This window comes from Streptomyces sp. NPDC018263, from assembly GCF_055562575.1.
In genome coordinates this window covers 109,490-217,944 of the sequence record NZ_JBVHFA010000005.1, presented here as the reverse complement: position 1 = coordinate 217,944, position 108,455 = coordinate 109,490, and the positions used below count along the sequence as shown (strand labels likewise).

Here is a 108,455-nt window from a genome sequence, read left to right as displayed (position 1 = left end):
ATACCCAGCATGATCCGGGACCAGGGCAGTACGTCCTCGGCGCCGTCCCGTGCCCGTGTGTACAGCCCCTCCGGGCGGAATTCCACCCACGCGGCCTGTGCGATGTCCCCCAACACCCAACGGTGGTCGATCAGTTGCAGCGGGCCCAGTCCGGTACGCGTCTCATCCATGCCCCTCAGGAGATCACGCGGGCCGGGGTTTCCCCTAGGGCTGCGATCAGGGCTTCGATCAGGGCTTCAGCCCCCTCCGCCCCTCCCCCGACGCGAACCCCAGCCAGGTGTGCCGGTTGCCCGCCCAGCACCAGCCGACCTTGGGGGCCTCGCGCCGCTCCCGCCCGTCCCGTCCGGTGCCGTTGCTGATCCACAGTGCCGGGGTGCGGGCGTCCAGCGTGCCCTTGGGCTTGCGCAGCCGGGAGCCGATGGTCATGAAGCAGTGATTGCGCTCCAGTACGTCCGGCTGCTGGAGCACCCAGTGGATGCCCTCGGTCAGCAGCAGCGGCGTACGGGAGGCCGCGGTGAGCGCCAAAAGCGCCTCGTCCGGGCTCCAGTTGGCCATGTCGTCACCCCGGTCGACCCCGCCGACCAGGTACAGCGGGGTGTCCGGCAGGTCGATGGTGTCGAGCGGCGCGAAGAGGTCGACGTCGCTCATGTCGGTGACGACGAACCCCGGCTTGCCCTGGCGCCGGAGCAACGGCGCGAGCGCGGAGGCCGGGGCGAGGTCGGGACGGACGGCGAGGAGGCCGTCGCCGTCCCCCTTCGCGGCCGCCCGGACCTCGGCGGCCGACAGTCCCGCGATCTCGTGCACCCCCAACTCGATCAGCCGCTCGGCCTGCGTACTCAGAGGGGTGGAGGTCTGCGTGGTCTCGGACACGATGCTCCCAACGACAGCGGTTCGTACGGGCGCAGACCCAACGAACCGGCTCCCTGGAACATTCCCGGCACGCCCGTCCTGATCCCCTGCCGGCGTCCCCGGCCCGCTCACCCGATCCCCGTCGCGCATCGGCCGGCCCGCCGGGACGCGCCCGACAGGCCCGCGCGCTCGCCGCCGGACATCCCCCGGCCCGCCCGGCGCACTCCCGCCCGAGCCGCCGCCGGGCACCCCCGCCTACTCCCCGTCGAGCATCCCCCGCCACACCCCGACGGCGTCGGCGCACACCGGCCCGGTCCACCCCTGCGGCCGGGCCGCGCCCCCGATGTGGAAGGCGTCGATGCCGGCGGACCGCAGCTCCGGCACGTGTTCCAGCCGGAGGCCGCCGCCGACCATGATGCGCGGCTCGTACCCCGGCGTGCCGGTGTGCGCGGCCTCGGCCGTCAGGGTGTCCAGGCCCTCGTCCACGCCCGTCGCCGCGCCCGCCGTGAGGAAGGTGTCCAGGCCGGGCAGCCCGGACAGCCGCTTGCGCAGGGTGTCGCGGTCGGCCGCGCTGTCGATGGCCCGGTGGAAGGTCCACGGGCAGCCGTCGAGCGCGCCGACGACCCGCTCGACCGCCGTGAGGTCCACGTCGCCGTCCGGGTCGAGGAAGCCGAGGACGAACTGGTCGGCGCCCGCCGCGCGCAGCTCGGCGGCCGTGCCGGTGAGCCGGCCGAGGTCGCCCGCCGCGAACCCGTCCGACAGCCGCAGCATCACGCGCAGGTCGATCGTGACGGCGGCGCGGATCGCGGCCACCACGGCGGGGTCGGGGCTGAGCCCGTCCGCCGCCATGTCGGTGACCAGTTCCAGCCGGTCCGCGCCTCCCGCCTGGGCGGCGACCGCGTCCTCGACCCCGAGGGCGATCACCTCCAGGACCGCACGCTTGCTCATGGCACCCCAATTCCGACGGCGGCTACAGGTCTAGTCCAATTCCAGGGTACGCTCCGCCCCCGATCACCGGAACAATGGGCACATGGCCGACGCAAGAACCGCAGCAGACCTCGGGCTCCGCTTCGCCCGCGCCCTCGAAGCCGCCCGCGCGCCGGGCGAGGGCCCGGACCCGGCGCCGTACGCCGCGAACCTGATCGCCCGCTGGGAGGAGCCGCAGCGGCGCTATCACACGCTGGCCCACCTCACCGCGGTCCTCGACCGGGTCGACACGCTGGCGGAGTACGCCGAGGACCCCGACCTCGTGCGGCTGGCGGCCTGGTTCCACGACGCGGTGTACCTGCCCGACCGGTCGGAGAACGAGGAGCGCTCGGCGCGGCTGGCCGAGCGGGCACTGACCGAGGCCGGGGTACCGGCGGCGAAGGTCGCGGAGGTGGCCCGGCTGGTCCGGCTCACCGTCGGCCACGACCCGGCGGACGACGACCGCGACGGGCAGGTGCTGTGCGACGCCGACCTGGCGATCCTGGCCTCGGCGCCGTCCGCGTACGCCGCCTACACGGCCGAGATCCGCGACGAGTACCACTTCGTGCCCAACGACGCCTTCCACGAGGGGCGGTCGGCGGTACTGCGTCAACTCCTCGGCCTGCCAAGGCTGTTCCACACCCCTTACGGGTCCGAGCACTGGGAGGCGACGGCCCGCTGGAACCTCGCGGGAGAGCTGGAAATGCTGTCGCCCTGAGTCAGGGCTCACCCCTAGGGTTCTGTCCATGCGAGCGATGAGCGGGGACCAGGTGACCGAGGCCGTGCGCGGCTCCGTGACGACGCTGCGCGCGGCGGTGGACCGCGACTGGAGCGCGGTCCGCGCCGGCGGCGTGGACTGGGACTGCCACGTCACCGCCCTGCACGTCGCCGAGTGTCTCCTCGCCTACGCAGGCAACCTGGCCGGACACTCGCGGGACGCGTACGTGCCCTTCGAGATGCGCCTGGAGGACGGCACCGGCAACGACGGCCTGCTGCACGTCCTGGAGACCACCGGCGCGCTGCTCGCCGCCGCCGTGAACACCGCCGCGCCCGGTGACCGCGCCTTCCACCCGTACCCCTTCCGCAGCGCCGACCGCGAGGGGTTCGCGGCGATGGGCGTGGCCGAAGTACTGCTGCACACCTACGACATGGCGCAGGGCCTCGGGCTGGAGTACGCGCCCGCCGAGAGCCTCGCCGAAGGTGTGCTGACCTCGATCTTCCCGCACGTCCAGCCGGGCCCGGAAGCGTGGCCGACCCTGCTGTGGGCGACCGGCCGGGGCGAGCTGGCGGGGCGCCCGGCGGTGGAGAACTGGCGCTGGCACAACAACCTCGTCATCCCCGCCGAACGCCTCACCCTCACCGGCCTGCGCCCGGCCGCCGCCCGCGACCTCCGTCTGGGCGGCGACGGCGGCTTCACCTGGCTCGGCGGCACCCCCGACGAGGGCACCCGCGAGGCGGCCGGCTTCCTGGTCAAGGCATACGAAGCGGGCGTCCACCGCCCCGAGTTCGGCGTCTTCACCCTCGTCCGCGCGGAGGACGGCCTGGCCGTCGGCGGCATCGGCTTCCACGGCGCCCCCGACCCCGAGGGCCGCGTGGAGATCGGCTACGACCTCATCCCCGAGGCCCGCGGCCAGGGCTACGCGACGGAGGCGCTCCGCGCCCTGACGGAATGGGCCGTCGCCCGCGACGACGTCCACCAGATCGTGGCCACCGTCCACCCCGAAAACCCCGCCTCCGAACGCGTCCTCGCCCGCGCTGGCTTCCACCGAGCGAACACCGAACAGGAGGAAGCGGCCCGCACGCAACACGGCACGGAAACCGGCCTACGGCTGTTCGTGTTCCAAGGCTGACCGCCCCAATTCCGCTGACGATCCTGGACCCGGTACGGCAACCCGTCCGAGCAGCGGGCGCATCGGGCGGCGGGCCTAGGTCCTTTTGCGGCGGCGCAAGCCCGCCGCGTGGAGCAGGCGGACCACTTCGCGGCTGCGTACCTCCACCGCGCCCGCGGCGACCGCGTCGGCGTAGCGGTGGGAGGGGATGTCGTAGTGGTCGCGTTCGAAGGCGCGTGGGGGGACGCCCATACCTGCCGCGAAGACGTGCAGTTCGTCGTACGAGACGTCGCTGACCAGGTGGGACCACATGCGGCCGTGGCCGGGCCAGGTGGGTGGGTCGATGTAGACGGTCACGCGCGGCCCGTCACTTGGGGGTGTTCCCGTCCAGCGCCTTGGCGAGGGAGCCGACGGGGGCGACGTCCACGCCGGACTCGTGGCAGACCCAGTGCGGGTCGGGGCCCAGCTCGGGCTCCACGTCCAGCGCGTGCGGGTCGCCCGTGGCGCACACCGGGCACAGCGGCCAGCGGCCCTTCCGCTCCAGCAGCGCGTCCTGCACGTCCTGCGCGACCAGACCGGAGACGAAGGCCGCGCCCTCGGGCCACTGCTCCACCCACCAGCGGCGCTGCGCGAGCGACTCCTCCACCAGCGAGACCACGTCCGCTGCGGCCACATCACCGGCCATGAGATCGGCGAGCACCCGCGCACGGGCCGCGTGCAACGCCTGTTCGAGCGAGCTGACGGGATCTGTGGCGTCGTCCATGCCCCCATTGTGCGCACTCTTGCCCCGCCTGCCGAACCGGAAATATCTTTCAGGGGTGACCCAGGACGTGAAGGAAACTTTCGGAAGCCCCGGCGGCTCCCTCGCCGCCAAGGTGCGCACCCTCACGCCGTCCATGACACGGTCCATGCAGCGCGTGGCCGAGGCGGTCGCGGGCGACCCCGCCGGCTGCGCCGCCCTCACGGTCACCGGCCTCGCGGAGCTGACCGGCACCAGCGAGGCCACGGTCGTCCGCACCGCCCGCATCCTCGGTTACCCCGGCTACCGCGACCTGCGGCTCGCCCTCGCCGGCCTCGCCGCCCGCCAGGAGTCCGGCAGCGCGCCCGCGATCACCACCGACATCGCGGTGGACGACCCGCTGACCGACGTGGTCGCCAAGCTGGCCTACGAGGAGCAGCAGACCCTCGCCGACACCGCCGCCGGACTGGACACCGCCCAGCTCGGCGCGGCCGTCACCGCGCTGGCCGGCGCCTCCCGTACGGACGTGTACGGGATAGGGGCGTCCGGGCTCGTCGCGCAGGACCTCACCCAGAAGCTGCTGCGCATCGGGCTGGTCGCGCACGCGCCGGGCGACCCGCACCTCGCGGTGACCAACGCGGTGCAGCTCCGAGTGGGCGACGTGGCGATCGCCATCACCCACTCGGGCTCGACCGGCGACGTCATAGAACCGCTGCGCACCGCCTTCGAGCGCGGCGCCACCACCATCGCCATCACCGGCCGCCCCGACTCCCCCGTCACCCAGTACGCCGACCACGTACTGACCACCGCCACCTCCCGCGAGAGCGAGCTGCGGCCCGCCGCGATGTCCTCCCGTACGGGTCAACTCCTCGTTGTGGACTGCTTGTTCGTGGGCGTGGCGCAGCGGACGTACGAGAGCGCGGCCCCCGCCCTGGCCGCGTCCTACGAGGCCCTGGCCCACCGGCACCGGAGCGCGACGCGCTAGCTCCCCTCTCATTCGGAACCCCACCGGAAAGAGCCGCACCAGATGACCGACTCCCTTCGCCTCCAGAGCGAGCTGGCCACCCTGACCACCGAGGCGTTCCGGCCGGAACTGGCCGGGATCGACCAACTGCCCACGCTGGACATCGCCCGGCTGATGAACGGCGAGGACACCGGCGTCCCCGCGGCCGTCGCCGCCCGGCTCCCCGAGATCGCCGCCGCCGTGGACGCCGTCGCCGACCGCATGGAGCGCGGCGGCCGTCTCGTCTACGCCGGTGCCGGTACGGCCGGACGGCTCGGCGTGCTGGACGCCTCCGAGTGCCCGCCCACCTTCAACACCGCCCCCGGCCAGGTCGTCGGCCTGATCGCGGGCGGTCCGGGCGCGCTGGTGACCTCCGTCGAGGGCGCGGAGGACTCCCCCGACCTGGCCCGCGCCGACCTGGACGGGCTGAAGCTGACCCCCAACGACTCGGTGGTCGGCGTCTCCGCGTCCGGCCGTACGCCGTACGCGGTCGGCGCGGTCGAACACGCCCGCGCGGCCGGCGCCCTGACGGTGGGCCTGTCCTGCAACGCGAACAGCGCCCTCGCGGCCGCCGCCGAGCACGGCATCGAGGTGGTCGTCGGCCCCGAACTCCTCACCGGCTCCACCCGTCTGAAGGCGGGCACGGCCCAGAAGCTCGTCCTCAACATGCTGTCGACGATCACGATGATCCGCCTCGGCAAGACCTACGGAAACCTGATGGTCGACGTCCGCGCCTCCAACGCCAAGCTCCGGGCGCGCTCACGGCGGATCGTGGCCCAGGCGACGGGCGCGCCGGACGCGGAGATCGAGAGCGCCCTGACGGAGGCGGACGGCGAGGTGAAGACCGCGATCCTCATCATCCTGGCGGGGGTGGACGGGGCTACGGCGACGCGGCTGCTGGAGGAGTCCGACGGGAGACTGCGGGCGGCCCTGGGGAAGGCGGGGGCGTAGGCGTACCGCCTTCCGGAGGAGTTCCGCGCGCCGCACCGGCGGGCGTGGCGCAGGCTCGGAGCGTGCGCAACGACACCGCCACCGCCTCAGCCGTGCTCGCCCTGACGGGCGGCGCCGCCAACGTCCGTCACGTCACCCACTGCCTCACCCGGCTGCGTCTCACCGTGGCCGACCCGGCCGCCGTGGACGAGGGGGCGCTGCGCGCGCTGCCAGGGGTGCTCGGGGTGATCGGGGCGGGGACGCCGTCGCTCCAGGTGGTGCTGGGGCCGGGGGTGGTGGACGCGGTCACGGCGGAGGTGGAGCGGCAGCTCGCGGGGGAGGCGCGCGCCGGGGGCGGACGGGCGGGAGCGGACGCCGAGGAAACGGGCGAGAGATCCGACCCCACCCCGCGAAAAGGCCCCCTCGCCGCCGCCCTCCGCCGCATCGCCGACGTCTTCGTCCCCCTCATCCCCGCCCTCATCGGCTGCGGCATCCTCGCCGGGATCAACGGCCTGCTGACGAACGCGGGTTGGCTCCCCGGCCTCACCCCCGCCCTCGCCGCCATCGCCTCCGGCTTCATGGCGCTGATCGCGGTGTTCGTCGGTTACCAGACCGCGAAGGAGTTCGGCGGCACCCCGATCCTGGGCGGAGCCGTGGCCGCGGTGATCGTCTATCCGGGCGTGGCGAAGGTGACCGCGTTCGGCGTGCACCTCTCCCCCGGCCAGGGCGGAGTCCTCGGCGCACTCGCCGCCGCCCTGCTGGCGACCCGGATCGAGAAGTGGTGCCGGGGACGCGTGCCCGGCGCGCTGGACGTCCTGCTCACCCCCACCGTCACCGTCCTGGTCGCGGGCCTCGCCACCCTGTACGGCCTGATGTACGCGGCCGGCGCCGTGGCCACCGCGATCGGCACCGGCGCGAACTGGCTGCTCACCACCACGGGCCCCTTCGCGGGCCTGCTCCTCGGCGGGCTGTTCCTCCCCCTGGTGATGCTCGGCCTGCACCAGGCCCTGATCCCCATCCACACCACCCTGATCGAGCAGCAGGGCTACACGGTCCTGCTCCCCCTGCTGGCCATGGCGGGCGCGGGCCAGGTCGGCGGCGCGCTCGCGGTGTACGTACGCCTGCGCCACGACACCGCCCTGCGCACCACGATCCGCTCCGCGCTCCCCGCGGGCCTGCTGGGTGTGGGCGAACCCCTGATCTACGGCGTCTCACTCCCCCTGGGCCGCCCGTTCATCACCGCCTGCGTGGGCGGGGCTGCGGGCGGCGGCTTCGTCGGCTTCTTCGCCATGCTCGGCGAGAAGGTCGGCGCCACCGCCATCGGCCCCTCCGGCTGGGCCCTCTTCCCCCTCCTCACCGGCAACCAGGGCCCGGCCCCCGCGATCGCCATCTACGCGGGCGGCCTTCTGACGGCCTACGCGGTCGGCTTCGCCGCAACCCTCACCTTCGGCTTCCGCCGGGGTACGACGAGCGGCACGACACCGCCGGTCACGGACCGGACACCGGCCGGCTCGACGTGACGCGCGCTGTATCTGAGAACCCACACAGTGAGCTTCACCCTCAGCCTTCCCAGCGGGTACGACACCGCCGTCCGCCGATGGAACACCCGCCGGCCCCGCGTGACGCCCGCCCCTCCCCGTCGTTGCCCCTGGCATGAAGAAGCTCCTGTTCGCCGCCCTCGCCGTCGCCGCGTCCTCCGCCGCGCTGGCCGCTCCCGCCCACGCCGCCTCCCACGACGACCGTTGGACGGCCGAGGACACCGCCGCCTGTGCGGCGGACCTCACCGTGACCCCGGTGGTGAAGGCGGTCTCCCCGCTCCCCCTGGCCGAGCGGGCCCCCGCGTGCGGCAAGGGAAGCCTGCTGCACCAGGGTTAGGCGTACTGGGCGAGCTGGATCAGATTGCCGCAGGTGTCGTCCAGGACGGCGATGGTGACCGGCCCCGCCGCCACCGGCTCCTGGGTGAAGCGCACCCCGAGCCCGCGCAGCCGTTCGTACTCGGCGCGTACGTCGTCCACGGCGAAGGAGGTGGCGGGGATGCCGTCGCCGTGGAGGGCGGTGGTGTACGGCTTGGCGGCGGGGTGGGCGTCCGGCTCCAGCAGCAGCTCGGTGCCGTCGGGCTGCTCGGGCGAGACCACGGTCAGCCACCGGTGCTCCCCGAGCGGCACGTCGGCCTTCTTCACGAACCCCAGCACCTCGGTGTAGAAGCGCAGCGCCTTCTCCTGGTCGTCGACGAAGACGCTGGCCAGGTTGATCCTCACGGGGTGCCCTCCAGAAGGGGTCGGGGAAACGTACTCCCGCCCGATCCTCGCGCATCCGGCGACCAGCCGCGCGGGTGAGAAGCTGGAGGCATGAATCACGCCCAGCTCACCGCGCTAGGCCGCGCCCTCCGGCTCGTCGGGGAGCACGGTGAGGCGCTGTCCGCCGACACCCCGGACTCCCGGCTGCACGAGGTCAAGGCCGATCTGCGCCGCGCGCTGGACCTGCTGGACGAGAGTGTCTCGGCCGGCGCCCCCACCACCCGCTGCGCGGAGCACCCACAGGGCCCGGTGGACAAGAGCGCCCAGGACCTGTGCCTGCTGTGCGAGACCCGCAGAAGGGCCGCCCGCCGGGCGGAGTACGGCGGGCAGGGGCGCGGCCCGGAGGCACCCGCGACCGCGCCGTCCCGGTACGGCGTCCGCGCCGACCGCCCCCAGCCCCAGCAGCGCTGGCTCCCCGAGGCGTGGAACGGCCGCGAGTGGCAGCTCTGCGGCACCCCGCGAAGGGACCGCCGCGAGGCGGAGGCGTACCTCGCCGCCGCCCGCCGGGGTTCGCGCCCGGCGATGGCCTACCGTCTGGTCCACGAGTTCACCGACTACGAGGTGCTCCGCGTCTGGGGCACCCCCACCCAGGTGGACATCGAACCGATGGGCAATCTGTAGCCGGAGGCAGCAGCATGGACCAGCAGCTCAGCATGGTGACTCTGGGCGTGGAGGACCTGGCGACGAGCCGCCGTTTCTACAGCGAGGGCCTCGGCTGGACCCCGCTGCTCGACCTGGACGAGGTGGTCTTCTACCAGGTCGGCAAGGGCGTGGCGCTGGCCCTGTTCCCGCTGGCCGACCTGGCCGCCGACACCGGCGCCCCGGCCACCCCCGGCACCCCCTTCACCCTGGCCCGCAACCTCGGCTCCCCCGCCGAGGTCGACGCGGCCGTGGCCCGCGCCCGCGAGGCCGGGGCGAACGTCCTCAAGGAACCCCAGCGGGCGGCCTTCGGCGGCTATCACGCCTACTTCACCGACCCGGACGGCCACCGCTGGGAGATCTGCCACAACCCCGGCTGGTCGGTGGCCGAGGACGGCACGGTACGGCTGGCGGCGGTGGACCCGGAAAACTGAGGAGCGCGGGCAACACAAAGGCGCCGGGCGGGAGTTCACCCACCCGGCGCCTCGCAGACAGAGCCTTGCGGACAGAGCCTCAGCTAAGAGAGCCCAGCGCGGCCGCGTCGTACGGCTTCAGCTCGTCGAACCGGCCGGACAGCACCTTCGCGGCCCACTCCGGGTCCTGGAGCAGCGCGCGGCCGATGGCGACCATGTCGTACTCCTCGCGCTCGAAGCCGTCGAGGAGGTCGTCGATGCCCTTGACCGGGGAGCCCTCGCCCTGGAACGCGCCCACGAAGTCGCCGTCGAGGCCGACCGAGCCGACGGTGATGACCGGCTTGCCGGTGATCTTCTTGGTCCAGCCGGCCAGGTTGAGGTCGGAGCCCTCGAACTCGGGGAGCCAGTAGCGGCGGGTGGAGGCGTGGAAGACGTCGGCACCGGCGGCGGAGATCGGGGCGAGGATCGCCTCCAGCTCCTCCGGGGTCTCGGCGAGCCGCGCGGTGTAGTCCTGCTGCTTCCACTGGGAGTAGCGGAAGATGATCGGGAACTCGGCGGACACGCGCTCGCGCACGGCCGCGACGACCTCCGCGGCGAACTGCGCGCGGGCGACCGGGTCGCCGCCGTAGCCGTCGGTACGGCGGTTGGTGCCCTCCCACAGGAACTGGTCCAGCAGGTAGCCGTGGGCGCCGTGGATCTCGACCCCGTCGAAGCCGATGCGCTCGGCGTCGGCGGCGGCCTGCGCGAAGGCGCCGATCACGTCGTCGATGTCGGACTGCGTCATCGCCTGGCCCTTGGCCTCGGCACCGGCCTTGTGCACACCGGACGGGCCCATGGCGGGGGCGTCCGCGAACGGCGGCTCGCCCTGGCGGCGGACCATGCCGATGTGCCAGAGCTGCGGGACGATCGTGCCGCCCGCCGCGTGCACCTCACGCGCGACCTTCTCCCAGCCCGCGAGCTGCTCCTCACCGTGGAAGCGCGGCACGCTGTCGCTCTGACCGGCCGAGTCGTGCCCGACGTACGTACCCTCGGTGACGATCAGGCCGACGCCGTTGGCGGCCCGGCGGGAGTAGTACGACACCACGTCCTCGCCGGGGATGCCGCCCGGGGAGAACATCCGGGTCATCGGCGCCATCGCGATCCGGTTGGGCACGGTGAGGCCGTTGAGCTGGATCGGGCGGGACAGGAGCTGGGCCGCGCGGCTGGCGGCGGACGTCGTGACGGTCACGTGAGGGGCTCCTCGTGTGGACGGGGTGTCGTATATACCGGTTGGTATGTGAGCACGCAATGGTGCACCTAGTGAAACAACTGGTCCACCCGCCTCCGCATTCCGCTCCGCCGGACCGGGCGAGTGTGACCCCGGCCACGCTGGCCGCTCCCGGCCCAGCTCGCCCCGCCGCCGGGCGCCCCGGTTCAGCCGGCCCCCGGCACGCGCTGCTGTTCTGCCGGCCGATGTGAGGGCACACCCAACTACCCCCCCTCGAAGTAGCGTTGCCCTTCACGCGCCTTACGACGGAGGGTTTCCCACGTGACCACCTCGTTCATCCGCCCCCGACCGCCTTACTACGCGGTGATCATCACCACCCGGCCCGCCGAGGACCTGGAAGGCTACGCGGCGATGAGTGCGCGCATGGCCGAACTCGGTGAGGCGCAGCCGGGCTATCTGGGGCGCGAGTCGCTGACGGGCGAGGACGGCCGGGATCTCGTCGTCATCTACTACGCGGACGAGGCGTCGATAGCGGCGTGGAAGGCCCATCCCGAGCATCTCCAGGCCCAGCGGCTCGGACGTGACCGCTGGTACTCCTCGTACAGCGTGGAGGTCGCACGGGTGGAGCGCGCCTACGCCTTCGCCCGCGACTGACGCCCGAGAACGCCCGAGGGCCGCACCCCCGCCGGAAACCGGAGGGAAGTGCCGCCCAAGGAAAGGACAGTTGATCCGAGACGACGGATCAGAAGTCCATGTCACCGCCCGGCATGCCGCCCGGAGCGGCCGCGGCGGCCTTCTCCGGCTTGTCGGCGATGACGGCCTCGGTGGTGAGGAACAGCGCGGCGATGGAGGCGGCGTTCTGCAGGGCGGAACGCGTGACCTTCGCCGGGTCGATGATGCCCTCGGCGATCATGTCGACGTACTCGCCGGTCGCGGCGTTGAGGCCGTTGCCGACGGGCAGGTTGCGGACCTTCTCCACGACGACGCCGCCCTCGAGACCACCGTTGACGGCGATCTGCTTCAGCGGGGCCTCCAGCGCGAGCTTGACCGCGTTGGCGCCGGTCGCCTCGTCGCCCGACAGCTCCAGCTTGTCGAAGACCTGGCCGGCCTGCAGCAGGGCCACGCCACCACCGGCGACGATGCCCTCCTCGACGGCCGCCTTGGCGTTGCGCACGGCGTCCTCGATGCGGTGCTTGCGCTCCTTGAGCTCGACCTCGGTCGCGGCACCGGCCTTGATGACCGCCACGCCGCCCGCGAGCTTCGCCAGGCGCTCCTGGAGCTTCTCGCGGTCGTAGTCCGAGTCGGAGTTCTCGATCTCGGCGCGGATCTGGTTCACGCGGCCCTGCACCTGCTCCGAGGAGCCGGCGCCGTCCACGATCGTGGTCTCGTCCTTGGTGACGACGACCTTGCGGGCGCGGCCCAGCAGGTCCAGGGAGGCGTTCTCCAGCTTGAGACCGACCTCCTCGGAGATGACCTCGCCCCCGGTGAGGATGGCGATGTCGCCGAGCATGGCCTTGCGGCGGTCGCCGAAGCCCGGAGCCTTGACGGCGACGGACTTGAAGGTGCCGCGGATCTTGTTGACCACCAGGGTGGAGAGGGCCTCGCCCTCGACGTCCTCGGCGATGATCAGCAGCGGCTTGCCCGACTGCATGACCTTCTCCAGCAGCGGGAGCAGGTCCTTGACCGAGGAGATCTTGGAGTTGGCGATGAGGATGTACGGGTCCTCGAGCACCGCCTCCATGCGCTCCATGTCGGTCGCGAAGTAGGCGGAGATGTAGCCCTTGTCGAAGCGCATGCCCTCGGTGAGCTCAAGCTCCAGACCGAAGGTGTTGCTCTCCTCGACGGTGATGACGCCTTCCTTGCCGACCTTGTCCATCGCCTCGGCGATGAGCTCGCCGATCTGGGTGTCGGCGGCGGAGATGGAGGCGGTGGAGGCGATCTGCTCCTTGGTCTCCACGTCCTTGGCCTGCTCCAGCAGGGCGGTGGAGACGGCCTCGACGGCCTTCTCGATGCCGCGCTTGAGCGCCATCGGGTTGGCGCCGGCGGCCACGTTGCGCAGGCCCTCCTTGACCAGCGCCTGGGCCAGCACGGTCGCGGTGGTCGTACCGTCGCCGGCGACGTCGTCCGTCTTCTTGGCGACTTCCTTGACCAGCTCGGCGCCGATCTTCTCGTACGGGTCCTCGAGCTCGATCTCCTTGGCGATGGAGACACCATCGTTGGTGATCGTGGGGGCGCCCCACTTCTTCTCGAGGACGACGTTGCGGCCCTTGGGGCCGAGCGTCACCTTGACGGCGTCCGCGAGCTGGTTCATGCCGCGCTCGAGGCCGCGCCGCGCCTCCTCGTCGAACGCGATGATCTTGGCCATGTGAAGTGGTCCCTCCAGGACTGGGGGTGATTCCTTCGGACCGCGCCCGCGCCCGCGACGGACGGCTCGCCGGCCTCGTGGTTCCTTGCCCCACCCGGCCTGCGGGCCTCACCGACCCGGTCCTTCGTTGTCACTCTCACCTTCAGAGTGCTAACGCAATGATTAGCACTCACCCAGGGCGAGTGCAAGCGCCTTCGGGGGATCAGGACGGGACCTAACAGAACGAAGGACCCGCACCCTGTACGGGTACGGGCCCTGCGCTCAACCGGAGACGTTCAGGCGGTGACGCGAACCATGTCGGCCTGCGGGCCCTTCTGACCCTGCGAGATCTCGAACTCGACCCGCTGACCCTCTTCCAGGCTGCGGTAGCCGTCCATCTGAATCGCGCTGTAGTGGACGAAGACGTCCGCACCACCGTCGACCGCGATGAAGCCGTACCCCTTCTCCGCGTTGAACCACTTGACGGTGCCCTGAGCCATGGCTAACTCCCCTATTACTGGCCCTTGCGCAGATCCACACCTCGTGAACCTGGGTCAGACCTCGCCCCCCAATCGGTCGGGGGCGTGCGCCGGAACGCGTCGACCGCGGCTGAATGTATCTGTCCAACTGCCGTCTGCAACAGGTCAATCGGACGAGAATTCTGGACGGACACAGTCCGGAATCTGCCGCAACTTCGGCTGAATTCAGGGCAAGTCGGGCCCCACAAAAGCAACAAATGCCGCACATTACCCGCGCATTTTGGCTGCTTCTTGTCGGGTCAGCGGCATGAATCAAGGACGCCCGGCCCGCCGGAGCGGGAGCGCGTTCCCCAACTGTACCGCGCTCAATCACACAGAATGGCCCCCTCCGTTTCTCTTGCGGAGGGGGCCATTACCGGAGGTAAATTTCAGCCGCCGGCGACCGCCGGAATGATGGAGACACCCGCGCCGTCGGGCGTGGCGGTCTGAAGTCCGCCCTCGAAACGCACGTCGTCGTCATTGACGTAGACATTCACGAAGCGGCGCAGCTTGCCCTGGTCGTCCAGGACGCGGGCGGCGATGCCCTGGTGGTTCTTCTCCAGGTCCTCGATGACCTCCGCGAGCGTGCCGCCCTCGGCGGCGACCTCGGCCTGCCCGCCGGTGTAGGTGCGCAGGATGGTCGGGATGCGAACGGTCACGCTCATGCGAGGCCAGCCTCTCGGAAGGAGTCCAGGTTCGGGCGGATGGTCGCGGTCAGACCGGTGCCGGCGACCGCGTCCAGGGTCTTGAGGCCGTCGCCGGTGTTGAGGACGACGGTGGTGAGCGAGGGGTCCAGCGCGCCGGACTCGATCAGCTTGGCGGTGACACCGACCGTCACCCCGCCCGCCGTCTCGGCGAAGATGCCCTCAGTGCGGGCCAGCAGCTTGATGGCGTCCACGATCTGGGGGTCCGTCACGTCCTCCACCGCGCCACCGGTGCGGCGCGCGATGTCGAGCACGTACGGCCCGTCGGCCGGATTGCCGATGGCGAGGGACTTGGCGATGGTGTCCGGCTTCTGCGGCCGCACCACGTCGTGGCCCGCCTTGTACGCGGCCGACACCGGCGAGCAGCCCTCCGCCTGGGCGCCGAAGATCCGGTACGGCCTGTCCTCGACCAGGCCGAGCGCGATCAGCTCCTTCAGCCCCTTGTCGATCTTGGTGAGCTGGGAGCCGGAGGCGATCGGCACCACGAGCTGGTCGGGCAGCTTCCAGCCGAGCTGCTCGCAGATCTCGTACGCCAGCGTCTTGGAGCCCTCGGCGTAGTACGGCCTGAGGTTGACGTTGACGAAGCCCCAGCCCTCGCCGGCCGGGTCGCCGATCAGCTCGGAGCAGAAGCGGTTCACGTCGTCGTAGTTGCCCTCGATGCCGACCAGCTCACCGCCGTAGACGGCGGCCATGACGACCTTGCCCTGCTCCAGATCGTGCGGGATGAACACGCAGGAGCGCAGGCCCGCGCGGGCGGCGGCGGCGCCGACCGCGCCGGCCAGGTTGCCGGTGGAGGAGCAGGAGAGGGTGGTGAAGCCGAAGGCGCGGGCCGCCTCCAGCGCCTGGGCGACGACGCGGTCCTTGAAGGAGTGCGTCGGGTTGCCGGAGTCGTCCTTGACGAACAGCCCGCCGGTGACGCCGAGTTCACGCGCCAGGCGATCGGCCTTGACCAGCGGGGTCCAGCCGGGGTTCAGGTTCGGCTTGTCCGCCACGTCGGCGGGGACGGGCAGCAGCGGGGCGTAGCGCCAGATGTTCGCGGGGCCGGACTCGATGCGCGCCCGGAGCTTCTCGGTGTCGTACGCGGAGAAGTCGTAGGCGATCTCCAGCGGCCCGAAGCACTCCTCGCAGGCGAAGACGGGACCGAGCGGGACGCGGTGTCCGCACTCCCGACAGCTCAGGGCGGCGGCGGGTCCGAGATCGACGGTGGGGGTGGCGACAGTCTGCACAGCCATGGAGGCGAGGCCCTTTCTCCTCATCTTCCTCACGACGCATCTCGCCGTGAGACGGATTTGGCACCTTCCCTAGCCGGGAGCCTCGCGCGTGCGGCGGTGTGTCGCGCACGGGAGACCGGCTGGAGGGTTGCCGGGGCTTCATCGGGCCGTTTCCCTCTGCCCCTCTGGATGAGCGGTATTCGGTTGTGAACGCCGTCCGACCTCGACATGCGATGGTCATCGGCGTTGTTCAAGACTGTAACCGAAGGCCAGGAGAGTTGAAGGTGTCGTCCGAACCGCGAGATGGATCAGGCAGTGAGGAGCCGAAGACCATGCTGGAGGAAACCGAACGCTGGCTGGCCACCCGCTCCTGGTCCGTGGCCGACCGCCCGCTGCACCGCGTGCTGGCCGCCAAGCAGCGGTCCGGTCAGCGCCTCTCCGTGGTGCTGCCCGCGCTGAACGAGGAGGCGACGGTCGGTGACATCGTCTCCGTGATCCGCCACGACCTGGTCTTCCAGGCTCCGCTGGTGGACGAGATAGTCGTGGTGGACTCCGGGTCCACCGACCGCACCGCCGAGGTGGCCGCCGCAGCGGGGGCGCGAGTGGTGCACCGGGACGAGATCCTGCCCCGGCTGCCCGCCGTGCCCGGCAAGGGCGAGGTGCTGTGGCGCTCCCTGCTGGTGACCAGCGGTGACGTCATCGCCTTCGTCGACGCCGACCTGCGCGAGTTCTCCTCCGACTTCGTCCTCGGCATCGTCGGCCCGCTGCTCACCGATCCGGGGATCGACCTGGTCAAGGCGATGTACGACCGTCCGCTGGGCGGCGCCGCCGGGCAGGGCGGCCGGGTGACCGAGCTGATGGCCCGCCCGCTGCTGAACCTGCACTGGCCGCAGCTCGCCGGGTTCGTGCAGCCGCTGGGCGGGGAGTACGCGGCCCGCCGCTCGCTGCTGGAGCGGCTGCCGTTCCCCGTGGGGTACGGGGTCGAGCTGGGCATGCTGGTGGACTCGCTGCATCTGGTCGGGCTGGACGCGCTGGCCCAGGTGGACGTCGGCGTGCGCAAGCACCGGCACCAGGACGGGCAGGCGCTCGGCCGGATGGCCGCCGCGATCTACCGCACCGCGCAGCTCCGGCTGGCGCGCGGGCACCTGGTGCGGCCCGCGCTGACCCAGTTCGAGCGGGGGGTGGGCGGGTTCGAGCCGCGTACGTACTCGGTGGACACCGAGGAGCGGCCGCCGATGGCGGAGATCGCGGAGTACGCGGAGCGGAAGGTGGCGTGAGCCCGGCCGTATACGGTCCGGCTCGCCGGTCGCGCGTACGTTTGAGCATTTGTGGGCCGGGCTAGGTTGAGGCCATGGCTACGCAGGGTGCTGAGGTGCTGGTCGCGTCCAATCGCGGCCCGGTTTCGTACACGGTGGGTCCCGACGGGTCCTTGAGTTCCCGCCGGGGTGGCGGCGGTCTCGTCTCGGGGCTGTCGGCGATCGGTCCGGACACGGACGCGGTGTGGGTGTGCGCCGCGCTCGGGGACGGTGACCGGGAGGCGGTGCGGCGCGCGGACGGCGGGCTGCTGCCCGCCGAGGACACCGGCGGGCAGCGGGTGCGGATGCTGGACATCGATGCCGAGGTCTACGCCGACGCGTACAACGGGATCGCCAACTCGGCGCTGTGGTTCGTGCACCACATGATGTACCAGACGCCGCTGGAGCCGGTGTTCGACGCGGAGTTCCGCCGGCAGTGGGACGCGTACCGCGCCTACAACCAGGCGTTCGCCCAGGCGCTGGCCGAGGAGGCGGCACCGGGAGCGGCCGTGCTGATCCAGGACTACCACCTGGCGCTGGCCCCCCGGATGCTGCGCAAGCTCCGGCCCGACCTGCGCATCGGGCACTTCTCGCACACGCCCTGGGCGCCGCCGGACTACTTCCGCCTGCTCCCGGACGACATCGCGGCCGAGCTGCTCACCGGCATCCTGGGCGCGGACCGGGCGGCCTTCCTGACCCGGCGCTGGGCGGACGCGTTCACCGACTGCTGCCACGCGGTGCTGGGTCCGGGCATTCCGTCGGGTACGGAGATCGGGGTGCACGGCCTCGGCGCGGACGCGGAGTTCCTGCGGGAGCGGGCGCACCGGGCCGACGTGGACGAGCGGATGGCGGTGCTGCGGGAGCAGATCGGCGAGGGGCGCCGGTCGATCGTCCGGGTGGACCGCACCGAGCTGTCCAAGAACATCGTGCGCGGCCTGCTGGCGTACCGCCGTCTCCTGGAGGACCACCCCGAGTGGCGCGAGCGCGTGGTCCACGTCGCCTTCGCCTACCCCTCCCGCCAGGACCTCGCCCTGTACCGCTCCTACATGGACGAGGTACGCCGGGTGGCGGAGGAGATCAACTCCGAGTACGGCACGCCCGATTGGACGCCGGTCCTCCTCCACCTCGACGACGACTTCGCCCGCTCCCTGGCCGCGTACCGCCTTGCCGACGTGGCCCTGGTCAACCCCATCCGCGACGGCATGAACCTGGTCGCCAAGGAGGTCCCGGTCGTCTCCGACGAGGGCGTGGCCCTGGTGCTGTCCCGCGAGGCGGGCGCCTACGAGGAACTCTCCGAGCACGCGATCACCGTCAACCCGTACGACATCGTCGGCACGGCGGAAGCCCTCCACGAGGCCCTGACCCTCCCGGACCCGGCCCGCGCGGAACGCTCCAAGCACCTGGCCGCAGCGGCCACGGCCCTGCCCCCCACCAAGTGGTTCCTGGACCAGTTGAACGCGCTGCGGGGCTGAACGCCGTAGCACCGAGCGCACTTGTGTGGCCTCGTCCCTGACAAGGATGAGGCCACAGGCGTCAGTCGGCGTGGGTCGCCAGGGTGTTCAGCAGAGCCACCACACCCTCGGGGCCGTCCACCACCAGGTCCGCCCGTTCCGCCAGTTCGGTGACCTCACTGCTGCCGCTGCACACCAGCAGGGACGGGACGCCCTCGGAGCGGAGCTTCTCCAGGGCCGCGAAGGCGGGGAGGTCGCCGAGGTCGTCGCCGGCGTAGAGGACGGATTCGGCGCCGGTGGCGCGGAGGTGGTCGAGGAGGGCTACGCCCTTGTCCATGCCGGGCGGGCGGAGTTCGAGGACGAGGCGGCCCGGTTCGACGATGAGGCCGTGGCGGGTGGCGAGGTCGGTGAGGGGGGCGCGGAGGGTCTCGAAGGCGGCCTCGGGGTCCTCGGCGCGGCGGGTGTGGACGGCGACCGCGCGGCCCTTCTCCTCGATCCAGGTGCCGGGCCAGGCACCGGCCCGGTCCAGGACGCCGGGGAGTTCCGCGCGGACCGCGGCGATGCCGGGGTGCGGGGGAGGCGCGGTGACGGTGCCGGTCGCGGCGTCCCAGCGCTCGGCGCCGTAGTGGCCGAGGACGACCAGGTGCTCCAGGCCGGGGACCCCGGCGAAGCCGCCGTTGCGGACCGCGACCCCGGCCGGGCGGCCGGTGACGACGGCGACGGAGGCCACCTTCGGCGCGAGAGCCGCCAGCGCCGGCACCGCGCCGGGGTGGGCGCGGGCCTGGTCGGGGTCGGCGACGATGGGGGCCAGCGTGCCGTCGAAGTCGAGGCCGATCACGGCGGTGCGCGGCCGCTGGAGCAGCGCCCGCAGACCGTCGCGGCCCGCCTGGGTCTCCGGGACCGGCAGCGCGTTGTCCTCGGCGGTGTTGTCAGGGATGCCCATAGGGCGACACTATCCGCGCGGGCCCCGGCTCACGCCTCCGAAGAAGCCTCTACCGTTCCGACCTTCTCGCCTCACGCACCCGCCGCAGCCGGTTGACCGTCACCGGGTCGTGCCGTAGGGCACGCTCGTCGTCCAGCAGCGCGTTGAGGAGCTGGTAGTAGCGCACCGGCGCGAGCCCGAGCTGCTCGCGGATGGCGCGCTCCTTCGCGCCGGGGCCGGGAAAGCCCCGGCCCTCCAGCGCGAGGATCGCCTTCTCACGGCTGCCGAGTTCCATACCGGCAACCGTAACCCCCGTCCCTGACAGCGGGGTCAGCCCTGGGACTGCGCCGTGCTGTCGGCGGCCGTGGCGGCGGCCTGGAGCCGGGTGAGGACACCCGCGGGGCTGCCGTCGGGCGAGACCGCCTGCCCGATGTCCTGCTTCACGGCCGCGCTGACCGCCGCCCAGGAGGTCTTGTTCACCGGGTACTGCTCGGCGGTCGGCATCTGCTCCAGGAAGGCGTGCAGCGGCACGTCGCTCTTCGCGTCCGACTGGCTCATCGCCTCGGAGGCGGAGGTGGTCACGGGCAGCAGACCGTACTTGCGGGAGAAGTCGAGGACGTTCTTCTGGTCGTACACGAAGTCCAGGAAGCTGCCGATCTGGCGGGCGTGGCCGTTCTGCCTGAAGGCCAGCATCCAGTCGGTGACGCCCATCGCGGCCCGCGCACGGCCGGTGCGGCCCGGCATCGGGACCATGCCGAACTTCACGCCCTTCGCCTCGGCCTGCCGGATCAGCGTGGGGTGCCCGTTGAGCATGCCGACCTGCCCGTCGGCGAACGCGGCGAACGCGGCGGCCCGGTTGAGCCGGCCGGGGGCGATGGGCCCGGTGAGCCCCTTGCCCACCAGGTCGTCCTTGAGCCAGGTGAACGTCTCGCCGTTCAGCGCGGAGTCGATCGTGTACGTGCCGATGTCGTCGGTGTAGCCGCTGCCGCCGCTGAGCAGCCACTGCATGGTCTCGGCCTGCGCCTCCTCCGGGCCGAGCGGCAGCGCGAAGGGGTACTTCACCCCCTTGGCCTTGAGCGCCTCGGCGTCGGCGGCCAGCTCGTCCCAGGTGGTGGGCGGGGTGATGCCGGCCTGCCGGAAGAGCGTCTTGTTGTAGAAGAGCACGCGCGTGGAGGCCGCGAACGGCATCGCGTACGGCGTGTGGTTCCAGTCCCCCGCCTCGGCGAGCTGCGGCACGAAGTCCGCCTGGGTGCCGATGGAGAGGGTGTCGGACATCGGGTACAGCTTCCCGGCGGCCGCGTAGTCGGCGTACGCGCCGATCTGGGCCATGTCGGGGGCGTTCCCGGAGTCGACCATCTCCTTGACCCTGGCGTCGACGTCGTTCCAGGAGTAGACGCTGACCTGGACCTTCACATCGGGGTGCTTCGCCTCGTAGGCGTCGGCCAGCGCGGCCCAGTACTTCTTGGAGCTGTTGGCCGGGGAGTCGCCGTAGTCGGCGGCGACCAGCTTGATGGTCGTGTCCGAGGAGCCCGTGCTCCCACAGCCGCCGAGCATCGCCGTCATGCCCACTACGGACACCACCGCGATCGTTCCTGCCGTACGCCGACGCACCCTCAAAGCCCCTATCCCCTTGGTCAGACCATTCGATTTCGAACGCATAAGGTCTACACCACGTAAGTGGACTAGACCTCTCGCGGGTCGGCGGGTCACACTGGGCCGGTGAGACATGTCATCGCCCTGGACGTGGGCGGTACCTCGATGAAGGCCGCGCTCGTCGGCGAGGACGGCGCGGTGCTGCACCGCGCCCGCCGCGCGACGGGCCGCGAGGGCGGTCCCGAGGCGGTCGTCGAGAACCTCCTCTCCTTCGCCGCCGACCTGCGGGCGCACGGCGCCGAGCACCTCGGCTCCCCCGCGCTCGCGGCCGGCGTCGCCGTCCCCGGCACCGTCGACGAGACGCACGGCACCGCCCTGTACTCGGCCAACCTCGGCTGGCGCGACGTACCGCTGCGCGCGCTGCTCACCGAGCGGCTCGGCATGCCCGTCGCGCTCGGCCACGACGTGCGCACCGGCGGCCTCGCGGAGGGCCGCGCCGGGGCGGGCCGGGGCGCCGGCCGCTTCCTGTTCGTCGCGCTGGGCACCGGCATCGCCGGAGCGATCGGCCTGGCCGGCGGGGTCGAGGCGGGCGCCAACGGCTTCGCCGGGGAGATCGGCCACATCGTCGTACGCCCCGGCGGTGAGCCCTGCCCGTGCGGCCAGACCGGCTGCCTGGAGCGGTACGCCTCCGCGGCCGCCGTCGGCACCGCCTGGGCGGCGGCCAGCGGCCGGGCGGACGCGGACGCCGCCGACTGCGCGCGGGCCGTCGCCGCGGGGGACCCGGACGCGGGCCGCGTCTGGACCGGGGCGGTCGACGCGCTCGCGGACGGCCTCGTCACCGCGCTCACCCTGCTCGACCCCGGCACACTGATCGTCGGCGGTGGGCTCGCGGAGGCCGGTGACGTGCTGTTCCGGCCGCTCGGCGCGGCCATCGAACGCCGGCTCACCTTCCAGAGCGCGCCCGTCCTCGTCCCGGCCGCGCTCGGCGACGGCGCCGGCTGCCTGGGCGCGGCGCTGCTCGCCCAGGACCTGCTCCAGCCCATCCCCCAGACCACGGAGGTACGCACCTGATGGCCGACAACAGCGCACGCCCGCTGGTGCTCACCGGCGGCACCGTGGTGCTGCCCACCGGCGAGGTGCCCGGCGGGCAGGTCGCCGTCGACGGCCGCCGGATCGCGGAGCGCGCGCCCGAGGGCGCCGACGTGCTCGACGTGACCGGCCACTGGGTGGTCCCCGGCTTCGTGGACCTGCACAACCACGGCGGCGGCGGAGCGGCCTTCTCCGGCAGCGCCGAGGACGCGCTCACCGCCGTCCGCACCCACCGCGCGCACGGCACCACCACGCTGGTCGCCTCCACCGTCACCGACGACCTGGACGTACTGGCCCGCCAGGCCGGAATGCTGGCCGAGCTGGCCGAGCAGGGCGACGTCGCGGGCGTGCACTTCGAGGGCCCGTTCATCTCCCCGTGCCGCAAGGGCGCGCACTCCGAGGCGCTGCTGCGCGACCCGGACCCGGCCGAGGTCCACAAGCTGGTCGACGCCGCGCGCGGCCACGCCCGGATGGTCACCCTCGCCACCGAGCTGCCGGGCGGCCTGGACTCCGTACGCCTCCTCGCCGAGCAGGGCGTGATCGCGGCCGTCGGGCACACCGACGCGAGCTACGAGCAGACGGTCGCCGCCATCGACGCGGGCGCCACCGTCGCCACCCACCTCTTCAACGCGATGCCCCCGATCGGCCACCGCGACCCCGGCCCGATCACCGCGCTGCTGGAGGACGGCCGGGTCACCGTGGAGCTGATCAACGACGGCACCCATCTGCACCCGGCCGCACTGCAGTTGGCCTTCCACCACGCGGGCGCCGACCGGGTCGCCTTCATCACCGACGCGATGGACGCGGCCGGTTCCGGGGACGGCCGCTATCTGCTCGGCCCGCTGGAGGTCGAGGTGCGGGGCGGCGTGGCCCGGCTGGTGGAGGGCGGCTCCATCGCGGGCTCCACGCTGACCCTGGACCGCGCCTTCCAGCGGGCGGTCACCGTGGACCGGCTCCCGGTCGCGGACGTGGTCAGGGCGCTGTCGGCCAACCCGGCCCGGCTGCTCGGCATGGCGGACCGGGTCGGCTCGCTGGAGCCCGGCAGGGACGCCGACCTCGTGCTGCTGGACGGCGACTTCGCGCTCAAGGGCGTCATGCGCCGGGGTGAATGGGTGGTCGCGCCCCAACTGCCCTGATCCGTACCCGGCTTCACCAGACGGCGTCCGTCCCCCAACTGGGCCGGACGCCGTCTCTTTGGCATGATCGGGGCCCCGGAAACCGAGGCGTACGGACCATCGAGAGAGGTAGGACCGGGTGATCCTGACGGTCACGCTGAACACCGCTCTCGACATCACGTACCGCGTGACGTCGCTGCGGCCGCACACCGAGCACCGGGTGTCGGAGGTCGTGGAGCGGCCCGGCGGCAAGGGCGTCAACGTGGCCCGCGTACTCGCCGCGCTCGGGTACGGGGTGACGGTCACCGGGTTCGCGGGCGGGCCGACCGGCCAGGTGCTGCGCGAGCGGCTCGCGGCCGCGCCGGGGATCACCGACGCGCTGGTGCCGGTCGCCGGGGCGACCCGCCGCACGGTCGCCGTGGTGGACCAACGCACCGGCGACACGACCCAGTTGAACGAGCCCGGCCCGCACATCGGCCCCGCCGAGTGGGCCGCCTTCCTGCGCGCCTACGACTCGCTCCTCGGCGGCGCCCGGGCAGTCGCCCTCTGCGGCAGCCTGCCGCCGGGCGTGCCGGTGGGCGCGTACGCGGGGCTGATACGGGTGGCCCGGTCGGCCGGGGTGCCGGTGCTGCTGGACACCGGCGGGGAGCCGCTGCGGCGCGGGATCGCCGCGCGGCCCGACATCGTCAAGCCCAACGCGTCCGAGCTGGCCGAACTCACCGGCTCCCACGATCCGGCCCGCGCCACCCGCGACGCCCGGCGCCGGGGCGCCCAGGCCGTGGTCGCCTCCCTCGGCCCGGACGGCCTGCTGGCCGCGACCCCCGAGGGCCACTGGCGTGCCGCCCCGCCCGCCCGGCTGCGCGGCAATCCGACCGGCGCGGGAGACGCGGCGGTCGCGGGCCTGCTGTCGGGGCTGGTCGACGGCCTCCCCTGGCCCGCCCGCCTGACCCGCGCCACCGCCCTCTCGGCGGCGGCCGTACTGGCGCCCACGGCCGGGGAGTTCGACCCGGCGGACTATGAACGGCTGCTGGAGCGGGCCACGGTGACCGACGAGGAGTCGGCCGCCTAGGAGCCCTTGCCGGCTACCGCCAGCCCTTCTCCAGCCAGAACTGGTCCAGGTTGACGTCGCACTGGTTGCCGCTGCCGCAGGAGATGCTGATCGTGTTCGAGCCCTTCTGGAGCTGAAGGTTCGCCCACGTGTGGGTCCAGCCGCGCTCCCAGTCGCCCGCGGGGGCCTGGGCGAAGTTGGACATGTTCAGCGGCCGGCTCTGCGAGGTGCCGTTGATCGTCAGCGTGGTGTTGGCGTCCTTGCCCGGCACGCCGTAGTTGACGTTCAGCGTGTACTTGCCGGGCTTGGGCACGTCCACCGTCCAGGTCACCGACGCGCCGACCTGGTTCAGGCCGCCCACGTAGGAGCCGCCCGCGGACTTCGCGCCCTTGATGTCGGAGGCCGGGGCGGCGCCGCCCGCGAGCTGGACCGCGTCGTCGACCGCGTCGGCCTTCGGCAGCTCGCCGGCCTCGCCGGTGCTGGTCGCCTTCGGACTCGGCGTGGCCTCCTGCGACTGGGTCGGGGAGGCGTCCGCCTGGTCGCCGCCCTTGTCGTCGTCGGAGTTGCCGTTGAGCATCGCGATGCCGATGCCGATCACGACCGCCGCGACCACCGCGATGGCGCCGATCAGCAGGCCCTTGGTGTTCGGCCCGCGCCGCCCGCCGCCACCGCCGCCGTGCGACGCCTGCCGGGAGGCGGGAGCACCGCCGGGCAGCGTCTCCGGTGCCTGGTAGTGAGCGGTCGTCTGCCCGTAGCCGGCCTGCTGCGGCGGGGCGGTCTGCTGCGGCTGGCCGTACTGGCGCTCACCGACCGCGCGCACCCGGTTGACCGCGTTGGGATAGCCGTAACCACCGGACGGCGGCTGAGCCCCCCGGGCCTGGCCGTCGGCGTACAGGTAGCCGAACGGGTCGTCTTCCTCGGGCTTGCTCGCGCCGTTGTCGCCGGGCGTCATCCCTGGGTACTCCTCAACAAGTGCGGGCGGGCGGGGTACGGGGTTGGAATGGCGAGCCTACCCTCCCGCACACCCCGCCTCGCTCGGACGGGGGACCCCCGAACGGACGCCCGAACCGCACATCCCCGCACTGTCAGCGCACTGACCTGGGTTTCACCCGGCACGCCGATGCTGTTTGGGACGAGATCGTTTCTCAACGTACATCCGCTCGTCCGCGGACTTCAGCACTTCGTCGGCCGTCATCCCGCAGTGTGCCCAGCCGATGCCGAAGCTGGCACCCACCCGCACGGCCCGGCCCTCGGCCCGGATCGGCTGGATGATCTCGTTGCGCAGCCGCACCGCGAGGTCGGCGGCGTCGGCCTGGCCGAGGCCGTCGGCGAGGATCACGAACTCGTCGCCGCCGAGCCGGGCCACCGTGTCGCCGTCGCGCAGGCCCGCGCTGAGCCGGCGGGCGACCTCGATGAGGACCGCGTCGCCCGCGTTGTGCCCGAAGCGGTCGTTGATCGACTTGAAGCCGTCGAGGTCGCAGAAGAGGACCGCGAGCCCCTTGGTGCCGTCGTCCGCGCCCTGCTCGGGCGCGACGGTGTGCACATGGTGGTCGAAGGCGTCGTACGCCTCGGCGCCCGGCGCGAAGTCGAAGCCGTGGGCCCCGCCGGAGCCGGCCGGGTGGCCGTAGGCGGCGTCCAGGGAGTCCAGGGCGTCGAGGTGGGCCGGGCGGCGGCACAGCCGGGCGGCGAGCCGGGAGCGCAGCTCGGCGGAGTTCGGCAGCCCGGTCAGGGAGTCGTGGGAGGCGCGGTGGGCGAGCTGGAGCTCGCGGCGCTTGCGCTCCTCTATGTCCTCGACGTGGGTGAGCAGGAAGCGCGGGCCGTCGGCCGCGTCGGCGACCACGGAGTTGCGCAGCGACACCCAGACGTAGCTGCCGTCGCGCCGGGCGAGCCGCAGCTCGGCCCGGCCGCCCTCGGCGGAGGTGCGCAGCAGGGTGCCGATGTCCTCGGGATGGACGAGGTCGGAGAAGGAGTAGCGGCGCATCGCGGAGGCGGGCCGGCCCAGCAGGCGGCACAGGGCGTCGTTGGTGCGCAGGATGCGGCCGTGCTGGTCGCCGCCCATCTCGGCGATGGCCATGCCGGAGGGGGCGTACTCGAACGCCTGGCGGAAGGATTCCTCACTGGCGCGCAGGGCCTGCTGGTCGCGTTCCAGGCGGACCAGGGCGCGCTGCATGTTGGCGCGCAGGTGGGCGTTGCTGATGGCGATGGCGGCCTGGAAGGCGTACATCTGCAGGGCCTCGCGGCCCCAGGCGCCGGGGCGGCGGCCGGTGAGGGGGCGGTCGACGGATATGACGCCGAGCAGTCCGCCGCGCGCGCCGCCCTGGGCGCCGGGGGCGTACATCGGGGCGAAGAGCCGGTCGCCGGGGTGCCACTCCTCGGGGAAGCTGGGGGCGGGGCCGTCGGTGTACCACTGGGGGACGTCGTCGTCGTCCAGCACCCAGCCCTCGGTGTGGGGTATGAACACCAGGTCGCCCCAGAGTTCGCCCATGCCCAGCCGGCGGTCCCAGGACTCGCGGGAGCCGGTGCGGCCGGTGATGAGGGCCTCGGCGGCGGAGTTGCCGGAGACAGCGGCGACGACCAGGTCGCCGTCGGGGCGTACGAGGTTCACGCAGGCCATCTCGTAGCCGAGGGCGTTGACCGCGCCGTCCGCGACGATCTGGAGGGTGTCGGCCTGGCTGCGCGCGGTGTTCATCTCGGCCATGACCTGGTGAAGCTGACGCAGTGACGTCAGAGGGACGTACGGCTCCTGATCGGTCTCCATGCTCGCCCTCCCCCTGCTGTCCACAGGCTTTCCGCCACTGAATCACAGCGCGCTGCTCACTCGGTACACAGGGTCAACAATTCCGTACTCCTTGTGACTCAAGTCACAGAAGAACTTGAACAATTGAGTGCAGTTTCCGCACTTCCCCGTGGCGTTCTCCGATCGCAAAGGCTGCGAAGTTGCGCATATGCCGCTGGCCGGTCCGCGCTGCGCCCTTCCGCCACAGGTCCGGTCCTCTGGTCCTAGGTCCGGGCTCGGCCGGAGGCCCGATGCGGCGGGGAAGGGCCGGCGATTAGCGTTTCCGGCGTGCTGAACCCTCCCTCCCCCTCCGCCGCGGTCGCTTCTGTGCATGCTGAGGGGGTGAGCGACGACGAGTTCCGGGCCGCGATGTCCCGGCTGGCCGCGGGCGTGGTCCTGGTGACCGCGCAGGAACCGCCGCTGGACCCCGACGACCCGTACGCGCCGGGCGGCGAGGACGCGGGCATGACGGCCACGGCCTTCATGTCGGTCTCGCTGGACCCGCCGCTGGTGCTGGTCAGCCTGCGCACCGGCTCCCGCATGGACGACCTGCTGGACGAACAGCCGCTCTGGGCGGTGTCCGTCCTCGCCGAGCACCAGCGCCAGATCGCGGGCCGCTTCGCCATGAAGGGCCGCGTCAGCGACCGCCTCCTCTTCGCCGACCTCGCCTGCGACCGCGGCGAGGCCACCGGCGCCCCCCTGATCCCCGACGCCCTCGCCACCCTCGAATGCCGCACCGAACAACGCGTGGAGGCCGGCGACCACACCCTCGTCATCGGCCGCGTCCTGACGGCCCGCGTCCCCGCCGCGGAGGGCGGCCCGCTGCTGTACTACCGGGGGCGGTACCGGCACTTGGGCTGAGACCCGTAAATGGGGGGCACCCGGCGGATCGTCCGGCCTAGGGTGCCCGCATGTCACTCCGTCTCGCCGAGGTCACACCCGCGAACCTCGAAACCGCCCTGGCCGTCCGGGTGCGGCCCGATCAGGAGCACGCCGTCGAACCGGTCGCGCACTCGCTGGCGGAGGCGTACGTGCGGCCCGCCGGGGTGGCCTGGCCGCGGCTGATTCTCGACGGCGACAGGGCCGTCGGGTTCCTGATGGCCTTTCTGGACATCGACTGGCGGGCGGACGGCGGGAGCCTGCGGCGGTCCGGGCTGTGGCGGCTGAACATCGACGCGGACCAACAGGGCAACGGTTACGGGCGGTTCGCCGTGGAGGCGGTCGCGGCGGAGCTGCGGCGGCGCGGGTGCGGGGAGTTGTACGTCACCTGGCATCCGGGGGCGGACGGCCCGGGCGGGTTCTACCGGCGGCTCGGCTTCCGTACGACCGATGAGACCAGCGGCGGTCAGACGGTCGGGGTGCTCGACCTCGGAGCGGCCTAGCCCCAGTCCCGGCCCGAACGGCCCCGCTTGGTGTCCGCGCGCTGCTTCTTCTCGCGCAGGCGGCGCTCGTTGATGCCGCGCGGGATGCGGGTGGGGCGGCGGGGCTTGGGCGGAGGCGCGGTGGCCTCCGCGAGGAGGGCGGCGAGGCGTACGGCGGCGGTCTCGCGGTTGCGCCACTGGGAGCGGTGCTCGGAGGACCGTACGACGATCACACCGTCCACCAGGCGCCCGGCCAGGCGTTCGAGCGCGCGTTCCTTCCACACCGGGGGCAGGGCCTCGGTGCGGGCGAGGTCGAAGCGCAGCTCCACCTGGGAGTCGCTGGTGTTGACATGCTGGCCACCGGGCCCGGAAGACCGCGAGAAACGCCAGGTCAGCTCGGCCTCGGGAAGCGAGACCGAGCCACGGATGAGATAGGGCCCGGACATGCGTCCCATGTTCCCGGCTCCGGGCCCCCCGAGTCACCCCGATTTCCGGCGCGCCTGCCACCGGCACGGGATCAGCTCGGTAAAAAAGGTAAAGCGGGGCGGAACCTGAGGCACCCCTCCCGCCGTTCTACCCGGTGACGTAGCTTCGTCGGCACAGATACCCAAAAGGGAAGGGACTCCCAATCATGGCTGTAAGCCTGTCCAAGGGTGGCAACGTCTCGCTCACCAAGGAGGCTCCGGGCCTGACGGCCGTCACCGTGGGCCTCGGCTGGGACGTCCGCACCACCACCGGCACGGACTTCGACCTGGACGCGTCCGCCATCGCGGTCAACGGCCAGGGCAAGGTCTACTCGGACCAGCACTTCGTCTTCTTCAACAACAAGCAGACCCCGGACAGCTCCATCGTCCACACCGGCGACAACCGCACGGGCGAGGGCGCGGGCGACGACGAGGCGATCAACGTCAACCTCGCCGCCCTCCCGGCCGACGTCGAGAAGATCGTCTTCCCGGTCTCCATCTACGACGCCGAGAACCGCGGCCAGAACTTCGGCCAGGTCCGCAACGCCTACATCCGCATCGTCAACCAGGCCGGCGGCGCCGAGATCGCCCGCTACGACCTCTCCGAGGACGCGGCCACCGAGACCGCCATGGTCTTCGGCGAGCTGTACCGCAACGGCGCGGAGTGGAAGTTCCGCGCCGTCGGCCAGGGCTACGCCTCCGGCCTGGTCGGCATCGCCCAGGACTTCGGCGTGAACGTCTGAGAACGGCTGCCGCCGGCTCCGGGGCCTCACCCGGGGCCGGGGCGCGCTCAGCCACCCGGCTCGGCGCCGCCACCGGGGCCGGGCCGGCCGGAGCCGCCGGGCCCCGGGGTCCAGCCGGGGCCGCACAATGCCCTCGGCTCAGGCCGGCGCACGCGTTAGCGTGCCCCGCGTGATCCTCGAACCCGTGCCCGCCGGGGGCACCCTCCCCGCACCGCTGCTCGCCGAACTGACCGCGCTGTACGCCTCCCAGCGGGCGTTCCACACGCTCAGCGGGGAGTTCCCGGACCCGGCGGACATCCGGCCGGAGCAGGTCGCGGACGCGATTGCCGCCGAACTGGCCCACCCTCATGGCGAGGTACTGCTCGCCCGCGTGGACGGCCGTCCGGTCGCGGTCGTGAACACGCTGGCCCACCACCCCGACCCGGCCGACCCCGATCCGTGGATCGGGCTGCTGTTGGTCGACGCCGCCCAGCAGGGCAAGGGGTACGGGCGCAGGGCCGCCGAACTGACCGAGGCCCGCTTCCGCGCCGCCGGCCGCCAGGCCGTCCGCCTCGCCGTCCTCGACGGCAACCACGCGGGCCTCGCCTTCTGGAAGTCCCTCGGCTACACGCCCCTGGACCACCGCCGCGACCGCGCCCTGAACCGCCCCTGCACGGTCCTCGGCAAGACGCTCCGCACACCGAGGCAGGCCGCCCGTACCGCCGTGCTCGACCCGGAGGGCGCCGTCTTCCTCTTCCGGTACGACAACTCCGAGGTCGGCGTGCACTGGGCGCTGCCCGGCGGCGGCCTCGAACCCGGTGAGACCCCCCGCGAGGGCGCCGCACGGGAGCTGACGGAGGAGACCGGCTGGACCGACCTCGTCCCCGGCCCCCTGCTGTGCACCTGGGAACACGACTTCACCCGCGCCGGCGTCCCCGTCCGCCAGCACGAGCACATCTACGTGACCCCCGGCCCCCGCCGCGAACCCACCGCCTCCGCCCACGCCACCCACTGGGCCGAGGGCATCCTGGGCGGCCGCTGGTGGACCCCCGCAGAACTGGCCGTCCCCGCCGAGCCCGTATGGCCGCCGGACCTGGGCCGGCTGCTGGCCGAGCGGGCGGGCTGAGCCGTGGGACCATCAGATGTGCTCGACATCGGCTACGCCCTCTCCAACCGCTTCCCGGACCCCCCGCAGACGGACTACCGCCGGGCGGACGTGCGGGCGCTCAGGCACGACCTGTTCTGCGGGGACGTCTACCTCGCCGACACCAAGTCGGACCGGGAGTTGTCCACAGCCTGGGGATGGGTGCCGGTGCTGGACTTCGCGTGGGCGCTGTGCGACATCGCGGAGCAGTTGGACAAGGACCCGATGGGCTCGCGTGCCGCCCGCCCGCAGCGCGCGGAGCTGGACTTCACCGAGTCCACCGACCGCATGCTGTTCGAGCGCCGCTTCGGCTGGGTGGACATCGAGTCTGACTGGATGCCCGCCGAGGAACCCCCGCTGAGCTTCTCGCACGCCGAGTTCCGCCGGGAGGCCCGCGACTTCCTGCACGACGTCATCGCGGACCTGACCGACATGCACGAGGACCTCGCCGAGAACCCCGCGATCTGGACCCTCCAGGCCCGCTACCCCCGTATCTCGTAAACCCCGCTACCCCTCCACCCTGATCCCCAGCTCCGCCGCCAGCAGCGGCGCGAGATCCAGCAACTGCCCGGTGCCGATCAGCGCGCCCGACAGCCGGTCCAGCCCTCGGGTGATCTCCAGCGGGGCGGCCCCCCGCAGGTCGACGTCCTTCAGCGTGGCGCGGGAGAGGTCGGCGGACTTCAGGGCGCAGTCGACGAACTCCACCCGCTCCAGCCGGGCCCCGCCGAAGTCGGGCTCCACCAGCACGCAGGACTCGAAGACCACGTCCTTCAGCCGGGCCTCCCGCAGGTTGAGGAAGTCGAGCTTGCCCCCGCGCACCACGACCCGCTCCAGCACCGCCCCGTGCAGTTGGGCGCCGCCGAGCCGGGGTGAGCGGAACTCCACGTCCCGGAAGGTCGCCTCGGCGAGCTGCGTGCCCACGCCCCGCACCCCGTCGAGCACCGAGTCCAGCACCCGCGCCCGCCCGAGCCCGGTCTCGTCCAGTACGCAGCCGGTGAGCGCGCAGTCCATGAACCGGGCGCCCCCGCCGTGCTGCCCCGACAGGTCGGCCTCCCGGAACTCCAGCCCGTCGTAGTCCCCGTCCCGCTCCAGCTCCCCCTCCGCCCAGGGAGCCAGGGGCGGCAGCCGCAACTCCGGGCGCCGCGCGCCCCGTACCGCCGTGCCGCCGCCCGTACCCGTCGTTCGCCTCGTCGCCATCCGCCCATGCTGCACCCCGGCACTGACATCGCCTCGGTCTCAAGCGCCCTGAGGTCGAGGAGCGGGCCTCTCGGAAGCGAGGAAACGTCAATCCTGGGGGGCCCTCCGACGCGGATGCGACACGCCCCGATCCATGGTCTTCTGGCCAGATGAGCATCGGCCGAACGGGTGAGCGCGGTCCGGTCCCCGCCGGAACCGAGGCAGCCGATCCCCGCCGCTGGTGGGGCCTTGTCGTGATCGCGCTGGCGCAGTTGATGGTGGTGCTGGACGCGACGATCGTGAACATCGCCCTTCCCTCCGCGCAGCACGCCCTGCACATGTCCGACGGCAACCGGCAGTGGGTCATCACGGCCTACACCCTCGCCTTCGGGGGGCTCCTGCTGCTGGGCGGCCGGATCGCGGACCTGGTGGGCCGCAAACGCACCTTCGTCATCGGCCTGACCGGCTTCGCGCTGGCCTCCGCGCTGGGCGGCGCGGCGGGCAGTTCCGGGATGCTCTTCGGCGCCCGCGCGCTGCAAGGCGTGTTCGCCGCCGTCCTCGCGCCGTCCGCGCTGTCCCTGCTGACGACGACGTTCACCGACCCGCGCGAACGCGGCAAGGCGTTCGGGATCTACGGCGCGCTCGCGGGCAGCGGCTCGGCGATCGGGTTCATCCTGGGCGGGCTGCTCACGGAGTACCTGAACTGGCGCTGGTGCCTGTACGTCAACGTGCCGATCGCGATCATCGCCGTCCTCGGCGCCTTCGCCCTGCTGCGCGACCGCCCCGGCCACGGCGGCACCGCCCGGCTCGACGCGCCCGGCGCGGTGCTCGGCTGCGGCGGGCTGGTCGCCGTCGTCTACGGGTTCAGCGAGGCCGAGCCGCGCGGCTGGACCGATCCGCTGGTGCTGGCGCTGTTCGCGCTGGGGATCGTGCTGCTGGCGGTGTTCGTGTGGTGGCAGAACCGGGCGGCGGACCCGCTGCTGCCGCTGCACATCGTGCGGGACCGGAACCGCGCGGGCTGCTTCCTCACCATGCTGCTCGCGGTGATCGGCATGTTCGGGCTGTTCCTGTTCATGACCTACTACCTCCAGGTCATCCTCGGCTACTCCCCCGTCCGGGCCGGCCTCGGCTTCCTGCCGCTGACGGCCGCGATCATCATCGGCTCGACCCAGATATCCGCCCGGCTGCTGAACCGGGTGGCGCCGCGCATGCTGATGGTGCCGGGCATGCTGCTGGCCTGCGCCGGGCTGCTGCTGCTCACGCGGATGACGGTGCACTCGTCGTACACCTCGGAGATCCTGCCCGCGCTGCTGCTGCTCGGGCTCGGCATGGGTCTCACCTTCATGCCGGTGTTCGCCACCGCCACGGCCGGGGTCGCCCCGCGCGACTCCGGGGTCACTTCGGCGACCGTCAACACCGCCCAGCAGGTCGGCGGCTCCATCGGTACGGCCCTGCTCAACACCATCGCCACCACCAGCGCCGCCGCCTATGTCACCGCCCACCTGCGCAGCCCGGCCGACCGGGCGACCGTGGTCCCGGCGGGGGTGGTGCACGGCTACACGGTGGCCATCTGGTGGGCGGCCGCGGTGATGCTGCTGGCCGCGGTGGTGGCGGGGCTGATGGTCACGGCGAAGCCGCCCCGGCACGGGGTCCCCTCGAAGGCGCAGGTACGGGAGTCAGTCGGCTGAGCGGGCCAGGTCCGTCAGCGCGTCGTCGGTGAGGCGGTACACCGTCCACTCGTCCTGGGGGCGGGCGCCGAGCTTCTCGTAGAAGCCGATGGCGGGGCGGTTCCAGTTCAGCACCGACCACTCCAGGCGCTCGTAGCCGCGCTCGGCGCAGAGCCGGGCCAGCTCGGTGAGGAGGGCGCGGCCGTGGCCGCCGCCGCGTGCGGCGGGGCGGACGTACAGGTCCTCCAGGTAGATGCCGTGCACGCCGCGCCAGGTGGAGAAGTTCAGGAACCACAGCGCGAAGCCGGCGGGCTCGCCGGTGGCGTCGTCCACCGCGAGATGCGCGTACGCCGCCGGGCGGTCCCCGAACAGCGCCTCCCGCAGTTGCTCCTCGGTGGCCCGCGCCTCGTCGGGCTCCTTCTCGTACTCGGCCAGTTCGCGGATCATCGTGTGGATGACGGGGACGTCGTCGGGGCGCGCGGTACGGATCATGCCGGGCAGCGTAGTCAGCCGGACGGCGCGGCCGGGCTCCGGAACGGGTGCCACGCACTCCCCCGGTCCCGCACCAGCGGATAACAGGCCAGCCCGATCAGCGCGGCCAGGGCGTGCCCCACGTCGGTGAAGGTGCGGCCGTCGACGAGGGGGACGGTGTAGACGGCGAGCAGCACGGCGAGATACGGGTACCGCCAGGGCGGCGCGATGCGGTAGGTCAGCACGCCCATGACTCCCGCGAGGGCGTAACTGACCCCGATGTCCAGGGTGTTCACCGCCGAGGCCGGAGCATGCCCGTCGTTTATGGCCCGCAGCAGCGCCAGCTCGCTGATCAGTGTGGCCAGCACATGTGCGGCCACACACACCACCAGCCACCGAGCCGTACCGAGCCACCGCTCCGCCTGCGCGTGGAACACGCTGTACGCGAGGACGTACGGCAGCCAGTGCCCCCCGTCGATCCACATCCCGCTCGTGATCAGCACCCGCACGGGGTTCTGCGACAGCTCATGAATATTGGTCGACCGCTGCCGCAGAAACTCCTTCTCGAACTCCGGCGACATGTGATGCAGAGCCACCGTGGTCACAAAAAGAACGGCAAGCCACACATAGGTCCCGGGCGCGGACCGCACATAACCCGCCACCACCCGACCCACACGCCCCAACCCGACACCCCGTCTCACACCCGCCAGTATGGTCACCGAGGTGCCCACCCCGCCCTCCGACCGCCCCGCCCTGACCCACCGGGCGGACGACTTCCTGGCCCGCTGGAACCTACGCGCCGAGGGGCCGCCGCTGTCCGGCATCGCCGCCCTGGTGTTCCCGGTGACCGCCGCCGACGGCACCCCGGCCGCCCTGAAGGTCCAGCACCTGGACGAGGAGTGCGCGGGCGAGGCGACGGCCCTGCTCACCTGGGCCGGAGACGGCGCCGTCCGCCTGCTGGCGCACGACCCGCCCACCGGCACCCTCCTGCTGGAACGGCTGGACGAGCAGCGCCCCCTCTCCGCGCTGCCCGACACCCGCGAGGCGGTCGACGTCCTGGGCGGGCTGCTCGCCACCCTCACCGCCCGCCCCGCACCGCCGGGACTGCGCCGACTGGGTGACATCGCGCGCGGGATGACGGACCGCCTGCCGCGCGCCCTCCGCACGGAACCCGACCCCGCAACCCGCCGCCTGCTGCGGGACTGCGCGGCCGCCCTGCGCGAGGTCGCGGACCAGCCCGGCGACCGGCTGCTGCACTGGGACCTGCACTACGGCAACGTCCTGGCCGCGGCCCGCGCGCCCTGGCTGGCCATCGATCCCAAGCCGCTGGCCGGCGACCCCGGCTTCGAGCTGCTCCCCGCACTCGCCAACCGGTACGACCCGGCCGACACCCGCCACCGCTTCGACGCGCTGACCGCCGTCCTCGGTCTTGACCGGGAACGGGCGCGGGCCTGGACACTGGCCCGCGTCCTCCAGAACCGGCTGTGGCAACTGGAGGAGGGCGACGCCGGACGGCCGCAGGACGACGTACGGCTGGCCGTGGGGCGGGCGTTGCGGGCTCTTTGACAGACACGCCCCCGGACGGACCATCGCGTGGGGTATCGGATAAAACGGTCATACCGTACGCGGTATGAAGAGATGCCACCTCGCATATCTCGCCTGCACCGCGGCCCTTGTGAGCGCGGGAGTGGGGGCGGTCCCCGCGGCCGCCGCTCACCAGACCCTCGTGGTCCGTCCGGGCGAGTCGATCCAGAAGGCCGTCGACGCCGCCCACGCCGGGGACACCGTGCTGGTGCTCGCCGGTACCTACCACGAGAGCGTGCAGATCGGCACGGAGCGCATCACGCTGCGCGGCGCGGGCGCCCGTACGATCGTCAAGCCCGCCGCCGTCAAGACCGGCAAGGACGCCAACACCTGCGCCCAGAACGGCAACGGCATCTGCGTCCTCGGCACCAAGACGAAGAACGTCGAGGGCGTCACCGTCGCCGACCTCACCGTCACCGGGTTCGCCCGCGCCGGGGTGTTCGGCATGGCGACCGACCGTATGACGGTCCGCCATGTGCGCGCCGTCGACAACGACACCTGGGGCATCGCCCAGGAACGCTCCACGCGCGGCGTGTTCCGCGAGAACGTCGCCGAGCGCAACGGCGACGCCGGACTCTTCCTCGCCAACACCATCAAGGAGGAGGCGGGCGCGTACGACGCCGGACGGACCCTCGTCGAGCACAACCGCCTCAACGACAACCGCATCGGCGTCACCGTCCGCCGCCTGCGCGGCGTCAACGTCCAGGACAACGGCATCCGCGGCAACTGCGCCGGTGTCTTCGTCGTCGGCGACGAGAACGCCCCGAAGGCCGGTCACCTGACCGTCGCCCGCAACCGCGTCTCCGAGAACAACAAGTCCTGCCCGAAGACCGAGCGCCTGCCCGCCCTCCAGGGCTCCGGCATCGTGCTGACCGGCGTCGAGCAGACCCGCGTGACCGGCAACTACGTGCGCGGCAACGCCGGCAAGTCCCCGCTCTCCGGCGGCATCGTGCTCTTCAAGAGCATGGTCGGCGCCACCGGCGACAACAACCGCGTGGACGGCAACACGCTGTCGGCCAACGCCCCCGCGGACCTGGTGAACACGGACACGGGCAAGGGCAACCGCTTCGAGCGCAACTCCTGCCGGGCCTCGAAGCCCGCCGGCCTGTGCTGACCGCCCGCCCGCTGCCCATCGATGACCGAAGAAGGCCGAAGAACGAGAAAGGGCGGCAGATGACGACCGCTGAGACAGCCCCACCGCCTCCCATGCGCCTGCGCGAGCTGGTGTTCGGGGCGGCCTGCGCCGCCGCCGTCCGGGCCGCCGCCCGGCTCGGCGTCGCCGACGCCCTCGGTGACGAGCCCAAGCCCGTGGAGGACCTGGCGGCCTCGGTGAAGACCGAGCCCAAGCCGCTGCGCCGGCTGCTGCGCGCCCTGTCCTGCTACGGCGTCTTCGCCGAGCGCCCGGACGGCACCTTCGCGCACACCGACATGTCCCGCCTGCTGCGCGAGGACGACCCGGGCAGCCTGCGTGCCATCGCCCTGTGGTGCACCGAGCCGTGGACCTGGGACGCCTGGCCCAAGCTGGACGAGGCCGTGCGCACCGGGGACAACGTCGTGGAGTCCCTCTACGGCAAGGAGTTCTTCACCTACCTCAACGAGGACGCCCCCGAGTCCGCGGACGTCTTCAACCAGGCCATGACCCGCTCCAGCGAGCAGTCGGCCCGCGAGGTCGCCGCCCTGCTCGACCTGTCCGGCGCCTCCTCGGTGGCGGACTGCGGCGGCGGCCAGGGCCATGTGGTGGCCTGCCTGCTGGACAAGTACCCGACGATGCGCGGCAGCCTGCTCGACCTGCCCCGCGTGGTCGAGAACGCCCTGCCCCGCCTGCGTACCGGCGACCTCGCCGACCGCGCCGAGATCGTGCCCGGTGACGTGCGCGCCTCGGTCCCGGTGAAGGCCGACGTCTACATCATCAAGAACATCCTGGAGTGGGACGACGAGAGCACCGCCCGGCTGCTCGGCAACGTCGTCGCCGCGGGCGGCCCCGGCACCCGCGTCGTCGTCATCGAGAACCTCGTGGACGACACCCCCTCGATGCGCTTCAGCACCGCGATGGACCTGCTGCTCCTGCTCAACGTGGGCGGCGCCAAGCACACCACCGAGTCCATGGTCGGCCGGCTCACCTCGGCGGGCCTGGTCGTGGACGACATCCGTCCGGTCAACCCGTACCTGCACGCCTTCGAGTGCCACGTCGCCGGCTGACGCGGCCCCCGTACGGCGACAACCGGCCGCCGGGCCCGCGACGCTGCGGGCCCGGCGGCCGGTGGTCATCCCGAGGGAGTCGGACGGTCAGTCGCGCTCCCACACGTAGAAGCGCTCCGCCATCGCGTCCTTCGGGGAGCGCCAGGTCTCCGGGTCGTACGCGCTGACGTACGCCGACAGGCGCTCGCTGATCCCGCGGAACTCCGGGTGGCCCGCCACCTTGGCGATGGCCGGGGCCGGGTCGCTGTCCGACTCGACGAGGTGCATGTACACATCGCCGAACTGGAACAGGCTGCGGCGGCGCACCCCGACGAGGTGCGGCAGCTCGCCCCGGTCCGACTCCGCGAAGATCTTGGCGATGTCCTGGGCCGAGCCCGGTGCCATCCGGGCCACGATCAGTCCCTGGTGCATGGCAGGTGTCCTCTTCTCCCGCTAGCCGGTCAGTCGGCCAGGGCCGGGGCGGGGCGGTCCCCGGCGGCCTGCTGGATCTTGTCCCGGATGAGCGCCATCTGGACCTTGGAGTTGCGGTTGATGTTGTCGGTCATCCAGTCGTCGTCGACCGGCGCCTCGGGCTTCATGGCGAAGTCCTGGGTCCACACCATGCGGGTGCCGCCGGGCACCTCCTCGTAGGCCCAGTGGATGTCCATGTGGGCGAAGGGGCCCGTCTCCACGCGGCGGGCGCGCACGGTGAGGTTCTCGCGGTCCGGCTCGCGCTCGGAGACCCAGCTCCACACGGTGCCGTTGTCGTCCGGGTGCATGGTGAGGCGGAACGTCGTCTTGCGGCCCTCACGCTTGAGGACCTCGACGGACGCGTACTCGCTGAACAACTGCGGCCAGTTCTCCAGGTCGTTGGTCATGTCCCAGACCAGGTCGAGCGGAGCGGCGATGGTGATCTCGTTCCGGGTGTGTCCGGCCATGTCAGGCTCCTGCCATCAGTGCGCTGTTGACGAGGTCGAGGAACGCCTGCGGCGTCTTGCAGCGCTCGGCGTCCGGGGGCATCGGGGTGCCGTGCCGGTTCTCCAGCTCGCCGACGATGCCCAGCAGGCCGAGCGAGTCGAGCCCCAGCGTCTCGAACGGGGTGTCCGGCTGCTCCCGCAGCAGCTCCGGGGCGACGGTGATGCCCGCCGCCTTCTTCATCAGGGCGGCCAGTTGCTCTTCGGTGATCTGCGCGTTCATGCCGTTCTCTCCTTTGCTGTTCGCCTACTGGGCGCCGTGCCGCAGCACCAGCGCCGCGTTCGACCCCATGAGGCCCCGGCTGAGGACCAGCGCCGTGCGCGGCTCGGCCACGCGGGCGCTCCCGGTCACGAGGTCCAGGTCGTGGCAGACGTCCACCACGTTCGGCGTCGGCGGGATCAGGCCGTGCTCCATCGCCAGCACCGCCGCCGACACGTCCAGCACCGGTGCCGCGCAGTAGCCGCGGCCGATACCGGTCTTCGGCGCCGTCACCGGCACCCGGCGCCCGTGCTCGCCGAGCGCGTCCACCAGCGCCAGCGCCTCGGCACGGTCCGCCTCCGGCACCCCGAGGGCGTCGGCGAAGACCATGTCGACCTCCTCCGGCGCGCACCGGGCCTCGGCCAGCGCGGTCCGGATGGCCTGCGCCAGCCCCTCGCGGGACTCGGCCCAGCGGGAGGCCCCGGTGAACGTCGCCGCGTGTCCCGCGACGTACGCCCGGACCTCGGCCCCGCGCTCCCGCGCGGACCGCTCCGCCTCGATGACGAGCATCGCCCCGCCCTCGGCGGGCACGAACCCGCACGCCGCGTCGGTGAAGGGGCGGTAGGCGCGGGCCGGGTCGCTCTGAGAGCTCAGCTCCCCGTACCCGAGCTGGCAGACCACCGAGTACGGCGCGAGCGGCGCCTCGGTGGAGCCGGCCACCATCACATCGGTGCCCCGGCGGACCGCGCGGGCGGCGTGCGCGAGGGCGTCCAGACCGCCCGCCTCGTCGGAGGCGACCACCGAGCAGGGCCCCTTGAGGCCGCGCCGGATGGAGATCTGGCCGGTGCTGGCCGCGTAGAACCACGCGATGGACTGGTACGGGCCGACGAACCGGCTGCCCTTGCCCCACAACTGCTGGAGCTCGCGCTGGCCGAACTCGCCGCCGCCGGAGCCGGAGGCGGTGACCACCCCGATGGAGAAGGGGTCGGCCGCCGTGTCGGCCTGTCCGAGCCGGGCGTCCTCCAGGGCCAGGTCCGCCGCCGCCATGGCGAAGTGCGTGAACCGGTCGGTCTGCACCAGGAAGCGTTCCTCGACCACGCCGGGGTCGAACTCGCGGACCTCGCCCGCCACCTTCAGCGGCAGGTCCTGGCAGCCCTCGCGGGTCACCCGGTCCAGGACGCTGATGCCCTCCTGGGTGGACTTCCAGAAGGTCTCGGTGCTGATGCCGTTCGGCGCGACCACCCCGATACCGGTGACGGCCGCGCGCCGTTCCTCGGTTGCGCTCATCGTGTCCTCACTCCCTCGGCCGGGTCAGGATCACCGCGGACTGGAAACCGCCGAACCCGCTGCCCACGGAGAGCACGCCGTTCAGCTTCCGCTCCCGTGCCTCGCGCGGGACGTAGTCCAGGTCGCACTCGGGATCGGGGGTCGTGTAGTTCGCGGTCGGCGGGACGGCCTGCTTGGCGAGCGCCAGCACACACGCCACCACCTCGATGGCCCCGATCGCCCCGAGGGAGTGCCCCACCATCGACTTGATGGAGCTCATCGGGGTGTCGTAGGCGTGCTGCCCGAGCGCCCGCTTCACCGCGGCCGTCTCGTGGCGGTCGTTCTGCCGGGTGCCGGAACCGTGCGCGTTGACGTAGTCGATCGCGGTCGGGTCGATCCGGGCCTGGTCCATGGCGGTCTCGATCGCGCGGGCCATCTCCAGGCCCTCGGGGGTCAGACCGGTCATGTGGTACGCGTTGCCGAACGTGGCGTACCCGCTCAGCTCGCAGTACACGTGCGCACCGCGGGCCCGGGCGTGCTCCAGCTCCTCCAGTACCAGCACCGCGCCGCCCTCGCCCATGACGAATCCGTCACGGTCGTTGTCGAAGGGGCGGGAGGCGTGCGCCGGGTCGTCGTTGTTCGGGGAGGTCGCCTTGATCGCGTCGAAGCACGCCATCGTGATCGGGGATATCGGCGAGTCGGAGGCACCGGCCAGGCATATGTCCGCCCGGCCCTCCTGCACGGTGTGGAAGGCGTACCCGACGGCGTCCAGGCCCGAGGTGCAGCCCGTGGACACCGTCTGCACCGGGCCCCGCGCGCCGAACCGCTCGGCCACCGACGAGGCGACCGTGCTGGGCGAGAACGCCCGGTGAAGTTCGGGCCGGGCCTGGGTGTGGTCCACATCCCAGCGCTGGCCGCCATGGCTGACCAGCACATAGTCGTTCTCCAGCCGGGTGGTGCCGCCGACCGCGGTGCCGACCGACACCGCGATCCGCCACGGGTCCTCCGCCGCGAGGTCCAGCCCCGAGTCGTGCACCGCCTCGTCGCCCGCCACCAGCGCGAACTGGATGTACCGGTCCGCCCGCTGCACCTGCTCGGCGTCGAGTCCGTAGGCCGCCGGGTCGAAGTCGCACTCGGCGGCGATCCGTGACCGCAGCCCCGAGGGGTCGAAGAAGGTGATGCCGCGCGTCGCGGTCCGGCCGTTGGACAGCAGGTCCCAGAACGCGGGCGTACCGATCCCGCCCGGAGCCACGATGCCTATGCCCGTGACCGCCACCCGCCGGGTCATGAGCGCACCTGGTCCCGGCCGGCGGCAACGGCACCACCGGCCTCGGTCACCACCGCGGCGGCCCCGATCACGTCCGTCTCCTCGGTGTCCACGTGACCGAGCTGCGGGCGCGGGGCCAGCGGACCCAGGTGGAAGACGAGACGCGCCTCCTCGTCACCCACGTTGCGGAAGCGGTGCCGCATGTGGGCGGGGATCATCAGGCCCTGCTCCGGCTTGAGGGGGTGCGCCTCGCCGTCGAGGTCCACCTCCAGCCGGCCGCAGATCACGTACACGAACTCCTCGGAGTACGGGTGGTAGTGCTCGCCGATGCGGTCGCCGGGCTGCACGATGGCCACGCCCATGAAACCGCTGGTGGAACCGACCGTCGCCGGGGTCAGCATGGCGCGCAGGTCGCCACCGCGCCGGGTGTTGTGCTCGGTGTCCTTCAGGTCGATGATCTTGGGACGGTGTTGGATCACAGTTTCCTCCGTGGAATGTGCCGCGTCGGCGGTTGCGGGGTGAGAGGCGGCCACCGGATCAGGCGTCCGAGGCGCGGCGGTCGGTGACGAGGTCCATCCGGGCGACCTCGCCGTCCAGCAGCGTGCGCAGCTCGGCGGCCGCGGCCGCGTCGGCGGGCAGCGCGTCGACGTTCTTTCCGCGTACGTCCACCAGGCGCACCACCACGTCGTCGCGCTGGAAGACCGTGCTGCGCAGCACCGCGCTCGCCGGGTCGTCGGCCGCGACCTGGTCGTGCTGGGAGATCAGCTCGGCCAGCCGCATGCCCTGGCCGGCGCGGGCCGGGTAGAACAGCGCGAGGCGGTTGCCCTCCGCCTGGTCGTCGGCGACCACGTGGTGCACCGCGGGGAGCGCCGCACGGGTGAAGAACATCCGGGCCGACTCCTGGTCGTCCAGGTCCCGGTCCTGCTCCAGGTAGGGGTTGATGGCCTCCTCGACCGCCCGCACCTCGGGCTGCCGGGCCACGTGCCGCAGCGCGGCCAGCAGGTCGCCGCGCACCTCGATGGCCCGCACCACCCGGTTGCCCTGCATGAACAGCGAGGTCCGCAGAAGCTGCGTGGTGTCGTCCACGCGGGCCTTCGGCGAGGCGTAGTCCGCGAGGATCGCCGCGACCTTCTCCTCGGTGCCGGGCTTCACGGTGAAGGTGAGCGCGTGCCGGATGACCCCGTCACCGATGCGCGGGTGCGCCTGGAGGCGGCGGCCGGGGGCCGACTCGGCGGGGACGGCCGGGCCGCCCGTCTCGCGGACGATGTGGAAGCGCAGCGAACGGGTGTCGCGCACGCAGGAGTGCAGCGGCTCCACCATGTGCACGTGCTCCTCGCTGTTCACCCAGGTGAGGAACGGCGGGGCGCTCTCCCACTCGCTGGTGATGAGCCACTGCGAGGGGTTCTCGATGGACTGGCAGAGCTGGTCGCTGACGTGACCGGGAACCTGCGCGACCTGGGCGCAGAGCTGCTCGTACGCCTCCAGGAACTGCTGCTGCGCGCCGTCGTACACGTCGACCAGAAGGACGACCCGCAGCGGGGAGCCGTCGAACACGGACTGGGAGACACGCCTGGACATCTCGCGTGCCGGCGTTTCTGAGGGACGTTCAGACGTGGTGGTCATCCTGCACACATCTCCTTCGCGGGGCAGAACCGGTGCCGCCCTTCGATCGGGCCCGGCAGCGTTCCTTGATCCTGTGCCGGTCCCCACAAGCCCGCGACTCCTGTGAACCACGTGGGTGATTGGGCACGCGGAGCCGCCGTCACCGGGAAGGAAGAGTCCGAGGCGCCCCACGCGCCCACCCCCAGCCACTGGAGGCTTCGATGCATCAGAAAGCCGACCACCGGGTCCCCGTCCTCATCGTGGGCGGCTCACTGGTGGGCCTGTCCATGTCCGTGTTCCTGGGCCGTCTCGGTGTGCGGCACATGCTCGTCGAACGGCACTCAGGGACCTCGATCCACCCGCGTGGACGCGGCAACAACGTCCGCACGATGGAGCTGTTCCGGGTCGCCGGGGTCGAGCCGGACATCAAGGCGGCGGCCTCGCTGCTCGCCGACAACCACGGCATCCTCCAGACGCCCACCCTCGTGGGTGACGCCGGGGAGTGGCTGTTCAGGAACATCGACCCCGGCGGCGGTCTGGCCCGGTTCAGCCCCACGGCCTGGTGCCTGTGCAGCCAGAACGACCTGGAGCCGGTGCTGCTGGACAGCGCGCGCGAACTCGGCGGAGACCTCCGGTACTTCCACCAGATGGAGTCCTTCGAGCAGGGTGCCGACGGAGTGACGGCCACGGTCCTCGACCGGAACACCGAGGAGCGGTTCACCGTCCGCGCGGACTACCTCGTCGCCGCCGACGGCCCGCGCAGTCCCGTACGGCGTGCCCTCGGCATCGGGCAGAGCGGGCCCGGTGACCTGTTCGCCAACGTCAGCGTCACCTTCCGGTCCCGCGCGCTGGCCGACGTGGTCGGCGACCGGCGCTTCATCTGCTGCTACCTCACCCACCCGGACGCGGACGGCGCGCTGCTGCCCGTGGACAACAAGGAGAACTGGGTCTTCCACGCGCCCTGGCACCCCGAGCGCGGCGAGACGCTGGACGACTTCACCGAGGAGCGGCTGCGCGACCACATCCGCCGGGCGGTGGGCGTGGACGAACTCGACGTGAAGATCACCGGTATGGCCTCCTGGCGTGCCGCCGAACGCGTCGCCGACCTGTACTCCTCGGGCCGGGTCTTCCTCGCCGGCGACTCCGCCCACGAGATGTCCCCGACCGGCGCGTTCGGCTCCAACACCGGTATCCAGGACGCCCACAACCTGGCCTGGAAGCTGTCTGCCGTGCTGTCCGGCTGGGCGGGCCCCGGCCTGCTGGAGACCTACGGCGCCGAGCGCCGCCCGGTCGCGGCCGCCACCAGCGCCCGCGCCTCGGCCCGCTCCGTCGAGCACAGCCACCCCGGCTTCGCCCCGGCCCCCGGCGTGGGCGGCGCCAAGCGCGGCGGCATCCTCAACGTGGTCCTCGGCTACCGCTACCCGGCCGGCGCCGTCCTCGGCGCCGACCCCTACGCCGAGGTCGTCCCGGACGCCCTCGCCCTCGACGGCCGCCCCGGCAGCCGTGCGCCGCACCTCTGGCTCCGCCGGGGCGGCCTGCGCCTCTCCACCCTCGACCTGTACGAGCGCTCGATGGTCCTCCTCACCGACGCCCCCGACGACGCCGGCTGGTACGCGGCGGCCCGCCGCGTCGCGGCGGAGGACGGCATCGCCCTCGACGCCTACCGCGTCGGCCCCGGCCCGGACGCCGACCTCACCTACGACACGGAGGGCTCCGACTGGGCCACCGCCCACGGCACCACCGCCGACGGCGCGGTCCTCGTCCGCCCCGACGGCTTCGTCGCCTGGCGCGCGACCAGCGCGGCGGCGGACCCGGACACGGTCCTCCGCGAGGCCCTCACGTCCCTGCTGACACCGGCCTGACCCCCCGCGGAAACCCCGAAGGCCGCCCCCACCTCACCGGTGCGGGCGGCCTTTTCCGACTTTTCGGGCTTTTACAGCGGAACCTAGATCCGCGAGTTGCGCAGCGACTGCCACACGGCGCCGGCCAGCGCCCGCGTCGCCCGTGGCACCGACAGTCCTTCGTGCTCGCGGTACAGCTCCCAGTTGTACGGCACCAGGGAGAGCTTGTTGGAGGACAGCGAGGTCGCCTGGTGGGCGCGGTACACCGCGAGCGGCTCGGCAAGGCCCCGGGCGTCGGCGCCGTCGCGCATGATCGACAGCCACAGGGCGTAGTCCTGCCGCTTCCGCATCTCCGGCATCAGCCTGGTGCCCAGGACATTGCGGTCGTACATGGCGGTCAGTGCGCCTATGTGGTCCCGCACCAGCATCGCGCGGTAGTCCACGTGTTCCCGCGCACGGACCACGCGCCCGTTGGGGACGAACTCGGTGCTCTCGCCGTCGTGGTCCGCGTCCATCTTGTAATAGGACGTGAAGGTCAGAGGCGCGTCCCCGGCGGCGGCGAACGCGACCTGCCGCTCGGTCTTCTCCGGAAGCCACATGTCGTCGCTGTCGAGGAAGGCGACGTAGTCGCCCCGCGCCCGCTCGATGGCGAGGTTGCGCGCCCGGCCGGCACCGCCCTGCTCGGGCGCCGACCGCGGCAGCACACGCTCGTCCTGCCGGGCGAACTCCATGAGCAGGTCCATGGAGTCGTCCGTGGACTTGTCGTCCGTGACCAGCAACTCCAGATCACTGTGCGTCTGCGTGAGCACCGACCGGACCGCCGCGCCCAGAGTGGCCGCCGAGTTGTACACGGGCATCACGACTGACACCAGAGGCACAGCACTTCTCCTTGCTAACACGTCGATAGAGCACAGAAACCGCAAAGGCCCAGGTCAGATGGTGTCTGCCCTGAGCCTTTCCAGAGCCCCCTGTCGGATTCGAACCGACGACCTACGCATTACAAGACCGAGAGCAGTCATGTCGCGTCGTGCCTTGTGATGCGGGCTCGTGACGTTTTACCTGATCAGACCATGCGCGACGGGTTTCCACGCGCTACCCCATGCTGCCCCGTCCAAAGGCGTCTGTCCACCGGCTGTCCACCGGAGGGCGGCATCGTTCAGGACGTGGTGACCGCCTGCCGACGCACTGCCGCCTCAGATGCTCGGCGGGTTACGCGTTCTCACACACTTGTCGATACTGAACAACCGCTCGCCTCCGAGGTGACTCCAGTTCGCGAACGCGGACAAGCCCGGGAGCTAGGGAAACCTGCACGTCGGAGGCCCTGACGTGGAATATCCCGAGACCGCCGTCGATTGGTCTTCTTGCGTAGATCGCGGGAGGGGGCGCTGGTGGCCGAGCTGATGTTGTTCCGACAGGACGCGGATGGGCGGGATGTCGAGCTGTCCGGTTCGACGGTGGCGCTGGAGGTGGAGCTGCAGCGGCGGGTCGAGGCCGGGCTAGAGCAGATGCTCGGCATTCGGTTCCTGGCGTCGGAGTACCCGACCGGTCCGTGGCACCGGGGGCGGATCGACACCCTGGGGCTGGACGAGAACGGCAGCCCGGTGGTGATCGAGTTCAAGAAGGGCTCCGACAGCGGGGTTCTGTCGCAGGCTCTCTCATATCTGTCCTGGCTGGAGTCGGCCCCGCATGAGTTCGAGGCGCTCGTGCGGACCGTGCTGGGAGCGGAGGCCGCCGGATCTGTCGACTGGCGTCGTCCTCGGCTGATCTGCATCGCGGCCGGCTTTTCGCACCACGACCGGGTGGCCGTGCAGCGGGTGCCCGAGCGGATCGACCTGGTGCGTTACCGGATCTTCGACGGTGACCTTCTGGGTCTGCTGCTCGTCGATTCCTCGCCTGGCGCGCCAAGCGTGGCTTCGTCACGGCGGAGCCGGGAACGGAAGACGGCGTTCGAGAGCGTGTTGGAGGCGCCAATGGTTGCTTCGTCGACCGGTGCGGGTCTCGTTCCCCAGTGCCTCCGTGCCCTGTACGGGGAGCTGGACGAGGCGCTCACGGCGTGGGGCGAGGTGGAGGTCGCACCGCTGCGGCACTACATCGCCTACCGGCGGTTGGTGAACATGGCATCGGTGATCTTCCGCCCGAAGCATGAGGCGATCCTGATGTACCTCAGACTCGACCCGGATTCGGTCGAGCTGGAGGAGGGCTTCACCCGGGACATGCGCGGCATCGGGCACCTCGGGACCGGCGATCTGGAGGTCCGCCTTGCCTCGGCGGCCGACCTGGAGAAGGCGGCGCCGCTGATCCGGCGGGCGTTCGAGGCGGCCTGACGCAACGAGAAGGGCGGCTGGTGCATCGGTTACTCGATGCACCAGCCGCCCTTTGGCGTCTGCGGCCCGCCGGCCCTGGCTCTGTCCGCTCTCATGATCAGAACCCCGGTCCGGCCAGGTCGAAGTCGTCCTTCGTCAGCTCGGCGCGGAGCCGCTGCTCGGCGACGTCGGCGTAGTGCGCGGACAGCTCGACGCCCACGAAACTGCGTCCTTCGCGCAGGGCCGCGACGCCCGTAGAGCCGCTGCCGGTGAAGGGGTCGAGCACGGTGCCGCCTTCGGGGCAGACCTGCACGAGCTGCTGCATGATCTCGACCGGCTTCTGGGTGATGTGAACCCGGCCCTTGCGGGGCTGGGAGGCGATGTAGTGGCCGGGCAGGTAGAGGTCGCGGGTGTTGTCAAGGGATCCCTTGACGCCCCAGACGATGAACTCGGAGTCCTGCTTCGGGCCGCCCTTTCGGGGCCGACTGGCGGGCTTGATCCACGGGATGGTGCCGCTCCAGGTCCACCCGGCCATCTGCAGGGCGTCGGTCGTGGTCGGTTCCTGGCGCCAGTCGGTGAAGACCATCGCGACCGCGTGCTCGGTCGAGGCCCGGTACGCCTCGGTGAGCAGATCGGTCAGCCAGCTCCTATACGAGCGCTGGTCGCGGTTCTCACCGGGGAAATTGGCGAGGTCGTGGGCACTGTTGCTGGTGACGTACTTGGCGCGCGCGGTACGACCGGTGCGGTCCGAGCTGGTGCGTCCGCCGGAGTTGTACGGGGGGTCGGTGATCACGGCGTTGACGCTCTCGTCCGGGAGGGACTTCAGGACGGTCAGGGCGTCGCCTCGGTGCAGCGTGTAGCTCATGGAACGGGCCTCTCTCAGGGCACGGCGGGGTTGGGGCCACTCCGGGCAGCCGTCAACGGCGTTCTTCCGGGGCGGGGTTGTGCCGCAGGTTAGAGGCGATCTCCGGCCGGACCTAACGAGGCGGACCGCCCCAGCAACTGGGGCTGGTGAGTCGTTTGGTGCGGCCGGAATCCCGGTCTACTGTCTCGCCGTGTCACCGGGCAGAGCCTCGCTCCACCCCCGCTGACCTGTGTCTATCCGTGCCGTCTCGTCCAGTCGAACGGGGTGGAAGGCACGTTGCCCTCCTCCTTCCCGCACCCCGTCAGGAGTCACGGTGCTCTGCCTGAGATTACGAGCGCGGCTGGCTGCCGCGCGTGAACGAGGACCGGAGTCCGGGAGCCACCAACTCCCCTGACCCGGGCCCGCCTCAGGGGCGGATGCACATCGGCGCGGTGCCGACGGCTTTGCACGAGAAGTCGGCACCGCGTCTCCCACGAACACCGAGGAGCCGCTGCGATGCAGCATGCCCTGATACACCCGCGCCCCGACGCAACGCCGTCACCCGGCCCGCACCGCCGCCTCGGTGAACGGCGAAGGCGATGAAGAAGACCACCGGAGCCGTCGTCGGTCTCTGCGCAACCGCCCCGCTGCTGCTGGCCGTTCCGATTCTCGCCATTGGCGCCGGGACCGCATCGGCCTCCTGCTCGACCAGCGGTGCACAGGCGGTGGATACCGCTGCCGTCGCCAAGCAGGTGAAGGCCGTCCTGGACGGCGGCGACACGGGTTCGGTGTCCGTATCAGGTCTGGAGGACCCGGCCGAACAGGTGCCCAACGCCAAGACGATCCAGGCCACGGGCGTCGCGATGAACATCCCGGCCCGGGGGCAGGTCGTGGCCCTGGCGACCGCCCTGCAAGAGAGCGGCCTTCGGAACCTGACGTACGGCGACCGCGACAGCCTCGGCCTGTTCCAGCAGCGTCCGTCGCAGGGCTGGGGTACGGCGAGCCAGATCCTCGACCCGGTGCACGCTTCAACCAAGTTCTACGAGGGGCTGCAGAAGGTCTCCGGCTGGCAGTCCCTCTCCATCGCCCAGGCGGCCCAGGCGGTGCAGCGGTCGGGCTTCCCCGACGCGTACGCCAAATGGGAGCCGTTGGCCACCGCCCTGCAAAAGGCCATCGAACCCCTGCTGCCGAAGGCCAGCGCCCCACCGTCCGGCTCGACCGACACCGGAAGTGCTGCACCCACCACCGTGGGTGGCTGCGCGGCGGACGGGGACGGGGCGGACTTCGGCACCATCCCGGCCGGCGCGGTGCCAGCCGACTACACGATCCCCGCCAACGCGCCTGCGAATGTCCGCACGGCGATCCGATGGGCGCTCGGCCAGCTCGGCACCCCGTACCAGTGGGGCGGGAGCTGCACCGACTCCCACGGCAAGAACCCGATGGGCCGGTGCGACTGCTCGTCCCTGATGCAGCAGGCGTACAAGGCCGCCGGGGTCACCCTGACGCGCACCACGTACACGCAGGTCAAGGAGGGCAAGGCCGTCTCGGTCGACGCCCTTCAGCCGGGTGATCTCCTCTTCAGCGGGGGGACGGCGGCCGTACCCGAGCACGTCGGCATGGCGATCGGGCGGGGCCTGATCGTCCATGCTCCGCACACCGGCGACGTGGTCCGCATCGCGACCGTCGCCTCCTGGAAGCCGCGGATTCTCGCGGCCCGCCGAGTCGTCTGACCGGCGCTTCTCCCCTTCCCCCTCTTCCCCTTCCTCACACCGCCGCTTCGCCTCAGCGGGCCTTGACGTGCGGTCAATCGATCTGGAGTTCCCCATGTTTCTCTCCCACAAGGTCGTCCAGCTCGCCTACGACCCGGGTATCACGCCGAACGAGGGCGGTCTGCCCGGCCTCTCGGTCCTGAAGCAGGTGATGGGCTCCATCAACCTCTTCGGACTCGTGGCGGTGGTCGGCGCTCTCGCCGTCAGCGCAGCGGTATGGGCCTGGGGCCACCACTCCGGAGGCCACCAGGCGGAGGCCAACGGCAAGAAGGGCGTGCTTGTCAGCTCCGGCGCGGCCCTGCTGATGGGCGCCGCGAACGGCCTGGTCGCGTTCTTCAGCACGCTCGGGACGAAGGTCCACTGATGCCGGCTCACTCGTCCCACCCCGGCGGCGCATCTCGCGTACGCCGCCGGGCGCTGCTCGGCACCGTCGTCCTGGTGGTGCTCGTCGCCCTCGCCGGCCTGGCCGCATACCTCACGCGCGACGGCCGGAGCCCCTCCGCCAACCCCGCTCCACCGCCGAGTCCGCCCGCGGCACCTTCCGCGCCTGCGGCACCGTCCGGCCCTCACACCCAGCCCCGTGCCCTTCCCGTCCCGCCGAAGACCCACGACCCGATCACGTACGGAAAGGCGGCAGCGGCAGCGCTGTGGTCCTACGACACCCGCGCGTACTCGCAGCCCGAGCTGCAGAAGGCTCTGCACCGCTGGTTGACCAAGGAGGCGAAGTACGCCGACCCGGCCTCCGTCGACAACGTGGTCCCTTCCGCCGCGCTGTGGAAGCAGATGGCCGCCAACCATCAGTTCGCCAAGGCCAAGGCGTACGAGGGTCACTTCCCGCACGCCTTCACCCAGGCCCTGCAGCAGGATCCTGGCGCGATCACCGAGGCGTACGTCTACGCGGTCACGGTCTCCGGCAAGCAGTCGATCGCCTGGAAGGGATCACCCGCCGGCGGGGCGGAGAGCCGCTCCACCACCCTCGCGGTCCAATGCCGGCCCCATCACTCCTGTGCTCTGGTCGGCGTCATGCCGTCCGTCGCGCCCTGACCCCCGTCCGAGAAAGGAGGTAGCACCATGGCAGTCTGCGACTTTCCGCTGATGGACAAGGTGTGCAGTGCCGTCGACTTCGCCACCAACCCCGCCGGGACCGTCACCGACGGCATCGGCGCGTGGATCGCGAAGTCGGCGGGCGAGCTGGCGGCCAGCGCGGCCGGCCTCGCCACCAAGGCCGTCAATGCGACGACCGCCATTGACCTGAACGCCGGATGGTTCCGGGGGTCCTACGAGCTGTTGCTGCCCATCGGGCTCGCCCTAACCGTCGGCATCTTCTGCATCCAGCTCGTGACCGCGGCCTGGCGGCGCGATGAACGCGCTCTCGCGCAGGCGGCGTTCGGGACCATGACCGGCGTCCTGTTCAGCTTCTCCGCCATCGCCTTCACCACCGTCGCCATCACCGTGGTCGACGCCCTGTCCGACGGCCTGTTCCAGGCGGCCAACACCTCCGTCGACGACGCAATCCGCCGCGTGATCAAGGTCGACCAGTTGGGCAGCCTGTACGACCTCGGCTGGGCTGTCCCGGCCCTGGTCGGTGTGGGGTGCGCGATCGGCGCCTTCCTCTACTGGGGCGTCATGGTCGCCCGCAAGGTCGGCGTGCTCATCATGGTCGCCCTCGCCGTGTTCGCCGGGGCCGGCGGCGGCTGGGAGGTCGCCAAGCGCTGGCGGCGCGGCTGGATCGAGGCCACCGCCACCCTGGTCGTCTCCAAGCTCCTGATGACCGTCGTCTTCCTCATCGGCGTCTCCGCCATGGGCAAGACCAACTCCAGCGACGGCATGGCCGCTCTGTCCGACGCGATGGCAGGCATCGTCGTCATGATCCTCGTACTGCTCTGCCCGTATGCGACGTACAAGTTCGTCCACTGGGCCACCGACGGTGGCGGCCACGACGACCTGCACCGCACCGGTGTCGCCGGCATGGCGGTCGCCGCCGGAGCGGCGAAGACCGCGGGCACCCTGGCCATGCGGGCCGGCACCGGCAGCCCCGCCCCGCAGGGGCCGAGCCAGGTCCCCGGTGCGGGGACCGACGGCGTCGCATCCGGCATTAGCCCCTCCGGCGGCACCCTCAGCAAGGAGGGCATCGACGCCGGGCCGCCCAAGCAGCAGACCCGCTTCCGGTACGGCGACGACCCGAACGCCACCGGTGACAAGGGCCGGGCCCTGATCCAGCGGCCCGGCGTCCCACCGCTCATCACTCGTCCCGGAGAGGGCGAAGCACAGGGGTCCGAGGTGACCGCTCACAGCGTTTCCGGCGGCTCCGATCATCTGGTCGGCAGTTCGGCTCCCGAAGGGCACGCCGCTGCCTACACGGACAGCGTGGCTCCGGCTTCCACCGGCCCGGCGGCCACCGGTTCTCCGACGCCGACGAACTGGGTGTTCCCCACGCAGCCCCCGTCGGGCTCCTGATCCACCACACCCCGGGGGCGGGCCGTGTTCTGCGGCCCGCCCCCACCCCACCCGACCGATCAGCAGAGGAGTCTCGCCATGACTTCCAGAAGAGCGCCGCGCACCCGTCCTCCGCTGTCCGCTCCCACCGTCTGGAAACACAATGTCCGGCAAGCACCAAGCCTCACCCACCGTGAAGTTCCCTCACCGCAGCAGGCGCGGGATCCTGCTCGGCCTGACCGCCTCGCAGCTCATCGTCTGCGGGCTCACCGGCCTTCTCCTTCTCGCCGTCGTCCTCTCGCGCGGCGTGGTCGGCGCTCTGCAGCTCGTTCCGCTGTGGGCCGTCATCGCCCTGCTCGTCTTCGTCCGGCACCGGGGCCGGGCCCTGGCGGACTGGGCTCCGATCGTCACCCGGTACGGCCTGCGCCGGATGCGCGGCCAGCTCGTCTGGCTCACCCGGCCGTCCCGCCGACCGACCCGCGAAGGACTGCTCCATCTGCCCGGCACCGCCGCCAGCCTGCGCGTGGTCACCGCACCGGACGGACGCTACGGGGCGGTCCACGACCCGCACAGCGGGACGCTGACCGCGGTGGTCAAGGTCACCGGCCGCGCCTACGCGCTGCTCGACCCGGGCGCCCAGCAGGCCAACGTCGGCGGCTGGGGACGCGCACTGGCCGCTCTCGCCCGCACCGGGCAGATCGCCCGGATCCAGGTGATCGAGCGCACCGTCCCCGACTCCGGCGACGCCCTCCGCCGTTACTGGGAAGAACACGGCCGCCCGGACGCACCGCTGGCCGGCGCTATCTACGGTGAACTGATCCAGAGCGCTGGCCCAGCAGCCGCCCCGCACGAGGCGTACGTCGCCCTGGCGCTGGACACCAAGGCGGCACGTCGCCTGATCAATCAGGCCGGCGGCGGTCTGACCGGCGCGTTCAGCGTCCTGGCGCAGCTCACGGCAACCTTCGATCAGGCTGCGCGGACCGCTGGGCTGAATCCCACCGGCTGGCTCACCGCCCGCGAGATCGCGGCCGTGGTGCGCACCGCGTACGACCCCAAGGCCCTTGCCGCGCTCGACCGGTGGTCGGCCGGCGGCCGTCCCGAGGCGGAGCCCGCCGCTGCCGGCCCCGTGGTGGTCGTGGAGAAGGCGGACCACATCGCGACCGACTCGGCCGTCCACGCCACGTACTGGGTGGAGAACTGGCCGAGGATCGAGACGAGCGCGGGCTTCCTGCACCAGCTCCTGTTCACCGGCGGGGTCCGGCGCACGCTGTCGCTCGCCTACGAGCCGAAGCAACTGGACGCCGCCCTGCGGGACGTCCAGCGCAAGAAGGCGAGCGTGATCGCCGATGCCGCGGAACGGGCCCGGCGCGGACAGGTCGACTCCGAGGCGGACTCGATCGAGTACCAGGACATCAAGTCGCGTGAACGCCAGCTCATCGCGGGCCACGCCGATGTCGCGCTGACCGGGCTGCTGACCGTCTCGGCCGACTCCGAGGACGAACTCCGTTCCGCGTGCGCGGTCGTGGAGACCGCCGCCGTCGGCGCCCAGCTCGACATCCGGCCGCTGACCTGGCAGCAGGCCGAGGCGTTCACCGCAGCCGCTATGCCGCTCGCGCTCGCCGCCTGACCGACCCCACTCCGGAAGAGCACCCTCATGTCCCGCACCGCCAGTTCGACCGCGCAGGACTTCGTGCCCTTCGCCACCGCCGCGCTCGACTTCCACCGCGCGCTCAACCTCCCCGCCGGGCCGCTCGTCACCAGCCGCGCCGAATTGGACGCCCTGCACGCCCACCTCGTCTCGGTGCACGGGCTGCTCGACGCCCACGCCCTGCGCACCGCTCGGCTCCTTCCGGCCGAGGGCGACCCGCTTCGCGCCGCCCGGACCCGGATCTGGCAGGCCGCCGAGCACCTCCACGCCGCCTATCACGCGGCGCCCCGGCCGGACTCCGGCGAGGTGCCCGAACCCGAAGCGTGCCGGGCGGGTCTGCCCGAGGGGGCACCGGAGCTGACCATCTGCCAGCGCCACCAGCGCACCGCTCACCTGGTCCGCCGACGCACCACCCCGGCCGACCTGCACGCGCCGTTCACCGGCCTCGTCCACCGCTGATCCGCCCCCTGTCTGGAGAAACGTTCATGTCCCGCACCCGCGCCAGCGCCTCCCCCCTGTTCGTTCCCCGCAAGACGTCGCGGGCCGAGCAACAGGCCGCCCGCGCCGGTTTCACGGAGGCCCGGCGCCAAGCCCGGCTCGCCGGAACACCGCCCAAGCACCGCGCCGAGCAGACACTCGACCCGGAACTGCGGCCCACCTATCCGGCGGCCGGTCGCCCCGGCCCGGCCTCGGCTCGCGGCGGCAAGCTCGGCCTGCCGGCCCACCGGATGACCACAGCCACGGCCAGCAGCGCATATCCCTTCATCGCGGAGGGTGGCCTCGGGGCCGAGGGGGTGTTCATCGGGCGGGATGTCCACGCCGAGGGCGCGTTCTGTTACGACCCGTTCTCGCTGTACAACAGCGGGCGGATCGAGGGCTTCACGAACCCGAACGCCGTCCTCGCCGGGATCATCGGCATGGGCAAGTCGGCGTTGGCGAAATCGATCGCCACCCGCTCGATCGCCCACGGCTACCGCGTCTACATTCCCTGCGATCCCAAGGGGGAGTGGAGCGGTGTCGCAGAAGCCCTCGGCGGCTACAGCATCGCGCTGGGCCCCGGGCTCCCCGGCAGGTTGAACCCGCTGGACGCCCCCGCCCGGCCCGCCTCGGTCAGCGAACAGGACTGGGCGACGGAGGTCCGAAAGCGGCGTCTGCTGCTGCTGTCCGGCCTGGCGCGCACCGTGCTGAAGCGCGACCTGCTGCCGATGGAGCACACCGCCCTGGATGTCGCCCTGGACCTGGTCGTCGCCGAGGCCGCCGCTCGTGGCACAGTGCCGCTGCTCGGCGACGTCGCGCACGTCATCGGTTCGCCCGAGCGCCTCGACCAGGCCCTCGGCCACACATCCGGGCACCTGGGGTCCGCCGCCCAGGACCTCGCGCACGCCCTGCGCCGTCTCGTGCACGGTGACCTCAGCGGCATGTTCGACGCCCCCTCGACAGTCGCCTTCGATCCGCGGACGCCGATGTTGTCCATCGATCTCTCCCGCCTCGGCGGCTCGGGCGACGACACCGCGCTGGTCCTGGCGATGACCTGCGCGAGCGCCTGGATGGAGTCCGCACTCGCCGACCCCGACGGCGGTCGCCGATGGGTGATCTACGACGAGGCATGGCGGCTGATGCGGCACGTCGGCCTGCTGGAGCGGATGCAGAGCCAGTGGAAGCTCTCCCGGGGTCTGGGCATCGCGAACCTGATGGTCATCCACCGGCTCTCGGACCTGCTCAGCGCGGGCGATGCCGGGTCACGCGGCCGGGTGCTGGCCGAGGGCCTCCTGGCCGACTGCTCCACCCGCATCATCTACCGCCAGGAGCCGGACCAGCTCGCCGCCGCCGCGTCCCTGCTCGGCCTGACCGGTGTCGAGACCCAGGCGGTGTCCGCCCTGACCAAGGGCCGGGGCCTGTGGAAGGTCGCGGGCCAGAGCTTCATCACCCAGCACATCCTGCACCCAGCCGAACGCGAACTGTTCGACACCGACGCACGGATGACGGCCTGAGCACGCTCCCAATCCGCAACCCACCCACTGAAAGGACACCAGACTCCATGTCGCGCTTTCTTCACCTCGTCGTCGTCGAAGGCTGCCCCGACCGCCCGTACCTGGGCGCGTCTGCCCGATCCACGATGACCGGATACGACTCCCTCACCTTCACCCGGCAGACGGCGGAGCAGATCGCCGCCGATCTCAACAAGGACGCCTGCGGGCTGACCGCCTCATGGGACGGCGACTCGCTGATCTTCAATGCCACCGCGGAGTACAACGGCGACGCGTTCTCCGAGACCGTCGTGCCGGACGCGCACGGGCACTACAAGGTCGGGGGCCTGTGGCCCTGGGGCCTGGCGAGCAAGGACGTTGCCCCGGACGAGCATGAGGCAGAGCAGCTCCTCGGGACCGGACTCCGCGGGCAGGGCCGACCGCACCGGCATCTCGTGACACGCGAGACGAAGCCACTCGAAGTTCCGAGCACTACCACCCGCCCCGGCCCCGCCCGGCGGCAGCGATGACCCACCAGCCCAGCACTGCATCCTCGGCGGCCACTGGTCCAACGGCCTCGCGGCGGCACGTCCAGGCCCTGGCTGCCGCTGCCGCCGGGATCAGGCAGGCGTCCGACGACTGGGACGCCGTCTCGGACTCCTTCTGCGACCAGGACGGCTGGCCCATCGATGAGGACGGCTACGCGGACGGCAAGGTGAAGCGTGACGCCGAAGCGTGGAAGCACGCCGAGGTCTTCCTCGACCACGGCCCCGAAGTCCTGGCCGAGGTACGGGCCGCCGCCACCGGCCCCGACTACGTCAAGGGCCCGATCAGCGACGACCTCCGCCGCCTGCACGGGATCGACAACACCCTGGAACGAGCGGGCCAGATCCGGGCAGAGTGGGACCAGATCATGGCCCTCATGGACGCCTCGCAGCCGGGCTCGCTCCAGCTCTATCAGCAGAGCGCAGAGGAACACCGCGCCTCCGAGGGCTGGCACTACGCGGACGAGCTGTCCCACCAGGGCATGGCACTGGTCCGGGCCGCCAGGTATCTGGCCGACCGGATGGAGGCCGAACAGCCCGCGCACAGCGAACGCGCGCGCGTGGCCCTCACCCGGACCGCACTCGATGCCCCTGTCGTAACGCCGGTTCCGCCTTCTGCTTCGCGGACGTCACATCCGTCGGCCCCAAGTCATTCCCGCTGACGCTCCTAGCACCGGATTGCGGCCGCACCAAACCGAACGACCGCCGGATCCTCGTGGACCACAGCACCCCTCTGCAGCCCCATGCCGGACGCCCCGCGCTGTCGGCGCGGGGCGTCCGGCGACGGAGATAACCATGCACCCTGACACCCGCATCACCTTCGCGCGGATCAGCGCGGCTTCCGTACCGCCTGCCGCCTCTGAACAGCACCACCGCTACGACCACCTCACCGCCGCCCTCCGGCAGCGCGGCCTGGAGTGCACCGTCGAGTGGGGCCTCAGCGCCTACATCGTCCACGCCGAACTTCCCGATGGCAGTTCGCTGATCATCTCGCCCCCGCAGGAACCTCCCTCCGAGCACCCCGAACACCCCGAGAGCTGGATCGTGACCCGCCACCGATCCACCGACCCCACGGTGTACGAAGTGGTCTACAACTCCGAACCCGACGGCCCCGACGCCCGGCACGGCGGCAGTGTGCCGGATCTGCTCAATGCCGTCGAGACGCGTCTGGACCAGCTCGGCGTACAGCGCCAGGAACAGGAACGACACGCCGAAGAGCACCCGACCGAGGCAGTCGTCGAACTGCCCGATCTCGCCTTCCAGCACCATCCCGACCACGGCATCGTCGCCGCCAACCCGAAGAACCTCGCCGCCGGCACCTGGATGCTGGAAAGGCTCGACTTCCACCCCATCCCGGATGACCCGACGTTGTACGCGCTCGCCCACCAAGAACGTGACGGACCGGGGCGCACGGCCCGAGCAGTCGAGCTGCTGCGCAACTCCGGCTACCGAGTGGACGTGGACGCCGCGCTCGATCCCTCACTGGCACTCGAACCGACGACCATCCGCGAACGGCTCCCCCTTGGGCAACCCGATGTCGCCTTCGCCGAGCATCCTCAGCTCGGCATCGTCGCGGCCATCGACGACCGCGCCTCCGGCCTCACCGAACTCGCCTTGGTAGGACACGGCTGGCGGCACGACCCGAGCCTGGACATCTACACACTGCACGGCACCGGCGTCCGGCACGAGGCTCTGGGGAAGGTCGCCGATGCCACTGTCGCCCTGCACCGGTTCGGCGCCCAGGTCGCGGTGCAGCCCCGCCTCGCTCAGGACCTGGCAGCCCGTTCTCGGTCAACTTCCTCGCCTGTCACCTTCCGCGAGCGCGGCCTCAACACCCCTCGCAAATCTCCGTTCACCACTGTCGCGCTCGGAGCCAGCCCGGCCCGCGCTGGTTTCCCGGGCGAGGCACCGGCGCCCGCTCCTGCCGTCGCAGCGGCGGTCCGGCCGGTCGACCCCCGCATCACGTTCTCGCGCGGCCGCTGATCCAACGCGGCAGGGACTGGTCGACGCGCAGGCGCGCACGCTGCCCGACCGATCCGACCCACCGCCCCGCGAGGGACCACGTCGACGACACGGAGTCGCAATCTTCGATCACTCGACGGCGCACGATCAAGGTGCGCCGGCAGAAGGCAGGTGTCCCGTCCCAACGCCGGCAGCTCTCTACCTCGGGCGGGTACTCACGAAGCGGACAGCCGACCCCCAGCACTCCATCACGGGGGCGGCGCACCACTGACACAGCGGCGACCCCCCGCGACCGTACCGGTGCGTCGGGCGCTGACAGCCGGAGCACGGACCGCGCAGGCCAGGCGCGGCCACGGCGGACGGATCGGGCTCGCTCAGTGGCGGCGGGGGCGTCATCTCGGCCATCACGCTTCCTGTCCTGGATGGCCGGAGACGGCCGACAACCAGAATAGAACAAAATCGAAATGATCTTTATGGGCCCCACTCCGCGCCCCGCGCTCGAATGGTCCTCGCATGACGGAGCACGGAGCGCGTACCAGCGTTCTCCGGCCGGGCCAAATCGCGGATGCGGTGAATCCTCACTCCCTGAAGATCCGCCCCTCTGCGTTGGGAGGCCCCCGTGCCTGCTGCTCCGATCACCATCAGTGCCGAGTTCAGCGGCAGCGTCGTGGCCAAGGGAACCACCGACGACCTCTCCGCCCGGCTCCTCAAGCACGCCGGCTTCCAGCAGATCGACGACTGGTACGGCCGACGCCATCGCCTTCCCACCACCATGCCCATTAACGACCAGGCCACCATCGCCAGCCATGCAGCAGAGATGCTCCGTGCTGCCCGCTACAGCGTCGACCTCTCGCCCGCGCTGGACACGACCCGACTGAGTCCTCCGGCACATCCCTTCGGGCCGTATGCCGCGGGGGCGGAACTGCTCCAGATCACGGATCGGATCCGGGCGGCCGAGAACGGCGCCGACCTCCAGCGGGCGGTCGATCACCTCCTGCACCCTGAGCATGGTGCCTTGGAGCGCGTGCGAGAAGCGCTGGAGGCAGCGGGCGAGCACATCAATGACCTGGACGAGGAGGCGTACGCGCTCGCCGACCGGTTCGCTTTCGCCTCGGAGTTCGTCAGCTCGGCGCAGTCTGAACTCACCGGTTCCGAGACCGAGCTGCGCCGTGTCGGCGAAGTGCAGCAGGCCCAGGCCGGTACCCGGCAGCACTCCCCGGTGCCGACCACGCATCAGGGCGCGGCGCTGGCCATGTCGCCGGCTGCGACGAAGGCAAAAGTCCCCCCGGCCGCCGGCGGCCAAGAGCCGCATTCCAGTGCGGCGGTGCGCCCGCCGAGCGCCTCTGGTCCGCGGCGGTAGTCCGGCGCCTGTCCGGCCTGCCCCCACCCATCCAGGAGCACTCGTGCCCGAGTTCCATCCGAGCATCGGTGACGCCGTCGGCGCCGCGATGCAGCACAACATCCGGCTCGCCCACGGCGGCCCCGACAAGCCGTTGCAGATCCGCTACTTGCCCAGCGCTGCCGCCGACCCGCACTCCGTACGCGGGATGATCGCCCGTCTCACCGAGGACGCAACGCCCGACGAGGTGGCGGAGATCATCGCGGACGTCAACAACGCCTTGGTCGGGGCCCTGCCGCAGTTGACCGAACTCGTCGCCGCTGCCGCTGACTGGGCCCGCGTCCGTCTGTCGTTCGACGACGGGCGCCCCAGCCCGGCCTCCGAGTCCTGGACGCGGCTGGCCGCTGCCTACGGCATGCTCCAGGACGTCCGAGAGCAGCTGGAGGTCGCTGAGGACACAGTCGCCGCGTGCCCCGTCGAGCGGACCGACCCTCGACACCACCGATGGGTCAACGTCCTGCGCAGCCGGGAGCTGCTCGATGACGTCTTCGGCACCGGCAAGGTCGGCGCACCGGCGTCCGCCCGTGATCCCGAAGCGGACCGGCAGCGGGCCGCACGTACCTCCACGCCGCGGGCCGGCTCTCGACGACCGTCATCCGGCACCGGCACTCCACCACCCGTCGCGCCGCCCCCGTCCGCGGCACCTCCCGCCGGCCGCCGCCGCTGAAAACCTTCTGTTCGATCCGCTAGGAGTGACCCCGTGAGCTTCACGAGAGCCGAGCGCGCCCCGCCCTGCCCGCTCGCACCCAAGGAACCGCACCGCCGTGCCCTCCCCGCGTACCAGCGCGCCCTCGACCACCAACGGGTCGGACGCGCTCCTCTACCTCCTGTTCTGCGTCCTCGGCGCCGCCATGGCCTTCGGCTCCCTCGCCTGGCTGACCGGCAACCTCACCAACTGCTTTATCGGCAACGGATCGTGGGCTTCGTTCCGTGCCGCCGACGCCCTGCTGCACCCCGACGTGCTGTGGCCGGCCATGAGCGCCACCGCTCTGCTGATCGGCGTCCGTGTCGTCCCTGGCGTGCTCACCGTGGCCTTGGTCACCACCGGTCTGGTGCTGTGGGTGCGGTGGCGCTCCGGCGCCCAGTCGGGTCTCGCGCGGAAGGCCGATCTGGCGCCGCTGCTGGACAAGGAGATCACCGCCAAGGCGAAGAGCCTGCGTCCGTCTCTGGGCGGCCGGGAGGGCAAAGAGGTCGCTCCTGCTGATCGCGGCATCCTGCTCGGCACCCTCGACTCCGGTCGTGCCGAGGTCCGCGCTTCGTGGGAGGACGTGATCGTCGCGATCATGGCCCCGCGTTCCGGCAAGACCAGCGGTCTGGCAATCCCCGCGATCCTCTCGGCGCCCGGCCCGGTCCTGCTCACCAGCAACAAGGCCGCGAACGACGCCTTCACCGCCACGGTGGACGCCCGCGCCGAGGTCGGCACGATCTGGACCCTCGACCCCCAGCAGATCGCACACCACCCGCGCGAGATGTGGTGGGACATCCTGGCCGACGCCCGTGACCTGGCCGGCGCGAAGCGGCTCGCCGGGCACTTCGTCGCCGCGAGCGTGGACGAGTCGAGCGGTTCCGACTTCTGGTCCACCGCCGCGAGCAACACTCTCGGTGCCCTCTTCTTGGCCGCCGCGTCCCACCGGCGGCCGATCACCGACGTCCTGGCCTGGCTCGCCATGCCCGCTGACCGCACCCCGGTGGACCTGCTGACCGACGCTGGCCACGACGCGGTCGCCGCCCAGCTCCAGGGCACCGTCTCCGGCGCGACCGAGACCCGCGACGGGATTTACGAGACGGCGCGGCAGTACGCGAGCTGCCTGCTCGACCCGGACGTCGCCGCCTGGGTCACCCCGAACAAGGACCTGCCCGAGTTCACGCCGTTCGCCTTCGCCACCTCCCGCGACACCCTGTACCTCCTGAGCAAGGACGGCGGCGGCTCGGCATCGGCGATCATCGCGGCGGCGGCCGACGCCGTGATGCGCGCGGCCGTCATCGTCGCCGAACGCTCCAGCGGACGGCTCGACCCGCCCGCCCTGTGCGTCCTCGACGAGGCCGCCAACGTCTGCCGCATCTCGGATCTCCCCGACCTTTACAGCCACTTGGGCAGCCGGGGCGTCATCCCGATGACGATCCTGCAGTCCTACCGGCAGGGCCAGCGCTGCTGGGGCGAGGCCGGCATGGACGCTCTGTACTCCGCCGCCACCATCAAGATCATCGGAAGCGGTATCGATGACGCGGACTTCGCCGACCGGCTCAGCAGGCAGGTCGGTGACCACGACGTCCAGACCACCTCGGTGTCGACCAGCGAGAGCGGCAAGTCCACCTCGGTAAGCATGCGCACCGAGCGGATCCTGCCTCCCGACGCGATCCGCGCCCTCCCGAAGGGCAAGGTGCTGCTGCTGGCCACCGGCATCAGGGTCGCCATGCTCAACCTCAAGCCCTGGTACAAGGAACCCTCCGCAAGGGTGGTCAGGCCTGCCTCCGCCCGCGCCACGAAGGCGATCACCGAGCGGGCACTGGCGAAGAGCATCGACCCTGACGACGTCGGGCTGTCGGCATGAGCGCGCCCACGCCGCTGCCGCGCTCTCCGGCCGTTCTGCGCGACGGCCGGTGGTGGCTGGTCGGCAGGTCCGGCTCGATTCCCGCCTACGACCCCACGTTCACCGCCGTGCTGGACGACTTCGCCCAGGCGATGGCCGCTGCCGACCGAGCGGTCGCCAACCTCCGCGCCCCGCACAGCACATCCTCCGTTCCCGACACCCGAGGCCAACGATGAACCCGCTGCTGGAAGCGGAGCAGGCAGCCCTCGGCGCCGTACTCCTCTCCCCTGACCAGCTCTCGCACCTGGACTGGCTCGCACCGGAACACTTCCACCGGCCGGTCCACCAGGCTCTGTTCGGTTCACTGCGCAAGCTCCACAGCGACGGGCATCCGGCGGTCGGCGCCGAAGCGCCGATACCGGCGTCCCTCGCACGCGGCGCGTGGCCGGACGGCATCACCGTCGGCGACAGCATGCCCGTTCTGCGCCAGTGGGTGACGGATGCGGTCGACGAGGCCGCACTCCGCGTCCGGGGACTGACCGCGGCGTACGCCCACTCCTTGATCTCGGCCTGCCCGCGTCCCCACCACGCTCCGGTGTACGGCCGCATGGTGCTTGAGGGGGCGATCCACCGCACCGTCGCCCAGCACGCGATCCGCCTGCACCAGGCGGCGCGTGCCGACGCACTCAAGGGGGAGGTCGAAGGAGCGCTGCGGTCGGCGGACATCCTCACCGAGGTCCTCACCGATCTCGCACGGCGCTGGGGAACCGAACCCCGTCCCGTCGCGCCCACCACTGCGCCGCCCGCCACTGCGACCGTGCCACCGGTGAAGGCCGACCTGGTCGCCGAGGACGAGAGGTTCCTCCTGGCCGTCCTCGCCGAACAGCCGCAGGCCCTGGACGAGGTCGTGGCCTGGCTACGGCCAGGGGACTTCGCCGATCCGGCCCACGGGCAGGTCTACCGGTGCCTGGGCGCACTGCACCACCGGGGCGAACCCATCGACCGGATCACCCTGCTCTGGGAGGCCCAGCAGCGCGGGCTCCTGGCCGACGGCACGCTGTCGGGCCAGCAGCTCACCGCCCTGTGCCACGGCGCGGTCGTCGGCAGCGCCGAATGGTTCGCGCAGCGGGTGATGCGCTCGGCCCTCACCCGTACCGCAGCCGCCTCCGCGCGTGCCGTCCGGGCCCTGGCCGAAGACGAGGCCCTGGGTCCCGGCAGGCTGATCAACCGCGCCCTGCACGCTCTCGGCCCGCTCGACGAAGTCCGCGTCCGCTGGGCGACCGCGAACGGCAACCCGACACGGGAGCAGCCCGCCCCCACGCCTGCTCCGGACGGACCACCTCCGGCCCGGGTGCAGGCTGCCCGCGCCCGCAGCACGCCACACCCGTCCCCGGCTCCCCCGACCCGGCCTGGCCCGCGGCCCACACCAGTCGTGGCCCGGCCGCCCGCGCGCGGCCACCCCTAACCACCACCCGCAGTCCATCTCACCTCCGATTGATCCCCTGGGAATTCGCCTTGTCTTTCTCCTCCCCCGATGCCTCAGCCCTCCGCGCCACGGCATCGAACTTCGACGCCCTACGCGGCAACCTCCCGGTCGCCGGAGACCCCCACAGCCCACTGGCCAGCCACACCATCGCCAGTGAACTATCCGAACTCTGCACCTTGATCAACTACATGGCCGACGAGGTCCTGTTCCGTATCGTCGACCGGAAGCGGAGTGGAGACCCCGCCCCGGCCATCGCTGGCTTCGCCACCGCTGTCCGGCCCGCCTGCGAAGCGGCAACCGCTCTCGCATCGGTGGCCCACCAGCTCTCCAACCTCGAACAGGCGGAACAGCACGATGAGTCCGGGGCAGCGGACCACGACACGCTGTTGGTCGACAACGCGCTGGCCGTGACGCACCAAGCCCTGCGCGCGACAGCCGACTCCCTGCGCGACGCGGCGGCGCCGCCCTCGCCCGAGGCAGCTCGTACTCAGGCCGCCCGCAGCCGATCCACGGCCGAAGCAGCCGGTCCCCCTCCCTCGCCCGCCGCCGCGCCGTCGGCAGTTCCTCCAAGCCGGATCACGCGGGGGCGGTGACATGGGCACCCCTCTCACGCGTCCTCCGCTGATCGGGTCGTTGTGCTCGGGGTACGGCGGCCTCGACCTGGGCGTGCAGGCGGCTTTCGGCGGCGCGCTGGCCTGGCACGCGGAGGTCGATCCGAACGCCTCGCGCATCCTGGCCCGTCACTGGCCGGGCGTCCCGAACCTGGGTGACATCACGACCGTCGACTGGTCCACCGTCCCTGGGGTGTGCGTCCTGACGGCGGGCTTCCCCTGTCAAAGACGTCTCGGTCGCCGGCCGCCGGGCCGGACTGAACGCCCAGACCCGCTCCGGGCTCTGGCTGCACGTCGCCCGTGCGGTCGAGGCCCTCCGACCCTGCCTGGTTGTGATCGAGAATGTGCGCGGCCTCCTCACCTCCCCCGCCGGTTCCCCTGGCGATGTGGAACCCTGCCCGTGGTGTCTGGGAGACACCGCAGGTCAGCCTCCTCTGCGGGCACTTGGTGCCGTACTCGGCTCCCTGGCCGACCTCGGGTACGACGCGAAGTGGCTCGTGCTTCGCGCCTCCGACATCGGGGCCCCGCACCGTCGCGAGCGGACCTTCCTCGCGGCCTGGCCCGCCGACCACCCTGCTCAAGACGCCGACCAGCAACATCGGCAAGAACGGCGGCTCCCAGCACCCGGCCAAGAGGCGGAGCGGGGGGCACGGCCCGAACCTGGCCGACGAGGTCGAGTGGCTGCTGCCCACTCCGAAGGCGTCGGACGGAATCAAGGGGTCGCCGAAGCAGCGGCACGGCAACGGGGACATGACCCTGCCGAGTGCGGCGGCCTCGCTGCTGCTCGCGCCGAGGGCCTGCGACACGGGCACGCCGGGGAGCCGTCTCGGCAAGGGGGTCCGGGCCTCCGTGTCGGCGGTGGTCCTGCCGCTGTGGACGGAGCAGTCCTCGCAGCCCGGGGAGCGGACCGGCGGTGGGGCCCGTACGCAGCCGCCATCACCCGATGGGAGAAGCTGACCCGCCCCGCGCCCGAGCCCACCGATGCGGGCGGCCGGCTCCGTGCCAACTTCGTGGAGTGGATGCAGGGCCTCGCTGCCGGCTGGGTCACCGCCACCCCGGGGCTCGGGCGTCCAGCGCAGCTCACCGCGCTCGGCAACGGTGTCGTCCCTCAACAAGCAGCTCGAGCGCTGCAGTTGCTGGCACCTCCCTTCCCGCGCTGCTCTCGGTGCGCGGGTCGGTAGCGCTCCCCTACCGGGTTTCTCCGGCCGGGCCAAACCGCAGTTTCTCCGGATCCTCTCGGGCATGTCGCCGTCTCACAGATGGAGCACGCCCCGATGTCCGACACCAGCCCGACCACTCCCCACCCTGAGCCGTTCCGCGTCTCCGACGGAAATCTCGATGACCTCGCCAGCAGCCTCGCCAAGACCATGGCCGAGGTCCGCCAGCACGGCGTCATCCTCGACCGCCTCGGCTCCGAACCCGATCCCACCCCTGCTGCCGCCCAGCAGACGGACGAAGTTACGGAAGCCGAGGCGGCCGATCCCGAGCAGGCCGACGGCCCCGCCTCGGTGTTCATCCTCGCCCTGGGCGGCGAGGCGTACACCGTCGAACTCGCCGCCCTCAGCGACTGGGTGAACTACCTCTTCCTCCCGGTCTACGGCCGGGAGATCAGTACCACTCGTCCGTGGTGCGCGCAGTGGCACGAGCACCCGGAGGCCGTCGCCCGCCTCCATGGGCTCTGGCTCGCGTGGCAGCAGTTCACCGATACGGAGGCCGGCCTGTCCGGTCCTTCGACCTGGCACCGCGACCACCTGGACCAGACGCTGGTGCACCTGCGCGCCCCTGACGGACCCTTCGCGGCCTGCACCACGAGCGTGAACCGCCCCAACCACCGCGTGCTGGCCACCCCGGCACCCGAACAGTCGGCGGTGGCGGCGTGAACGACGACCTCGACTCCCCCTTCGACTTCGATCTCGCCGAACTCGCGCCCGCCGATGACGACTCCGAGGAGGCACGGGAGAGGCTCTGGTGGACCGGTGACCTGACGGTGCTGTCCCAGCACCACACCACGCCCACCGGCTCCCACAGCTTCGTCCTCGCCTACGACCAGTCGGCCACCTGGGGGATACCCGGCGGGCCCCAGCTTGTCGCGATCGCGGTAGCGCGGGATCTCAGCCGGTCCACGTTCAAGTTCGAGACGAGCCGCCACGCCACGGCATCGTTCGCCGAGAACTGGCTGATCGAACGCGGCTGCCCGCCCAAGCACATCACCCTGGCCAGCAACGGCCTCCTGAAGCCCAACGACGACCTCACGGTCCAGGTCGAACAGCAGATCCGAGAGTCGGGTGCTCGCTACGAGGTCCTCGACACCCACACCTGGGACTCCGCTCCGTGCGAGACGTGGACGCTGACCCGTGACGCCCGCGCCGCCGAGGCGCCGATACGGGTCTTCCACGAGGAGTGGAGCGACGAAACTGACACGTACACGATGCGCGAGGGCGCGTTCGCCGACGTGGGTGCCGCCCAATCCTGGCTGGACGACCGCGGCGGCCCGCTGCCAGAACCGCCGGAGTACAGCGATCACAACGGCGCCGTCGTCCGGGCCCGCATCGCCCGTATCGCCCTCGCCCGGTCCGCCGAGGCCGCCGCAACACTGAAGGCCGCCCGCGACGCCCCCCGTACGCCGCCCGCGAGGCCGGTCCAGCGTCCGGTGCAGGGCAGGCTGCTGTGAGCCGCGCTCGTTTCGCCTTCGCGGCGCACCCCGACGCCATCGCCGACCTGCGCGAACTTCCCCATGAGATCCGTGATTTGGCGCTGCTGGAACTGCAGAACCTGGTCCATGGAAGTGACGACTGCATGCCGTTGGAAGGTCGCCTCGCCGGCTTCCACAAGGTCTACGTCGACCCGGATGTCTCCTACCGGATGGTCATCCAGTTCCGTCCCGCTCCACCGACTTCGGCCCACACGCGCGAGATCTATCTCGTCGCCGCCGGGAGCCGGAAGGACTACGCGGTCTACCGCTCGGCCCAACTACGCACCGGCCCACGGCAGAACGTCGAATCCGAGTCCGCTACCGAGGCCCGCGTGCAGGCCGCCCGGTCCCGCTCGCCACTCGCCGCTGATCGGCCGGCGGCAGGCACGGCGTCTCCTCCAACGGCGGCCCCGCTCCAGGCTGCTGTTCCCCGAAAGGTTCCACAGCGTTGACCACCCACCGCGCTCCCCTGACCCGTACCGAACTGGCGGACCTCCTCACCGCCGCCGCACAGAGCGTCTCCGAAGTCCTCACCGCCGAGTATCCGACGGCCCCCAGCCGCTCCTACCTGCACCCCGTGCTGGGCGCACTGGCGGCCGGCCCCCGGGTGGTCGGCGAGCTGAACAACCGGCTTGAGGGGTTCGTGGCAGCCGAGCCGCGCCCGGCCACGCCGGCGGGCCTGTTCGCCCTGGCCTCCTACGCCTCCGCCCTGGGGTGGCTCACCGAGTCCTTCGCCGAGCTAACCTCCTCCGTTGAGGAGATCTGCAGCCGTGTGGGCATCCCCAGCGAACCTCATCACCCGCCCGACGACGCCAAAGCAGACGGCGAGTTCGACTCCGCGTTCAGCGTGCGGGAGCAGGAGGCGATCCGTACCGCGGCCGAGGCTGCCGGTCTCGCGCCGGACGACTATGTCGAGGTCCTCTCCGAGTCGCTGCTCGCCGCCTCCCGGATCACCGACGCCTGCATGGAGATCTCCAGTGGCCTGCTCGAAGACGCCGCGTACGTCCTCGACGAGGCAACCGACCACGTCTGGATCGGCGACGGCCCCGGCAGCCTCCCCACCCTGGTCCGTTCCCTACTGGCCCGGATGGAGGCGGCAACGTGAACCCCTACGACGCGAACACACACCCCGGTGAGCACCTCGTCTCCGAGACGCTCGGCGACGCCGGGGTCAGCGCGCTCACCCTCGCGAATCACCCCGATGAGCCGCTGTACAGGGCCGCCACGCAGATGATCGGAGCCGCGCACGACCTTGACGTGCAGCACGACCGTGTGACGCACGCCGCCCAGAAAGCTCTCCGGCTGCTCGAACCCGTCGGGCGTGGCGAACTCAGGGGCGCACGCGTCTCGTACGCGCTGCTGCGGACCGCAGTCCCGGAGATCGGGGACCTGCTCGCCCGGCAGAATCGGGCCTACGACCAGCTCGTCGAGGCCATCTGCGCGTACCACCGTCTTCTGCCCGGTCCGGATGCCGCGCAGCGCCCGAGCACGAATACGTCCCCCCGGGTGCGGAGTTCCGGTGGCGACGACGGGGCCATCGCGGTTGATCGCCAGTTCAGGGCTCTCGAAGCCGTCGAGGCCGGCGGCCTCCGCCTCCGCCGCACCGCGATCGGCGAAGACCCCTACCTCTCAGATGGGACGAACCGGCGTCCCCAGCCGCTGGCCGAGACCATTCAGCGGCTGGTCGCCGACGGGCTACTGCACCAGGACACCAGCGAGAACCCGTACCGGCCCGGACAACTCCTCTCGCTCACGCCGCAGGGCGAAGCCGTCCTTCGCGAAGCGCGTACGGCGGCGCCGCGCGTGTCCGCCGCCCTCAGCCGCAGCAACGCCCCGGCGAACCCCGGAACCTTCGTCGATTCGGCCGTGCTGCCCGTCACCACGGCGGTCAGCAAGCCGTCCCGCTCCCGCTGACCCTTTTCTAAGAGAGGACACTCCTTGTCCGCCCCCGCACATCCCCCCACCGTCTCCATCGGTTCGCTCGACGCCCAGCGCGTCGAGGACACGCTCGCCCGGATCGGGCCGAAGTGGACCACCTGGTCGGCCATGACCCTGGCCGACGCGAACCGACCCATGCGCGTGCGCGATGTCGCCGCCCAACTCCCATTCATCAGTGAGCCGTTCGTCAGCAAACGACTGGCCACGATGCGCGCTGACGGACTGCTCACCCGGGACGGCGACCATCGCGGGGCTCCCTACCAGCTCAGCGCGCTCGGCAAGTCGCTGGCTCCCGTGTACGCCACCATCTCGGACTGGTCGCGTGCCCACCTGTCGCCGGGCCCGATGGCCGAAGCGGAACGAGTCGAGGACGCCCTGCGCCGTCTGGACCTCCGGCACACAACCGCCGTGATCCAAACCCTCGACGGAGGCCCGAGGAGGTTCGTCCACATCACCGAGGAGGTCGGCATGGACGACAGCTCGGCCCGGCAGCGACTCCTACGGCTTCAGGCCAATGGCCTGGTCACCCGCACGGGCTCACGACACGGTGACCCCTACGTGCTTACCGAAGCCGGTCAGGCACTGGGAGCTGTCTACGCGAGCGTCGAACACTGGAGCGGCGCTGCCGACCGGTCTGCCCCGTCGGCTCCGCACCCCGTCGCAGCGGCCAAGCGCACCCACACAGGCATGCCGCTGGGCGCGGACGGTGCCCGGACCACGGTGGCCCTACGGCGGAGCGCTGCCGCGCCGAACGCGCTGTTCAGCCACGCGCCGCAGCCGCAACCGCGGGTGCCGGCGGCCGTGACGGCGCGGTCGGCTCCGGGCCGGGGCCGCTGACTCAGGTGGTCACAGCCAGAACCGTCTCATCTCTGCCACTGCGTCCGCGTGCGTTCCAGCCACTCATCCATCTGCGCACGCGGACGCGTTCCCCTCAAAAGCCCCGGAGCCTCGACCATGCACAACCCTGATGAACCGAACCGGCACCAAGAGGTCCTGGTCAGCCCCATGTACCTGGCCGGTTCCAGCGGGACCGGAGATGCCGGCTTCGCCCCCATCGCTCACTGGCCGCACCATTACCTCGACGAAGGGCCCTGCCAGCTCCTCGTCACCTCGCCCGATGGGCGGATCAGGGTCGGTTGGTTCGGCGACGACTTCGAGCTGTGGAAGATCAGCGCCGCTGAAGACGCCGTCTCCGCACCCCGCTGGACGGCCACCTTCAACCACGTCACGCCACCCGAGCTGGTCGCCGGGCTCACCACCGCTCTGGCCCAGGACTACGCTGAAGCCGATGCCGGCGAAGACGAGGCGCGCTTTCTGGCGAGCCCCTCCTTGTACTGGCGCGACGCCGTCCGGCCGCTGACCGAGGCCGGCTGGACCCGCGACGGCGGGGCCGAACTGGGCACCGTAGAGATCACCGCTCCCGGCGACGGACAAGCGGGCGTCCTGATCGACAACCGGCTCCACGGCGTGAGTGCCGAAACAGTTGAGCTGTGGGCCGGCCCTCCCGGCTGGGGAACGCGCGCGGAAGCGATCTTCACGCGCCGCACTCCGACCCACCTGATCGCTGCGACGGCAGCCGTCATGGCGAACGCGGGCCCCGTGATCCGTGAACGGCACCAGATCGCCCGGCAGATGGAACACCTCGTCACGCTGACACCGCTCGTCCCCGCCACCCCGGCAGCCGAACCCCAGGTCTCCCGCGCTCCGACCCCGCTCGACGTGCGCCGTACGGCGGTCACCCAGGCCGTTCAACGCGCCGCGCGCGCCCCGCGCTCCGCAGCCGATCTGCGTGTGATGGCCGCCCGGAGCCGCACCGTGGGTGCGGCCCAGTACCGGTCGAGGACCTTCACGCCCACCGCCGCAGCACGAGCGCCAGCCGGTGCGTCGACGTCGCGGCGCAGCCGCTGATCACCGAACGGCCTTGCGGGCTAGGCCCTACGGCCCGCGCACCTGAACCACTGGAGTTCCCTCATGCCCACCGCCACCGCGCTCGACCAGGCCACCGCCATGATCGAGAAAGCCTGGGGCCAGCCCATCACGATCCTGGAAACACTCGCGGTCCGACGCCCGAGCGATGATCCTCTCCTGCGCTCGGCCGTGCATGTCCGCTCGGCGCTGGCCATCACCGACCACGCGGTGGCCGCGCACCAGAGCCGCCTGCACGCCCTGACCCGACCTGGGCACGTGCCGGCCTTCTACGAGATGGACCGCATCACCAGCTCGGCGGCCGATCTTCGCGTCGCCCACGCGGAAAGCCAGACCTACCTGCAGTCGATCAGGCGCGTGGTCGAAGCCCGCGAAGCCTCGACAACCGCGGACCGCACCCCGGCAGTTCGTCGGGCCCAGGCCGCTGTAGCCCGCTCCGGGCACGCGCCGCACCCCGTTGGCCTGGTGCCCGACCCACCAGCTCCTTCAGCGGTGGTCGGGCTGTCGGCGCCCGCTGCAGGGCCGCGTCGCTGAACGGTCAGGCGAGGTCGTCGTCGCGGTGAACGTCCTCGATACGGGCGTCCACCGCGCGGGCCAGCTCCTCCAGCGTCAGCTCGACACGCCGGCCGTCGGCCGCCCGGTGCTCCATGAGCGTCTCCTCCTGCGGCCACCTGTCGGACTGCGCACCGACGCCCCACTGGCCGTCGGCGACCATCACGATGTCGCCCACCGTCCACGGCCGCCCCGCAGCGCGGATCTTGCGCTCCAGCCCGGCTCCGTCCCAGTGTCTGCTCGCCTCGATCATCCCCGCTCCCCCTCGATGCCGTGCGGACCGCCGCCGCAACCCGTGTACGACAACCGCGTTCGCCGATCCATTCCCGGGCCGTCACCTCCTGCAGACGGCCGCGAGTTCGCCCACGGCAGACGGCCCCCTCCGGGAAACGACTACGTACTTCGGCATACCGCATGTCAACGTACGGGTGTCGGGAAAACCCGCAGGTCAACGAAGGGACCGTCCACCCGTGAACACCTCCGCCACCCTCCTGCCCGCCGTCGCCCGCCCCACCGTGGAAGACCGCCGCTGGCTCTCCACCGACCACTGCGCGGGCCCGGTGCTTGACCTCCTCGACGCCCTCGGCTGGACGACGGTCGACACCCCGGAGGCCAACGTCCACGCGACCAGCCCCGACGGCCGCGTCTACGTCGGGTGGCTCCCCGAGGACGCCGCCGCATGGAAGCGCGGCATCCTCTGGCAGGTCCGTGTGCAGCCCACCGACGGCGACGCCTGGGTCCAGGAGTTCGGCCTCCACACCCCCGCCGAGGCTGTCGCCGGATTCCTCGCCGCCCTCGCCGCCCACTCCTCACGCTGACCGCTGAACCGCTGGAGCGGGCCGTGGTGGCCCGCCCCGTTCACCGGCGCTCGTCCCGATCAGCGTCCCCGTCCAGGGAGTTCCGCGCCATGCGCATGCTGATGGCCACCCGGCCCGGCTACCGCCGAAAGTGCACCTACGCCCGACGCTGCAACTGCTACTACCTGCCCGGTCAATACGGCCGCCGGGCCAAGACCCTCCGCCGCCGCGCCGCCCGTCACGCCGAACAACGCCGGTGGCAGCGCGACCTCACCAACGGATCCCCAGAAGGCGTTCAAGCACCGGAAGGTGCCCCGGCCACCTTGAAGGACAGGATCGACAGAACATGACTCGGGACAAAATGATGACTCGGCGCGGGAAGCGGCGCTTCGACTGCTGCCCGGGACACAACCCGGATTCCTACCACCATGGGCGTGAACGCGCCCGTGAGGCCCGCGAGTGGCGGCAGGACATCATCTCGGATCTCCCGCACGGGATACGTGGCCCGGCCCGGCTGCCCTGACGCGCCTGTACGGCCCCACGACAGCTCCCGCGCTCACCGCCGACTCCGAGTATCCGCCGGTCCGGACCTTCCTGGTCCCCACCCACGAGGAACCGCGTTCCATGCCCTTCCGCGCCCCGCTCACCGACCACCACACCGACGGCACGCTCTGCCCGACGGACCACAAACACACCAGCTCCGGCAAACCGCTCCACGCCGACTGCCCCGGCCGTGCGTACACACAGGCTGTCTGCTCGTGCGGCACCTGGCAGATGACGCAACACGGCAAGGGCTACGTCAACGAGTGCCGCAGACGGCATCTCGCCGAACACGCTGAAAGGCCGAAGGCCCTTCGCGACCTGCTCCGCCTCGACGCCTCCTGACGCGCGGCCCCAGCCCGGCCCCGCCTTCCTCTGCTGCCATCGGAGATTCCCCTTGCCCAAGTACCTGACCGTCGGCCACCTCCTTCGCCAGCTCCAGGAGCTGGACCCCGGCCTGCCGATCCGTCTCGCCATCAACCCGGACTGGCCCTTCACCCACTACGTCGGGGCCGAAATCGTCGTCCAGGACGGCATGGCGTTCATCGCTGACGACGGCCAGGAGGACTACCTCCCGGCGGGGGTGCGCGACGCCCTCGCCTGGGCCTGACCGCCCCACAACACCACGGAGGCTTCCATCTCGTCACGCTCTCGCCCCTCACCTCTCCTTCCGCTGCACGGCCTCGCCGTGCGCCCCATGCCGGACGGCGTGCGCGGCGCACTGGTCCGGCGCGTCTCCGCCAAGCCCGATGGCCCGCTCGACATCACGTGGCTCGCTGGCGGCACTCCCAGACTTCCCCTCGGCCGCATCCGTCTGCACTGGGAGCCCGCCGCCCTCGCTGGCTGGGACGTCACCGCCCACCTGGGCCTTGCCACCACCGAGGTGCACCTCGCCTCATGGCCCGCCGCCCCGGACGACTGGCCACGCCTCATCCGTCCGACCATCCACGAGGTGAGCGGCCTGTGCGCCGCCCTCGCGCTCGCGACCGACGCCCTCGACCTGTCGAATCGCCTCGCCGGAGTGTGACCGACCACCGCAGAAGGCCGCCCCGCGCCACCGGCAGGGGCGGCCTTGCCGTGCGTTGCGTACGCTTTTCGCGATGAACAAGAAGGACACGATGGCCGATGAACAGCAGCTCTGGGGCTACCGGGAGGTCGCCGCTCACCTGGGCATCAGCGTCGGTGCCGCCCGCAGCCGCAAGAGCCGGGGCAGCCTGCCCGCGCCCGACGACGACAGCGTGCCGGACCGACCCCGCTGGAGACCCGCCACGGTCCAGGGCTGGAAGCCGGTCGGTCGAGGTTTCCGTAGCGACCTGCACGGCTGACCCCCGCACGAGATCACTGCATCGCTCTGAACGGCGCGCGCACCTGCTCGTGGCCTCACGCCACGTCCATTCCCAGGTCAGCCTCGGGGCGGCAGGTGCGGCACGGCTCGACGGCCGGTTCCACCAGGAGGGCGCGGGCTTCGTCGGCCCGCATCCGGCGCGGCGTCCCCGTGATCTGCTCGCAGCCGGCCACGTGCACGACGACGTCGCCGGGGTCGTCCGGGGCACGCATCATCTGGACCTCGTAGTCGCCTGCCCGCGCGGGCCCGGAGAGCCCTGTTGAGGGCAGAGGGCCACCGGCGCCCTTAGCTCGCCGCATCGAGCGCTGTCGCGTGGCCGGGCGTTCAACCCGCGCGAGGGCCTGCTGGACCTCGCCGCGCAGGAGGGCCAGGTACGTGGCGACCGTGGCGTTCTCCGCGATCTGACGGTCCAGGTAGCCGAGGAGTATCCGGAGCCGCAGCGGGTCGTCAGGCAGCTCGGCCATGACGAGCACCGTGCAGTGCCGCCCAGGCTCCGGTACGCCCCTGCCAGTACGGGTGGACCAGCACCTCAGCGGACAGGGCGAGCAGTCGCCGCCGGAGCGCCGTGCTGGGCTGGCGGCTGAGCTGTCGGTAGGCGGCGTGCCACTCCCGGATCGCGGCCATGAGGTCATCGGGAAGCTTGCTCATACATCGCATTAGAGCACGTGTTCGATTTGCGATGCATCCTGACTTCAAAGCCGACATTCCGCGCAACGCAACTGTGCCCGGAGCGATAGCTGCCACTGGAGCACCAGGAAAGCTCCCGAAGGCGGCCGGTGGGGCTTAGCGTTCTCTTGAGCCGGGTCGCGGGCCCGCCGGTTTCGCCGTAGACCGGTCCTATGGTGCTGCGACCGCCGGTGGAGCCGATGCTCGCGCAGGCGAGCGATCAGCTACCGCCGCCCCGGATGCTGGGAGATCTGTCCTTCCAGCCCAAGTTCGACGGCTACCGCGGCCTGGTGTTCACGGCGAGCGCGGCGGTCGCGTCCACGCAGATCCAGTCCCGGCGGGGTGCGCTGCTCCAGACCCGCTTCCCCGACTTGGTCCGCGCTGCCGCCCTCCTGCCCGATGGCCTGGTGCTGGACGGCGAGCTGGTCGTCTGGGACGGGGACCGCATGTCGTTCGAAGCGGTGCAACGGCGCGCGGCCGCCGGGACCCGGAACGCTGGGCAGCTCGCCGCCCGGTGGCCAGCGCATTTCATCGCGTTCGACCTGCTCCAGGTGGACGGCGAGGAGCTGCTCACCACGCGGTACGGCGAGCGGCGTGACCGGCTGGTGCAACTCTTCTCCGAGCGCGGCATCGGGCCGCCGTGGACGCTGTGCCCGGAGACAGCGGACGTCCGGGTGGCACAGGACTGGCTCGCCACCTGGACGGACGTGCCCGGTGTCGAGGGCATAGTCGTCCGCGACCGCCGACAGCGCTACCTCCCCGGAGCGCGGGGCTGGTACAAGATCCGCCGCCGGGATTCCACGGAAGCGCTGGTCGGCGGGATCACCGGCACCCTGGAGCGCCCGCAGGCCCTCATCCTGGGCCGCCGAGAGGAGAACGGTGTGCTGCGAGCGGTAGCTCGCAGCACACCCCTCCACCCGGATCAGTCCCGCCGTATCGGCGCCCAGCTCACCCCGGCCCGGCCCGGTCACGCCTGGGAGGACATCACCTTCACGAGGTCCTGGCGCTCGCACACCCCGCTGGACGTCACCCTCGTCGAACCGGACCTGGTGGCCGAGATCTTGGCGGACACCGCTCAGGACGGCGGGGTCTGGCGGCACCCCGTACGGTTCGCCCGGCTCCGCACCGACATGACGCCCGCCGAGGTGCCGCTGGTAAACGGCAGCACCGCCGCGAGGTGAGTAACCACGCTTCGATAGCGCGAGGATCTCCGGAGAAGGGGCTGCGCAATCGGGTGGCGCACAAATGCGAACCGACCCACCAGTGCTTCCCACGCTCCCCCCTCTAGGGCTCCGCGACCATGCTGCTTCCGGAGGCTCTTGCGGGACGGAACCGACTACGGAGGTGGGTTCACGACGTCCTAGCGGCAGCGGATTCTGCTGCCCTGCCGCCGACTACCGCAGGTAGGTGCCGGCGAAGGCGCCGTCGAAGCCGAGTGCGGCGAGGCAGTCCTCGACGCTGGGGTAGTTCGTGATGTCTGGGCTGTTGATCAGAGCATCGAAATCGGCGCGGCTGATCTCGGGTTCGAGCCACTGGTTGCTGCATCGGCAGCGGATCCAGACGTGACGGCCGTGGTTGATGAGCATCCAGTCGCGTCGGGCCCGGCAAGCCCGGCAAGTTGCGGGGATGCCGCGGAAGGCCAGCTCGTGCGGGTGGCTGAGGCAGCGGGTCGCACCGGGACCGGTAGGCGGGCGCGTGTCGTATTCGAGTCGCCGCAGGGGGTCGGTGCCAGCGGGGAGGATGGGCGGCGCGGGTGTCGGCTCTGTGATGGGGGCGGTGGTTCTGAGCACGGTCGTCATCTCCCGGTCGGGGGCTTGCTGTTTTCATCCGTAACAGCCGGGGAAGCGGCTGTCCAGGCATTTCGTGGAGGCTGGCCGGTGAACGGCCGGGGATCTGGATCCTGCTCAGCGGCGTGTTGGGCGGCTGCGCGGTTCGGAGGCGGCGGGCCGGACCGCCGCGCTGGGTTCGTTGCGTTCGCTGATGGGGTTGAGCGGGGTCTTGGTCGGGCGGGCGCGGCCCGTCTGCGGGCGGCGGGGAGCGTCGTCCGGGTGGGCGGGGAGCCGGGCGATCCGGCGCAGACGCCAGACCAGGACGTCGTTCACGTCTGTGGCCGTGTCGAGTTCGCGCATGGCGATGGCCTGTTGCAGGAGGGCCTCGGGGTCGTGGCCCGCTCGCTCGATCTGAGCGAGAGTGGCGATCAGGGCGTCGGTCTTGCTGGACGTGCTGTCCACTCGCAGCTCCTGGTCCACTAGGGCGGCGCGGATAGTGGTCTCGTGCGTCTGGCGGTCGGCCTCGGGAAGGGCGCGGCCTTGCTCGGACAGCACGCGCATCGGTGTGGCGGAGGCTTGGCGGTAGGCGGCGCGGAGGTGCTCGGCGGCCTGGCGGGAGGCGTGGGCCTGCTGGGCGTGTCCGCGGGCAGAGTGCCAGCGTGCGGCGGCCAGGGTGAGCAGGACCAGGGTGGAGACGAGCATGGCGGTGGTGCCGCCGTCCTCGCCCCGGCCGAGTGCGCCGCCGGCCTGGACGATGCCCCGGGCGGCCGAGCGGAGCGCCCGGGTGTCGGCGCGCTCCGCTCGGACGTGGCTGCGGGTGGCGCGCTCGAAGGCGCGGGCTGCTGCGGTCAGCTCGGCGCGGGTGGCGGCCGGGGAGGTCTGAGCGACCGCGTCCAGGAGTTCTCCGAGACCAACAAGTTGGGCAACGCCTTGACCGTCATCGTCACGGTCCAGGAGGACAGTGGCGTGCTCTGCAACGCCGGTGGCGTCCCGTCGTTCCCGGGCGGGCGGGGACCAGTCTGTTCGCCCGCCGCCGGAGGCGGGCGAGGGCTTTGTCCGCTCGGCGGTACCGTCGGCCAGCCGGAGGCGGATCTTCGGGAGGGAGAGGTCGGGGGCCAGCTCGGAGCCGGAGTACCAGACCGGCTCGTCGTGGCGGTTGCGGTCACCGGGAAGGGCGACGTTGTAGCCGATGGCATCGCCGGACGGTGCAGTGCGCGTCTTCATACGCAGGCCCGCCTCGGCCAGCCGGTCGAAGAACTCCTCTTCGGTGGCCGCACCCGCGACGGCCCGGCGAACGGCCTCGCGGAGCGTCTCGCGCGCGGTCGCGGAACGGCCGGTGCGCTCGGCCTTGAACTTCTCGGCGCTGGAGGGGTTCTTCGCTGCGGTGCCGTCTCCGGCGTTGAGCAGGCGCAGCCCCATCTCCTTCTCGATGCGCCGGCATTCGGCCTGGGCCTTGTTGAAGTCGTAGTTCAGGCGTGGGTTGCGCAGGTCGCCTCGGACCAGGGTGGCGACGATGTGGATGTGGTCTTCCGCGTGGCGGACCGCGACCCACCGGCAGCCGTCGGGGTCACCGTCCGGGGCGATGCCGGTGGCGTGGACGATGCGCTGGGCGATGGAGTTCCACTCCTTGTCGGAGAACCGCCGGTCTCCCGGAGCGGTCCGGACCGAGCAGTGCCACACGTGCTTGGCGGGCGCGCGGTCGCCGGCCTGCTTGACCCGGAGGTCGAGGGCGGCGGTGAGGCGGGCGAGGGTGACCTTCGGGTCGGAGTCGCGGCCGGGGTCGGGGGCGAAGCCGTCCCAGGAGCCGACGAGGTGCGCGTCGGTGTGCTCCTCGCGCCGGCCGGGCCCGTACAGGTAAACGAGGAGACCGTGGGTGCGCGAGCCGCGTCCGATGTCGGGAACCATCACAGCCGCCCGATCACCAGATCGTTGGCTGCGTCATCGACGCGGCCAAGGAGCCGAGTCAACGCGCTGAGCGCGTGATCGAGTTCGCCGGGACGGGGTTGCCCACCGGCGTTGTGGACGTAGGCGATCTGGTTGATGTTGTTGCCGATCCGGGCCAGGGCGGTGCGCAGGGCGGCCAGCTCGTCGATCGCCGTGTCGAGTCGTTCGTTGGTGTGCAGGGCGGTCGAACCGCGGGCGGCGGCGAGGCCGGCGGCGGCGAGGAAGCGGGCGACGGTGACGGCGCGCTGCTGGGCGGCGGCTGTGATCTCGGTCTTCTCGGTGTCGGAGAGGCGGGTGGTCATTTTGTGGGTGCGCTGTTTCGGGTTGCGGGTTCGGCGGCGCGGGGTGCGATCGGGGAACGCGAGCGTGTTCGGGCTCGACTGCTCGTGGTGGTCGTCGCGGTCGGCTTCTCCCCCGGTGACCGGCGCCCCCTGGTGCCGGTTGCCCGGCTGGTCCTCGTGCGCCCTCGCTCGGGGACCAGCCGGGCCTCCCCCGCCCTGCTGGGCGGGGGCAAGTGCGTACGACGGGCCGTAGGACCGTCGTACGCGATAGCTTGCTCCGCCAGGAGCCGTCGTGGGGTCACGCTGCTGTCCGGCGATGGTGACCGCCGGGTCGTCGGTGGTCAACGGCTCGTTTCCGGGTTCTGCTGCTGGATTTCGCGCACGAGATCCTCGATCCAGTCCATGGCCAGGACCGGGTGGTGCAGGGTCCAGGGGCGATCGTGCTGCTCTCGCTGCACGATCCAGGTGGTGTCGGGGCCGGACTGTGCGCGGTGGAGGTGACCGTGCTGGTGCAAGACGGTCAGCCAGGAGTCGACTTCGGCGGGCGTGGCCGGGTGGGTGCGCATCGGGAGTGCTCCGCTTCTGCTCGGGAGGGGTGGGAGGGTGAGTGGCCAGAGCGGGTGACCGCGCTGGGGTGACCGGCTCGGTCACCCGCTCCGTGGTGCTCGGTCAGGTCTGGGCGGAGGTGACCGGCCGCCGGTGCTGCTCGCGGAGCTGGGCCATCAGGGAGGTCAGGGTGTCGCTGGACAGCGGGATCTGCTGACCTCGGATCGCCTGGGCGACCACCTTGCGGGTCAGCTTGTCCTCGGCCCTGACCGCGGACCGGGCGATCTTCAGCAGCTTCTCGGTGTCCGGGTCAGGCCGCCGGTCACCGAGTGTCCGGGGGGCCTGGTCAGTGACCGGCGGCGGAGTGACCGGCGCCGGGCTGTCCGGGTCACCGGTGACGTCTTCGTGGCGGTCACTGACCGACCACGCCGTGCCCGGCTGTCCGGGCAGGTCAGCGGCCTGGTGCGGCCGATCACGGTCAGCCGTGACCGGGTGACCGCTGTCCGCCGGGCTCGCGTCCCCGGTCAGTGACCGCGGGGCAGGGACCTTCTTCTCCAGGGACACCGGCGACCGGTCGGTCAGGGCGGTGACCGACCGACCGGCCTTGACCGGACCGGGCGCCTGCTGCTGACCGACCCAGTCGGTCCGGGTGACCTCGACGGCGTGGCCCCGGTCGGTCTGACCGGGGTGACCGGCCCGACCAGCGACATCCTCCTGGTTGACCGGACCCCGGGCGATGAGGATGTAGAGGTGGACCGCCCCGGCCAGGGCGAGCGGGGCGATGGTGGACAGCACCGCAACCACCGTGTCCCCCAGCCGAAGGCCGGTGCCGGCGACCGTGTCCTCGTTGAGCCGTACCGCGTGAAGGGCGTTGGCCCAGATGCTGGCGGCAGTGGCCGTGCCGAAGAGCGTCCAGACGTAGAGCCGGGCGCGCAGCGGCGCGTCGCGCAGGACCAAGAGCGCTCGTACGCCGTAGGCGATGAACCCGTCGATCACCAGGGGGAAGAGGTAGGTCAGGAAACCGCGGATGTGGATGGCGACGGCCATCTGCTGGAGGGCGTCGTACGACAGCGCGCATCCCGCGCCGCCCAGGGCCATGACGACCATGCGGTCCCAGCCGGAGATGTGCGCCGTCTCCGGCGCGCTCGGGGTGGTCATGCCGCCGTCCCGAAGTTGGCGCGGACCAGGTGCTCGCCGGGCTGGGCGTGCGGGGTGGTGGTTGCGGCGGGCTGGTCCAGATCGCGATTGCGCAGGGCTCGGCGGAGTTCACGGTAGAGCTTTTGGGCGTGCTCCTCGGTGATCTTCAGGAGCCAGGCCAGGCGTTGCTCGGTTACACCGTGGCGGAAGGCCGCGCGGACGACCGCGCGGCGCTCAGCCTTGGTGAGGTGGACGTCGCGCCCGGCGATCGTGTCGTTGACGCGGCTGTAGTCGAGGCGGTCGGCGATCTTCTCGTGCAGGGGCCCGCGCTCCTCCTCGGTGAGTCCGCCCCGGATGCCGTCGGTGGTGCCGCCTTCCAGCGCGGCGTCCAGGCACGCGCGGCGAACCGGGCACTGGCCGCACAGGGCCTTCGCGGCGGCGATCTTGCTGGTCTCGTCGGGGTCCGGGAAGAAGATCTCGGGGTCCACCGGGTTGTACTCGGTGCTGTGGCAGACGGCATCGGCCTGCCAGGTGTGGTCGCCGAGCGACCGGTGTCGGGCAGGGTTGATCGTGGTCATGCGGTATTGCTCCGATCGCTCTCCGCGCGCAGGGGCGTCGGCGGAGAGGTGCGCTGGGTCGGGAAGGTACTCGAGGCAGCGCGCGAGGGGCGCGGCCCGGCGTGGCGGCCTGCGGCGGGTCAGGCGGCGGCGCGAAGGCGTCTGCGGTCGACGGGCTCGAACTCGACGCGCCTGGTCATCTGGGAGAGCCTGCTGGCGACCCGGTCGCCGAGGTACCCCTTGAGGTCCCTGATCCCGAGGTTCGTGGTGATCAGGGTCGGGGCTTCGAGGTTGTAGCGGCGGTTGATCAGCCGGTAGGTCTGCTCCTCGACGAACTCGGACCACTTGGCCGCGCCCAGGTCGTCCAGGATCAGCAGCGGCACCCGGCTGTAGGCGGCCAGCACGCGTTCGCTGTCCGTGTCGGAGCCCGGCCGAAGTTCGGCGTACAGGTCTGCGGCGGTGGTCGCCTTCCAGCGCACCCCGATCCCGTTCTGCACCAGGCACCGGATCGCGCCGTACGCCTGGTGGGTCTTGCCCGCGCCGACCACCCCGGCCATCAGCAGGCTGGGGCCGGTGGCGACCTGCCGCCGGGCTCCTCGGCCCGGAGCGACGGCCGCCTCGGTGACGTCCCGGACCCAGTCCAGGACCGTGGGGTGGTCGGCGACGGCGGCCCGGTAGCGAGGGGGCATCCCGGCCGACAGGGCCTCCAGCAGGGAGAAAGGCTCGGGCTCGTCAGGCAGCGCGGCGACGGTGGCCGGGGCGATGTTGCGAGCGGCCAGGATCCGGTCCATCCGGTCCAGGAGGCCCGCGCTGCCGAGGAGCTGCGGTTCGCGGTCACGGGTGCGCATCACAGCTCCTCGGCGTAGGCGGCAGCAGCGTCGGCCGGATTGGTCCACGCCCGGTGAGCGGGCACGCTAGGCCGGCTTCCCGGCCGCGCCAAACTGCCGGAGCGTGCGTTCATGGCCTCGTTGACCATGCTGGTCAGCACGCTCGGGTGCTTGGGGTTGGCCGCGAAGCTCTGCAGCCCGGCCCGGATGTGCTCCGGAGCGATGCCCTCGCCCAGGAGCTTCTTCGTCACGCGCCCGAGGTGCCCGAGCACATCGCTGGGCGGCCGCTCCGCGCAGGCGGCGATGTACTCGCCCAGGAGCTGGTCAGCAGAGGCGCCGGCTGCGGGCGCCGTGCGCCCCGTAGGGAAAGAAGATCCAGGATCCAAGATCCTAGATCCAGGCGCCGAGCCCTCGTCGAGGCTTCGGGTAGGGCTCGGAGAGACTTCGGGGAAGGCGCATTGACCTGCACTTTTCGCGTCCGTGTCAGAGGAGCCGACCATGGCGTCGAAGGCGTCCGGCTGGGCGGCGGGAGCGGGGTCCGTGTGGCGGCGAGGCGTCGCTCCGGGCTGCGCGGGCAGATCGAGGACTCGCGGAGCGCTTGGTGAAGCCTCGACGAGCCCTCGGGGAGCAGTCGGCGACTCCTCGGTCCGCTTGGCGCAGATTCCCTTACAGGGGGCGCACCGGTCGGCATTGTGGTGCTGCGAGCAGGAAGGCAGGCGGGACTGACTCGGCTTGTCGATCTTCTGGTGCTCGAACCAGGTCACGACGTGGAGGTAGCGGCGCCCATCGCAGCCGGTGTACCGGCAGATCAGGCCAGCATTCGCGAGCTGGTGGAGGTCATCCTCGACGTGGACCGAGGTGCGCTCGGCGCGCAGGGGCCAGAGAAGCCCGGCGATGATCGCCGCGTTGTCGCGGTGACGGCCGTGGTCGTCGGCCTGGGTAAGCAGTCCGAAGAAGGTCCGCTCGGCCTCCACGGTCACTTCGGCGAGTGACTCGGAGATGAACGCTTCCGGCTTGATGGTTCGGATGCGCGCCATCTCAGCGGGCCCGATCGGCGGTGAGCAGGTCACTGCGGATGAGAGTGGCGTCGGCGAGGCGGAAGGTGTGCGGCCGTGTCCAGTCCGCCTCCGGCCAGACCCGCAGGATCCACCGACCTGCGACCCTGGCAGTCGTCCGCCCAAGCTCCATGGTCTCCCCCGCCCCGTCCTTCACGATGGCGTGCGGGTGGGGCCACGTCCGCATCGGGTCGGTGAGGCTGACCCGGACGGTTGCTGCGCCGGGGATCATGTCGGCGAGCTGGGCGGCGAGGCGGAACTGGCGGCCGGTGTCCGGGCAGGCCGGGATTCCGCTCGGCATGGCGAGCATGCGATACTCCGTTGTTCGTAGGAGCGCGGTGCGGCGGTTCTCGTGCAAAAAGCCCCGTCGCCCGCGAGATGTGATTCGGCCCCTTCGGGTGCCCACCCGGCGCTTGGGAGTTGGTAGCTCCCGAGCGCCGGTTTTCAGTTGTCGAGCCGTGTCACGGACCGTTCACTCGCACTTCCCCTCCATCTGTTTGTTCGTCCCCCGCCGGGTGCCCGGCGGGGGACGACGAACATACGTAGACACCTGCGGCAAGTCCATCCCAAGGATCGAGACGGCCGGGCAGACCTCGCGACGCGAGTTAGGCCCCGACATCGGTCGGCAACAATGGACTACTGAAGCGGCCGACAACGCGTTGCGGAAACGCTCGCGACAACGCAACATGCATAGGTCCTCCAAGGGCTGGCACCATAGAGAGCCGGGAACCGATCAACAGGTGCGATACGGAAACGTACGTTACTTGCGTAGATGTATCAAGCCTGGATTACAGTTACCCCAGACGCCGCCCTAGACCGGCTCGACCGCCACGCAGGAGTTCATGTGCCCCCACGTCAGTTCGACGGCAGCCGCGTTCGCGCTGTCCGGCGGGGCAAGGACCTTGGTCAGAAGGCGCTGGCCAGCGCGGTGGGCGTCAGCGCTCCCACTGTCGCGCGCTGGGAGAACGGACAAGACTTCCCTAAGGGGGAGAAGCTCCCCGCGATCGCAACGGCGCTCGGTCAGCCACTCGACGTTCTCTTCCCCAACGACGGGACTCCAGACCTGCAGCTCCTGCGGTGCGACGCTGGCCTCAGCGTGGCGCAGGCCGCTGCGATCATCGGCACGAGCCGCGCGCCTGTGAGTAACGCCGAATCCGGTCGGCGCCGGCTCAGTGATGCGTACGTGCGACCACTCGCAGAGGCGTACGGGGTGACTGAAGCGGAATTGCTCGCTGCCCAGGACTGCTCCTTCGGGCTCCGCCCCTCGCGTGACGAGCAGGCATCCGCACCCAGCACGATCAGCGAGAAGATCAACTATCTCCTGCAGTACGGGTACGTGAGCCAGGAGGCACCCTCTGACGAGGCAATCGCTCGGGGCGTCAACGATCACGCGGGGGAGACGATCGTCACGGTCGACGACATCACCGCTCTTCGCACGGGCACCACAACGGAGGCTTCCGACATGGTGCTCGCCGGCCTAGCCGAAGCCCTTCAGGTCGACACCGCCCTCTTCCAAGACGACGCCGAGCTCAATCCTGCGGCCCGCGAGTTTCTGGAGGCGATCCGCTTTCTCGGCTCGATTCACCGGGGGCAGGTTCTCGGCCTGGCTGCCCGTGGGAACAGCGGGGGCCTGTCCGCCGAAATGATGGCCACCGTCAACAAGCTCGTCGGAGAACTGAAGCACAAGCTGCCAGAGGTGCCGGACGCGGAGTGAGTCTGGAGTCGGGCCCGGCGGAGGCGCCGTAGCGGCAGACGGTACGACCATCTGCCCTGTCACCAGAGCCCTTACAAGATCCCCTTCCACTGCCACGGTCGCGGTCCGCGGCGACCGCGGAGGCAGTCAACACGAAGCTGTGCCTCGGCTTGCCACTGACGATCGGCGGCCGCGTGCTGGGCGGCATAGGTAGCCATGCGCAGCTCCCGGATCCTCGCCAGGGTCTCGTAGCCAGCCCACGTCGTGACGTCGTATCCGTAGATCTCGCAGAACGTCTCATACTCGGCTGCAGTGACGGCGCCAGTCGTCAGGGTTCGCACGGCGGTTGAGACCAGGTCCCATTCAGGCGGGCCGACCGAGAACCTCTCCAGGTCCATCAGCAGCCGTCCTCCGTGGTCCAGCTTCACGACGTTGCCCGGCCATGCATCTCCGTGAACCGGCGCTTTAGCGAGGCCCGTGGGAAGTTCGGCCGTCCAGCGGTCCACCAGGTCCTCGCACAAGCTCGTGAGCCACCGGCGGTCGCCGTCCGCCAGTGTCTGGGCGGCGCGTATGCGTTCAGCGATACGAACGAAGGGATCCAAGTACCCGATCTCAAAGTCGGGAAGCGGTAGGGCGTGCAGCTCCTTGAGCGCCGTCGCGACGTCTACGGTCGATCCGTGGTTGTGCGGCGGAACTTCCTCCCAGAAGGTAATTACCCGTCCGCCACTCTCCAGCGGCTGCTCAACGGCTATGGGCTTCACAACCGCGACGCCAAGGCCGCCGAGCCAGCGCGCCACTTTGATCTCGCGTGTCGCCGATCCGATACGGTCTGGAGGAGCGACGCGGGCGATGACGCCGTCCGGCAGCCGCCAGATCTCGTTCTCGGCGATACGTATCGGCTCAGCAGCCTCGGCATCAAGTCCGACCTCGACGCACGCGTCTCGCAGGGCATCGAGCGCAGGTGTCATGTTCGTCATGCCCGCAAAGTAGCGTCGATGGCCTCCCTGAGGTCGGCGGCCGGCTGATTCTTGGTATGCCGACCGGCGAATCGGGCGAGCTCGCGAAGGTCATCGGCAGCCCGGTAGGAAGTCAGTCCGCTACCGAGTTCCAGTGCCTTGCGGCCGATGGCTGCTGCCTCGTCGGGATCTCCGCGCCGCATCACCAGTGACGCCAACTTGGTGCACGACATAGCTTTCGACCGCACGAAGGTCGGCCCGTGCCCCCGTACAGCAGCCTGGAAGCGCTGCCCTGCCTGGGACGGGTCGTACTCCACAATCCCGACAGCTAGATCCCAGAGCGCGTGGGCAGTGTCACCGCTGTGCTGGGCCTCGTCGTAATAGGCCATCCACGGCGGTTCGTTCTCGGGGCTTCGCTGAGCGAAAGCGTCATCAGCCGCACCAACTGCGGCGAGTGTCTCCCGGACGTTGCGCAGCTTCCCAAAGGCCCGCGCCCTGGCCGTGTGCAACATGGCACGCTCAGAGGCCGTCAGCCGGTCCTGACGAACCAGCCCCTTTTCCGCAGCGGTAAGACCTTCGTCCGGGTCGCCGAGCCAGATGGCCTGACGAGCCAGGAAGGAGTACCCCTTGGCGCGAAGGTGCCAATGGTGCCCTTCTTCAGCGCACTCCACGGCGACCTTGAAGGCCAGGCGGGCATCGTCGTGTCGGTAGACGTCGAACTGACTGGCGCCGGAGATGATGCCGAGCTGGGCCACAGCCCCGAGGAAGTCCGAGCGAAGTGAAGGAGGGCAATCGGCCGCCAAAAGGCCGACGGCCCACCGCATGGAATCTGTTGCGAGCTGACTGATCAGCCCTCCGCCGCCGTGGGCGTTATCCCAGGCGTGAAGACCAGCAGCAATGTCTTGAAGCTGACGGATTTCGGCGGACCCGACCTTGGCGGGGGCCGGCGACACGGTAGGTGGCTTGAGCAGAGCGGAGAGATCTAGCGGGGCGAGAGCCACAAGGCTCCCGGCCGCGAGGACTTGTCGACGGTGCATATCGTCAGGGCTCCTGGTCCATGAGCTTGCGGCGCCTCCCTCCAGGATGCTTCCCGCTGGCTGCGGAACGGTTCCCTCCCCCGGCAGCGGATCGCGCTTATCCGCATCACGGCCACGTTTATCCGCATCGCCGAAAACCATCGCCCAGGCCCGGGTGAACAGACCTCCCGTCTGGAGGGCAGCGTCGAGACGAGGCGGCAGATCCTCCGGGCACCTGTAGTTGCCCTTCTCGATCTTCAGGAGGACATCAACGCTGACCTGCACCTCAGCGGCGAACGGCCCGGCTGTGGGAAACCCAGCAGCCTTGCGTCTCAGGCGCAGCTCGTGCCCGAACCAAGCCTCAGGCGAGCGAGTCGGGTCCAGGACCTTTTCGGGCTGTGGCATTGCCGCTCCTGACCTCCTGATGCGGATTTCGCGAGACATCCGCATCACCAACTACACGAGTCTCACCTGCTGCTGACTCAATAGTTGCTGACCGGTGCAGCCCCAGTACACACCGCAACCGGAGCTCCGAGGAGGGGTTCCGGACAACGAACTGGACTTGGACATGGTGGACCTTCTCAGCACATCTCCCTCGCGAACGCTCAGCGTTGTCTCGGCCGCACCAGCGCGTCTGGCGCAGGAAGTGGTGCTGACGGAGAAGACCATCCACCACGCCAAGAACGTCGTCATCGAGACCATCCGCATGTGGGGTTACAGCCAGATGGCCGTGGACGTGGGATTGGTCGTCACGGAGCTGCTGACCAACTCGTTGCGCCACGCCGCGGTGCCGTCGGGAGTCGCGCCTCGCGCTCACTGCGTCATCCAGATACTCCTGCCGACGCTTCAGGCAGGCGGTCGACTGATCGCTCTGGTCCACGACTGCGACCCCACAGTGCCACTCGAACGGCCGGCTGAAGACGACGCTGTCAGCGGGAGGGGCCTGACGCTCGTCCGAGGTCTGGTGCACAGCCTCGTATTCGCCCCGACGGCGAGCGGGAAGGACGCCGTTGCCGTTTTCCGCTTGGACGAGATCCGCAAGGAGACGGCATGAAAGCGCCGCCCGCTGCGCCACGGGTAGGAGCGACGGACACACCCGCGAGCACCGTCCTCGCCGGCGCCACGCCGCTCCCGGAGTCCGCGAAAGCCCCCGCACGCCTGACCAGGCGGATCTCGCGGTGGGCATCCAGCAAGAACACGTGGCGGTTGCTCGTGTTCGGGGTGGCGCTGATCACGGTGATCAGCGCCGCGTCCAGGACACCGACGTGATCGCCCCGCAGCTCCGGGCGCTCGCCCTACCGCTCGACCGAGGAGCCTCCATGAACCTGCCGGCACTCCGCGGCACGACCGATGCCAACCTGCTGTCCCCGGATCTACGAGCGGCCGCAGGGGAACAAGCGGGCCTGCCCGGTCTACCCGCGCGCCTCCTCGCACTGGCCGCCGAGGACCAGCGCCTCACTCGTGAAGCAGCCGCTCTGCCGGACGGACCCGCTCCTTCGCGGGCGGTGGTCGAGTCCCGGGCCGATCACGGACGGTGGCTCCGCGAGGTCGTGCAGGCGTCCGGCTGGCCGACCCTGGAGCAGGTGGGTGAGGAGGCGTCGACGGCGGCGGTGATGCTCCTCCTCGCCGCGCGGAGCCCACATCTGCTTGGCCTGTGCCAGCCGCTGATCGCCGAGGCCGTCGCGGAAGAGCGTACGCCCGCGATTCACCTGGCCTTCGTGGACGACATGTTCGCGGTGCTCCGAGGCCGGCGGCAGACCTACGGCACGCAGGTGGACCCGGCTCGACTGCGCCCTTACCCGATCCGCGACGAGCAGTCCGTCGACTCGCGCCGCGCCGCCGTCGGGCTCCCGCCCCTGGCCACCTCGCTCGTAGAAGCCGTAGCCGCCATGGAGCGCGCGCGATGACCCGCCGATCCATCCGTCACCCCGACCTCTCAGAGAGCCAGTACATGAACAGCCTCCCTATTGAGCAGCACGCCCTGATAGGCGACGGGCGATCCTGCGCCCTCGTCGGCGCCGACGGCACGATCCCGTGGCTGTGCCTGCCACGGTTCGACTCCGGAGCCGTCTTCGCGTCGCTGCTCGGCACCCCGGCACACGGCGCCTGGTCCCTCGCCCCGGCCGTGGCCGACGGCGGGCGCCCCGCGAGCGCCGAGCGGGAGTGGTGGGGGGACTCGCTCGTCCTGGAGACGGAGTGGAGGACCCCGGCCGGGACGGTGCGGGTGAGCGACTTCATGCCGCCGACCGCGCCCACCCCCCGGGTGGTCAGGATCGTGGAGGGTCTGACCGGCGCGGTGCCGATGCTGTCGTGGATGTGCCCGCGACCGGATTACGGTCGGAGCGTGCCGTGGATCGACTCGCGGAGCGGGCGGATGGTCGTCCGGGCCGACGGCGACTCCTACTGGCTCGACACCTCCGTGCCCCAGGCGGAGAAGGACGGCACCCTCGTCAGCACCTTCACGGTGTGCGCGGGAGAGACCGTGGCGTTCGTACTCAGCTACTGGCCGGCCGACGCGGCCACCGAGCCGGAGGTGACCGAGCCGGGCACCGCGCTCGACGTCACCCTCGCCGACTGGCAGGCGTGGGCGCAGCGATGCACGTACAGCGGTCCGTACCGTGAGGCCGTCGTCCGTTCCCTCATCACGCTGAGGGCGCTGATCTTCGCGCCGAGCGGGGCGATCGTCGCGGCGCCCACCACGTCGCTGCCCGAGGAGATCGGGGGGAGCCGGAACTGGGACTACCGCTACGCCTGGCTCCGCGACTCCGCCCTAGGCGTCGCCGTGCTCCTCGGCGCGGGCTACCGGGAAGAGGCGGTCGCGTGGCGTGGGTGGCTGCTGCGAACCGTGGGCCGGGACATGCAGAACCTGCAGATCATGTACGGCATCACCGGGGAGCGGGAGTTGCCCGAGCGAGAGCTGGACTGGCTGCCGGGGTACGCGGGTTCGGCGCCGGTCCGGCTCGGCAATGGCGCCGCGCGCCAGCTCCAGCTCGACGTGTACGGCGAGGTCATCGACACCCTGGTCCGCATGCACCGCGCCGGCATTCCGTACTGCGCGGAGACGGCCGGTCTGCATCAGGAGTTGATCACGCAGTTGCTTGCACAGTGGCGAGAGCCGGACGAGGGGATCTGGGAGATCCGCGGGCCGCGCCAGCACTTTGTGCACTCCAAGGTCATGGCCTGGGTCGCGGTGGACCGCACGATCCAGGTGGCCGAGCTCCTCGACGTGGACCTGGACGAGCTGCTGCAGGTGCGCGAGGAGATCCACCGCGAGGTCTGCGAGAAGGGCTTCGACCCGGTCCGTCAGACGTTTACGCAGTACTACGGATCCGACGAACTGGACGCCGCGCTGCTACTGATCGCCGACAGCGGCTTCCTCCCGGCCTACGACTCGCGCGTCATCGGCACGATCGAGGCGGTGCAGCGCGAGCTGACCACGGCGGACGGCCTGGTCCACCGGTACCCGACCACCGGCTCGGATGCCGGGGTGGACGGCCTCACCGGTGGCGAAGGAACCTTTTTGCTCTGCTCGTTCTGGCTGGTGAACGCTCTCGCCTTGATAGGTCGCGTAAACGAGGCTCAGACGCTGTTCGAGCAGCTCCTCACCCTGCGCAGCGACCTTGGCCTCATGGCGGAGGAGTACGACCCTGTCGCGCACCGCCACCTGGGTAACTTCCCGCAGGCGTTCAGCCACACCGGCCTGGTCCAGAGCGCGCTGCTCCTGCGGTGCTCAATGCCAGATGACTTCCCCAACATCGTGATCCAGCGCGCGGTTGAGGTGACGACGACCAGCACGGCACCCCCGCAGCAAGAGCCCGCCGTCTGATCCCCCCCAACCCCCACGTCGTCCGAACCCCAGTTGAGGATTTCTATGTCCGACCGTGTGTCATCCACCCGCCAGGCGAAGCGGCACCGCGCGGCGCCGAAGAGCCTGCGGGCTGCCCGGTCCGGGCCGCGCTGGCGAGTACGGCTGATCGCTGTGTTGCCGGTGGCCGTGACCTTCTTGCTGCTCGTGGCCGCGTACGTCGCCGGGGCGATGCCAGGACCGACGGGGTCGGATTGGCCGGTATGGGCTGCGGTCATGGCCAGCAGCATCTTGTCCGCCTGCTTCGCCTGGCGGGTAGGGGCTCGCCAGGGCGCGGCCCGGGGCCGTGCCGTTCTGCCCGAGGCGTTGCGGGACGTCCAGGCCGCCGTCGCCCAGGTGCGGCAGGGACAGGCGCCGCAGAGTCGCCGGCCCCCGGCGGTGCCCGCGCCCGGTGAAGAGTTCGCCCAGGATCTCGCCGGGTTCGTCGCGGAGGTGTTGCGCTGTGTGACGGACAGCTCGGCTGCTCAGGAGCAGAAGGCGTTGCTGACCATCAGCCGCCGGATGCAGAGTCAGGTCAGCCAGGTGCTGGCCGGTTTCGACCGGCTCGAAGAAGCGATCGAGGACCCCGACGTCCTTCCTATGGTCTTCCGCCTGGATCACGGAGTGACGCGCGTCCGCCGCCTGGCCGACAGCTTCGCGCTGATCGGCGGCGCGGTACCGCGACGCTCCGCCCAGCCGGTTCTGCTGGACGCGGTGATCCAGCACGCCATCTCGGAGGTGGAGTCCTACCGGCGGGTGCAGCAGGTGACGAGCGTCGAGGAACTCGTGGTCGGCGAGGCGACTGGACGCCTGGTCCACCTCTTGGCCGAGCTGATCGAGAACGCGACCAAATTCTCGTCCCCCGACACCCCGGTGGATGTGCGCGCGGAGTACGTGCCGGACGGGGTAGTCATCGAGATCGACGACCGCGGAAAGCCCATGGCGCCCGACCTCATGCAGCGCCTCAACGCTCTCTTGGCCGATCCTCAGCTCGGGGACGAGTTCGTTCGTGACGGCCGCCTCGGGCTGCGCGTCGTGGCCAAGCATGCCGCCGCGCTCGGCGTTGCCATCCGGCTCCAGCGCAACATCTACGGCGCCAACACCGCCTTGGTCCTCGTCCCGAAGCGTCTCCTGCTCTCCGAGACCCCGCCGGTGCAGAAGCAACCGGCCGCGTCCTCCGCCACCGACCCGGCGCCCGACCTCAGCTCGGCCACCCTGCAGATGACCGCCGTCGCCCGGCCGCACGCGGCGGTGGGGCCGGCCCCCGTACCGGCGAGAGGCACCACGCCGTCACAGCGGCTGCCCCGGCGCTCCTTGGATCGCGCGTCGTTCACGCCGGGCCGCGCCCCTGACCTCGCTGGTCCTTCGGACGGCCGCACAAGTAACGCGCCTGCTCTGCCTGCTCGTGACCTCACTCGGTCCTACCTGACCCGGGACCTACAGGACCAGCCGCCGGCCCCGGCGCCCCAACGCGTGGCGGCCGATCCCACGGTGTTCGCGCGGTTCAACGCCGGTCGGCAGAAGGCGTCCGGCCGCACCGCGCAAGACCACTGATCTCCCCCCAACCCCCTCCTGGAGACCGACGATGAATTCCACCACCCCCTCTCAGGTCGACTGGCTGCTCAACGACTTCGTCGCCCACACCGCCGGCGCCGTCTCCGCGCTCCTGACCTCGACCGACGGCCTGACGATCGCCCACCACAACCTCGCGGACGACAACGACGCCACCGCGGGCAGGCTGAGTGCCATCACCAGCGGGGTGCACTCCCTCGCCAAGGGCGCCGCCGGGCTCTTCGACGGCACCGGCGTCAACCAGATCCTGATGGACGTCGAAGGCGGCCAGCTCTACATCATGGCCGCCGGCCCGGGAGCGCTGCTCACCGTGCTCGCCAAGAGCGACGCCGACCCCGGCATCGTCGGCTTCGAGGCGGGCCTGCTGATCGCCCGCTTCCCCGAGGACCTGACCGTCGCCACGCGCGGCACGGCCGCTGGCACGGGCTGGCCGGGGCAGTGACATGACCGCCAACGGCACCGCGTGGGGCAACGAAGCTCTGGGTGCGGTACGCCCCTTCGTCCTGGTGCGTGGGCGGGTCACCGCGACTCACTCCCTGGCCCGGCATGCCCTGCTCCAGGCCAGCGCGAACCCGCCCAGGGTGCTGCTGCAGCCGCCCCACGCCCGGGTCCTGGGCGCGTGCGGCACGGACGGTCCGCGGGCCGTGACCGAGGTTGCCGGCCGTGCCGGGCTGCCGCTGCAGGTCGTCCGGATCCTGCTGTCCGATTTGCTCGACGACGGCTACGTGGTCCACGCCATGCCCGTCGACATCCTCAACGCCGAGACCGACGTGCACATCCTGGAGAGAGTCCTTGCCGCCCTACACAACATCTGACATCGCTGTGCTGCCGCTCAAGGTCGTCATCAGCGGCGGCTTCGGGGTCGGCAAGAGTACCTTCGTCGGCGCCGTCAGCGAGATCACCCCTGTGCGCACGGAGGAAGCCCTCACCGAGGCGAGCGTCGGCACCGACCATCTGCGGGGTGTCGAGCACAAGAGCGCCACCACGGTCGCGCTCGACTACGGCAGGATCACGCTTCCGCTGCCCCCGATCCAGGTCCAGTTGCAGATGTTCGGCACTCCCGGCCAGGAGCGCTTCTGGTTCATGTGGGACGACCTCGCCCGCGGCTCCATCGGCGCGATCGTGCTGGCGGACACTCGGCGCCTGGGGGACTGCTTCGCCGCCGTGGAGTACTACGAGCAGCGCGGCGGACCGTTCATCGTCGCCGTCAACGAGTTCGACGACGGCCACCGGTACACGTCTCGGCAGATCCGCGACGCCATCAAGTTGAGCGAAAACGTCCCGCTCGTCTCATGCGATGCGCGCCGTCGAGCCTCCGCAATACAGGTCCTGATCACCCTCGTCCGGCACGCCCGCGAACGGGCCCTTACGACCACCTCATCCGCCCCGACTCGTGAATCCCAGGAAGCCTGATGCCCACCTTTAACCCCGCCAGCGGTCTCCACGACGCACCCGCCGACCCCGACCTCGCGCGGCGCAAGGCGTTGCTGCCGCAGCTCGGACTCGGGGAAGAGCGGCCACACCCGGTGCTCGACGAACTCTCCCGCAAGCTCGCGGCGGCGGCATCGGAACTGGTCGGCCACCACCAGCTCGGCGCCATGGTCAACATCATCCAGGACGGCCAGTACTTCGCCGGGCTCTACCTTCCCGCCCCGAAAGGCGGCGCCAGCCAGGCCAGCCCGCCTCCCGCTCCCAGCCTGCGCCGGATGCCGCTCAGCGAGGGCTGGTGCGTGCACACCCTGCAACGGGCCAAACCCCTACCCCTGGACAACGTCCTCGACATGCCGCGCTGGTCCGGCAACACCGCCATCACCCGCCTCCGCGTGAAGTCCTACCTCGGCACTCCGCTCATCCACCGCGCCACGGGCATCAAGCTCGGCACCATGTGCACGATCAGCACCATCGAGACCAGGTGGGGCCGTGCCGGGGTCGAGCTGATCAAGGACTACGGGGAGCAGGGTCTCGACGCGATCGACCTCATCGCCGCCGACCACGAGCAGTCGCAGAGCCAGAGCCAAGGGCACCTGCCGCCCCCGCCGTGGGCCGTCGCGACACCGGCCACACGAACACACGGCCCCGCCGGGATCTAGACCTGACCAACCGGTTTTCGCCACCCCCCACCCGGAAGCCCGCGCGGCTGACCGGCCGCCACCCCCGTGCGCTCTTCACTCAGGGAGAGGGAATGCCCCCGACGGTTCCGCCCACCGCACCACCACCCGCGCTGAGCCCGTACCTGACCGAACGGCACATGGCGTTGTGGCAGGAGGCTGATGTGTTCGCTGATGAGCAGGTCGCTCCACGCGCGACGCGCATGGAGGCTGCTCCCGGTCGGGTGGAGCGCAAGCTCGCTGACCTCATGGCGACTCAAAGGTGGTTCGCTGTCACCGTCCCGCACCGGTACGGGGGCCTGGCGGCCGGACACGTCGCCAAGACGATCCTGATCCACCGCACCTCTCGCGTCTCGGCGGCGGCCGGGGCCATCCTCCAGGCCACGTTGATCCCGGTCGGCGCGATGCTTCGCTTCGCCACCCCGGAGCAGAAGGAGCAGTGGCTGCCTCGGGTCGCGGACGGTTCGGCGCTGCTCACGATTGCCAGCACCGAACCCGAGGCCGGCGGCCACATCGGCGGGATCCAGACCGTCGCCGAGCGCAACGGCCGAGGCTGGGTGATCACCGGTAGCAAGGCCCACGTCGGCAACAGCCACATCGCGGGCGCGCACCTCGTCCTGGCCCGCACGGGGAAACGCGGAGTGCCGACCAGCCGCGCCCTGACCGCCTTCCTGGTGGAGTCCGGCCGTAAGGGGCTGACCATCGGCCGCCACCAGGCGGGCCTCGGCTTGCACGGTTTCACCGCCGGCCGGATCGATCTCGACCGTGTCCGCGTCCCCGACGGCAACATCATCGGCATGGTCGGCAAGGGCGCGGCCGTCGGCCAGAGCAGCAGCATCCTGTATGGCCGGCCGAACCTGTCCGCAATCAGCCTCGGCATTCACGACGCTCTCGTCGAGACGACCGCCCGCTTCCTCAGCGACCGGCCGCGCTACGGCTGTCACCTCTCCGACCACCCCGTGGTCAGGGGACGTCTCGGCGAGATGGAGGGTCGTCTGCGCGCCGCCCGCGGGCTCGCGTACGCGGCCGTGCACCTGCTCGATCACGGCCACAACTGCGACCCGGAGCTGATGAACGCCAAGTATCAGGGCCACAAGATGGCGTTCGCTTCCGCGAGGGACGCCATGGAACTGCACGGCGCGAACGCGTTCGCCGACCCCGTCCTACGTCGTCTGTGGCGAGACATCCCCTACACCTACGCCCCGGCCGGGACGGGTGAGGTCCAGCGTGAGCGCCTCGGAGACGCCGCCCTGAACGAGGCACCCGTTAGCTGGTCCGAACTCCTCGACTCGCCGCATCCCTGGCCCGCGGCAGGCCCCGCCCCCGCATAGACCCCCGTGCGCGGCGGCCGTTCCTGACGTCACACCGCCGCGTACGGGCCAGCCCTGCCGCCGGACCCCGCCCCCGTCGGGGCCGGCGGCAGGCACCAGACCACCCCTCTGATCAACGAAGACTCCAGGTAGACCACCGATGACCACCATGAGGCCGCCCCGGCACTTCACTCCCGGGGAGCATCGCATAGCCCGCCTCGTCGCACGCGGCCTGAGCAATGCCGAGATCGCCGACGAAGCCCACATCGTCACGACCACCGCACAGGGCTACCGCAGAGTCCTGCGCAGAAAGCTGGGCTACCCGAGGTACTGCTCCGATGCAGTCCTGGTGCACGGCCTGATCAAGGAACAGCACGTCCCCGCCCCCACCATCAGTGAGCCCGCGCCGGAGCTGAGCGGGGAGGATCTTCGGCTGGTGCGCGCCGCGACGCAGTACAGCAGGCGGCACGACATCGCGCGTGCCGCCGGGATTTCCGTCCGGTGCTATCCCCGTCGGATCGCGTCGCTGTTGGAGCGGACCGGAGCGAACAGCCTCTCCCGGCTCGTCGCCCTGGCACACTGCTGGAACCTCCTGCCCAAGGAGGGCCGGTGAACCCGCAAAAGCTCCAAGCCGCGCGGCCTTACGCGGCGTTCGAGATGCGGCCGCTGCGCACCGGTGCCGAGAGGGCGGAGGCCGCGGCGCTGGTCACCGACCGGCTCGACTGGCTCGCCCGCCGGTACCAGCCGTGCCCGGGGGCCGTGAATATCCCGGCGCTCTTCCGCCGGAAGCCGGCTATCGGCCTGTTCGAGGACGGCCGACTGCTCTGCTGCCTGATTCTCCACCGGGACGCGACGGGCCTTCATCTCCGCCACGTCTACACGGTCCCAGGCAGTGCGAGCGCGGGCGTGGCTCGGCTGCTGACGCTGTGGGCCTCGGATTACGCAGCCCGACTCGGCGTGCCGCACGTGCGGGTGGAAGCGCTGCTCGCCGGGGGTACCGACACCCCTGTCGAGCTGGTCGCACATCTCATTTCCTACGTCGGCACCCTTGGCTGGACCAGCCTCGGCACTGGCCTGGGCGTAGAGGGGGAACGCGTCCTTCGCCTGTACGTGCCGGCGGAGCGGCGCTCGGCCCTTCCGCACGTCGTCCGCTGCACCCTCCCCATGGTCGAGCGGAGCGCCTCGTGACACACCGGCCGCTCCGCCCCCACCTTGCCAGGGAGTTACTCGCCCGCGCTGATCAGGCGGCCGACCGCTGGACCCGCCACATCTGCGACGGCCTCGACGGCATCCACCTCGGCCAGGGCCGCCACCACGACTACGCCTCGGCCCAGATTCTGTGCCGCGTGGTCGCCGAGTACGGCTGGCCCGGACATCGCATGGTTGGCCCGGACGCGGCGCGTGCCGCGTGGCAGCTCGCCGTACACGGCGATGACCACCCGGGTTTCCAGCGCATCGCCGCCCGCTTTCTGCGACGGGCCGTCGCAGCAGGGGACGCGCCGGTACAGCAGTGGGTGCATCTGCACGACCGTGCCCTGCTCAGCAACGGCGAGCGCCAGGAGTTCGGCACGCAGTACCTCCTCGGCCCGGACGGCCCGTGGGCATACCCGGTGCGCGACGCCGGACACCTCGACGCTCGCCGGGCCGCAGTCGGGCTGCCTCCTGCGGATGTGGCGCTGGCCAAGCTGCGTGAGCATCTGGTCTTCGCTCCGGAGGTCGTCACGGAGGCCATCGTTCTGTCCGCCCTGGCGGGTGCCGCGTGAGCGCGCCGGCGTCCCCACCGTCGCGAGCCGCGTGCCCCATCGAGATTGTGCTGGCCGTCTACCTGCGCGCCCTGCGCAAGGCGACGGGCATCACGCGCGCGGCCGCCGCCAGAACCGCCCTGACGTCGTCCTCCACAATCGGCAGATGGGAACGCGCGGCTGCCTCGATGACGCCCCAGGACCTGGAGGCGCTGCTCCAGTCCTACAAGGTGAGCGCCCCGAGCATCGCGTACCTGGTGGGTCTGTACCCGCCCAACCCCCACAGCCAGCCGCGCCTGTCGCGTGAGGGGCTGTGGGACCTGTGGGCCGACGTGGCCGGTGACGAGGCGGTGGCACGGTTCGCGGCCGTCACCCGGATCGCCGCCGAGAGCCTGCATTACTCGATGGAACGTATCCCGCCCACGTTCCGAACGCCCGGCTACCGGTCCGCGCTCGCCGCCACCGGCGACTGCCGGGACGAGCCGGCCGGGCAGATCCCGACGCCGGACTGGCTCACGGAGGTCTCCACGCCGACCGAGCAGCGACGCACGCTGCTGCTCAGGGACACCGTCCTGCGTCAGCCCGTCGGCAGCCCCACAGTCATGGCCGGACAACTGCACCACCTGCTCCGGCTCATGAACGGCGCCATCGCCGTCGGCCCCGTGACCATCCGTGTCCTGCCGTCCACCGACAAGTCATTCGGTTCACTCGACATCGACGTATCGGAGTTCATCGTGCACGGCCATCCGGTGATCGCCGGCTGCCGCCTCGTCCCTTGGTACGAGACCCGATCCTCAACCGCCGACACCGTGCACGAGAACTTCCACCGTGCCGTCGAGCGGGCCCACGGCCACGACGAGTCGTACCACCTGATCGAACAGGCCGCGACGTCGTGGGAGGCGGCCTCGTGATCGCCGCCAGCATGCTCGCCTCGATACTCGCGACCCCAGTCATCCCGCCGATGGCGCACTTCCAGCTCCGGCCCCCCGGACAGGCAGTCGACCCACAAGCCGTAGCCCGACGAGACGGCCACCGACCGTCGTTACCTGAGGATGACCGCAATGACCACCGTTGCCCCGACCAAGGCGCTGACCAAAACTGAGCGACGTGTCGCCGAGTCTCTCGCACAAGGTCGCACGGCCCTTGAGATTGCCGACGAGACCGGCCGCTCTGTCCAGACGATCAACGGCCACCTGCTCAGCCTCCGCCAGAAGTTCGGCTGCCCGGAGCGCTGCTCGCTGGCGGTCCTCACCCACCGCCTTCTCGCCGCGCGGGAGGTCGCCTGCCCGGCCGCGACCGCGCCGGCACCAGTTCTGTCCCCTCAGGAGTTGACGCTGCTGCGGATGTGCACCAAGCGAAGCCGACCCTACGACATCGCGCGCGGCGCCGAGATCGCTGCCGCCGACTACCACGCCACGCTCGCGGGACTGCTCGACCACTCCGGAGCGGCCACCACCACCCAGCTAGTCGTTCTGGCCCACGGGTGGGGCCTGCTGAACGCCGACCGAAGCACCACGGAACCGGCTGACGTGGCGATATGAGCATCGCGCACGCCACCGCGTACACGCGGCGCCCGTTGGCCCGCTCGCCGCCACTGGCCTCTGCCACCAGCCCGGACTCGGAACAGACCGACTCGCAACTCGCCCAGAGCGCTCCTGACCCGGAAAATCCCAGACCACGTCAAGGAAGGCCCACCAATGAAGCATCGCTCCCTTGTCCTGCTCGCCGCCGTCGCGATCGGCGCGCATCTGTGGCAGCGCGAACGCGACCAGCGTCAGTTCAACGAAGTGGCCGTGGCCCGTAATCAGATCGACTCGCTCAATCAGATGATCGATCACCCCGAGCTGGCGGAGCTGTGGAGGCCGAAGGACGTGGATGCCGCGGAGTACGCGCAGCTCCTGGCCGCCAACCAGCAGCTCTGCATGCTCTCGCTCAGGCACCGGCTCGGCCTCGCACGCGGGGGCCTGCTGCGCTTCTACGCCGAGACCGTCATGAGCCGGGAGGTCAACCGCCGGTACTGGAAGCGCTTCGGCGCCCTCCGCGAGCAGGAGGCGGCGACGGATCGTCGAGCCAGGCGCTTCAACGCGGCCATGCACGACGCGTACACGGCCCGCCCGGAGACAGATCCCATCGGCGTGTGACCACGGCGCACCTCGGGGGTCGGCACTGAATTGGCTTCGAGTGGGTCGCCTTGCAGCCAGGCGGAAAAGACAGTCCGGAGGTGCTCGATCGGCTCTTGATGATGAAGCCCCTGTCCGCGCCGCGCTGATTTCGCGTCGGACAGGGGCGTTGTCATCACATGACTTTCTGACCTACTGGGCGGCGATGATGGCGGCGGCGTCTTCGGTAGCCGCCGTCAGGGCCTGGTCAAGGTTCTCGGGACGTCGACCTCCGGCGCTCGCGAGGGCGCCGGTGCCGCCTCCGCCTCCGCCGACCGCCTTGGCAGCGCGCGTGATGATCTGGGTCGCTTGGACACCCCGGTTGAGTAGGTCGGGCGAGATGGCCGCGACGAGCAGGGCCTTGCCGGAGTGCTCCAGGGCCAGCACCGTGACGCCCGGCCCGCTGGGCATGCGGGTCAGGGTGTCGGAGGCGAGTTGGCGAAGTTCGTCGGGCGTGACACCGGTGACCCTCTGGACGAGGAGGTGCCCCTGGCCGGCGGGTCGGGCCGTGGCGGCGAGCTGGGCAGCCTGAGTGCGTAGTTCGGCCGCTCGCACCTGGGCCAGTTGAGCCTGGGTGTCGGCAAGGGCATCCAGTCGCTTGCGCAGGGCCTCGGGTGCGTCCTGGGGTCGGGTGCCGAGCAGGGAGGCGAGTTCGTTCAACAGTCGGCGTTCGGAGTCGAGGTGGGTCAGGGTGCCGTGCCCGGTGAGGGCCTCGACTCGGCGGAGGTTGGCGCCGATGGAGGACTCGGAGAGCAGGCGGAACGCTCCGACCTGGGAGCCGTGAGCGACGTGGGTGCCGCCGCAGAGTTCGCGGGAGAAGTCGCCGATGTCGACGATGCGGACGGTGTCGCCGTACTTCTCACCGAACAGGGCGATGGCACCTGCGGCTTCGGCTTCGGCGCGGTCGGCGTGCCAGGCGCGCACAGCAGGATCGTCTAGGACGTGGCCGTTGACGGCGCTTTCGATCTGGCGGAGCTGGTCGGGGGTGAGGGCGGTGAAGTGAGCGAAATCGAAGCGGAGCCGGTCGGGTTCGACCAGGGAGCCCTGCTGACGGGCGTGATCGCCGAGGGTGTTCATGACGACGGCGTGCAGGATGTGGGTTGCCGAGTGTGAGCGCATCAGCCCGGCGCGGCGCTCGGCGTCCACGACGGCCTCACCCGTGGCGCCGGTGCGCAGTTCGCCTTCGAGGACGCGGGCGGTGTGGACGCGGAAGCCCTCCAGCCCGTATCGGGTGTCGGTGACCTTCAGACGGGTGCCGTCGGTGAGGGTCAGGGTGCCGGTGTCGCCGATCTGCCCGCCAGCCTCAGCGTAGAACGGTGAGCGGTCGAGGATCAGCTCGACGTCGCTTCCCTCGCTTGCGGCGTTCACGGCGGTGCCCTGGGAGAGCAGCCCGGTGACGGTGGCTTCGGCGGTGAGGTGCTCGTAGCCGAGGAATTCGGTCCGGGGCAGGCGGGAGGCCAGCTCCCGGTAGGTGTCCATCTTCCGCAGGGCTTCGGTGGTCTTGGCCTTGCCGCCGGCCTTGGCACGCCTCCTCTGCTCGTCCAAGAGGGTGGAGAACCGCTCTTCGTCGACGGTGAGTCCGGCGTCGTGGGCGGCCTCGATGGTCAGTTCCAGGGGGAAGCCGTAGGTGTCGGCGAGCTCGAACGCGGTTTCCCCGGGCAAGGCGGCCGAGCCGCTGTGCTGGGTGCGGCTGATCGCGGCGTCGAGCAGTCGGGTGCCTTGAGCCAGGGTGCGGGTGAACCCCTCTTCCTCGGCGGTGACGACCTGTTCGATCAGCGCGGCTTGGGCCGTCAGCTCGGGCCAGACGTCTCCGAGGTTGCCGATGACGCTGGCGGTCGTGGTGGGCAGGACGGGGCCGTCGATGCAGAGGAGGCGAGCGTGGCGGATCGCGCGGCGCATCAGGCGGCGCAGGACGTAGCCGCGGCCGTCCTTGGCGGGCAGGACGCCGTCAGCGATGAGGAAGGCGATGGAGCGGGCGTGTTCGGTGACGACCTGGAAGGAGGTCTTCTCCTCGCCCTCGCTGGGGGCCTGGCGGCCGGCGAGGTCCTGGACGGTGTGGAAGGTGGGCAGCAGCAGGTCGGTGGTGCAGACGTTCTCGGCGTCCTGGAGGATCGCGGCGAGTCGGTCCAGGCCAAGGCCGGTGTCGACGCCCTTGCGGGCGAGTTCACCGAGGATGGGGAAGTTGCCCTTCTTGTCGCCCTCACCGCGCTGATACTGCATGAAGACGAGGTTCCAGATCTCGACGTAGCGTTCACCGTCGATGGCGGGACCGCCCTCCTTGCCGAAGGCGGGGCCGCGGTCGTAGTTGACCTCGGAGCACGGTCCGCAGGGTCCGGGGACACCCATGGACCAGTAGTTGTCCTCCATGCCGAGTCGCTGGATGCGGGAGGCGGGTACGCCGATGCGGCGCCAGATGTGCTCGGCCTCGTCGTCGTCTTCGTAGACGGTGATCCAGAGCTTGTCCTTCTCCAGCCCGTAGTCCTGGGTCAGCAGCTCCCAGGCGAAGGCGATGGCGTCTTCCTTGAAGTAGTCGCCGAAGGAGAAGTTGCCCATCATCTCGAAGAAGGTGGCGTGCCGGTTGGTGCGGCCGACGTTCTCGATGTCGGAGGTCCGCGCGCACTTCTGGATGCTGGTGGCGCGCGGGAACGGCGGGGTCGTCTCGCCCAGGAAGTAGGGCTTGAACTGGTTCATTCCGGCGTTGGCCAGCAGCAAGGTCGGGTCGTCGGGGACCAGTGGGCTGGAGGGGACCGGGCGGTGGTCGCGGGAGGTGAAGAAGTCGGTGAACGTGTCGCGGATCTGCGTCGAGCGCATGGCTGAATGGCCTCACGGAAGGGAGTGGCGGGGAGGGGGTGGCACACACGCCGAGCCGGGCCGAGAACGAGACGACTGAGAGGGTTCTCAGTTCTCCAGCTCGGCGCAGATAGCTCGCGCCCCCATGGGCCGCACCTTTGACTCCATATCCGTGGCACACGTCGGTGGTGCAGCAGACCACAGTGCTGCTGCACCAGCCTGCTGCACCACCGACTGTAGCGGGTGCGACCCCAAGATCGCTTAGCGTGCGCGTGCCGTCGCCGTGCGCGGCGCCGGATCGGGCGTGTGGTCAAGCAGGCGGGGACCTATCTGGGCCGGGTCGTTCAGGACGGCTGCAGCCCCGGCGGCGGCGAGGGCGGCGGGGCCGGCGTAGCCCCAGCCCGCGCCGAGCGGGGTGATGCCGGCTGCGAGCGCGGCGGCGATGTCCTCGACGGTGTCCCCGAGGAACACCGTCTCGGGCGGTCGGGCGCCGAGCTTGCCGAGGGCCAGCAGGAGTCCGTCCGGATTGGGCTTCGGGGCGGCGTCCTCACGGCAGACCGTGATGTCCAGCAGGGCGAGCGCGGCAGGTGGCAGGAGCCAGGGCAGCCGGGCGCGGGACTGCAAGGTGACCACGCCGGTCGTGATCCCGGCGTTCTTGATCGCCTTCAGCCCGTCCAGCACACCCGGGAACAGGCCGATGCCCGCCGTGTTCTCCGTGGCACCGGTGGCGGTGGCCAGAGCGGCGTCCCATCCTGTCTGACACAGCTCGTCCGGTGCGGCGACGCCGAGACGGGCCAGCACCTCGACTCGGGGCGTTGTCGTGGCATCCGCCGGAAGGTCCGTGACGGTGACGCGGCGGCCGAGGGCGGCCGTCGCGAGGCCCGCGAGAGTGGCCAGCACGGCGCGCCTGCTGTCCAGGAGGACGCCGTCCATGTCGAGCAGCACGGTCCCGGTCACGATGCCGCCCCCTGGCTGGCGGGCAGGTCGACCTCGGTGAGCAAGGGGTGCAGGGTGACGCCGTTCTCACGCAGCCGCAGCCTGCCACCCAAGGGCCGCTCAAGTACGCAGAGCGCCGTGGCGACGGGGGCGCCGACGGCCCGCAGTACCCGTGTCATGGCGGTGAGTTGCGTGCCAGAGCGAACGACGTCGTCGACCAGGACGACCCGTTGCCCGTCGACGGAGGCTCCCTCGACCTGCCGCATGGAGCCGTAGCTCTTGGGCCTCGGCCGCAGGAAAGCGGTCGGCAGTCCAGTGACGGCCGACAGCGCTACGGCCAGCGGGATGCCGCCTAGCGCGATCCCGGCCAGCACCTGCGTGTCCTCGGGGACAAGGGGTGCCATGGCGGCGGCGACGTCGCGCAGCAACTGCGGATCGGCGGCGAGCCGGTACTCATCGAAGTAGGAGTCCAGGACCTGCCCGTCGGCCAGCGCGAACTGGTCCGGCACGCAGGCTGCGGCGGCGACCCGGGCCGCCAGCGTGGTGGTGGTGCTCATGTGTCGCGCTCCTTCCCTCTAATCAGGTGGTGGAGCTGGGTGGTGAACTCCGGTGCGGAAGCGACGGGACGCAGGAACCCCAGCGGTCGGGTGGGGGTTTCGACCAGCCACTTCTCCTGCTTGAGGAAGTCGAGCAGCGCGAGCGCGGTGTGGCCGACGACCCAGACGGGGATCGGGCGGATGTTTCCCGCGTAGTACAAGGCGGCGGTCAGTTCGTGCAGGGTGCCGACTCCTCCGCCCATCGCCACCACGACATCGGCCGAGCCGAGGTAGTGGTTGAGGCGGGCGCCGATGTCGGGCAGATAGACCTCGGTGGTGACGTACGGGTTGAAGGCGCCCCACAAGGGGTGCTTGTCCGCCAGCGTCACCGCGGTGACCGTGCCGCCCTTGGTCGCGGCGCCGCGCGCCACGGCCTCCATCAGTCCGTTGTATCCGCCGTGCAGCAGCGCGAACCCGGCGCCGGCCAGCGCCTCCCCGATCTCCTGCGCGAGCTGCTCCTCGTCGGGGGAGGCGGGGACGACTCCGCCGAAGAACACCGCCGTCAGCTCCCGGGGCCCGCCCCGGCCGTCGGCCGGGGCGGGAAGGGGGCGGGGCTGGGGTGTCACGCCAGCTCCAGGTAGGTGCGGTAGGCGGTGATGGGGTCGGACAGGCCGCTCAGGGCGTCGGGGCACGCCCGCTCGGTGAGCGCGAGAACCCGGGCCAGGGCGGCGTCGACGTCCTCGGCGTCCGGGACGGCCGGGGCGCTGATCGCCGCGCCCAGGTCCGCCAGGCAGGACCGGCCGATCGGGGTAAGTGCCAGCTCCTCCTGCAACTGGTACCAGCCCCAGAAGAGCGAGGTCGGGGCGAGCGCGGCCTTGATGAGGTCCTTCGTCGCGGTGTGCAGCATGTGCCACTCGGCGTAGGCGATGAACCGCTGCCCGCGGCGGATGCGCTTGTGCAGCATCAGCGTCAGCACGAGGTGCTCGATGACCAGTTCGGTGCACGAGCGCGGCCGGGTCGCCAGGCCCGTGATGTAGCGGTGCGCCTCGTCGATCTGGGTGATGGTGATCTCGGCCGGCGGTCGGTCGAGAAGCACCTTCCATCCGACCGTCTGGCGCAGGACGGTGATCTGGGAGGCGGGGGCCAGGTACAGGTCCACCTGCTGGAGCTTGCCCTCGTGCTGGACGAGGAAGACGAAGCCGATCCCGCCCAAGTCGGCGACGATCTTGTCCCGCCACCCGGGCAGCAGGGCTCCGCCCGAGACCGTCATCAGGTCGTCCAGAGCGGCGATGAAGGCCGGCAGGTCTCGGTCGTGGATACCGACGACGAAGTCCACGTCCGAGAGCCGGTCGGCGGTGCCGGCGGCGAGCGAGCCGCGGACCAGCAGGTGGGTGACTGCCGGGGAGGCGGACAGCAGCGCGGCGATCCGGCTCAGGAGCGGCAGTTGCACGGGGCGGTTGGCGTCGGTGACGGCGTCCAGGCGCAGTTCGTCCGAAGCCGGGGACACGGCGGTGGGCATGAGCAGTCCTTCCGAGCTGGAGTGACGGGAGGCGAGGGAGCGCGTCACGCGAGCGCGAGGAGCTTGGACTTCGCGGACGTCCAACGCCTGTTCGCCTCGCTGTCACCGCGTGCGGTGTGCAGGGCGGCGATCAGGTCGTAGGCGGTGCCCTCGGGCAGGGCGTAGGAGTAGAACAGCCGCAGCAGCATCTGCTCGGCGGCCTCGACGTAGCCCAGGTCGGCCAGACTCCGGGCGGCGGCGATCTTGTCGGCGAGCTCCGCCTGCGAAGCCTCCGGGAGCCGCTCGGCGTGCGCGGGCTCCTGCGCCTGTCCGGTCAGGCGGGTGTACGCGTCGTCCGCGTACACGTCCGCGATCAGGTGGATGCGGTCCGGGCCGAGCAGGTTGCAGACTCCGTGCGCGTAGGTCGGCGTCAGGCGCCAGATCCACCCGCCGGTCATGTGGACCTTGGTGCCGCCGGTCACCAGGAACGCGGAGGAGTTGGTGTGCAGGGGGATGTGGAGCCGGTGGCGCTCGACGTGGTCGAGCTCGTTGTAGTCGCGGTGCTCCCACAGGAACGAGTTCGGCGCCAGCCTGGCGAGGCGGACCCACATGTAGTTCAGCCCCAGCCCGGCCAGCAGACCGGCGGTGGCCGGCATGTGCTGGAGCAGGGGGGTCGGCTGGGCCGTGCCGTCCGTGATCAGGACGTCGGCGGCGTCGCGGGAGGTGTTCATCAGCGACGTGGTCCACCAGCCGCCGGACTGGAACTCGCCGTACTCGGCCGTCCAGGGCGCGGGGGCGGTCAGGGCCTCGTGCCGCATACGCTCGATGAGCGAGGGGTCAAGCCGCTTCATCTGAACGATCTGCTTCGCCAGGGCGGTGGTCGGTACTTCCATGGTGGCCCTCTCGATCTCGTCACCCGGTTCGCCTGCTCCGGGTGAAATGGATGGGGGTCTGGAGGGCGCCGCAGGCGGCCGGATGCCCCGAACTCCCTTTAGTCAGGCTCATGTTCAAAGTCCTCGGCCGAACGCGGCGCCGTGACTAGAGTGGTCGGACCCGGTCAGCGCAGGTAGTGAGAGCCGACCGCCCCCTGTGGGCGGCTGGGCCGCCCATGGCGACAGAGAAGTGACTGGGATGGCCAGCACGTGTGACGCGCCCGGCGTCCACCCTGTCCCTGTGGGGGAGAAGCCCGATGAAGACCGCGGAAGAACAGCACCTCAGACCCGTCCACGGCATCTCCTGCGGTAAGGCCCTACGCGAGCGAACCCTCGGTCGGTCCGGTTCACCCGACCCGGTCCCGCCGACCCTCGTCGCGGCCATCGCCGTCGAGATCGAAGCGCACTGCGGACACCGCCGCATCAAGTGCTATCGCCTGGCCATGGGATGGACCGTTGCGCAGGCTGTATCCGCTGCTCGCCGGCTCGCCGAGGACGAGCAACTTCCCCGGGTGGGAATGGTGTCCGAGCGGTCCTGGAAGGACTGGGAGGCCGGCGGGCTGCCCATTCCCGACTATCAGGACCTGCTGTGCCGCCTGTTCGCCACCAACCCCGTCACTCTGGGACTCGCCCGCGACTACTCACCTACGCAGGTGGACAGTGCGAGCGATTCGCTTCGAGACCGTGAGCCGGATGGGGGAACACTCTCTGGAGAAGACGACGCTCCCGCGAAGGCGGGCGCGGAGACCATCTCGGAGGTGAGCTCAACGAACCGTCGAAGCGCGGTACAACTCGCCGGACTGGCCTTGGCTTCTCCGGCCGCCGCAGTACAAGTCCTCACAGAAGCCGCTGCAGAGGTACTCGAATTCACCCGGCAGGCCGAAGCGACATCGCTCGGATCAGGGACTCTCGACCATCTTGACCTCGCGGTTACCGAGTTCAATCGGGCCTACTCGCTCAAGCCGCCGCAGGCCGTCTTCGACGCCGTGATGGACTACCGACGCAAGGTCAACGTCCTGCTGAAGGGGAGCCACACCCACAAGCAGGAGCGCGAGCTACTCGCCTTCGCCGGATGGCTGTCCGAACTCTTGGCGTGGCTCGCCCACGATCTTGGGGACGCGCGCACCGGGCTCGCGTTCGCCACCGACGCCTTCGTCCACGGACAGCAGTCCGGCCACGGCGAGTTATGCGCGTGGGCGATGGACGCTGCCGCATCCATCAACCTCTACGAGCAGCGGCCCGGGAAGGCGCGCGATGCAGCGTTGAAGGGACTGATGGAGGCGCCGACCACCCATCCGCTGACCGTGCGGCTACACGCCCAGGCCGCCCGCGCTGCAGCGAGTGACGGCGACGCGGACGGCTTCACCGTCGCGTTCCAAGCTGCCGAGGACGCGCATCGGCTCCTGCCGGTGCGCGTACCGCGGCGCTTCGGTATGGACGTGTTACCGCTGGCCGACTATGCCCTCACCTCGTACCCGGCGACCGCACTCGTCTGGCTCGGCCAGGGCGAGGAGGCGCGGCGGTACGCGGAGCAGGCTCTGGCCACCTACGAGGCGGCCCCGGCACCGTCACGATCGCCGAGCCGTGAAGCCATCGCCCGCATAGACCTTGCCCTCGCTCACGCGCTCCTCGGTGATCCGGAGGACGCCATCGCACTCGGCCATCAGGCTCTCGACTCCGCCCGCGTCGTTGACTCGGTCCGTCACCGCGCGGGCGACCTCACGTCCTACCTCGCCCGCCGGTATCCCCGACAGTCAGCCATCGAGGGCCTACGCGAGCGGTTGACGGCCACCACCCTGCCTGCTCCCGAACCAGCGTGAAAGGACCATGATGACCGACTCCCCCGCACAGCACGCGCTCAACCTGCGCAAGCCCTACTTCGACCTCATCTTGTCCGGCAGCAAGACCATCGAGATTCGCGTCGGCTACCCCAAGATCCGCAAGATGGCAGCCGGAGACAACCTGACCTTCAACTCCGGCGGTGACTCCCTTCTCACCCGCATCACGGGCGTCAAGGAATACACGTCCTTCGAGGAGATGCTGGACTCCGAGGACAACGCCGCGATCGGAGAACTGGGCATGACGCACGGGGAGCTGCTGGCTGCGTGCCGAGACATCTACCCGGCTGAGAAGGAGGCCCTCGGCGTCTTCGCCATCCACCTCACGACACAGCCACGCGGATAGGCCACGCCCGGTCCTTTCACGCGACCTTGTCCTACGCAGTCAGGTCCACGCCGAGCAGCTCGGACAACCTGGCTACCGTCTGCTCGGGGTCCTGGTTATGGACCCCTGCGAGGCCGAGCTGCTCCGCTGCCTGAACGTACGCTGCCGTGTCATCGACGAAGATGCACTCCTCGGCCGGCAGATCCATGAGCTTGAGAGTGATCTCGAAGAGACTCGGGTCAGGCTTGCGCGCCAGATGCTGCTCGGAGATCA

Annotated in this window: 125 protein-coding genes, 1 pseudogene and 1 riboswitch (2 of these 127 running past the window's edge); of the genes and pseudogenes, 76 read left to right on the top strand and 50 right to left on the bottom strand. The window is 71.1% G+C overall.

Annotated elements, in window-relative coordinates; all coding sequences use genetic code 11:
- The 3 genes from ACZ3HQ_RS16630 to ACZ3HQ_RS16620 all read right to left on the bottom strand — a co-directional run.
- On the bottom strand, positions 1–170 hold the 5' portion of the coding sequence (locus tag ACZ3HQ_RS16630; RefSeq protein ID WP_467511492.1) for a hypothetical protein. It extends 370 nt beyond the left edge of the window; 170 of the gene's 540 nt are visible here — the first part of the coding sequence; the start codon lies at positions 168–170; its stop codon lies off the left edge, out of view.
- Between the two features lie 58 nt (positions 171–228).
- Positions 229–873, bottom strand: coding sequence for a DUF5701 family protein (locus ACZ3HQ_RS16625; protein ID WP_467512012.1), 645 nt, complete (start codon positions 871–873; stop codon positions 229–231).
- Between the two features lie 231 nt (positions 874–1,104).
- Positions 1,105–1,797: a copper homeostasis protein CutC gene (locus ACZ3HQ_RS16620; protein WP_467511490.1), complete on the bottom strand. Its 693-nt coding sequence runs from the start codon at positions 1,795–1,797 to the stop codon at positions 1,105–1,107.
- An 82-nt stretch (positions 1,798–1,879) separates the two neighbouring features.
- Here ACZ3HQ_RS16620 and ACZ3HQ_RS16615 point away from each other — a divergent pair, with 82 nt between their 5' ends.
- Together ACZ3HQ_RS16615 and ACZ3HQ_RS16610 are read left to right on the top strand one after the other, a co-directional pair.
- Positions 1,880–2,533 carry an HD domain-containing protein gene (locus tag ACZ3HQ_RS16615; RefSeq protein WP_467511488.1) on the top strand — a complete coding sequence of 218 codons (654 nt, stop codon included), beginning with the start codon at positions 1,880–1,882 and terminating at the stop codon, positions 2,531–2,533.
- Between the two features lie 28 nt (positions 2,534–2,561).
- Positions 2,562–3,665 carry a GNAT family N-acetyltransferase gene (locus ACZ3HQ_RS16610; protein WP_467511486.1) on the top strand — a complete coding sequence of 368 codons (1,104 nt, stop codon included), beginning with the start codon at positions 2,562–2,564 and terminating at the stop codon, positions 3,663–3,665.
- A gap of 75 nt (positions 3,666–3,740) precedes the next feature.
- On the opposite strand, the gene ACZ3HQ_RS16605 is transcribed toward ACZ3HQ_RS16610, so the two are convergent.
- Positions 3,741–4,001, bottom strand: a complete 261-nt coding sequence (locus tag ACZ3HQ_RS16605; RefSeq protein WP_467511484.1) for a DUF4031 domain-containing protein — start codon at positions 3,999–4,001, stop codon at positions 3,741–3,743.
- Between the two features lie 10 nt (positions 4,002–4,011).
- Positions 4,012–4,407, bottom strand: coding sequence for a hypothetical protein (locus ACZ3HQ_RS16600; protein ID WP_467511482.1), 396 nt, complete (start codon positions 4,405–4,407; stop codon positions 4,012–4,014).
- 55 nt (positions 4,408–4,462) lie between these two features.
- Between ACZ3HQ_RS16600 and ACZ3HQ_RS16595 the strand changes: the two genes are divergently transcribed.
- From ACZ3HQ_RS16595 to ACZ3HQ_RS16580, 4 genes are all read left to right on the top strand, one after another.
- Positions 4,463–5,368 carry a MurR/RpiR family transcriptional regulator gene (locus ACZ3HQ_RS16595; RefSeq protein WP_467511480.1) on the top strand — a complete coding sequence of 302 codons (906 nt, stop codon included), beginning with the start codon at positions 4,463–4,465 and terminating at the stop codon, positions 5,366–5,368.
- A 42-nt stretch (positions 5,369–5,410) separates the two neighbouring features.
- Positions 5,411–6,337 carry an N-acetylmuramic acid 6-phosphate etherase gene (gene murQ / locus ACZ3HQ_RS16590; RefSeq protein ID WP_467511478.1) on the top strand — a complete coding sequence of 309 codons (927 nt, stop codon included), beginning with the start codon at positions 5,411–5,413 and terminating at the stop codon, positions 6,335–6,337.
- 62 nt (positions 6,338–6,399) lie between these two features.
- Positions 6,400–7,836, top strand: coding sequence for a PTS transporter subunit EIIC (locus ACZ3HQ_RS16585; RefSeq protein ID WP_467511476.1), 1,437 nt, complete (start codon positions 6,400–6,402; stop codon positions 7,834–7,836).
- 133 nt (positions 7,837–7,969) lie between these two features.
- The gene (locus ACZ3HQ_RS16580) at positions 7,970–8,191 is read left to right on the top strand and encodes a hypothetical protein (protein ID WP_467511474.1); all 222 of its coding nucleotides are present in this window, start codon (positions 7,970–7,972) and stop codon (positions 8,189–8,191) included.
- Here the strand turns inward: ACZ3HQ_RS16580 and ACZ3HQ_RS16575 are convergent.
- Positions 8,188–8,574, bottom strand: a complete 387-nt coding sequence (locus ACZ3HQ_RS16575; protein WP_467511472.1) for a VOC family protein — start codon at positions 8,572–8,574, stop codon at positions 8,188–8,190. The two genes, ACZ3HQ_RS16580 and ACZ3HQ_RS16575, sit on opposite strands and share 4 nt — an antisense overlap.
- Before the next feature lie 90 nt (positions 8,575–8,664).
- On the opposite strand from ACZ3HQ_RS16575, the gene ACZ3HQ_RS16570 reads away from it, so the two are divergent.
- Together ACZ3HQ_RS16570 and ACZ3HQ_RS16565 are read left to right on the top strand one after the other, a co-directional pair.
- Entirely contained in the window at positions 8,665–9,234 is a 570-nt protein-coding gene (locus tag ACZ3HQ_RS16570; RefSeq protein ID WP_467511470.1) for a hypothetical protein, read from the top strand.
- 14 nt (positions 9,235–9,248) lie between these two features.
- On the top strand, positions 9,249–9,686 hold the full coding sequence (locus ACZ3HQ_RS16565; protein ID WP_467511468.1) for a VOC family protein: 438 nt from the start codon (positions 9,249–9,251) through the stop codon (positions 9,684–9,686).
- 79 nt (positions 9,687–9,765) lie between these two features.
- Here ACZ3HQ_RS16565 and ACZ3HQ_RS16560 read toward each other — a convergent pair whose 3' ends face one another.
- Positions 9,766–10,893 (bottom strand): NADH:flavin oxidoreductase, encoded by a 1,128-nt coding sequence (locus tag ACZ3HQ_RS16560; protein WP_467511466.1) that lies wholly within the window; start codon positions 10,891–10,893, stop codon positions 9,766–9,768.
- A 300-nt stretch (positions 10,894–11,193) separates the two neighbouring features.
- Here ACZ3HQ_RS16560 and ACZ3HQ_RS16555 point away from each other — a divergent pair, with 300 nt between their 5' ends.
- A complete protein-coding gene (locus ACZ3HQ_RS16555) occupies positions 11,194–11,526 on the top strand; it encodes an antibiotic biosynthesis monooxygenase family protein (protein WP_467511464.1) in 333 nt (110 codons plus the stop codon).
- An 88-nt stretch (positions 11,527–11,614) separates the two neighbouring features.
- On the opposite strand, the gene groL is transcribed toward ACZ3HQ_RS16555, so the two are convergent.
- The 4 genes from groL to thrC form a co-directional block, all read right to left on the bottom strand.
- Positions 11,615–13,237: a chaperonin GroEL gene (gene groL, locus ACZ3HQ_RS16550; RefSeq protein WP_135787832.1), complete on the bottom strand. Its 1,623-nt coding sequence runs from the start codon at positions 13,235–13,237 to the stop codon at positions 11,615–11,617.
- Positions 13,238–13,512: 275 nt separating this feature from the next.
- Positions 13,513–13,716: a cold-shock protein gene (locus ACZ3HQ_RS16545; RefSeq protein WP_009189266.1), complete on the bottom strand. Its 204-nt coding sequence runs from the start codon at positions 13,714–13,716 to the stop codon at positions 13,513–13,515.
- A gap of 407 nt (positions 13,717–14,123) precedes the next feature.
- Entirely contained in the window at positions 14,124–14,399 is a 276-nt protein-coding gene (locus ACZ3HQ_RS16540; protein ID WP_350904442.1) for a MoaD/ThiS family protein, read from the bottom strand.
- Positions 14,396–15,670, bottom strand: a complete 1,275-nt coding sequence (thrC, locus tag ACZ3HQ_RS16535) for a threonine synthase (protein ID WP_467511461.1) — start codon at positions 15,668–15,670, stop codon at positions 14,396–14,398. The genes ACZ3HQ_RS16540 and thrC overlap by 4 nt, the downstream gene beginning before the upstream one ends.
- 17 nt (positions 15,671–15,687) lie before the next feature.
- Positions 15,688–15,845, bottom strand: a riboswitch (SAM riboswitch).
- A gap of 136 nt (positions 15,846–15,981) precedes the next feature.
- Between thrC and ACZ3HQ_RS16530 the strand changes: the two genes are divergently transcribed.
- Together ACZ3HQ_RS16530 and ACZ3HQ_RS16525 are read left to right on the top strand one after the other, a co-directional pair.
- Positions 15,982–16,926 (top strand): glucosyl-3-phosphoglycerate synthase, encoded by a 945-nt coding sequence (locus tag ACZ3HQ_RS16530; RefSeq protein WP_467511459.1) that lies wholly within the window; start codon positions 15,982–15,984, stop codon positions 16,924–16,926.
- A gap of 74 nt (positions 16,927–17,000) precedes the next feature.
- Positions 17,001–18,416, top strand: coding sequence for an alpha,alpha-trehalose-phosphate synthase (UDP-forming) (locus tag ACZ3HQ_RS16525; RefSeq protein ID WP_467511457.1), 1,416 nt, complete (start codon positions 17,001–17,003; stop codon positions 18,414–18,416).
- Between the two features lie 61 nt (positions 18,417–18,477).
- Here ACZ3HQ_RS16525 and otsB read toward each other — a convergent pair whose 3' ends face one another.
- Genes otsB through ACZ3HQ_RS16510 form a run of 3 tightly spaced genes read right to left on the bottom strand, consistent with a single transcriptional unit; the run spans position 18,478 to position 20,928 of the window.
- Positions 18,478–19,338 (bottom strand): trehalose-phosphatase, encoded by an 861-nt coding sequence (otsB, locus tag ACZ3HQ_RS16520; RefSeq protein ID WP_467511454.1) that lies wholly within the window; start codon positions 19,336–19,338, stop codon positions 18,478–18,480.
- A gap of 49 nt (positions 19,339–19,387) precedes the next feature.
- Entirely contained in the window at positions 19,388–19,612 is a 225-nt protein-coding gene (locus tag ACZ3HQ_RS16515; protein ID WP_467511452.1) for a DUF3263 domain-containing protein, read from the bottom strand.
- A 35-nt stretch (positions 19,613–19,647) separates the two neighbouring features.
- Positions 19,648–20,928, bottom strand: coding sequence for an ABC transporter substrate-binding protein (locus tag ACZ3HQ_RS16510; protein ID WP_467511450.1), 1,281 nt, complete (start codon positions 20,926–20,928; stop codon positions 19,648–19,650).
- 108 nt (positions 20,929–21,036) lie between these two features.
- Here ACZ3HQ_RS16510 and ACZ3HQ_RS16505 point away from each other — a divergent pair, with 108 nt between their 5' ends.
- The 3 genes from ACZ3HQ_RS16505 to ACZ3HQ_RS16495 all read left to right on the top strand — a co-directional run bounded on the left by ACZ3HQ_RS16505 (position 21,037) and on the right by ACZ3HQ_RS16495 (position 24,183).
- Positions 21,037–21,981 (top strand): ROK family protein, encoded by a 945-nt coding sequence (locus ACZ3HQ_RS16505; protein WP_467511448.1) that lies wholly within the window; start codon positions 21,037–21,039, stop codon positions 21,979–21,981.
- Positions 21,981–23,135 (top strand): N-acetylglucosamine-6-phosphate deacetylase, encoded by a 1,155-nt coding sequence (nagA, locus tag ACZ3HQ_RS16500; RefSeq protein ID WP_467511446.1) that lies wholly within the window; start codon positions 21,981–21,983, stop codon positions 23,133–23,135. Before ACZ3HQ_RS16505 ends, nagA begins: the two co-directional genes overlap by 1 nt.
- 118 nt (positions 23,136–23,253) lie before the next feature.
- Positions 23,254–24,183 (top strand): 1-phosphofructokinase family hexose kinase, encoded by a 930-nt coding sequence (locus tag ACZ3HQ_RS16495; protein ID WP_467511444.1) that lies wholly within the window; start codon positions 23,254–23,256, stop codon positions 24,181–24,183.
- Between the two features lie 13 nt (positions 24,184–24,196).
- On the opposite strand, the gene ACZ3HQ_RS16490 is transcribed toward ACZ3HQ_RS16495, so the two are convergent.
- Both ACZ3HQ_RS16490 and cdgB read right to left on the bottom strand, forming a co-directional pair.
- A complete protein-coding gene (locus ACZ3HQ_RS16490) occupies positions 24,197–25,114 on the bottom strand; it encodes a CBM35 domain-containing protein (protein WP_467511442.1) in 918 nt (305 codons plus the stop codon).
- 153 nt (positions 25,115–25,267) lie between these two features.
- Positions 25,268–26,920, bottom strand: coding sequence for a diguanylate cyclase CdgB (gene cdgB, locus ACZ3HQ_RS16485; protein WP_467511440.1), 1,653 nt, complete (start codon positions 26,918–26,920; stop codon positions 25,268–25,270).
- Positions 26,921–27,307: 387 nt separating this feature from the next.
- Here cdgB and ACZ3HQ_RS16480 point away from each other — a divergent pair, with 387 nt between their 5' ends.
- Together ACZ3HQ_RS16480 and ACZ3HQ_RS16475 are read left to right on the top strand one after the other, a co-directional pair.
- Positions 27,308–27,799 (top strand): flavin reductase family protein, encoded by a 492-nt coding sequence (locus tag ACZ3HQ_RS16480; protein ID WP_467512010.1) that lies wholly within the window; start codon positions 27,308–27,310, stop codon positions 27,797–27,799.
- Between the two features lie 50 nt (positions 27,800–27,849).
- On the top strand, positions 27,850–28,320 hold the full coding sequence (locus tag ACZ3HQ_RS16475; protein WP_467511438.1) for a GNAT family N-acetyltransferase: 471 nt from the start codon (positions 27,850–27,852) through the stop codon (positions 28,318–28,320).
- Here the strand turns inward: ACZ3HQ_RS16475 and arfB are convergent.
- Positions 28,317–28,745, bottom strand: a complete 429-nt coding sequence (gene arfB, locus ACZ3HQ_RS16470; RefSeq protein WP_030804538.1) for an alternative ribosome rescue aminoacyl-tRNA hydrolase ArfB — start codon at positions 28,743–28,745, stop codon at positions 28,317–28,319. The two genes, ACZ3HQ_RS16475 and arfB, sit on opposite strands and share 4 nt — an antisense overlap.
- A 185-nt stretch (positions 28,746–28,930) precedes the next feature.
- On the opposite strand from arfB, the gene ACZ3HQ_RS16465 reads away from it, so the two are divergent.
- From ACZ3HQ_RS16465 to ACZ3HQ_RS16455, 3 genes are all read left to right on the top strand, one after another.
- Positions 28,931–29,506, top strand: a complete 576-nt coding sequence (locus tag ACZ3HQ_RS16465; RefSeq protein WP_030804536.1) for a TerD family protein — start codon at positions 28,931–28,933, stop codon at positions 29,504–29,506.
- Between the two features lie 169 nt (positions 29,507–29,675).
- Positions 29,676–30,611: a bifunctional GNAT family N-acetyltransferase/NUDIX hydrolase gene (locus tag ACZ3HQ_RS16460; RefSeq protein WP_467511435.1), complete on the top strand. Its 936-nt coding sequence runs from the start codon at positions 29,676–29,678 to the stop codon at positions 30,609–30,611.
- A gap of 18 nt (positions 30,612–30,629) precedes the next feature.
- Positions 30,630–31,130 (top strand): hypothetical protein, encoded by a 501-nt coding sequence (locus tag ACZ3HQ_RS16455; protein WP_030804532.1) that lies wholly within the window; start codon positions 30,630–30,632, stop codon positions 31,128–31,130.
- Positions 31,131–31,136: 6 nt separating this feature from the next.
- Here ACZ3HQ_RS16455 and ACZ3HQ_RS16450 read toward each other — a convergent pair whose 3' ends face one another.
- Positions 31,137–31,826 carry a pentapeptide repeat-containing protein gene (locus ACZ3HQ_RS16450; protein WP_467511433.1) on the bottom strand — a complete coding sequence of 230 codons (690 nt, stop codon included), beginning with the start codon at positions 31,824–31,826 and terminating at the stop codon, positions 31,137–31,139.
- Between the two features lie 149 nt (positions 31,827–31,975).
- Here ACZ3HQ_RS16450 and ACZ3HQ_RS16445 point away from each other — a divergent pair, with 149 nt between their 5' ends.
- A complete protein-coding gene (locus ACZ3HQ_RS16445) occupies positions 31,976–33,493 on the top strand; it encodes an MFS transporter (RefSeq protein ID WP_467511431.1) in 1,518 nt (505 codons plus the stop codon).
- Here ACZ3HQ_RS16445 and ACZ3HQ_RS16440 read toward each other — a convergent pair.
- Complete coding sequence (locus ACZ3HQ_RS16440; protein ID WP_467511429.1) at positions 33,482–33,964, bottom strand: GNAT family N-acetyltransferase; 483 nt, start codon at positions 33,962–33,964, stop codon at positions 33,482–33,484. The genes ACZ3HQ_RS16445 and ACZ3HQ_RS16440 overlap by 12 nt on opposite strands.
- A 14-nt stretch (positions 33,965–33,978) precedes the next feature.
- Entirely contained in the window at positions 33,979–34,653 is a 675-nt protein-coding gene (locus tag ACZ3HQ_RS16435; RefSeq protein ID WP_467512008.1) for a rhomboid-like protein, read from the bottom strand.
- Between the two features lies 1 nt (position 34,654).
- Here ACZ3HQ_RS16435 and ACZ3HQ_RS16430 point away from each other — a divergent pair, with 1 nt between their 5' ends.
- The 3 genes from ACZ3HQ_RS16430 to ACZ3HQ_RS16420 all read left to right on the top strand — a co-directional run bounded on the left by ACZ3HQ_RS16430 (position 34,655) and on the right by ACZ3HQ_RS16420 (position 37,726).
- Positions 34,655–35,509: an aminoglycoside phosphotransferase family protein gene (locus ACZ3HQ_RS16430; RefSeq protein WP_467511427.1), complete on the top strand. Its 855-nt coding sequence runs from the start codon at positions 34,655–34,657 to the stop codon at positions 35,507–35,509.
- 64 nt (positions 35,510–35,573) lie between these two features.
- On the top strand, positions 35,574–36,641 hold the full coding sequence (locus tag ACZ3HQ_RS16425; protein WP_467511425.1) for a right-handed parallel beta-helix repeat-containing protein: 1,068 nt from the start codon (positions 35,574–35,576) through the stop codon (positions 36,639–36,641).
- 59 nt (positions 36,642–36,700) lie between these two features.
- Positions 36,701–37,726 carry a methyltransferase gene (locus ACZ3HQ_RS16420; RefSeq protein ID WP_467511423.1) on the top strand — a complete coding sequence of 342 codons (1,026 nt, stop codon included), beginning with the start codon at positions 36,701–36,703 and terminating at the stop codon, positions 37,724–37,726.
- An 87-nt stretch (positions 37,727–37,813) separates the two neighbouring features.
- On the opposite strand, the gene ACZ3HQ_RS16415 is transcribed toward ACZ3HQ_RS16420, so the two are convergent.
- Genes ACZ3HQ_RS16415 through ACZ3HQ_RS16385 form a run of 7 tightly spaced genes read right to left on the bottom strand, consistent with a single transcriptional unit; the run spans position 37,814 to position 43,034 of the window.
- Complete coding sequence (locus ACZ3HQ_RS16415; RefSeq protein WP_030804500.1) at positions 37,814–38,137, bottom strand: TcmI family type II polyketide cyclase; 324 nt, start codon at positions 38,135–38,137, stop codon at positions 37,814–37,816.
- Between the two features lie 29 nt (positions 38,138–38,166).
- Complete coding sequence (locus ACZ3HQ_RS16410; protein WP_467511421.1) at positions 38,167–38,643, bottom strand: SRPBCC family protein; 477 nt, start codon at positions 38,641–38,643, stop codon at positions 38,167–38,169.
- Position 38,644: 1 nt separating this feature from the next.
- Complete coding sequence (locus ACZ3HQ_RS16405; protein ID WP_467511419.1) at positions 38,645–38,902, bottom strand: phosphopantetheine-binding protein; 258 nt, start codon at positions 38,900–38,902, stop codon at positions 38,645–38,647.
- A gap of 24 nt (positions 38,903–38,926) precedes the next feature.
- Positions 38,927–40,165: a ketosynthase chain-length factor gene (locus ACZ3HQ_RS16400; protein WP_467511417.1), complete on the bottom strand. Its 1,239-nt coding sequence runs from the start codon at positions 40,163–40,165 to the stop codon at positions 38,927–38,929.
- 7 nt (positions 40,166–40,172) lie between these two features.
- The gene (locus ACZ3HQ_RS16395; protein ID WP_030804488.1) at positions 40,173–41,432 is read right to left on the bottom strand and encodes a beta-ketoacyl-[acyl-carrier-protein] synthase family protein; all 1,260 of its coding nucleotides are present in this window, start codon (positions 41,430–41,432) and stop codon (positions 40,173–40,175) included.
- Positions 41,429–41,890 carry a cupin domain-containing protein gene (locus ACZ3HQ_RS16390; protein ID WP_229918926.1) on the bottom strand — a complete coding sequence of 154 codons (462 nt, stop codon included), beginning with the start codon at positions 41,888–41,890 and terminating at the stop codon, positions 41,429–41,431. The genes ACZ3HQ_RS16395 and ACZ3HQ_RS16390 overlap by 4 nt, the downstream gene beginning before the upstream one ends.
- A gap of 58 nt (positions 41,891–41,948) precedes the next feature.
- The gene (locus tag ACZ3HQ_RS16385) at positions 41,949–43,034 is read right to left on the bottom strand and encodes a SchA/CurD-like domain-containing protein (protein WP_467511415.1); all 1,086 of its coding nucleotides are present in this window, start codon (positions 43,032–43,034) and stop codon (positions 41,949–41,951) included.
- A gap of 200 nt (positions 43,035–43,234) precedes the next feature.
- Here ACZ3HQ_RS16385 and ACZ3HQ_RS16380 point away from each other — a divergent pair, with 200 nt between their 5' ends.
- The gene (locus tag ACZ3HQ_RS16380) at positions 43,235–44,875 is read left to right on the top strand and encodes an FAD-dependent oxidoreductase (protein ID WP_467511413.1); all 1,641 of its coding nucleotides are present in this window, start codon (positions 43,235–43,237) and stop codon (positions 44,873–44,875) included.
- 83 nt (positions 44,876–44,958) lie between these two features.
- Here ACZ3HQ_RS16380 and ACZ3HQ_RS16375 read toward each other — a convergent pair whose 3' ends face one another.
- Complete coding sequence (locus tag ACZ3HQ_RS16375; protein ID WP_467511411.1) at positions 44,959–45,732, bottom strand: glycosyltransferase family 2 protein; 774 nt, start codon at positions 45,730–45,732, stop codon at positions 44,959–44,961.
- Between the two features lie 510 nt (positions 45,733–46,242).
- On the opposite strand from ACZ3HQ_RS16375, the gene ACZ3HQ_RS16370 reads away from it, so the two are divergent.
- Positions 46,243–47,178: a DUF5655 domain-containing protein gene (locus ACZ3HQ_RS16370; RefSeq protein WP_467511409.1), complete on the top strand. Its 936-nt coding sequence runs from the start codon at positions 46,243–46,245 to the stop codon at positions 47,176–47,178.
- A 97-nt stretch (positions 47,179–47,275) separates the two neighbouring features.
- On the opposite strand, the gene ACZ3HQ_RS16365 is transcribed toward ACZ3HQ_RS16370, so the two are convergent.
- Positions 47,276–48,022, bottom strand: a complete 747-nt coding sequence (locus ACZ3HQ_RS16365; protein WP_467511407.1) for a DNA-methyltransferase — start codon at positions 48,020–48,022, stop codon at positions 47,276–47,278.
- Between the two features lie 578 nt (positions 48,023–48,600).
- Here ACZ3HQ_RS16365 and ACZ3HQ_RS16360 point away from each other — a divergent pair.
- The 26 genes and pseudogenes from ACZ3HQ_RS16360 to ACZ3HQ_RS16235 all read left to right on the top strand — a co-directional run bounded on the left by ACZ3HQ_RS16360 (position 48,601) and on the right by ACZ3HQ_RS16235 (position 71,445).
- Positions 48,601–49,731 (top strand): C40 family peptidase, encoded by a 1,131-nt coding sequence (locus ACZ3HQ_RS16360; RefSeq protein WP_467511405.1) that lies wholly within the window; start codon positions 48,601–48,603, stop codon positions 49,729–49,731.
- A 94-nt stretch (positions 49,732–49,825) separates the two neighbouring features.
- Complete coding sequence (locus tag ACZ3HQ_RS16355; RefSeq protein ID WP_467511403.1) at positions 49,826–50,134, top strand: DUF6112 family protein; 309 nt, start codon at positions 49,826–49,828, stop codon at positions 50,132–50,134.
- The gene (locus ACZ3HQ_RS16350) at positions 50,134–50,814 is read left to right on the top strand and encodes a hypothetical protein (RefSeq protein WP_467511401.1); all 681 of its coding nucleotides are present in this window, start codon (positions 50,134–50,136) and stop codon (positions 50,812–50,814) included. The genes ACZ3HQ_RS16355 and ACZ3HQ_RS16350 overlap by 1 nt, the downstream gene beginning before the upstream one ends.
- Before the next feature lie 27 nt (positions 50,815–50,841).
- Positions 50,842–52,227 carry an SCO6881 family protein gene (locus tag ACZ3HQ_RS16345; RefSeq protein ID WP_467511399.1) on the top strand — a complete coding sequence of 462 codons (1,386 nt, stop codon included), beginning with the start codon at positions 50,842–50,844 and terminating at the stop codon, positions 52,225–52,227.
- A gap of 142 nt (positions 52,228–52,369) precedes the next feature.
- Positions 52,370–53,833 (top strand): SCO6880 family protein, encoded by a 1,464-nt coding sequence (locus ACZ3HQ_RS16340; protein WP_467511397.1) that lies wholly within the window; start codon positions 52,370–52,372, stop codon positions 53,831–53,833.
- 27 nt (positions 53,834–53,860) lie between these two features.
- Positions 53,861–54,313: a DUF6238 family protein gene (locus ACZ3HQ_RS16335; protein WP_467511395.1), complete on the top strand. Its 453-nt coding sequence runs from the start codon at positions 53,861–53,863 to the stop codon at positions 54,311–54,313.
- Between the two features lie 26 nt (positions 54,314–54,339).
- The gene (locus ACZ3HQ_RS16330; protein ID WP_467511393.1) at positions 54,340–55,845 is read left to right on the top strand and encodes an ATP-binding protein; all 1,506 of its coding nucleotides are present in this window, start codon (positions 54,340–54,342) and stop codon (positions 55,843–55,845) included.
- A gap of 47 nt (positions 55,846–55,892) precedes the next feature.
- Positions 55,893–56,351 carry a hypothetical protein gene (locus tag ACZ3HQ_RS16325; protein WP_467511391.1) on the top strand — a complete coding sequence of 153 codons (459 nt, stop codon included), beginning with the start codon at positions 55,893–55,895 and terminating at the stop codon, positions 56,349–56,351.
- On the top strand, positions 56,348–57,028 hold the full coding sequence (locus ACZ3HQ_RS16320) for a hypothetical protein (protein WP_467511389.1): 681 nt from the start codon (positions 56,348–56,350) through the stop codon (positions 57,026–57,028). Before ACZ3HQ_RS16325 ends, ACZ3HQ_RS16320 begins: the two co-directional genes overlap by 4 nt.
- Positions 57,029–57,161: 133 nt before the next feature.
- Positions 57,162–58,349 (top strand): hypothetical protein, encoded by a 1,188-nt coding sequence (locus ACZ3HQ_RS16315; RefSeq protein ID WP_467511387.1) that lies wholly within the window; start codon positions 57,162–57,164, stop codon positions 58,347–58,349.
- Between the two features lie 598 nt (positions 58,350–58,947).
- Positions 58,948–59,688, top strand: coding sequence for a hypothetical protein (locus tag ACZ3HQ_RS16310; RefSeq protein WP_467511385.1), 741 nt, complete (start codon positions 58,948–58,950; stop codon positions 59,686–59,688).
- A gap of 43 nt (positions 59,689–59,731) precedes the next feature.
- Complete coding sequence (locus ACZ3HQ_RS16305; protein ID WP_467511383.1) at positions 59,732–60,394, top strand: hypothetical protein; 663 nt, start codon at positions 59,732–59,734, stop codon at positions 60,392–60,394.
- Positions 60,395–60,491: 97 nt separating this feature from the next.
- On the top strand, positions 60,492–62,279 hold the full coding sequence (locus tag ACZ3HQ_RS16300; RefSeq protein ID WP_467511381.1) for a type IV secretory system conjugative DNA transfer family protein: 1,788 nt from the start codon (positions 60,492–60,494) through the stop codon (positions 62,277–62,279).
- Positions 62,276–62,494, top strand: a complete 219-nt coding sequence (locus ACZ3HQ_RS16295; protein WP_467511380.1) for a hypothetical protein — start codon at positions 62,276–62,278, stop codon at positions 62,492–62,494. The genes ACZ3HQ_RS16300 and ACZ3HQ_RS16295 overlap by 4 nt, the downstream gene beginning before the upstream one ends.
- Positions 62,491–63,723: a DnaB-like helicase N-terminal domain-containing protein gene (locus ACZ3HQ_RS16290; protein WP_467511378.1), complete on the top strand. Its 1,233-nt coding sequence runs from the start codon at positions 62,491–62,493 to the stop codon at positions 63,721–63,723. Before ACZ3HQ_RS16295 ends, ACZ3HQ_RS16290 begins: the two co-directional genes overlap by 4 nt.
- A 50-nt stretch (positions 63,724–63,773) precedes the next feature.
- A complete protein-coding gene (locus ACZ3HQ_RS16285) occupies positions 63,774–64,337 on the top strand; it encodes a hypothetical protein (RefSeq protein WP_467511376.1) in 564 nt (187 codons plus the stop codon).
- 1 nt (position 64,338) lies between these two features.
- Positions 64,339–64,521, top strand: a pseudogene (locus ACZ3HQ_RS16280) (DNA cytosine methyltransferase); the annotation flags it as partial.
- A gap of 91 nt (positions 64,522–64,612) precedes the next feature.
- On the top strand, positions 64,613–65,536 hold the full coding sequence (locus ACZ3HQ_RS16275; protein WP_467512006.1) for a DNA cytosine methyltransferase: 924 nt from the start codon (positions 64,613–64,615) through the stop codon (positions 65,534–65,536).
- Positions 65,537–65,629: 93 nt separating this feature from the next.
- Positions 65,630–66,235, top strand: coding sequence for a DUF4913 domain-containing protein (locus tag ACZ3HQ_RS16270; RefSeq protein WP_467511374.1), 606 nt, complete (start codon positions 65,630–65,632; stop codon positions 66,233–66,235).
- Complete coding sequence (locus tag ACZ3HQ_RS16265) at positions 66,232–67,026, top strand: glycosyl hydrolase (RefSeq protein ID WP_467511373.1); 795 nt, start codon at positions 66,232–66,234, stop codon at positions 67,024–67,026. The genes ACZ3HQ_RS16270 and ACZ3HQ_RS16265 overlap by 4 nt, the downstream gene beginning before the upstream one ends.
- On the top strand, positions 67,023–67,499 hold the full coding sequence (locus tag ACZ3HQ_RS16260; protein ID WP_467511371.1) for a hypothetical protein: 477 nt from the start codon (positions 67,023–67,025) through the stop codon (positions 67,497–67,499). Before ACZ3HQ_RS16265 ends, ACZ3HQ_RS16260 begins: the two co-directional genes overlap by 4 nt.
- Positions 67,496–68,152, top strand: a complete 657-nt coding sequence (locus tag ACZ3HQ_RS16255) for a hypothetical protein (RefSeq protein ID WP_467511369.1) — start codon at positions 67,496–67,498, stop codon at positions 68,150–68,152. Before ACZ3HQ_RS16260 ends, ACZ3HQ_RS16255 begins: the two co-directional genes overlap by 4 nt.
- A complete protein-coding gene (locus ACZ3HQ_RS16250; RefSeq protein WP_467511367.1) occupies positions 68,149–68,961 on the top strand; it encodes a large ATP-binding protein in 813 nt (270 codons plus the stop codon). Before ACZ3HQ_RS16255 ends, ACZ3HQ_RS16250 begins: the two co-directional genes overlap by 4 nt.
- Positions 68,962–68,985: 24 nt before the next feature.
- The gene (locus ACZ3HQ_RS16245) at positions 68,986–69,822 is read left to right on the top strand and encodes a winged helix-turn-helix transcriptional regulator (RefSeq protein WP_467511365.1); all 837 of its coding nucleotides are present in this window, start codon (positions 68,986–68,988) and stop codon (positions 69,820–69,822) included.
- Positions 69,823–69,939: 117 nt separating this feature from the next.
- Positions 69,940–70,893 (top strand): SPDY domain-containing protein, encoded by a 954-nt coding sequence (locus ACZ3HQ_RS16240; RefSeq protein ID WP_467511363.1) that lies wholly within the window; start codon positions 69,940–69,942, stop codon positions 70,891–70,893.
- Positions 70,894–70,956: 63 nt separating this feature from the next.
- On the top strand, positions 70,957–71,445 hold the full coding sequence (locus tag ACZ3HQ_RS16235; protein WP_467511361.1) for a hypothetical protein: 489 nt from the start codon (positions 70,957–70,959) through the stop codon (positions 71,443–71,445).
- Between the two features lie 4 nt (positions 71,446–71,449).
- Here the strand turns inward: ACZ3HQ_RS16235 and ACZ3HQ_RS16230 are convergent, their stop codons facing one another.
- Positions 71,450–71,716, bottom strand: a complete 267-nt coding sequence (locus ACZ3HQ_RS16230) for a hypothetical protein (RefSeq protein ID WP_467511359.1) — start codon at positions 71,714–71,716, stop codon at positions 71,450–71,452.
- Positions 71,717–71,933: 217 nt separating this feature from the next.
- Here ACZ3HQ_RS16230 and ACZ3HQ_RS16225 point away from each other — a divergent pair, with 217 nt between their 5' ends.
- From ACZ3HQ_RS16225 to ACZ3HQ_RS16200, 6 genes are all read left to right on the top strand, one after another.
- Complete coding sequence (locus tag ACZ3HQ_RS16225; RefSeq protein ID WP_467511357.1) at positions 71,934–72,281, top strand: SPDY domain-containing protein; 348 nt, start codon at positions 71,934–71,936, stop codon at positions 72,279–72,281.
- An 89-nt stretch (positions 72,282–72,370) separates the two neighbouring features.
- Entirely contained in the window at positions 72,371–72,610 is a 240-nt protein-coding gene (locus ACZ3HQ_RS16220; RefSeq protein WP_467511355.1) for a hypothetical protein, read from the top strand.
- Between the two features lie 274 nt (positions 72,611–72,884).
- Positions 72,885–73,145, top strand: a complete 261-nt coding sequence (locus ACZ3HQ_RS16215) for a hypothetical protein (RefSeq protein WP_467511354.1) — start codon at positions 72,885–72,887, stop codon at positions 73,143–73,145.
- Between the two features lie 52 nt (positions 73,146–73,197).
- Positions 73,198–73,410, top strand: a complete 213-nt coding sequence (locus ACZ3HQ_RS16210; protein ID WP_467511353.1) for a hypothetical protein — start codon at positions 73,198–73,200, stop codon at positions 73,408–73,410.
- Positions 73,411–73,497: 87 nt separating this feature from the next.
- Positions 73,498–73,827, top strand: coding sequence for an esterase (locus ACZ3HQ_RS16205; protein WP_467512004.1), 330 nt, complete (start codon positions 73,498–73,500; stop codon positions 73,825–73,827).
- Positions 73,828–73,900: 73 nt separating this feature from the next.
- A complete protein-coding gene (locus ACZ3HQ_RS16200; protein ID WP_467511352.1) occupies positions 73,901–74,125 on the top strand; it encodes a MarR family transcriptional regulator in 225 nt (74 codons plus the stop codon).
- Between the two features lie 55 nt (positions 74,126–74,180).
- Here the strand turns inward: ACZ3HQ_RS16200 and ACZ3HQ_RS16195 are convergent, their stop codons facing one another.
- Together ACZ3HQ_RS16195 and ACZ3HQ_RS16190 are read right to left on the bottom strand one after the other, a co-directional pair.
- Positions 74,181–74,609: a DUF6233 domain-containing protein gene (locus ACZ3HQ_RS16195; protein ID WP_467511351.1), complete on the bottom strand. Its 429-nt coding sequence runs from the start codon at positions 74,607–74,609 to the stop codon at positions 74,181–74,183.
- Entirely contained in the window at positions 74,593–74,793 is a 201-nt protein-coding gene (locus tag ACZ3HQ_RS16190; RefSeq protein ID WP_467511349.1) for a hypothetical protein, read from the bottom strand. The genes ACZ3HQ_RS16195 and ACZ3HQ_RS16190 overlap by 17 nt, the downstream gene beginning before the upstream one ends.
- A gap of 191 nt (positions 74,794–74,984) precedes the next feature.
- Between ACZ3HQ_RS16190 and ACZ3HQ_RS16185 the strand changes: the two genes are divergently transcribed.
- Entirely contained in the window at positions 74,985–75,992 is a 1,008-nt protein-coding gene (locus ACZ3HQ_RS16185) for an ATP-dependent DNA ligase (RefSeq protein ID WP_467511347.1), read from the top strand.
- A 213-nt stretch (positions 75,993–76,205) separates the two neighbouring features.
- On the opposite strand, the gene ACZ3HQ_RS16180 is transcribed toward ACZ3HQ_RS16185, so the two are convergent.
- From ACZ3HQ_RS16180 to ACZ3HQ_RS16140, 9 genes are all read right to left on the bottom strand, one after another.
- Positions 76,206–76,610, bottom strand: coding sequence for a hypothetical protein (locus tag ACZ3HQ_RS16180; protein ID WP_467511345.1), 405 nt, complete (start codon positions 76,608–76,610; stop codon positions 76,206–76,208).
- Between the two features lie 105 nt (positions 76,611–76,715).
- Positions 76,716–78,485, bottom strand: coding sequence for a relaxase/mobilization nuclease domain-containing protein (locus tag ACZ3HQ_RS16175; RefSeq protein WP_467511343.1), 1,770 nt, complete (start codon positions 78,483–78,485; stop codon positions 76,716–76,718).
- On the bottom strand, positions 78,485–79,150 hold the full coding sequence (locus ACZ3HQ_RS16170; RefSeq protein WP_467511341.1) for a MobC family plasmid mobilization relaxosome protein: 666 nt from the start codon (positions 79,148–79,150) through the stop codon (positions 78,485–78,487). Before ACZ3HQ_RS16170 ends, ACZ3HQ_RS16175 begins: the two co-directional genes overlap by 1 nt.
- A complete protein-coding gene (locus ACZ3HQ_RS16165) occupies positions 79,147–79,371 on the bottom strand; it encodes a hypothetical protein (protein WP_467511339.1) in 225 nt (74 codons plus the stop codon). Before ACZ3HQ_RS16165 ends, ACZ3HQ_RS16170 begins: the two co-directional genes overlap by 4 nt.
- Before the next feature lie 103 nt (positions 79,372–79,474).
- Positions 79,475–80,509, bottom strand: a complete 1,035-nt coding sequence (locus ACZ3HQ_RS16160; protein WP_467511337.1) for a DUF2637 domain-containing protein — start codon at positions 80,507–80,509, stop codon at positions 79,475–79,477.
- Positions 80,506–81,066: a WhiB family transcriptional regulator gene (locus ACZ3HQ_RS16155; protein WP_467511335.1), complete on the bottom strand. Its 561-nt coding sequence runs from the start codon at positions 81,064–81,066 to the stop codon at positions 80,506–80,508. Before ACZ3HQ_RS16155 ends, ACZ3HQ_RS16160 begins: the two co-directional genes overlap by 4 nt.
- A gap of 119 nt (positions 81,067–81,185) precedes the next feature.
- A complete protein-coding gene (locus ACZ3HQ_RS16150) occupies positions 81,186–81,893 on the bottom strand; it encodes an ATP-binding protein (RefSeq protein ID WP_467511333.1) in 708 nt (235 codons plus the stop codon).
- A complete protein-coding gene (locus ACZ3HQ_RS16145) occupies positions 81,893–82,909 on the bottom strand; it encodes a hypothetical protein (protein ID WP_467511331.1) in 1,017 nt (338 codons plus the stop codon). Before ACZ3HQ_RS16145 ends, ACZ3HQ_RS16150 begins: the two co-directional genes overlap by 1 nt.
- A 1-nt stretch (position 82,910) precedes the next feature.
- Positions 82,911–83,237: a transcriptional regulator gene (locus tag ACZ3HQ_RS16140; RefSeq protein WP_467511329.1), complete on the bottom strand. Its 327-nt coding sequence runs from the start codon at positions 83,235–83,237 to the stop codon at positions 82,911–82,913.
- A 534-nt stretch (positions 83,238–83,771) separates the two neighbouring features.
- On the opposite strand from ACZ3HQ_RS16140, the gene ACZ3HQ_RS16135 reads away from it, so the two are divergent.
- The gene (locus ACZ3HQ_RS16135; RefSeq protein ID WP_467511327.1) at positions 83,772–84,641 is read left to right on the top strand and encodes a helix-turn-helix domain-containing protein; all 870 of its coding nucleotides are present in this window, start codon (positions 83,772–83,774) and stop codon (positions 84,639–84,641) included.
- Between the two features lie 71 nt (positions 84,642–84,712).
- Here the strand turns inward: ACZ3HQ_RS16135 and ACZ3HQ_RS16130 are convergent, their stop codons facing one another.
- Positions 84,713–85,597 (bottom strand): phosphotransferase, encoded by an 885-nt coding sequence (locus ACZ3HQ_RS16130; RefSeq protein WP_467511325.1) that lies wholly within the window; start codon positions 85,595–85,597, stop codon positions 84,713–84,715.
- A complete protein-coding gene (locus tag ACZ3HQ_RS16125) occupies positions 85,594–86,997 on the bottom strand; it encodes an XRE family transcriptional regulator (RefSeq protein ID WP_467511323.1) in 1,404 nt (467 codons plus the stop codon). The genes ACZ3HQ_RS16130 and ACZ3HQ_RS16125 overlap by 4 nt, the downstream gene beginning before the upstream one ends.
- 94 nt (positions 86,998–87,091) lie before the next feature.
- On the opposite strand from ACZ3HQ_RS16125, the gene ACZ3HQ_RS16120 reads away from it, so the two are divergent.
- From ACZ3HQ_RS16120 to ACZ3HQ_RS16050, 15 genes are all read left to right on the top strand, one after another.
- Positions 87,092–87,646, top strand: coding sequence for an ATP-binding protein (locus ACZ3HQ_RS16120; protein ID WP_467511321.1), 555 nt, complete (start codon positions 87,092–87,094; stop codon positions 87,644–87,646).
- Between the two features lie 265 nt (positions 87,647–87,911).
- Entirely contained in the window at positions 87,912–88,499 is a 588-nt protein-coding gene (locus tag ACZ3HQ_RS16115) for a DUF6624 domain-containing protein (RefSeq protein WP_467511319.1), read from the top strand.
- A 44-nt stretch (positions 88,500–88,543) separates the two neighbouring features.
- On the top strand, positions 88,544–90,418 hold the full coding sequence (locus tag ACZ3HQ_RS16110; protein ID WP_467511317.1) for a glycoside hydrolase family 15 protein: 1,875 nt from the start codon (positions 88,544–88,546) through the stop codon (positions 90,416–90,418).
- A 255-nt stretch (positions 90,419–90,673) separates the two neighbouring features.
- A complete protein-coding gene (locus ACZ3HQ_RS16105) occupies positions 90,674–91,990 on the top strand; it encodes a sensor histidine kinase (protein WP_467511315.1) in 1,317 nt (438 codons plus the stop codon).
- A 31-nt stretch (positions 91,991–92,021) separates the two neighbouring features.
- Positions 92,022–92,450, top strand: coding sequence for a roadblock/LC7 domain-containing protein (locus tag ACZ3HQ_RS16100; RefSeq protein ID WP_467511313.1), 429 nt, complete (start codon positions 92,022–92,024; stop codon positions 92,448–92,450).
- 1 nt (position 92,451) lies between these two features.
- Positions 92,452–92,823 (top strand): DUF742 domain-containing protein, encoded by a 372-nt coding sequence (locus tag ACZ3HQ_RS16095; protein ID WP_467511311.1) that lies wholly within the window; start codon positions 92,452–92,454, stop codon positions 92,821–92,823.
- Positions 92,801–93,421, top strand: a complete 621-nt coding sequence (locus ACZ3HQ_RS16090; protein ID WP_467511309.1) for a GTP-binding protein — start codon at positions 92,801–92,803, stop codon at positions 93,419–93,421. The genes ACZ3HQ_RS16095 and ACZ3HQ_RS16090 overlap by 23 nt, the downstream gene beginning before the upstream one ends.
- Entirely contained in the window at positions 93,421–94,098 is a 678-nt protein-coding gene (locus ACZ3HQ_RS16085) for a GAF domain-containing protein (RefSeq protein WP_467511307.1), read from the top strand. The genes ACZ3HQ_RS16090 and ACZ3HQ_RS16085 overlap by 1 nt, the downstream gene beginning before the upstream one ends.
- 92 nt (positions 94,099–94,190) lie before the next feature.
- The gene (locus ACZ3HQ_RS16080; RefSeq protein ID WP_467511305.1) at positions 94,191–95,447 is read left to right on the top strand and encodes an acyl-CoA dehydrogenase family protein; all 1,257 of its coding nucleotides are present in this window, start codon (positions 94,191–94,193) and stop codon (positions 95,445–95,447) included.
- A gap of 139 nt (positions 95,448–95,586) precedes the next feature.
- Complete coding sequence (locus ACZ3HQ_RS16075; protein WP_467511303.1) at positions 95,587–96,039, top strand: helix-turn-helix domain-containing protein; 453 nt, start codon at positions 95,587–95,589, stop codon at positions 96,037–96,039.
- Complete coding sequence (locus ACZ3HQ_RS16070; protein ID WP_467511301.1) at positions 96,036–96,614, top strand: hypothetical protein; 579 nt, start codon at positions 96,036–96,038, stop codon at positions 96,612–96,614. The genes ACZ3HQ_RS16075 and ACZ3HQ_RS16070 overlap by 4 nt, the downstream gene beginning before the upstream one ends.
- Positions 96,611–97,189, top strand: coding sequence for a DUF6624 domain-containing protein (locus ACZ3HQ_RS16065; protein WP_467511299.1), 579 nt, complete (start codon positions 96,611–96,613; stop codon positions 97,187–97,189). Before ACZ3HQ_RS16070 ends, ACZ3HQ_RS16065 begins: the two co-directional genes overlap by 4 nt.
- Positions 97,190–97,236: 47 nt before the next feature.
- The gene (locus ACZ3HQ_RS16060; RefSeq protein WP_467511298.1) at positions 97,237–98,079 is read left to right on the top strand and encodes a Scr1 family TA system antitoxin-like transcriptional regulator; all 843 of its coding nucleotides are present in this window, start codon (positions 97,237–97,239) and stop codon (positions 98,077–98,079) included.
- Between the two features lie 150 nt (positions 98,080–98,229).
- Entirely contained in the window at positions 98,230–98,709 is a 480-nt protein-coding gene (locus ACZ3HQ_RS16055) for a helix-turn-helix domain-containing protein (RefSeq protein WP_467511296.1), read from the top strand.
- Between the two features lie 156 nt (positions 98,710–98,865).
- Entirely contained in the window at positions 98,866–99,309 is a 444-nt protein-coding gene (locus ACZ3HQ_RS16050) for a DUF6082 family protein (protein WP_467511294.1), read from the top strand.
- Positions 99,310–99,480: 171 nt separating this feature from the next.
- Here the strand turns inward: ACZ3HQ_RS16050 and alaS are convergent, their stop codons facing one another.
- The 6 genes from alaS to ACZ3HQ_RS16020 all read right to left on the bottom strand — a co-directional run bounded on the left by alaS (position 99,481) and on the right by ACZ3HQ_RS16020 (position 105,980).
- Complete coding sequence (gene alaS / locus ACZ3HQ_RS16045) at positions 99,481–102,138, bottom strand: alanine--tRNA ligase (protein WP_467511292.1); 2,658 nt, start codon at positions 102,136–102,138, stop codon at positions 99,481–99,483.
- Between the two features lie 240 nt (positions 102,139–102,378).
- Positions 102,379–103,074: an HAD family hydrolase gene (locus ACZ3HQ_RS16040; RefSeq protein WP_467511290.1), complete on the bottom strand. Its 696-nt coding sequence runs from the start codon at positions 103,072–103,074 to the stop codon at positions 102,379–102,381.
- Positions 103,071–103,610: an orotate phosphoribosyltransferase gene (locus ACZ3HQ_RS16035; RefSeq protein WP_467511288.1), complete on the bottom strand. Its 540-nt coding sequence runs from the start codon at positions 103,608–103,610 to the stop codon at positions 103,071–103,073. The genes ACZ3HQ_RS16040 and ACZ3HQ_RS16035 overlap by 4 nt, the downstream gene beginning before the upstream one ends.
- Complete coding sequence (locus ACZ3HQ_RS16030; RefSeq protein ID WP_467511286.1) at positions 103,607–104,215, bottom strand: SLOG cluster 4 domain-containing protein; 609 nt, start codon at positions 104,213–104,215, stop codon at positions 103,607–103,609. Before ACZ3HQ_RS16030 ends, ACZ3HQ_RS16035 begins: the two co-directional genes overlap by 4 nt.
- Positions 104,212–105,108: a nucleotidyltransferase domain-containing protein gene (locus ACZ3HQ_RS16025; RefSeq protein ID WP_467511284.1), complete on the bottom strand. Its 897-nt coding sequence runs from the start codon at positions 105,106–105,108 to the stop codon at positions 104,212–104,214. The genes ACZ3HQ_RS16030 and ACZ3HQ_RS16025 overlap by 4 nt, the downstream gene beginning before the upstream one ends.
- Before the next feature lie 44 nt (positions 105,109–105,152).
- Positions 105,153–105,980, bottom strand: a complete 828-nt coding sequence (locus ACZ3HQ_RS16020; protein ID WP_467511282.1) for an aspartyl/asparaginyl beta-hydroxylase domain-containing protein — start codon at positions 105,978–105,980, stop codon at positions 105,153–105,155.
- Between the two features lie 296 nt (positions 105,981–106,276).
- Between ACZ3HQ_RS16020 and ACZ3HQ_RS16015 the strand changes: the two genes are divergently transcribed.
- Together ACZ3HQ_RS16015 and ACZ3HQ_RS16010 are read left to right on the top strand one after the other, a co-directional pair.
- Positions 106,277–107,839, top strand: a complete 1,563-nt coding sequence (locus ACZ3HQ_RS16015; protein ID WP_467511280.1) for a tetratricopeptide repeat protein — start codon at positions 106,277–106,279, stop codon at positions 107,837–107,839.
- Positions 107,840–107,846: 7 nt separating this feature from the next.
- A complete protein-coding gene (locus tag ACZ3HQ_RS16010) occupies positions 107,847–108,203 on the top strand; it encodes an ASCH domain-containing protein (protein WP_467511278.1) in 357 nt (118 codons plus the stop codon).
- Between the two features lie 31 nt (positions 108,204–108,234).
- Here the strand turns inward: ACZ3HQ_RS16010 and ACZ3HQ_RS16005 are convergent, their stop codons facing one another.
- On the bottom strand, positions 108,235–108,455 hold the end of the coding sequence (locus ACZ3HQ_RS16005; RefSeq protein WP_467511276.1) for an HAD-IA family hydrolase. It continues 406 nt past the right edge of the window; the window shows 221 of its 627 coding nt (coding positions 407–627); its start codon lies beyond the right edge, outside the window; it ends in the stop codon at positions 108,235–108,237.

Bases quoted from the DNA above. Each gene is read 5' to 3' on its own strand.
- ACZ3HQ_RS16155 (WP_467511335.1), bottom strand. From the start codon at position 81,066: ATGACCACGATCAACCCTGCCCGACACCGGTCGCTCGGCGACCACACC.
- ACZ3HQ_RS16525 (WP_467511457.1), top strand. From the start codon at position 17,001: ATGGCTACGCAGGGTGCTGAGGTGCTGGTCGCGTCCAATCGCGGCCCG.
- ACZ3HQ_RS16340 (WP_467511397.1), top strand. From the start codon at position 52,370: ATGTCCGGCAAGCACCAAGCCTCACCCACCGTGAAGTTCCCTCACCGC.
- ACZ3HQ_RS16025 (WP_467511284.1), bottom strand. From the start codon at position 105,108: ATGCCCACCGCCGTGTCCCCGGCTTCGGACGAACTGCGCCTGGACGCC.
- ACZ3HQ_RS16405 (WP_467511419.1), bottom strand. From the start codon at position 38,902: ATGAACGCGCAGATCACCGAAGAGCAACTGGCCGCCCTGATGAAGAAG.
- ACZ3HQ_RS16150 (WP_467511333.1), bottom strand. From the start codon at position 81,893: ATGCGCACCCGTGACCGCGAACCGCAGCTCCTCGGCAGCGCGGGCCTC.
- arfB (WP_030804538.1), bottom strand. From the start codon at position 28,745: ATGTCCGGGCCCTATCTCATCCGTGGCTCGGTCTCGCTTCCCGAGGCC.
- ACZ3HQ_RS16530 (WP_467511459.1), top strand. From the start codon at position 15,982: ATGCTGGAGGAAACCGAACGCTGGCTGGCCACCCGCTCCTGGTCCGTG.
- murQ (WP_467511478.1), top strand. From the start codon at position 5,411: ATGACCGACTCCCTTCGCCTCCAGAGCGAGCTGGCCACCCTGACCACC.
- ACZ3HQ_RS16130 (WP_467511325.1), bottom strand. From the start codon at position 85,597: ATGACGAACATGACACCTGCGCTCGATGCCCTGCGAGACGCGTGCGTC.
- ACZ3HQ_RS16365 (WP_467511407.1), bottom strand. From the start codon at position 48,022: ATGAGCTACACGCTGCACCGAGGCGACGCCCTGACCGTCCTGAAGTCC.
- ACZ3HQ_RS16355 (WP_467511403.1), top strand. From the start codon at position 49,826: ATGTTTCTCTCCCACAAGGTCGTCCAGCTCGCCTACGACCCGGGTATC.
- ACZ3HQ_RS16145 (WP_467511331.1), bottom strand. From the start codon at position 82,909: ATGGCGCGCATCCGAACCATCAAGCCGGAAGCGTTCATCTCCGAGTCA.
- ACZ3HQ_RS16095 (WP_467511311.1), top strand. From the start codon at position 92,452: ATGACCGCCAACGGCACCGCGTGGGGCAACGAAGCTCTGGGTGCGGTA.
- ACZ3HQ_RS16475 (WP_467511438.1), top strand. From the start codon at position 27,850: ATGTCACTCCGTCTCGCCGAGGTCACACCCGCGAACCTCGAAACCGCC.
- ACZ3HQ_RS16540 (WP_350904442.1), bottom strand. From the start codon at position 14,399: ATGAGCGTGACCGTTCGCATCCCGACCATCCTGCGCACCTACACCGGC.
- otsB (WP_467511454.1), bottom strand. From the start codon at position 19,338: ATGGGCATCCCTGACAACACCGCCGAGGACAACGCGCTGCCGGTCCCG.
- ACZ3HQ_RS16430 (WP_467511427.1), top strand. From the start codon at position 34,655: ATGGTCACCGAGGTGCCCACCCCGCCCTCCGACCGCCCCGCCCTGACC.
- ACZ3HQ_RS16330 (WP_467511393.1), top strand. From the start codon at position 54,340: ATGTCCCGCACCCGCGCCAGCGCCTCCCCCCTGTTCGTTCCCCGCAAG.
- ACZ3HQ_RS16315 (WP_467511387.1), top strand. From the start codon at position 57,162: ATGCACCCTGACACCCGCATCACCTTCGCGCGGATCAGCGCGGCTTCC.
- groL (WP_135787832.1), bottom strand. From the start codon at position 13,237: ATGGCCAAGATCATCGCGTTCGACGAGGAGGCGCGGCGCGGCCTCGAG.
- ACZ3HQ_RS16185 (WP_467511347.1), top strand. From the start codon at position 74,985: ATGGTGCTGCGACCGCCGGTGGAGCCGATGCTCGCGCAGGCGAGCGAT.
- thrC (WP_467511461.1), bottom strand. From the start codon at position 15,670: ATGGCTGTGCAGACTGTCGCCACCCCCACCGTCGATCTCGGACCCGCC.
- ACZ3HQ_RS16035 (WP_467511288.1), bottom strand. From the start codon at position 103,610: ATGAGCACCACCACCACGCTGGCGGCCCGGGTCGCCGCCGCAGCCTGC.
- ACZ3HQ_RS16205 (WP_467512004.1), top strand. From the start codon at position 73,498: ATGCCGGACGGCGTGCGCGGCGCACTGGTCCGGCGCGTCTCCGCCAAG.
- ACZ3HQ_RS16335 (WP_467511395.1), top strand. From the start codon at position 53,861: ATGTCCCGCACCGCCAGTTCGACCGCGCAGGACTTCGTGCCCTTCGCC.
- ACZ3HQ_RS16220 (WP_467511355.1), top strand. From the start codon at position 72,371: ATGCGCATGCTGATGGCCACCCGGCCCGGCTACCGCCGAAAGTGCACC.
- ACZ3HQ_RS16230 (WP_467511359.1), bottom strand. From the start codon at position 71,716: ATGATCGAGGCGAGCAGACACTGGGACGGAGCCGGGCTGGAGCGCAAG.
- ACZ3HQ_RS16215 (WP_467511354.1), top strand. From the start codon at position 72,885: ATGCCCTTCCGCGCCCCGCTCACCGACCACCACACCGACGGCACGCTC.
- ACZ3HQ_RS16200 (WP_467511352.1), top strand. From the start codon at position 73,901: ATGAACAAGAAGGACACGATGGCCGATGAACAGCAGCTCTGGGGCTAC.
- ACZ3HQ_RS16115 (WP_467511319.1), top strand. From the start codon at position 87,912: ATGAACCTGCCGGCACTCCGCGGCACGACCGATGCCAACCTGCTGTCC.
- ACZ3HQ_RS16610 (WP_467511486.1), top strand. From the start codon at position 2,562: ATGCGAGCGATGAGCGGGGACCAGGTGACCGAGGCCGTGCGCGGCTCC.
- ACZ3HQ_RS16320 (WP_467511389.1), top strand. From the start codon at position 56,348: ATGACCCACCAGCCCAGCACTGCATCCTCGGCGGCCACTGGTCCAACG.
- cdgB (WP_467511440.1), bottom strand. From the start codon at position 26,920: ATGGAGACCGATCAGGAGCCGTACGTCCCTCTGACGTCACTGCGTCAG.
- ACZ3HQ_RS16380 (WP_467511413.1), top strand. From the start codon at position 43,235: ATGCATCAGAAAGCCGACCACCGGGTCCCCGTCCTCATCGTGGGCGGC.
- ACZ3HQ_RS16055 (WP_467511296.1), top strand. From the start codon at position 98,230: ATGACCACCGTTGCCCCGACCAAGGCGCTGACCAAAACTGAGCGACGT.
- ACZ3HQ_RS16490 (WP_467511442.1), bottom strand. From the start codon at position 25,114: ATGACGCCCGGCGACAACGGCGCGAGCAAGCCCGAGGAAGACGACCCG.
- ACZ3HQ_RS16125 (WP_467511323.1), bottom strand. From the start codon at position 86,997: ATGCCACAGCCCGAAAAGGTCCTGGACCCGACTCGCTCGCCTGAGGCT.
- ACZ3HQ_RS16100 (WP_467511313.1), top strand. From the start codon at position 92,022: ATGAATTCCACCACCCCCTCTCAGGTCGACTGGCTGCTCAACGACTTC.
- ACZ3HQ_RS16515 (WP_467511452.1), bottom strand. From the start codon at position 19,612: ATGGAACTCGGCAGCCGTGAGAAGGCGATCCTCGCGCTGGAGGGCCGG.
- ACZ3HQ_RS16020 (WP_467511282.1), bottom strand. From the start codon at position 105,980: ATGGAAGTACCGACCACCGCCCTGGCGAAGCAGATCGTTCAGATGAAG.
- ACZ3HQ_RS16440 (WP_467511429.1), bottom strand. From the start codon at position 33,964: ATGATCCGTACCGCGCGCCCCGACGACGTCCCCGTCATCCACACGATG.
- ACZ3HQ_RS16175 (WP_467511343.1), bottom strand. From the start codon at position 78,485: ATGGTTCCCGACATCGGACGCGGCTCGCGCACCCACGGTCTCCTCGTT.
- ACZ3HQ_RS16545 (WP_009189266.1), bottom strand. From the start codon at position 13,716: ATGGCTCAGGGCACCGTCAAGTGGTTCAACGCGGAGAAGGGGTACGGC.
- nagA (WP_467511446.1), top strand. From the start codon at position 21,981: ATGGCCGACAACAGCGCACGCCCGCTGGTGCTCACCGGCGGCACCGTG.
- ACZ3HQ_RS16010 (WP_467511278.1), top strand. From the start codon at position 107,847: ATGATGACCGACTCCCCCGCACAGCACGCGCTCAACCTGCGCAAGCCC.
- ACZ3HQ_RS16140 (WP_467511329.1), bottom strand. From the start codon at position 83,237: ATGCTCGCCATGCCGAGCGGAATCCCGGCCTGCCCGGACACCGGCCGC.
- ACZ3HQ_RS16345 (WP_467511399.1), top strand. From the start codon at position 50,842: ATGGCAGTCTGCGACTTTCCGCTGATGGACAAGGTGTGCAGTGCCGTC.
- ACZ3HQ_RS16085 (WP_467511307.1), top strand. From the start codon at position 93,421: ATGCCCACCTTTAACCCCGCCAGCGGTCTCCACGACGCACCCGCCGAC.
- ACZ3HQ_RS16450 (WP_467511433.1), bottom strand. From the start codon at position 31,826: ATGGCGACGAGGCGAACGACGGGTACGGGCGGCGGCACGGCGGTACGG.
- ACZ3HQ_RS16195 (WP_467511351.1), bottom strand. From the start codon at position 74,609: ATGGCCGAGCTGCCTGACGACCCGCTGCGGCTCCGGATACTCCTCGGC.
- ACZ3HQ_RS16105 (WP_467511315.1), top strand. From the start codon at position 90,674: ATGGCCAGCAGCATCTTGTCCGCCTGCTTCGCCTGGCGGGTAGGGGCT.
- ACZ3HQ_RS16050 (WP_467511294.1), top strand. From the start codon at position 98,866: ATGAAGCATCGCTCCCTTGTCCTGCTCGCCGCCGTCGCGATCGGCGCG.
- ACZ3HQ_RS16580 (WP_467511474.1), top strand. From the start codon at position 7,970: ATGAAGAAGCTCCTGTTCGCCGCCCTCGCCGTCGCCGCGTCCTCCGCC.
- ACZ3HQ_RS16325 (WP_467511391.1), top strand. From the start codon at position 55,893: ATGTCGCGCTTTCTTCACCTCGTCGTCGTCGAAGGCTGCCCCGACCGC.
- ACZ3HQ_RS16270 (WP_467511374.1), top strand. From the start codon at position 65,630: ATGTCCGACACCAGCCCGACCACTCCCCACCCTGAGCCGTTCCGCGTC.
- ACZ3HQ_RS16395 (WP_030804488.1), bottom strand. From the start codon at position 41,432: ATGACCCGGCGGGTGGCGGTCACGGGCATAGGCATCGTGGCTCCGGGC.
- ACZ3HQ_RS16015 (WP_467511280.1), top strand. From the start codon at position 106,277: ATGAAGACCGCGGAAGAACAGCACCTCAGACCCGTCCACGGCATCTCC.
- ACZ3HQ_RS16080 (WP_467511305.1), top strand. From the start codon at position 94,191: ATGCCCCCGACGGTTCCGCCCACCGCACCACCACCCGCGCTGAGCCCG.
- ACZ3HQ_RS16465 (WP_030804536.1), top strand. From the start codon at position 28,931: ATGGCTGTAAGCCTGTCCAAGGGTGGCAACGTCTCGCTCACCAAGGAG.
- ACZ3HQ_RS16420 (WP_467511423.1), top strand. From the start codon at position 36,701: ATGACGACCGCTGAGACAGCCCCACCGCCTCCCATGCGCCTGCGCGAG.
- ACZ3HQ_RS16400 (WP_467511417.1), bottom strand. From the start codon at position 40,165: ATGAGCGCAACCGAGGAACGGCGCGCGGCCGTCACCGGTATCGGGGTG.
- ACZ3HQ_RS16075 (WP_467511303.1), top strand. From the start codon at position 95,587: ATGACCACCATGAGGCCGCCCCGGCACTTCACTCCCGGGGAGCATCGC.
- ACZ3HQ_RS16570 (WP_467511470.1), top strand. From the start codon at position 8,665: ATGAATCACGCCCAGCTCACCGCGCTAGGCCGCGCCCTCCGGCTCGTC.
- ACZ3HQ_RS16410 (WP_467511421.1), bottom strand. From the start codon at position 38,643: ATGGCCGGACACACCCGGAACGAGATCACCATCGCCGCTCCGCTCGAC.
- ACZ3HQ_RS16110 (WP_467511317.1), top strand. From the start codon at position 88,544: ATGAACAGCCTCCCTATTGAGCAGCACGCCCTGATAGGCGACGGGCGA.
- ACZ3HQ_RS16295 (WP_467511380.1), top strand. From the start codon at position 62,276: ATGAGCGCGCCCACGCCGCTGCCGCGCTCTCCGGCCGTTCTGCGCGAC.
- ACZ3HQ_RS16565 (WP_467511468.1), top strand. From the start codon at position 9,249: ATGGACCAGCAGCTCAGCATGGTGACTCTGGGCGTGGAGGACCTGGCG.
- ACZ3HQ_RS16190 (WP_467511349.1), bottom strand. From the start codon at position 74,793: ATGAGCAAGCTTCCCGATGACCTCATGGCCGCGATCCGGGAGTGGCAC.
- ACZ3HQ_RS16445 (WP_467511431.1), top strand. From the start codon at position 31,976: ATGAGCATCGGCCGAACGGGTGAGCGCGGTCCGGTCCCCGCCGGAACC.
- ACZ3HQ_RS16180 (WP_467511345.1), bottom strand. From the start codon at position 76,610: ATGACGACCGTGCTCAGAACCACCGCCCCCATCACAGAGCCGACACCC.
- ACZ3HQ_RS16425 (WP_467511425.1), top strand. From the start codon at position 35,574: ATGAAGAGATGCCACCTCGCATATCTCGCCTGCACCGCGGCCCTTGTG.
- ACZ3HQ_RS16600 (WP_467511482.1), bottom strand. From the start codon at position 4,407: ATGGACGACGCCACAGATCCCGTCAGCTCGCTCGAACAGGCGTTGCAC.
- ACZ3HQ_RS16165 (WP_467511339.1), bottom strand. From the start codon at position 79,371: ATGCGCACCCACCCGGCCACGCCCGCCGAAGTCGACTCCTGGCTGACC.
- ACZ3HQ_RS16615 (WP_467511488.1), top strand. From the start codon at position 1,880: ATGGCCGACGCAAGAACCGCAGCAGACCTCGGGCTCCGCTTCGCCCGC.
- ACZ3HQ_RS16350 (WP_467511401.1), top strand. From the start codon at position 50,134: ATGCCGGCTCACTCGTCCCACCCCGGCGGCGCATCTCGCGTACGCCGC.
- ACZ3HQ_RS16160 (WP_467511337.1), bottom strand. From the start codon at position 80,509: ATGACCACCCCGAGCGCGCCGGAGACGGCGCACATCTCCGGCTGGGAC.
- ACZ3HQ_RS16290 (WP_467511378.1), top strand. From the start codon at position 62,491: ATGAACCCGCTGCTGGAAGCGGAGCAGGCAGCCCTCGGCGCCGTACTC.
- ACZ3HQ_RS16240 (WP_467511363.1), top strand. From the start codon at position 69,940: ATGCACAACCCTGATGAACCGAACCGGCACCAAGAGGTCCTGGTCAGC.
- ACZ3HQ_RS16620 (WP_467511490.1), bottom strand. From the start codon at position 1,797: ATGAGCAAGCGTGCGGTCCTGGAGGTGATCGCCCTCGGGGTCGAGGAC.
- ACZ3HQ_RS16415 (WP_030804500.1), bottom strand. From the start codon at position 38,137: ATGCACCAGGGACTGATCGTGGCCCGGATGGCACCGGGCTCGGCCCAG.
- ACZ3HQ_RS16235 (WP_467511361.1), top strand. From the start codon at position 70,957: ATGCCCACCGCCACCGCGCTCGACCAGGCCACCGCCATGATCGAGAAA.
- ACZ3HQ_RS16385 (WP_467511415.1), bottom strand. From the start codon at position 43,034: ATGACCACCACGTCTGAACGTCCCTCAGAAACGCCGGCACGCGAGATG.
- ACZ3HQ_RS16480 (WP_467512010.1), top strand. From the start codon at position 27,308: ATGTCCCGGCTGGCCGCGGGCGTGGTCCTGGTGACCGCGCAGGAACCG.
- ACZ3HQ_RS16360 (WP_467511405.1), top strand. From the start codon at position 48,601: ATGAAGAAGACCACCGGAGCCGTCGTCGGTCTCTGCGCAACCGCCCCG.
- alaS (WP_467511292.1), bottom strand. From the start codon at position 102,138: ATGCGCTCGACGCAGATCCGCGACACGTTCACCGACTTCTTCACCTCC.